Genomic DNA, 113,036 nt, shown 5'->3' on the forward strand with positions numbered 1-113,036 from the left:
CTCGGACCTATTATTGAGGCACAGGATCCTGGGGCTGCGTCGCAGCCGATCGCCACACAAGGCCGCTCCTACAGGTACAGCGCATACCCTTAGTTGACGGGGTTTCCTGTGGGAGCGAGCATGCCCGCGAAGCAGGCAATGCGGTGGATGGCACCGGCTTCGCCGGTGTTCGCGGGTAAACCCGCTCCCACAGGTATGGCGCTTGGCTTCAGTTGGTGGGTAGCGAGCCCCACAATCTCAGCTGTGGCGCTGAGCCCAGGGATACTGCAACTCCCACTGCCACGCGTGCTGCACAATCGGCTCCAGTGCGGCAAACTCCGGCCGCCAGCCCAGCATGCGCATGGCCTTGCCAGCATCCGCCACCAAGCGGGGCGGGTCGCCGGGGCGGCGGGGCGCGTCGAGGGTGCGGATCTGCCGGCCAGTCACCGCCCTGGCCATATCGATCACCTGCTGCACCGAAAAGCCCAGCCCATTGCCCAGGTTGAACGCGGTTCGCTCGCCACCCGACAGCAGGTAATCCACCGCCAGCGCATGAGCCGCCGCCAGGTCGGCCACATGCACATAGTCGCGTATGCAGGTACCATCCGGCGTGTCGTAGTCGCGGCCAAATACCGTTACCGCATCACGACGGCCCGAAGCGGCCTGCAGGATCAACGGGATCAGGTGGGTTTCCGGGTCATGGCGCTCTCCCAGCTGGCCTTCCGGGTCTGCTCCCGCTGCGTTGAAGTAACGCAGGCATACCGACTTCAAGCCGTAGGCCCGGTCGAAGTCCTCGAGAATCTGCTCGACCATCCATTTGCTCAGCCCGTACGGGTTGATCGGCCCCTTGGCATGCGCTTCGTCGATCGGTACGTACTGCGGGTTGCCGTAAACGGCCGCGCTGGAAGAAAACACCAGGTGCCTGATACCGGCATTCACCATGGCCTGCAGGAGGGAAAGGGTGGCCGAGACATTGTTCTGGTAATACTTGCCGGGCACGCTGACCGACTCGCCCACCTGGATGAACGAGGCAAAGTGGAACACGGCATCGAAACGGCAAACCCCGAACAGCACATCCAGGGCGGGTTCGTCGGCGATATCCAGTTTTGCCCACTGGATGCCGGGGCCGGGCGAGACCAGGTCCGCCACCACCACCTCATGGCCCGCAACGAGCAAGTGCTTGACCATGTGCGAGCCAATGTAGCCTGCGCCACCGACAACCAGAAACTTCATCCATGCCTCCCGGACTCTGCTGTTGTACAGCCGCGCTTTTCAGCTACAGGTCTGTGGTGAGGGTAGATGGCCATATGCCCTATTTCAAGAACAGCCAGTTGGACATGTACTTGCCGTCGAACGTGATGCTGTAGTGCCCATCCTGGTAAGCCATCGGCAACGGTTTCAACTGTGCCTGCGCATCCCGTGCGAACAGCTTCAGGCCAGCAGGTGCCTTGATGCGCAAGGTGCCGGTAAACGGCTCGACGTTGAAGGGTGTCTTGTAATCGCCCTTGGGCACGGCACGGGTACCCAGCGACAGCAGCAGTTCGTGCGACTGGTCCAGGGGGTTGCCGTCCAGGCTTTGCACCACGACGCTGGCGTACGGCGTTCGTGCTTGCACCTGAATGGTGCCCAGGCTGATCGAACGACCTCCCAGCCACCCGGTGGCGGCCTGGGTCAGCGGTGTGTCGATGGTATAGATGCCCTGTTGCCAGTTGCGCTTGAGCTCGCCCGTGTCGCTCAGCGCTTCTGTGGCGTCGGCTGGCAGCAGTGACTGCCCGGGGTCGTGCAGTACCTGCGCACCGGCAGGGATGGCGGCGGGTTTCAGCCAGGGCAACTCCGGCGTCTGTGGCAGGGCGATCTGCAGTTGGCCCTTTTCCATGGCCGTGCGCAGCAGCGGTGAATTGCGCGGGGTGATCTCCTGGTTGTACAGGGTGGCGGGCGTCGGCGCGAACACATAGCGGGTAGTGGCCGGCTTCACGTCCGCACGGCGATAGAGCAGGGCGGCAGCGGGCAGGGTGGCGATCATCGCCGGGTCGTTGTAGGCGTGCCAGTTGTCCGCCGTGCGCCAGCCAGGGTTGAAAGCCTGCTGGCTGTAGGCGTATTGCAGCATGGCATCCCAGCCCTGGTGGGCAGCGTTACCGGCCACGTAAAGCGGCAGAGAGTGGCGGTCGGGCAGCGGGAAGGGTTCGGCGTTCCACTCAGTGACGGTCAGTGGTTTGCCGACTACCTGCGCGGCGGCGAGCCAGTCGATCATGCCGTCGCTGGTCAACGGGTTCTTCTCCAGCTGCCCGTTGGCACCGTAGGCATGGGCATCGATGACATCGCCTGCAGTCAGTGCCGGCAGTGCGCTCAGGCCATTGCCGCCCCAGGTGCTGGTGGTGGCGATCGGCACTTTCACGCCGAGGCCGCGCAGGTGGGCGATCATGTCGGCGTTGAAGCGCTGTTCCAGGTCGTTGAGAAACAGCTTCGAAGGGCCATGCTCCCAGGCGCGCCAGGTGAGGTCGGTGGGCAGGTCGTACTGTTTGGCGAAAGCTTTGGCCGCTTCCATGTAGCGGTCGCTGTGGTGCGGTACGTCCTTGTTCGGCATCAGGGCATTACCATAGTGCTGGGTGAGGTCGTTCTCATTGGTGAGCAGTATGGCGGCGATGGCCGGGTCGTCCTTGTAGGCCACGCCGGTGTATTCGTTCACATGGGTCAGGTACTGTTCGGCAAAGCGCTTCATTGCCTGTTGGATACTGCGGTTCACATACGCGTAACCTTTCAGGTCGATGTGGTCCTCGCCCTTGGCCAGTTCCTTGAAATCATCGATGTTGTCATTGGCGGTGAGTGCCCGCTGCACGTGCAGGTCCAGCCAGATATAGATACCCTCGTCCTTGAGCGCCGTGATCCACAGGTCGAGCTTGCGCAGCGATTCGGCACTGAGCTGCTGGGTATCGCGCACCAACGTGCCGTCGCCAAACACGTTCGGGCTGACCCAGGGCGAATCGTGGTGATGCAGGCGCACCAGGTTGAAACCCAGTGCCGACAGGCGCTTGGCCTGTTGGCGGATTTCTTCGTCGGGGCTCTTGAACAGCGAATAGGCGGACAGGTTGGTGCCCCAGAAGCGCACCGGGGTGTTGTTTTCGAACATCAGCTGCTCGCCGACAGCCTTGACGAAGCCGTGCTTGCCGGCAGGCTTTTCCGTGGCATTGAGGAATGACAGGTCTACTGGCGAGGTGCGCCAGTCCAGTTGGTCGTCGGGCCAAGCGGTTGGGTCGGCCAGGCCGAAGCGTTCGCTGGGCGTGGGCCCCAGCTCGATGTCGCCGGTAATGTTCAACATCGCCTTGATCTGCTGCCGACCGGCGTTGATCGGGTCGCTGTAGATGAACGCACGCAGTTCGGACGGGTTGCCGCGCTCGAAATACACCTTTTCCAGTGGTGGGTCGAAGCGCATTTCGATGCGCCGCCCCTGGTCAGCCTTGCCCCATGACCAGCCACGGTTGCCGGGCAGCAGCTGCGGGGTGCCCATCTCTCCGGCTATTTGCGCTGGGTCGAACTGGAACACCATGCCGCCGCCCATTACTCCGGCCTGGCGGCTATGGGCGTCGAGGTCGAAGGCCCAGCTCAAGGTTTGCGCCTGCTCCTTGCGGATATCCGCCGCAAGGTCGAAGTCCAGTTCCTTGTTCTTGCCCTGCAGCACGTAGTGGTAGGGGCCAACTACCTTGAACGTCGTGGCAAAACCGGTCCAGCTCCAGTTGGCCGCCCAGAAATCGAACTTGGCTTTCATCACCGGCCCACCGCCGCGGGTCACCGTGGGCAGGCCGTTCTGTTCATCGACACTGGCTTGCCACGCTGATGCCCAGCCGGTGAGCGGTAGCAAGGCCAGGCCGGCAATGGCCGAAACCCGCAGCAGGGTTTGAAAACCCCGGTTGCGCAGGGGGAGCAGGCTCATGAGCGTCACCTTGGTTGAAGGCCGGGGTCGGCCAGCGCGATGGCCTGGCTGTTGTGCAGCCTGCGGACCATCTGGATGTAGGCCACGCCCAGCCCGGCGACAGTCCAGTACACCACCGGGATGAAGGTGATGCTGCTGACGGTGAAGATGATCACCAGGATGCCGATCAGTGTCGCCAGCAATGTCCGGCCGAGCTGGCGTTGTTCGTCGTCCTTGTCGGGGAAACTGCGCATGGCCTTGCGGATACCGTGTAGTACGGTGGCGAAGAACGCCACGAACAGGCCAAGCCCGACCAGCCCGACCCGCAGCGCCAGGTTGATGTAGGTGTTGACGATGTCGATGATGCCTTCACCCTGGATCATCGATTGCATTTCCGGGGTGTTGCGGAAGTCGAACGAGCCGAACAGCGGGTTGCGCTGGATGACGATCCACGAGTTGTCCATCAGCCGTTCGCGGTAGGTGATGTTCTCTTTCTCGAGGCTGCCAATGAACGGCAGCATGTCCAGTACCTTGTCGCCACCGGGCACGATGGTCAGCAAGGGCAGGGCCAGCATGCCGGCCGCAGCGAGCAGCGCCAGGCGCCTGACCGCACCTTTGCCCAGGGCGATGAACACCACCACGATGACCACGGCGCCGATCCACGGGCCACGGGACAGTGGTGCGAACAGCCCGGCGGCCAGCAGCAGCGAGCCCAGCGCACGGTGCAGGGGACGGCGCACGTAACCTTGAACGAACAGGAACAGGCCTATGGCCACGCTCATCACATAGCCCAGGGCGATCGCCTGCCCGGTGGTGACGCTGGCGCGCAGCGATCCGCCACGGCTCAGGTAGCCGGACATGCTCCATGGCACGCCCATGGCGTCGACCAGAGCGCTGTACAGCAGCCAGTGGCGCACGTACTCGGCCACACCGATCAGGGCCAGGACGAAGGAGGCAAGCACGAAGGCCAGCAGGGTGTCCTTGAAGTCGCTGATCTGGCGCAGGCCACGGCTGGCCACGTAATACGGCAGGAACACGTCGACATACAGATACAGCGTCTGGCGCAGGGTGTCGGTCAGGGTGGTTTCGCGCAGGTACAGCACACTCATCAGCAGCAGGCCGGCCGCCAACAACCTGTCGGGCCAGGTGCGGCCGAAGCGCAGGTTGTCGCCTTGTCGGCGCAGAGCCAGTGCCGCCGGCAGCAGCACGCACAGGGTCAGCAGGCGGATATGGTTGAGATCGACCAGGTAATTGACCACGCCAAACCCGGGCACCTGCACCGAAGCCGGCGGGACCAGGAACAGCAGCATGTAGAACAGCGCCATGGGGTTATGTTCGCGGCGCCCGGCGATGTACAGGATGACGGCGCCAGCGCCCAGGTAAAGCCAGAAGCTGTGCGAGAAGAAGGCCAGCAGGGTAAGCAGGAACCACAGGTTGCGCCGGCGCTTGAAGTCGCTCAGCGGGACCAGGTCGGTGGCAGGCCGCCGCGCCAGCAGGAAGACCACGCTCGCCAGAAACAGGATGACGATCAACGCACGAAAATGTTCAGGCATTGGCTATGTGCACCTTTGCGTCGGTGGGCAACGGCTAGCATCGTGGCTGATTGAAACTATAGTGACCTTTTAGCCAATCAGTCAGAGATTGACGTCATGCCGTCGATTGATGTGTCTGCCACCGCGAGCCTGCGCAAGCGGGCCCTGAGGGCTGGGTCGTGGAACCTGGTTTCGCAAGTGGCGTCACAGGTGATGCGCCTTGGCGGCAACCTGATCATGGCCCGTTTGCTGCTGCCGGAAATGTTCGGGGTGATGGTCATCGCCACCACCGTTTCGGTACTTCTGCATCTACTGTCCGATGTCGGTCTGCGCCAGAACATCATCCAAAGCCATCGCGGTGACGACCCGCATTTTCTCAATACCGCATGGACCGTGCAGATCATCCGTGGCTTCGTGCTGTTTGCCCTGACGTTGCTGCTGGCCCTGGGCGCCTGGATTGCCCAGCTGGCCGAGCTGTGGCCGGCGGGCTCCACCTATGCCGCACCGGTGTTGCCGTTGGTGCTGGCGGCGACCGGACTGTCGGCGGTGATCTGGGGGTTCCAGTCCACCAAGATAGATGTGGCGGTACGCACTTTCCAGCAGAAGCGCGTGGTGCTGGTCGACCTGGCCTCGCAGGTGGTCGGCCTGGTGGTGATGCTGGTGTTGGGCTACCTGACGCATTCGGTCTGGGCGCTGGTGATTGCCGGCCTGGTGTCGGCCCTGGCCTGGACCCTGCTGGGCCATACCGCCCTGGAGGGGCAAGGCAACCGTCTGCAGTGGGACCGCAGCGCGCTGACCGAACTGATCGTGTTCGGCCGCTGGATCCTGCTGTCGTCGATGGTCGGTGTGCTGGCCATGTACGGCGACCGCTTGTGGTTTGGCGCCAGCATGACGGCGGCCCAACTGGGGGTGTATTCGATCGCCGTGCTTATCCTCGGCGCCGTGCAGACCGCACTGATGAAAATTTTCGGGGCCGTGGCGCTGCCCGCCTTCAGCGAAGCGGCCCGGGCCGACGACAAGGAGCGCCTGAAGGCCCTGTATCACCGCTTCCGTCTGCTGGTCGACCTGCTGGTGCTGTTCATTTGTGGCGGTTTCCTGACCGCCAGCCCGCTGCTGATCGGCTGGATGTACGACGACCGTTACCGTGAAGCCGGCCCGATGCTGGCGATTCTTTCGCTGTCGTTCTTCATGTTGCGCTATACCTTGGCTCATCAGGTATGGATTGCCCTGGGCCTGACCAAGTACCAGGCCATGGACAACATCATTCGCCTGGTTTCGTTGTGGGGGCTGCTGCCACTGTTGCTGGCGATCGGCGGGGTGGAGTGGGCGATCTGGGGGGTTGCCTTGCATACCATGCCAACTCTGGTGCTGATCGTGTACGTGAATTGCAAGCTGGATATCTTCAGCCTCAACCGTGAGCTGGTGGTGCTGCCGATGCTCGCGGTCGGGGCGCTTTGCGGGGCGCTGCTGACAGCCGTTTTCAACTGGCTGTAACGCGGCTTGCCGGGTGAAAACTAAGATACAGGTCACGGGATCATGGGGAAGCTTACTTTCTGTACTAAGCAAGTGGGTCGTAGAGGCTTTCTCCAGAGTTGTGTCTTGCTGGGCGTTGGTGGTGCGCTGTTCGGAGCAACGGCTACCGTTGCCAGCCAACCCGCTGACAAAGCCGAATTCGTGGTAATCAACGGCTGGGTATTGCCGTCCCGTTACTTCCGGAACGACCACGCATGATCAAGGACTATCAGCAGCAGAAGGCGCTGCGCGACAGCTATGATGTCTGCATCATCGGCGCCGGCCCGGCAGGCATCACCCTGGGCTTGCGCCTGGCCGCCGCCGGCTGGAGCGTACTGCTTGCCGAAGGCGGCGGGCGTGAGTTCTCGGCGAACTCGCAAGCCTTGTACGCCTGTGCATCCACCGGCCTGGAGCTGTATGCCAAGGAAGCGCGCTTGCGTTACCTGGGCGGGACCTCCAACCATTGGGCAGGCCGTTGCCGGCCGTTCAGCCCCTCGGACTTCTCCATTCCCCCCCCTGGTGATTTGCCTGGCTGGCCCATTCCCTATTCGGAAATTGCAGGCTACCTGCCAGCTGCGATGGACATCGTCGACCTGCCGCCCGGGTCGGATTTTCACGCGTTGAACAGTGGCCTGGATGGGGGGGACTTCGAGCCGGACCGCTTTCTGCTCAGTCCGCCAACCCGTTTTGCGCAGAAATACGCTACGGCCCTCGAGCAGACCGAAGGCCTGGATGTCTTCATCAACTGCAATTGCGTGAACCTGGAATTTGACCAGGCTTCCGGCCATCTGGCCGCAGTCGTCCTGTCCGATTACGCATGCAATCGCCAGCGCCTGGTGGCGAGAAACTTCATACTGGCCACTGGCGCCATCGAGAATGCCCGGCAACTGCTCAACAGTGAGTCCTTGGTGGCAGCCGGGGTCGTGAGCAAGGACGGGCTGGTCGGCGGGTGCTTCATGGAGCACCTGAACATTGACCTTGGCACCTTCATCCTCAAGTCGGGGCTGGCCGCTGAGCCGCGCGAGTACTACACCACCGATGCCTTCGTTGAAGAATACAAGGCAGGTAAAGGCAATGTCCGGGCCGCCTTGCTGGCCGATGTGCAAACCTATGGTCGTACTGCCGAGGTCAAGCATTTTCTGGAGAACCTGGCCTGTGACATGGGCGTTGCCAGCAAGATCGCCTTCGTGGCCAGCTTCAGTTGCCCCGGTGACGGCGTGATCAGCACCATGATCGAGCAGTTCCCCAACCTGCACAGCCGCATTTCGCTGCTGGATGAGAAGGACGCACTGGGCGTGGCCAAGGTCAATGTCAATTGGGCACTGACCGCAAATGACCGCCACACCATCAAGTGCATTGGTAGCGAATTGGCCAAGCAGTGGGCTGACATGAACCTGGGCTTCGTCAAGCTCAACGATTTCGTTCATGACACTTCGATACCGCTGAAGTTGTCGCCGCATGCCCACCACATGGGGACCACGCGCATGGCATCGTCGGCGCAATTCGGTGTTGTCGACAGCAACTGCAAGGTGTTCGGCACCGAGAACCTTTACGTCGCCGGCAGCAGCATCTTTGCCACGGGTGGCGCTTCCAACCCGACCATGCCGCTGCTGCAGTTTGCGTTACGCCTGGCCGACCACCTCGATGCCAGGATGAGTTCGGCCAGGCACGCCGTGGCGTGATGCAGGTTGTACATGGGTTGAGTGCGCTGCGGTCAGCACCCACAAGAACGAGACCGGATGCGCCTCAGGAACAGTCCAGATTGCTTTGATTGCGAGGCGGGCAGCATGAAAGGATGGATACGCAAGGCAGTGATGCACTATGTCCACGCAACGGGGCGAGGAAGTGCGTTTTACCGGAAGTTTTGCAAACCTTCCGGGCTTGAGTGGGGGGCCTACCTGACGCGCTGGGGCAACTTTCACTCGGTAGGCAGCAACTTCTATGTCAATACAGGCTGCAGGTTCCTGGACCCCTCGCTGGTTCGCATCGGCAACAGTGTGGGCCTGTCCGACTGCACGCTGATCGGTCATGACGGGGTGGTACTGCTGATCGAACATCGCTTCGGCAAGCACCTGGATTCGGTCGGTTTCATCGACATAAAGGACAATTGCTTCATCGGCCATGGTGCGATCGTCATGCCGCGCGTGACCATCGGCCCTGAGTCCATCGTGGCCGCCGGTGCCGTAGTCACCAAGGACGTGCCGCCGGGCACGGTGTTTGGTGGCAACCCCGCAGAGTTCATCTGCACCACCGAGGCGTTGATAAAACGGGTCGAGGCACGTTGCGAAGCCTACCCGTGGATCGAACTGATCAAGCAGCGCAATGGCGCCTATGACCCGCTGCTGGAGCCGCTGCTGATGGCGCAAAGGCGCCAGTATTTCTTCGGGGATGGCAACCATGGCTAGCAAACCTGTGGACGTCATGGTGGTCAACTTCAACACGGCCGGGCTGCTGCAGCCGATGTTCGACGCGCTGCGCCGGGCCGACAGCGAACGGCTGGCCAGTTACCTGGTGGTGGACAACGCCTCGGTCGATGACTCGCTGCAGCGCATGGCCGAGGTGTGCCCGCAGGCGCTGCTGCTGAGCAACAAGCAGAACGTGGGGTTTGGCCGGGCCAACAACCAGCTGCTGGCGCACCTGAAGGGCAAGTACGCCTTGCTGCTGAACACCGACGCTTTCGTCGCCGCCGATTCCCTGCAGAAAACCCTCGACTACATGGAAACCCACCCGGAGTGCGGAGTGCTGGGGGTGCGCCTGGAGGGTCGCGACGGTGACCTGCAGCCCAGTTGCCGCTACTTCCCCACACCGCTCAACGTGTTCGTCGGGCGTACCGGGCTGGGGCGCTTGTTCCCCGGCTTGAAGATGGTCGACGAAATGAACTGGGACCACGCTTCGGTACGCGAGTGCGACTGGCTGCCTGGCTGCTTCTACCTGGTGCGCCGCGAAGTGCTCGACCAGGTAGGCCTGTTCGACCCGCGTTACTTTCTTTATTACGAGGAGGTCGACCACTGCAAGCGGGTGAAGGCGGCAGGCTGGAAGGTGGTGTTCTACCCGCATACCACGGTGGTGCACATCGGGGGAGAAAGCTCCCGATCGGTGGCCGAACTGGAGGCAGCCAGCCGGCAGATTTCGTCATACCAGATCGAAAGCGAGCTGCTTTACTTTCGCAAGCATCACGGGCTGGCAGGGCTTGCCCTGCACATGCTGCTGGTCACCGTGGGCGACCTGGTGCTGGCTCTGAAGGCGCTGTTGAAACGACGCGGCCGGGGCGCGATACAGGCCTGCTGGCGTCACTGCCGGGCGACCTGGTCTCTGCTGTTCAAGACCCGTTACGCCAGCCAACCGACAAGGTAGGTGTAGCCATGTTCGAGAATGTACGTGCCGACCTGCGTGCCCATGGCGGTGACTGGGGCGCCCAGGGCTTCTGGGTACTGCTGGTGTACCGCTTCGGCCGCTGGCGCTACGGGGTGCGCCCGGCATTGCTGCGCAAGCTGTTTTCGCTCATCTACAAGGTCCTGTTCAAGTTCGTGCAGATCATCACGGGTGTGGAGCTGCCGTGCGAAGTGGTGATCGGCCGCAACTTCGTCATCGACCATTTTGGCGGCATCGTCATCAGCGGCTATGCCCGCTTTGGCGATGACTGCCGTATTCGCAATGGGGTGGTGGTGGGCCTGAAGAACGTCAGCGAGCCGATAGCACCGGTGTTCGGCAACAACGTCGATATCGGTACCGGGGCCAAGGTGCTGGGTAGCATCCGTATCGGCAACGACGTGATCATCGGGGCCAATGCCGTTGTACTGGTGGATGTGCCGGACAATTCGCTGGCGGTGGGGGTGCCGGCCATCATCAAGGCCAGGCAGCCGGCCGCCAAGGCGCCTGTCGAGTGAGGCCCATGGCGAGCGGGGTCGGTGTGGTGGTGATTGGCCGCAACGAAGGCCAGCGCCTGCAGCGTTGCCTGCTTTCGCTGCAGCAGGGGGCGGACAAGGTCATGTACGTCGACTCGGGCTCCACCGATGGCTCACCGCACTTGGCCCGCAGCCTGGGGGTAGAGGTACTGGCGCTGGACATGGGCACCCCGTTCACTGCCGCACGCGCCCGCAACGAAGGCTTTTTTGCCTTGCAGCGGCGGCTGCCGTCCATGCAACTGGTGCAGTTCGTCGATGGCGACTGCGAGGTGGATGGCGGCTGGCTGGCCGCGGCGCAAGCGTTTCTCGACGACCATCCCGACGTTGCAGTGGTGTGTGGCCGCCGACGCGAGCGCTTCCCCCAGCGGTCGGTGTACAACCTGTTGTGCGACCTGGAGTGGGACACCCCCATCGGCGAAGCCAAGGCGTGTGGTGGCGATGCTCTGATGCGGGTCGATGCCTTTGCCGCCGTCGGCGGCTTTCGCCCCGAGCTGATCGCTGGAGAAGAGCCCGAACTGTGCGTGCGCCTGCGGGCAAAGGGTTGGAAAGTCTGGCGCCTGGACGCCGAGATGACCCTGCACGACGCCGCCATGACCCGTTTCAGCCAATGGTGGCGGCGTAGCCTGCGCGCTGGCCACGCCTATGCCGAAGGGGCTTACCTGCATGGTCAGCCGCCCGAGCGGCACTGGCTGCGCGAATCGCGCCGGGCCTGGCTGTGGGGGCTGGTCATCCCCATGGGGATCGTGCTGGCCTGGCTGTTGCTGGGGGGCTGGAGCCTGCTGCTGCTGTTAGTCTACCCACTGCAGGCCGTACGCCTGGCCCGCCGTGGTGGCAAGTCGGTGCGGGAGAACTGGCTACAGGCGGTGTTCCTGGTATTGGGCAAGTTTCCGGAAATGCTCGGGCAACTGAAATTCTTGCGCCACCGCATCGCGGCCGGCAAATCGACGTTGATCGAGTACAAGTGAAAGATCACCCAGCCCTTTGCGGCGTGCTGTCGCGCAGAGAACTGAGTTGGCAAGCAGTCCGCGCACCCTGTGGGAGCGGCTTCAGCCTGTCCCACAGGACCCATGCTAATTCAATGAGTTATGTGCAGTTCCATGAGAAAGAGGCCCATGATGCTCGGCATGATCGTGAAAAGCGTGTTTACCTTGCAACCGGGCTACTCGTTGCGGGCGCTGAACAACAAGCGCAAGTTGACGCTGCAGATTGCCAGGCAATGGCCCGAGCTGAATGCGTTCCTGCATCGCATGAAGGCGACGCTGGGCGCGCAAGGTTTGCAGCGGCTGGGGGTGGATTGCATCGGTGTCGTGCAGTGGCCTTACCTCAGCAAATGCTGGGAAGCCCCGCAACGCCTCGAGGTGCTGGCTTCGCACTTCGAAGTGCTGGCCGGGCAGTTTCCGGCGCTGTTGCTGCTGGGGCGGGATGAAAGCCTGACGCTGTGCGAGCTGTCCAGCCATTCGCCGGGCTGCCGCCTGGTACTGGACCGGCCGATCTGGTTCAAGCGCGAAGGCGAGTTGGTATTGAACCTGTTCCAGGGCGACCTGCGCGTGGCATCCCTGGCGTTCAGCCTGTGCCGCAGCCAGGGCGAACTGTGCCTGTTCATCGGTGCCGTGCAGGGCATCCACAAGGGTATCGACAGCGAAACCTCACTGGCCATCTACCGCGACCTGACCAAGGATTTCGAAGGGCTGCGCCCACGCAGCCTGCTGATCGAGGCCTTGAAGTGCCTGGCCAGGACCCTGGGCGTGACACATCTGTATGCCGTCAGTGATGCCTGCCGCCATCATCGGCACGCGTATTTTGGCAATGACAAAGGCCAGGACCTGGCGGCCAACTATGACGCGATCTGGCTGGAACACGGTGCTACCGCATCGAACCATGCCGACTTCTTCGCCCTTTCGCTGGCTGCGGCACGGCGGGCGGAACAGGACATCCCGGCAAAAAAGCGGGCAATGTACCGCCGCCGCCAGGCATTGCTCGACGACGTTTTCGCGCGCTTGCAAGCCATGTTGCCAGGCAGCGGCCACAACCTTGGGCTACAAGGTGAACAGGGGGATGCATCTGACGAGGTGGCATCGGCGGGTCGCCGGCCGCCGATAGTCGACAGCCTGAAGTAACGGCCGGCCCTGCCGCGGCAGGCATGAAGGTTCACTACGCGGGTCTTGATCTGGATTCCTATGCGCATTGCCTACTTCATAAACCAGTACCCGAAGGTAAGCCACAGTTTCATCCGCCGCGAGATCCTGGCGCTGGAGCGCCAGGGGGTAGAGGTGCAGCGTATTGCCCTGCGCGGGTGGGACGCCGAGCTGCAGGACGCCGAGGATGCGAGCGAACGGACCAGGACCCGCTATGTGCTGCAGCGTGGCGTCAAGGGTTTGCTGGCGCCGGCCTGGCAAGTGTTGCGCGCACAGCCGCGCCGGTTCTTCCGGGCGCTGTGGCTGGCCATGCGCCTTGGTCTGCGGGCCGACCGCGCCTGGCCCTACCATCTGGTCTACCTGGCCGAGGCCTGCCAGGTACTGCAGTGGTTGCAGGCAGGCCAGGCAAACCATGTGCACGCACATTTCGGTACCAACTCCACAGAGGTGGTGATGCTGGCCAACGTGCTGGGCGGGCCAGCCTACAGCTTTACCGTGCACGGGCCGGAAGAGTTCGACAAGCCGCAGTTCCTGCACATGGGCGAGAAGGTGCGGCGTGCCGCATTTGTTGCGGCGGTCAGCTCGTACGGGCGCAGCCAGTTGTTTCGCTGGGTCGCACACGACCACTGGGCCAAGGTGAAGGTGGTGCATTGCGGCCTCGAGCGCAGTTTCCATGAGGTGGCGCCGGTCAGCGTGCCCACGGCACCACGCCTGGTGTGCGTCGGCCGCCTGTGCGAGCAGAAAGGCCAGTTGCTGTTGCTCGAAGCCGCCCGGCTACTGGCTGCGCGGTCGATCACCTTCGAGCTGGTGCTGGCCGGCGACGGCGAGATGCGTGGGCAGATCGAGGCGTTGATTGCACGGCATGGCTTGCAGCAGCAGGTGCGCATCACCGGCTGGATCAGCAGCGCACAGGTGCGCGAGGAAATCCTTGCGGCGCGTGCGCTGGTGCTGCCCAGCTTTGCCGAAGGTTTGCCAGTAGTCATCATGGAGGCCATGGCCTTGCGCCGGCCAGTGCTGACCACCTATGTGGCAGGCATTCCAGAGCTGGTGCGGCCGGCCGAGAACGGCTGGTTGTTCCCTGCCGGCGCCGTGGACGAACTGGCGGCGGCCATGGCCGACTGCCTGGCGCAACCTGCCGAAACGCTGCAGCGCATGGGCGAGGCGGCACGCCAGCGTGTACTGCAACGGCACGACATCGATACCGAAGCGGCCAGGCTGGCCAGCTATTTCAAGGCATCCGCATGATGAGTGTATTGGCTTGGACGTTGGGCATGCTGGCGGCCATCGCCCTGTTGCCGGTGCTGCTGCTGTTGGTGCAGGTGCTGATGGCCTGCCTGCCTGCGCGCGCGCAGCCGTTGGGCAACAACGCTCGTCCGCAGGTGGCAGTGCTGGTGCCAGCCCATGACGAGGCTTCGACGATTGCTGCCGCGCTGGCGAGCATTGCCCCGCAGTTGCGCCCTGGCGACCGCTTGCTGGTGGTGGCGGACAACTGCACGGACGACACCGCGCAACTGGCGCGCGAGGCGGGTGCCGAAGTGGTGGAGCGCCGCGATGCGCGGTTGCGCGGCAAGGGCTACGCACTGGACTTTGGCGTGCGCCACCTGGCCAGCCAGCCGCCCGAAGTGGTGATCGTGGTGGATGCCGACTGCCAGGTGGGCGAGGGGGCAATCGAGCGCCTGGCGCGGCGCTGCCACGAGGTCGCGCGCCCGGTGCAGGCGCTGTACCTGATGCACGCACCGGCAGGGGCCGGGCTGACAGTGCAGGTTGCCGAGTTCGCCTGGCGGGTCAAGAACCTGGTGCGCCCGCGTGGTTGGGCACGCCTGGGCCTGCCTTGCCAGTTGATGGGCGCCGGCATGGCGTTCGGCTGGCGTGACCTGGCCTTGATCGACCTGGCCAACGGGCACCTGGTGGAGGACGTGAAGCTGGGCCTGGACCTTTGCCAGCAGGGCAAGCCTCCAGTGTTCTGCCCCGAGGCCGTGGTAAGCAGCCGGTTCCCTGCCAGTCGGCAAGGCCTGGGTAGCCAGCGCACCCGCTGGGAGCATGGGCACCTGAGCCTGATGCTGGCCGATGCGCCCAGGCGTGCGCTGGCCGCAGTCAACCAGCGTAACGGCAGCTTGCTGGCCATGACCCTGGACCTGCTGGTGCCGCCCCTGGCGTTGCTGGTACTGAGCCTGCTCGGGCTCAACCTGGTGGCCTGGCTGGCATACCTGCTGTTCGGGCTGGCGGCACCTGCCTGGATCGCTCTTTGCGCGTTGGCATTGCTCGGTCTTGCCGTTGCACTGGCCTGGGCGCGCTTCTGTCGCGAGCTGATTCCGTTTTCCGTGCTGCTGTATGCGCCGTTTTACGCCGCAAGGAAGGTCCCCTTGTATCTGGGGTTCCTGATCAAGCGCCAGGTTGAATGGGTACGTTCGAAACGGGATGAAGACTGATGGCTGAATGGCAGAAACGCTGGAACACCCTTGTCGGCAAGCTCGAGGTGGTGGCGGATGCCACTGCCGCGCAGCGCCTGCTGGACAGGCTCACCGCCCCGCAGGCTCCGACCGTGCTGGGCTTCGTCAATGCCCATGCAATGAACCTGGTGGTTCGCGATGGCGCCTGCCACCAGGCGTTGTCGGCGGCCGACGTGCTACTGCGCGACGGTTCCGGCATGGCGATTCTGTATCGCCGGTTGGGGCTTGAACCAGGCCTCAACATGAATGGCACCGACTTCATTCCTCGGCTCCTGGCCGCCTACCGTGGGCGGCGGGTCGCGTTCTGGGGCACCCGGCAACCCTACCTCGACCAGGCCGTGCAGCGCAGCGCAACCAGGTTCGGGGTGGTACCGGTGTCGGTCCACGATGGTTTTGCCAGCGTCGATACCTATCTGCAACTGGCCAGCGAGCTACAACCGGAGCTGATCGTGCTGGGCATGGGCATGCCCAGGCAGGAGGTTGTGGCGGCAAGGCTGGCGGCCACTGGCGCGCCTTGCCTGATCGTGTGCGGTGGCGCGATCCTGGACTTCCTCGGTGGCAAGGTCAGCCGGGCGCCCGTGTGGTTGCGGCGGTTGGGCGGGGAATGGCTATACCGGCTGTTGCGCGAGCCAAAGCGTTTGTTCATGCGCTATGTGGTGGGTAACCCGTTGTTTCTGCTGCGTACCTTGCTGTACCGCCGTGACGGAGGGGCGGCCAGGCACCCCGTCTGAGCGGCAGAATCCGCGCACACTGATGGCGTGTGGCTGCTACAGTGAGATCAAAGGGGCGGGGCTGCAGGATTTCGCTTCACGGGCTTTGCATGAGCCGTTGTCAAGTCTTGCTGGTTTGTGGAAGGCGCTTGCTGCACGCAAATTGATGAGGTCTGAAATGGTTCTAGAGCCAAGAAGCAGTCGTTCCTTGTTGCAGAGAAGAAGCAGCGTAAGTAACGCCATTCAGGCCGGCCTAGATGGGATTGCAGTCACCGGTATCGCCTGGTACCTGATCTACGACAAGTTTGGCTACATCACCTCTGATTACGTGATCATGCTGCTGTTGCTGGTGGGCGCCCTGGCAGTCATCTACGACCACTATGCGATCTACCGTACCAATGTCGGCCTTTCCATCAAGGCTTTCCGGCTGTTCAAGGCCTGGTCGGTAACCTTTTGCTTCCTGGTGGTCATGGCCTTCCTGGCCAAACAGAGTGAAACCTATTCGCGGCTGCTGGTCGTGCAGTTGTTCATCATTGGCTACATCGCCCAGTTGTTCCTGCACTTTGCCGTGCGTGAATTGCAAAAGCGCTTCACCGCCCATGCGCGCCTGGACAACGCCCTGATCATCGGCGCCGGCGACCTGGCCAACTTCCTGTACCAGAAAATCAGCAACAACCCTTGGTTCGGCGAGCGTGTGCTGGGGTGCGTGCTGATCGACAGCGCCGATGAGCCGGGGCGCGAAAGCACCGAAGGCAAGCAGCGCATGCCGGTGCTCGGGCATGTTGCCGAACTCGACGATATCGTGGCTCGCCACGGCATCCGCACGGTGTATCTGGTAACCCCGCTGGGCGGTTCCGAGGTCATCAACGACGTGTATCTCAAGTTGCTCGACAAGTGCATTGCGGTGAACTGGGTGCCGGATATTTTCTCGTTGCGCCTGATCAACCACAGCGTACGGGAAATTGCCGGCATTCCCGTACTGACCCTGTCGGAAACGCCGCTGACGGGCATGAGCCTGTTCCTCAAAAACCTCGAGGACAGGGTATTGGCGGCGCTGATCCTGTTGCTTGCATCGCCGGTGTTGCTGGCCATTGCGCTGGCCATCAAGCTCGATAGCCGCGGCCCGGTGTTCTTCCGCCAGGAACGCACCGGCTGGACTGGCGAAGCATTTCGCATCTGGAAGTTCAGGAGCATGCATGTCCATCAGCCGGAAGAGGGCGTGGTGAGGCAGGCGCAGAGAAATGACCCGCGGCTGACCCGTGTCGGCGCCTTCATTCGCCGCACCAGCCTGGATGAACTGCCGCAGTTGTTCAATGTGCTGACCGGGGAGATGTCGCTGGTCGGCCCGCGGCCGCATGCGTTGCAACATGACACGTTGTATTCGCAGGACATCGTCGATTACTTTGCCCGCCACAATATCAAGCCTGGCATGACCGGCCTGGCGCAGGTGCGCGGTTTCAGGGGCGAGACCAGGGATATCGAGCAGATGATCCAGCGGGTGGACTCGGACATCGAGTACATCAACAACTGGTCGTTGTGGCTGGATTTCGTGATTCTGGTGCGCACACTCAGCGCCTTTACCGGCAAGCAGGCCTACTGACACAGCACTGTCGGTAAAGGAGCAAATTTCGTATGCACCCTGCGCACCCTGTGGGAGCGGGTTTACCCGCGAAGAATCCAACACGGTGCATGGCACCGGCTGTGCCGGTGTTCGCGGCTAAAGCCGCTCTCACAGGGTCCCTGCCCATTCAATGAGTCACTCGTAATTCCATGAAAGTGTGCAAGCGCTCTTGGCTGGCCTAGTCCTTGTTCAGCGGGTGCAGCTCCCTGAACCCCCGCGCTTCCTCCACCAGCCAGTCATGCACCGCCCGCGCCCCCGGCTGGTTCAGCCCACCCGGCGGGTAATGCACCACATAGCGCTTGTGATTGGCGATCGGCACCCCGAACGGCACGATCAGTGCCCCGCGCTCCAGTTCGTCGTTGAGCAGCGTGCGCCGGGCAATCGCCACGCCAATGCCGGCAATCGCCGCCTCGATGGTGAGGTGGTTGCGATTGAAGGTGTGCCCGCGCCGTACATCCAGGCCGGCGGCGCCTATGCCCTCCAGGTAGAACTCCCATTCGGCATATTCCGAACTGCCGCGCCAGGCCGTGATGTCGTGCAGCAGCGGGTAGTGGGCAAGGTCTGCCGGCCCGTGCAGTGGTGGGCGCCCACGCAGCAAGGTGGGGGAGCACACGGGGAAGATCTGCTCGTCCAGCAGCGGCGTCGAGAGCATGCCGGGGTAGCTGCCATCGTTCAGGTCGATGGCCAGGTCGAAATCGCCCGGGGTCAACGCCTGGGCACTGTCTTCGGCCACCAGGCGCAGTTCGATGTCCGGGTAGCGTTGTTGAAAGCGCGGCAGGCGAGGCGTGAGCCATTTGGCCAGGAACGACGGGATCGAGCGCAGGCGCAAGGTGCCGCGGATTTCCCCTGCGTCCAGGCGCAGCAGTTCGGCTTCGATGCTGCCGTAGGCTTCGGTCACTGTCTGCGCCAGGCGTTGCCCTTCAGCGCTCAGTTCCACGCCGCGCGCCCGGCGCAGGAACAGCCGATAGCCCAGGCGCTCCTCCAGCTGGCGCATCTGTTGGCTGACGGCGCCCGGAGTGATGTGCAGCTCTTCGGCACAGCGGGTGAAAGACAAGTGCCGGGCCGCACAGGCGAACACGTGTAGCCAGACGAAGGTCTGGCCATTGAGTTGACGTCGCATCGTTTAGTACCACTAAAGCCTTGCTTAGGAAGTTTCGTTGGTCATCCATGAGCCAGCGCGGCAGTATCGCGCAAAATCGCAATACCGCTCAATTTTTCCAGATAACCGTGCCGCGGCTTCATACCCGGGTACGGTCAGGCATTAGCATGGCTATCAGTGTTTTCGACCTTTTCAAAATCGGCATCGGGCCGTCCAGTTCCCACACCGTCGGCCCGATGCGGGCGGCGGCTACCTTTGCCCAGGCCCTGCGCGAACAGGGGCTGCTGGCCCGGGCAAGCCGTGTCGAGGTGCGGTTGTACGGCTCGCTGTCGGCCACCGGGGTTGGTCACGCCACCGATCGCGCCTGCCTGCTTGGCCTCATGGGGCAATGGCCCGACCGTATCGACCCGGCCACCATCGAGTCGCGCATTGGCCAGGTGATGCAGGAGCACTGCCTGATGCTCGATGGCAGCCACCCGCTGGCGTTCGAGTACAGCCGCGACATGCTGCTGCTCGACGAGAACTTGCCGTACCACCCCAATGCCATGAGCCTGGAAGCCATGGACGGGCAGGGCAGCCTGTTGCGCCAGACCTACTATTCGGTGGGCGGTGGCTTTATCGTCGAGCAAGCCGAGATTGATGCGCCAGCAGTCGAAGCGAATGCTGTGGCGCTGCCGTACGAGTTCGACAGTGCTGCGCAGTTGCTGGCCTTGTGCAAGACCCATGGCTTGAGCGTGGCGCAGCTGATGATGGCCAACGAATGTGCATGGCGCCCAGAGGCCGAGGTGCGCGAGGGCCTGCTGCGAATCTGGGGCGCCATGCGTGAGTGCGTCGACAATGGCCTGCGCAACGAAGGCATCCTGCCGGGCGGGTTGCACGTCAAGCGCCGCGCCGCGCGGCTGCATCGCAGCCTGCAGGAGCTGGGCAAGCCCAACGTGATCGGTTCCACCCTCAGCGCCATGGAATGGGTCAACCTGTTCGCCCTGGCGGTGAATGAAGAGAACGCCGCCGGCGGGCGCATGGTCACGGCGCCTACCAACGGTGCGGCAGGCATCATCCCGGCGGTGCTGCACTACTACATGAAGTTCAACCCGGGCGCGTGCGACGCGGACGTGGTGGACTTCCTGCTGGCGGCAGCGGCGGTCGGCATCCTGTGCAAGAAGAACGCGTCGATTTCCGGGGCCGAGGTTGGTTGCCAGGGCGAGGTGGGCTCGGCCTGTTCGATGGCCGCTGCCGGCCTGGCCCAGGTGCTGGGCGCTACGCCGCCGCAATTGGAAAATGCCGCCGAGATTGCCCTGGAACACAACCTTGGGCTGACCTGCGACCCGGTGGGTGGCCTAGTGCAGGTGCCGTGCATCGAGCGCAACGCGATTGCTGCGGTGAAAGCGATCAACGCGGTGCAGATGGCGCTGCGGGGGGATGGCGAGCACTTCATCTCGCTCGACCGGGTGATCCGCACCATGCGTGATACCGGGGCGGACATGCATGCCAACTACAAGGAGACTTCGCGCGGTGGCCTGGCCGTTGCCTTCGTCGAATGCTGACGCGGTCAACTGCAGGAGCGGCCTTGTGTCGCGAAAGGGCTGCGAAGCAGCCCCAGCGATTTCAGCTTGAATACCTGCATCTGGGGCCGCTCCGCGCCCCATCGCGACACAAGGCCGCGCCTACATGTGCCAGTGAGGCTTTAGCGGGCTTTCTGCTTCGCTTCCAGGAAGCTCGCGCGCATGTCCTTGGCCCAGCCATCCAGCACCGGCTTGACGTCGTTCAGGGTCAGTTGCGTGGTCTTGTTCTCCAGTTCCTGCCCCGTGCCCTTGCGCACGACCTGGGCCAGCACTTTCTGGCTGGCACCATCGAGGAACGCCGCCTCCACGCCGACATCAACCTCCTGGTCCCGGCCGCCCATGGCGGTGTTCACACCGGCTGAAATCAGCGCGATGGGGATGACCTCATAGGGCTTGAGGCCCTCGTTGCTGGTGGACACTGCAGTAATGGCCGGGCGCACCACGATCACGCCCGGGCCGGGGCCCTTGGCCAGCGGTACCACGCTGCCCATTTCACGGCGCAGCGCTTCGTTGAAGTAGCGGGTGATTTCCTGCAGCGTCTGCGCCGAGATGACCGCCGTCGGCTGCGGCCTGGGGTAGAACTGGCTGGGCTCGATGAACACCTGGCTGTACTGGTTGACGTTGATCTTGGGGTCGATCCAGCGCATCACCGGGTCACCCGACGGGCTCTTGGTTTCCTGCAGCCGGCTGTAATCCTTGAGGAAGCCGGAGTAGTCCTTCGGGTCCACGCGATTGCTGGAGCAGGCGGCAATGGTAAGCAGTGCGGCGCACAACAGGGTAATGCGGGGCAATGATTTCATGATGAAAAGGCATCCATGATAGGTCGGCCAGAACAACGCTAGCAGGTGCGCGACAGTTGGCCAGTGGGCTGGTTCAATCTGTAATGGGAATTGGCTGCGGTAATGTTCCCAGGCGCGCAAATTCCTACAGTGTCTTGGGACCTCGCTGGCTTTCCAGTTTCTGCCACCCTTGGAAAACTATGCCCGTTAAGGGTATGGTTGGGGGCCGGTGATGGAAATTTTCAAGCGCAAGGATTTCGCGCGTTGGCAAGCCGCTCACAGGCTCAGCGATGAAGTGCTGTGTAAAGCAGTGGACGAGATGTGCAGGGGCCTGGTCGATGCGAGCCTGGGTGGTGAGTTGTTCAAAAAACGCGTGGCAGCGCATGGTGCGGGAAAGCGCGGCGGTTATCGAACCCTTCTTTCCGCCCGCATTGGCAATCGATGTGTTTTCCTGCATGGCTTTGCCAAAAGTGACAAGGCAAATATCACCTTGGAGGAACAGAAAGCGCTGCGATTCGCTGGCAAAGTCTTTCTGGATTTATCACCGCTAGCGCTCTGCCGGGCGTTGCAGGCGGGTGTGCTGATGGAGGTATGTTGTGAGCAGCAAACTGATTGAATCGTTACGCGAGGACCTTGTCGCTCTGCACGAGGCCGGAGCGATCGGCAAGGTCACGCTTCGGGATTACGAAGCGCTATGCCCTGCACCAGTGCGAGATTTCAGCGCACTGGACATACGCCGTTTGCGCGAGGCACTCAACTTCAGCCAGCCGGTCTTTGCGATGCATTTGCACACGAGCGCATCGACAGTGCGCAAATGGGAGCAGGGCGAGACACGCCCATCGGGACCGGCTTTGAAGCTGCTGAATATCATTAAAAACAAAGGGTTACAGGTTCTTCTTTGAGTCCTTTGTTTGATTTTTTGAAAGTCCTTTAAAAACAGTGAATTACGGAATTTTTTGAAAATTTTCATTTAACTTCCGATTCGCAGGCAAGCCTGCTGCCACGTCAACCCAGCACCTCCCGCAATCGATACCACAACATCCCCAGCGCCAGCAGCGGCGAGCGTAATGCCTTGCCGCCGGGGAAGGTCAGGTGTGGCACGGCGCTGAACACGTCCAGCCCCTGGCTGTGGCCGAGGGCGATGCTTTCGGCCAACAGTTTCGCCGTCCAGTGCGTCACGTTCAGCCCATGCCCGGAATAGCCCTGGGCGTAGTAAACGTTGGGGTGCTGGCTTAGGCGCCCGACCTGAGGGAAGCGATTGGCGGTGATGCCGATCATGCCGCCCCACTGGTAGTCGATACGCACGTTGGCCAGCTGCGGGAACACCTTCAGCACCTTGGGCCGCATGTAGGCGGCGATGTCCTTGGGGTCGCGGCCGGAATAGTGGCAGGCGCCGCCGAACAGCAGGCGCCGGTCTGCCGTCAGGCGGTAGTAGTCCAGGCCGACTTTCTGGTCGCACAGCGCCATGTTCTGCGGGATCAGGCTGTTGGCCAGTGACTCGGGCAATGGCTCGGTAGCCACCACGTAGCTGCCGGCCGGCAGCACCTTGCCGCTCAGGCGTGGTTCCAGTTCATCGAGGTGGGCGTTGCAGCCCAGCACCAAGCTGCCTGCCCGCACCTTGCCACGAGCCGTGTGCAGGGTCACGCGGGGGCCATGCTCGATGCGCAGCACCGGGCTCTGCTCGAAGATGCGTACGCCCAGCCCTTGGGCGGCGCGGGCTTCGCCCTGGACCAGATCAAGCGGGTGCAGGTGGCCCGAGCCCATGTCCACCAGGCCGCCGGCGTACTGGTCGCTGGCGACGATTTCATGCAGCTGGTCGGCACTGACCAGGCGGGTTTCGGGGCGATAACCGAGTGCGGCCAGGTCGTCCTGTTCGTCCTTGAAGGCGGCGAACTGGGCAGGGGTGTTGGCCAGTTCGCAGAAGCCCCAGCGCAGGTCGCAGGCAATGCCGTACCGGGCGATGCGGCTGGCCACCAGCGCTACCGAATCGATGCCGGCCTGTTTCAGGTACTGCACGCCGTCCTGGCCGACATGCCGGGCAAAGCCGCTGACGTCATGGCCGATGCCGCGAATCAGCTGGCCGCCGTTGCGGCCGCTGGCGCCCCAGCCGATGCGCCGGCCTTCAAGCAGCACCACCGAGAGCCCGCGTTCGGCCAGTTCCAGGGCGGTATTGACCCCGGTCAGCCCGCCGCCGACCACGCACACATCGGCGCTCAGTTCGCCGTCCAGGCTGGGGTAGGGTGCCGCATCGCGTGCCGTCGCGGCATAGTACGAAGCGGTGTGTTGAGTAGTGAATGACATGGGCGCTCTCGACTCAGCGGTTGGACTTGATCTTGCTCCAGGAGCGGGTCATGACGCGCATGATCTTCGGGCTTGGCGTGCTGGAAATGTACAGCTTGTCCAGCACATCCTGGGGAGGGTAGATCTCGGGGTTGTTCACCAGCGACGCGTCCATGTAGGCCTGGGCGTCGGGATTGGCGTTGGCATAGCCGACCGTGGCGCTGACCTTGGCGATCACCTTGGGATCGAGCAGGTAGTTGATGAACGCCAAGGCCTGTTCAGGGTTGTTGGCGTCCTTGGGGATGGCCAGCAGGTCGAACCACAGGTTGCTGCCCTCCTTGGGGATGCTGTAGGCGACTTTCACGCCGTTTTTCGCCTCCACGGCTCGGTTGGCGGCCTGGAACACGTCGCCGGAATAGCCGAAGGCCACGCAGACATCGCCATTGGCCAGGTCGGAAACGTACTTGGAGGAGTGGAAGTAGGTGATATAGGGGCGCAGTTCGAGCAGGCGGGCTTCCGCCTTGGCGTAGTCGGCCGGTTTTTCGCTGCGCGGGTCCATGCCCAGGTAGTTGAGAACGGCTGGGAACAGTTCGTCGGGCGAGTCCATGAACGCCACGCCGCACTGCTTGAGCTTTTTCAGGTTCTCGGGCTCGAACAGCACTGCCCATGAATCGATGTGGTCGACGCCCAGGGCCGCCTTGACCTTGTCGATGTTGTAGCCGATCCCGTTGGTACCCCAGAGGTAGGGTACGGCGTACTGGTTGCCCGGGTCGTTCTGTTCAAGCTGCTTGAGCAGCTTGGGGTCCAGGTGCTGCCAGTTCGGTAGCTTGCTGCGGTCAAGCGGCAGGAAGGCGCCGGCCTGGGCCTGGCGTGCGAGGAAGTGGTTGGATGGCACTACCACGTCATAGCCGGTGCGCCCGGCCAGCAGCTTGCCTTCGAGGGTCTCGTTGGAGTCGAACACGTCATAGACCACCTTGATCCCGCTGCTGGCCTGGAAGTCGGCCACGGTGGTGTCACCGATATAGTCGGTCCAGTTGTACACGCTGACCGAGGGAGTGGCCTGGGTGTTGGTGGCGAACAGCAGGGTGAATGCGGCGGGGATCAGGGCTTGCAGATGACGCATGGGGACACCTCGTTGGTATTGTTCTTGGCGTTCAGTGTGTTGGGGCTGCTCCCACAGGTGACTAAACCTTGTACGAGCAGCCTTGTGCTGCGAAGAGGCCGGCAGGGCAAAAGACCTACTGTGGCGGTACTGGCCCCTTCGCAGCACAAGGCTGCTCCTACAGGTCCAGTGCATGCCCTGGAAGGTGATTACACGCTCAGCATCAGGAATTCGCGCTCCCACGAGCTGATAACGCGCTTGTAGTTCTCATGCTCGGCGCGCTTGACCGCCACGTAACCCTGGACGAACTGCTTGCCCAGGTACTGCTGCACGGTCTCGCAGTCTTCCATGTGCTGCAGGGCGTCTTCGATGGTGATCGGCAGGCGCAGGTTGCGCCGCTCGTAGGCGCGGCCCTGCACCGGTGCGCTGGGCTCGATGCGCTCGACCATGCCCAGGTAGCCGCACAGCAGGCTGGCGGCGATGGCCAGGTACGGGTTGGCATCGGCGCCCGGCAGGCGGTTTTCCACGCGCATCGCTTCGGGGCTGGAGGTAGGCACGCGCAGGCCGGCGGTGCGGTTTTCTTCACCCCACTCGACGTTCACCGGTGCCGAGGTGTCCGGCAGGAAGCGGCGGAACGAGTTGACGTTGGGCGCGAACATCGGCAGCAGCTTGGGGATGTACTTCTGCAAACCACCGATGTGGTGCAGGAACAGCTGGCTCATGCTGCCGTCTTCATTGGCGAAGATCGGCTTGCCGGTGGCGATGTCGACCACGCTCTGGTGCAGGTGCATGGCACTGCCGGGCTCGTCGGTGATCGGTTTGGCCATGAAGGTGGCGGCCACGTTGTGCTTGAGCGCAGCTTCACGCATGGTGCGCTTGAACACGGTGATCTGGTCGGCCAGGTCCAGGGCGTCGCCGTGACGGAAGTTGATCTCCATCTGCGCCGGGCCGTCTTCATGGATCAGCGTGTCCAGGTCCAGGCCCTGGATCTCGCACCAGTCGTAGACGTCTTCGAACAGCGGGTCGAATTCGTTGGCGGCATCGATCGAGAACGACTGGCGACCGCTTTCGGCACGGCCGGAACGCCCCAGCGGCACTTGCAGTGGCAGGTCCGGGTCTTCGCAGCGCTGGGTCAGGTAGAACTCCATCTCCGGTGCCACGATCGGTTGCCAGCCTTTGTCGGCATACAGCTTGAGCACTTTCTTCAGCACGTTGCGCGGCGACAGCTCGATGGGGTTGCCTTGCTTGTCGAAGGTGTCGTGGATCACGATCGCGGTCGGCTCGATCGCCCACGGGATCTGGTACACCGCGCTCGGGTCTGGGCGGCAGACCATGTCGATGTCGGCGGCATCGAGCAGGTTGTAGTAGATGTCATCGTCGACGTAGTCGCCGGTGACTGTCTGCAGCAGCACGCTCTCGGGCAGGCGCATGCCACGCTCGTGGAGAAACTTGGCGGTGGGGGCGATCTTGCCGCGGGCGATACCGGTCAGGTCGCTGATCACGCATTCGACTTCGGTGATCCGGTGTTCTTTCAGCCAGGTGGACAGCTGATCGAAGGGGGCGTTCATACAGACCTCTTGGTTGGGTTTTAGTGTGGGAGCAAGCGTGCCAAGCGTAAACCGGTGAACGGTTTCGAAGGCGTCCCGCTTCCCAGGTGACGCGCTGGAGACTATCTTGCTCGCAGCCCGCATGGCTGATCTATCCACTTTCTCCGGCAATGAATGCACCAAAAGAGTGCGACTAGGACCGAGCGTGACAACCGCCAATGCCCTGCAAGTCCAGGCTTTCCACACCACCGACGTGACCGAACAAGTACGTGCCACCCCTGGCTGGCAGCAGCAGTACCGGCAGATGTCGCCTGGGCATTTCAGCGGTGAACTGCGTTGCCTTGGGCTTGACGGGGTGGAGGTGTACGAGGAGCGGCTGAACACCCGGGTGGAGCAGTTTTTCCGCGCACCCAGCGGTTCGCTGGCGTTCTGCTTCGACCGCAGCGAAAACAGCCTGTATCTGTTGAACGAGCAGAGCCGCAACATCTGGATCACCCCGGAGAACTACCAGGAAGTGGCGGTCGTGTTCGACCAGGCTTTCCTGGCCCGTCATGGGCTTGACCCGCAGCGCCTGGAAGGGTTGTTCATGGTGCCGCTGGGCAGTGGGCAGAATGCGTTGTTCGGCAGTTGGCTGAGCGCGACACTGACCCGCCTGGGCGAGGCCGATTGCCCGCTGCAGGGGCAGGCCCTGGCGGAGCAGCTGCTGGAGGACTGCCTGTTCATCCTCGACAACGCCTGCCAGCGCCTGCAGGGCGTGGCGTTGGGCCGGCGTGACGAGGAACGGGCGATCATGCGCCGGGTGAGCGAGTGGGCGGCCGACTGCCCGGAGGAGACGCTTAACCTGGTGGAGCTGGCGGATGTTGCCGGGGTTTCCTTGCGTCAGTTGCAGCAAGCCTTCAAGGCGTTTACCGGCATGCCGCCGGCGCACTGGTTGCGCCTGCGCCGGCTGAACGGTGCGCGGCGCGATCTGCTGCATGGCGGTGAAGTGACCGTGGCCGAGGTGGCGATGCGTTGGTCGTTCTGGCATTTGGGAAGGTTTTCAGAGAGTTACCGGCAGTTGTTCAAGGAGTTTCCCAGTGAGACCTTGAAGCGGGGCAGGGGCTGAGTCTGGTGGTGTAGCTTGATGGTGTAACTGCTCCTACAGGATCGCCTCAATGCAGGCATCGTGAGGTCCCTGTGGAAGCGGGTTCACCCGCGAAGAGGCCGGCCCAGGCATACACAGCCCAGCATTCCACCGCGAAAATTGCTATCGTGCCGCCCTGATTCCACCCGAGGTGCCGATGTTCTACCTGCCTTTGCCCAGCGACCAGGCCGACCGCCTCGCCAGCGAGCCCACCACCGATTTCTTCACCACCGCCAGCGTCCTCCAGGCCGCCGCAGTGCTGTTCGTGCAGAACCTGCCGCGCCAGTCCGCCACCGCCTCCGCGGATGCGCAGGAGCGTCGCTTTGCCGAAACGGTGCGTATTGCCAACGAGGTCGAAGGCGCCGCGCCGGGGCGCTTCCAGGGCCAAGTAGCGCAGCACTTCGATCGCGAAGCCTTCGCCATGGGCCTGGGCATGCTGGGCGAAAACGGTATCGCACTGCTGTCGACCGAGGTGCAGTACCAGGCCGACGAGCTGCTGGACGCCGAGGGCCAGTGGAACTTCCAGTTCGCCGACAGCTACCGCCAGCGGGCAACTCCGCTGCACCCGGTGTACCTGCCGTCACTGGCCAGCGACCTGATGCTCAGCGACCAACAGAACCGCCTGCTGCGCGAATTCCTCAGTGGTATCGATGAGTCGGTGGCGGTACAGGGCTTTGCCGGCACCGGCAAGACCTTCCTGATTCACCAGTTCGCCAGGCTGCTCGAGCCGCAGCGTACGCTGTTGCTGGCCTTGACCGAAGGCCAGCTGCGCGCGCTGCAGGCGCGGGTCAAGGACGCCGCTGCCTACACCGCGCTGACCTTTGGCCAGTTGGCCGACGAGTTGCTCAACCGCGACCTCACCAACAATGGCTGGCGCCTGCGCGACCCGTATCGCACCAAGCTTTCGTGGCGCCCGCAGGATGCGCAGGTGGTACGTTGGCTGGCCATCCCCGACATCGGCCCGCTCGCCGCGCGCGATGTGGTTGCCTTGTGCATCCGTGCGGTACGCACGTTCTGCCACAGTGCCGACACCCAGCTGCAGTTGCACCACCTGCCCTGGGCCGGGCCGGGGACCACGCCACTGGACCAGGAAGTGTTGCTGGAAAAGGCACGGCTGTACTGGCAGGAGCTGATTCGCCCGTCGGCACGAGAAATCCAGTTGCCGGTGCGCGACTACCACCGGGTCAAACTGCTGTCGCTGACCGGTCATGTGATCGACAGCCGCTACACCCATGTCATCGTCGACGAGGCCCACGAGCTGTCGGCACCGATGCTTGCCGTGCTCGACCGCAGCCCGCAGTCGATCATTGCCCTGGGTGACGAACTGCAGAACCTCAACGGCCTCAGCGCGCATCATGGCGGCTTCATCCGCCAGCGATACATCGACCACTCACTGCGGGCCGGCCCGGCGATGGACAACGTGCTCAACCCGCTGATCCAGGCCCACCCGGCAGCGATCCAGGCAGCCTTCAGCGGCAGTGCCGAGCATTACACCCGGGTCAGCTTCTTCGATGCGGTAACGGTGCCGGAGCAGCCTACGGCGCTGATCGTCGACGATGAATGGGGCTTGTTTGGCTGGTTCCAGCGTCTGACCCATCAGGGCGTGCCGTTCGTGCTGCTGAAAAGCGCGCGCAAGGACTTCGAGTTGTTCGTCGAAGACTGCATCGAGCTGTACCGCCATGGCACCCGGCCGCGTCACCCGATGCTGTTCCGCTATGCCAGCTGGCAGGCGCTGGAGCAGGACAAGGGTGATGACAAGGCGTTCGTCGCCGTGGCCAACATGCTGCGCAAGGGCTACACGCCAGAACACTTTGCCAGGGCCAAGAGCCGTTACCGTTGGGACAAGGCACCCAAGCTGTTCCTGGGGCGGGTGCGGGATGTGAAGAACATGGAGTTCGCTCGGGTGATGGTGTCGCCAGAGCTGATGGTAGCGCCGCAGGTGGCGGGGAACCGCAATGAGCGGGCGCGGATGCTGGCGGGGTTGTATACCGCCTGTTCGCGGGCGCGGCATGAACTGATCGTGCCGGGTGGGATGCTGGACTGGGTCAAGGACCAGGTTCGCGATTGAGGCCCCTTGCTGCTTTTTCAGCCCTTCAAAGTCCTTGTGGGAGCGGGTTTACCCGCGAACACCGGCGCAGCCGGTGCCAGGCACCGTGTCGCCTGATTCGCGGGTAAACCCGCTCTCACAAGGCCGCAATGCGGCCCCTGAGCATCGGATCAGTTACGGTCCAGCCACACAGTCTGGGCATTGGTGAACTCACGCACGCCAAAGTGCGACAGTTCACGCCCGAAGCCGCTTTTCTTCACCCCGCCAAACGCCACGCGAGGGTCGGAAGCGCAATAGCCGTTGATGAACACGCCGCCGGTATCCAGCGCCGCGGTCATGCGCTCGGCCAGCGCGTAGTCGGCGGTATAGATGGTCGAGGCCAGGCCGAACTCGCTGTCGTTGGCCAGCTCCACCGCATGCTCCGCATCACGTGCGCTGATGATCGCCGCCACCGGCCCGAACAGCTCCTGCTTGAACGCAGTCATCTGCGGGGTGACGTTGGCGAACACGGTCGGCGCGTAGAAGTTGGCAACGCCATCGACCTTGTGGCCGCCCAGCAGCAGGGTGGCGCCTTCGGCGATGGTCGCCTGGACCTGGCCATCCAGCTCGTCGCGCAGGTCGTAACGGGCCATCGGGCCGATGTAGGTATCTTCTTCCAGCGGGTTGCCGACCTTCAGCTCGCGGGTGGCCTCGACGAACTTGCGGGTGAATTCGTCAACGATGCTTTCCTCGACGATCAGGCGCTTGGCCGCAGCGCAGACCTGGCCGGTGTTCTGGTATCGGCCGATCACGGCTGCTTTCACGGCGGCATCCAGGTCGGCGTCGGCCAGCACGATGAACGGGTCGGAACCGCCCAGCTCCAGCACGCACTTCTTCAGCGCCGCGCCGGCTTGCGCACCAATCGCCATGCCGGCACGCACGCTGCCAGTCAGGGTCACCGCGGCGATGCGCGGGTCGTTGATGGCTCGGGTGACGCCGTCCGGGGTCACGTTCAGCACTTCGAACACGCCTTCCGGCAGGCCGGCATCCTTGAACAGCTCGCCCAGCAGGTAGGCACTGCCCATCACGTTCGGCGCATGCTTGAGTACATAGGTGTTGCCGGCCAGGATCGCCGGCACTGCGCCGCGCAATACCTGCCAGACCGGGAAGTTCCACGGCATCACGGCCAGGATAGGGCCCAGCGGGCGGTATTCGATGCGGGCTTTGTCGACCTGGGTCGGCTCGGCGGCGAGCATGGCCGGGCCATGTTCGGCGTACCAGCGGCACAGGCCGACGCACTTGCCGACTTCACCACGGGCCTGGGCGACAGGCTTGCCGATTTCGCGGCTGATCATTTGCGCGAAGGCTTCGGCCTTGGTTTCGAGGGTGCTGGCCAGGGCAAGCAGGTACTCGCTGCGCTGACCCAGCGACACCTGGCGCCACTGGCGGTAGCCAACCTTGGCGCGTTGCAGCGCCGCTTCCAGTGCGGCGTCGGTGTCGAACGGGTAGGCGCCGATCTGCTCGCCGCTGTACGGGTCGAGGGAGATGGCGTGGGTCAGGCTGCTGATCGCGCTCATGGCGGGACACTCTCGTTGTTGTGGAACCGTGACGCCAGACTAGTGGGCTATGGCTTTAATGAAAACTGAATAATAATGAGCGAAACATTCACGTTTGGAGAAAGGCTGTGGACCTGGTGCAACTGGAGATCTTCAAGGCTGTGGCAGAACAGGGCAGCATCAGTGCCGCCGCGCAGCATATCCATCGGGTGCCGTCGAACCTGACCACGCGTATCAAGCAACTGGAGGAGGACCTGGGCGTGGAGCTGTTCATCCGCGAAAAGAGCCGCCTGCGCCTGTCCCCCGCGGGCTGGAACTTCCTCGAGTACACCCGGCGCATCCTCGACCTGGTGCACGAGGCGCGGTTGACCGTGGCCGGTGAAGACCCGCAGGGCACCTTCGCACTGGGGTCGCTGGAAAGCACAGCGGCGGTGCGCATCCCGGCCTTGCTGGCGGCCTACAACCAGCGCTACCCCAAGGTCGACCTGGACCTGTCCACCGGGCCCTCCGGGACCATGCTCGAAGGTGTGCTGTCCGGGCGCCTGGTGGCGGCGTTCGTCGACGGGCCGGTGCTGCACCCGACGCTGGAGGGCATGCCAGTGTTCGAGGAAGAAATGATGGTCATCGCGCCACTCAACCATGCCCCGGTAACCCGCGCCCAGGACGTCAACGGCGAAAGCATCTACGCCTTCCGCGCCAACTGCTCGTACCGCCACCACTTCGAGAACTGGTTCGTGCAGGACCAGGCGGTGCCGGGCAAGATCCACGAAATGGAGTCGTACCACGGGATGCTGGCCTGCGTCAGCGCCGGTGCCGGCCTGGCCATGATGCCGCGCAGCATGCTCGACAACATGCCAGGTTGCAGTACCGTCAGTGCCTGGCCGATGTCGGAGGACTTCCGCTACCTGAAAACCTGGCTGGTGTGGCGCCGGGGCACGGTATCGCGCAGTTTGAGCATGTTCGTGAAATTGCTCGAGGAAGGGCGCGCAACCTGATTTTGCAGCACGATATTCACACCAATGACGCGAATTTCATCCAGACGACCATGCATCTGCACGAACGCCGTTACGTCCGAAGGATCAGATAATAGGTAAGCCATCCTCGAAAGGAGGGTCGTACCATGCGTAACCATCACTATGCCCTCGGCGCGGCACTGCTGGTCGCCTTGGCACTGCCATGGACCTTGGCGGCCGCCGCCGACCTCAATGCCCCCATCGACATGCAGGCCGTGCAATTGCAACAGCAGGAGCAGAACGGCGTCCGCTACCTGCAAGGCGGCATCGGCCAGGATGAAGCCAACGCCCTGCGCAAGACCCCGGGCTACGACCTGCACGTGGAACTTTCCACCGGCCCGGAAGGCAAGTTCCAGAGCGGTGCCACCGTCGACATCCAGAATGCACAGGGCCAGCCCGTGCTCAGCGTTACGGATGCCGGGCCGCTGCTGTATGTGCAGTTGCCTCCCGGCAAATACAAAGTGACGGGCAACGCCCAGGGTGAGACGGTGCAGCAATTGGTGACCGTGAATGGCAAGACCCCCGCGACCGTGAACCTGAACTGGCGTTGATGGAAAAACGGGCAGGAGTACGGATGTGCTCCTGCCCGAAAGGAGCGCATCCCCATGAGCCTGAATCTTCAGCTGGAGATGTTGGACGAGCGGGGCTATGTGTTGCTCCCCGATGTGCTCGAGCCCTTGCGTATCGCCTTGCTGCGCTGCGCTATCGATGACCTGCAGCCCATCCATTGGGATTACCAGGGGCTGCTGGAACACTACAAATGCGTTTTCAACCGCAACCCTTTGTGGCTGCCCTTTCTCGACCTGCCCCCGCTGATTGCCCTGGCCGAAGCGGCACTGGGCGCCGACTGCCACGTGATCGGCCAGACCGCCTGGCGCAGCCACCCGGGCTACCCCGGCATGGCCCTGCACCTGGACCATCTGCCCATGCAGTTGCCCGCCTGGCTGAGCGAGCGCGGCGACTTCATCCAGCCCCCACAGATTCTGACTGCGCAGTTGTACCTCAGCGATATCGACCATCACATCGGGCCGACCTGGATTGTGCCCGGCAGCCACCGCGCGGCTCGGCCTCCGCAGGCTGGCGAGCAACACTGGCAGGGCCGTGAGGCCCAGCCGGTGCTGTGCAAGGCAGGGGACGCGCTGGTGTTTCGCAGTGATGTCTGGCACAGCGGCGGGGCCAACTGCACCCAGTCACGCGAGCGCGACATGCTGCAAGTGCACTATGGCCGGCGCATGGTCGCGCAGAAGTTTTCGCCGTACCTGAACTGGCGCTTCAACCCGCAGGTGCTGGAGGAGGCCACACCCAGGCAAAGGCGCCTGCTGGGTGAACACGAAGAGGCGGAATACGACTGACCACTGCTGTTCGGCATGGCAGATGCTGGCGCAGGGTATTAGCCAATGGTGGCAATTACTTTCAACTTTCTGTTTATCTGGTCGATAATCAGAAAAGTATTACTTCGTGTGACCGGTCTGGATGCATCCGGTCAGCGCATAAGCTCGAGGGGCCCAAGCCCCCACTTGCCGTATAGACCATCAGGAGAAGTCATTGATGAAAACCCGTCTAGCAGCTTCGCTGGCTGCTGCAGTGCTGGCCTTTGCCGGAACAAATCTGGCTCAGGCAGCACAGGTGACCGGCGCCGTCGGCGCCACTGGCCAAGGCGACATGACCTACCGTATCGGCCTGTCGTTCGACTGGGACAAGAAATGGCTGGAAAGCAGCACCGGTCACCTGACCGGGTACTGGGATGCGGCCTACACCTATTGGGAAGGCGGTGAGGCCAGTGGTGCGCACTCGCTGTCGTTCAGCCCGGTGTTCACCTACGAGTTCAGCGGTTTCACCTATACCCCGTACATCGAGGCCGGCATTGGCCTGGCGGCGTTTTCCAAGACCGATGTGGGCGACCAGCGCCTGGGCTCGTCGGTCAACTTCGAAGACCGCATCGGTTTCGGCCTGAAACTGCCGGGGGAGCAGAAGGTGGGGATCCGCGCCATGCATTACTCCAACGCGGGGCTCAAGCAGCCTAACGACGGCATCGAATCGTACTCGCTGTTCTACAGCAAAGGGTTCTGAGACCGGGGGCCGCTTTGCGGCCCATCGCGACACAAGGCCGCTCCTACAGGAGATCGCGGTTTCCTTAGGAGCGGCCTTGTGTCGCGATGGGCTGCAAAGCAGCCCCAGGAACGGTCAGAAGGTATACGAAACTCCAGCCTGCACCGTCCGCGGCGCACCCGGGTAGACGTAGTTGTTGAACGCGCCCTCGTCATAGCCCTTGTTGAACACGTTCTTCACGTCCAGGTTCAACCGCACGTGTTCGTTGACCTTGTAGAAGCTCAGCAGGTCGACCACGCTGTAGCGCTCCATTGTGTAGGTCGTGGCTGCCGTCTGGCCGGCCCGATCATCCACGTACTTCACCCCAACCCCCAACCCCAGCCCCTTGGCCAGGCCATCCTGGAACTCGTAGGTGTTCAGCAGGCTGAAGCTGTTGCGCGGGATGTTGGCCAGGCGCGTGCCCTTGGGCAGGGTCGTATCCTGGGTCACTTCGGCGTCCACGTAGGCATAACCACCGATCACGCGCCACTCCGGCGTCAGGTTGCCGGCGATGTTGATGTCCAGGCCACGGCTGCGCACTTCGCCGGCCGCAATACTGTAGGTACCGGTTGGGTCGTTCGGGTCGCGCGCCAGGACGTTCTCCTTGACAATGTGATAGATCGCCGCGTCGATACTCAGCTGGCGGTCGAGTGCCTCCCATTTCACACCCAGTTCGTAGGATTTGCCTTTTTCCGGGTCGAAGCCTCCGCCCCCGCTTGGTGTGCCTGTATTGGGCTTGAACGAGCGCGCGGTGTTGGCATAGACCGCAACCGTATCGGTCAGGTCGTAGATCAGGCCGAAGCGTGGGGTGACGCCGTTTTCGCCTTTGCTGAAGTCGCGGTTTGCGGGCCGCTTGTCGTCGTAATCATGCTCGAAACGCTCGAAGCGTACACCTGCAAGTGCCTTCAGGCGCTCCGTCAGGGCCACCTGGTCCTGGATGAAATACGCCCAGGTCTCGAGCTTCTCGCTGTCCCAGGTTGTTGGTACCGCTGCCAGCTCCGGCCGTGGCTGGCCTAGTACCGGGTTGTAGATATCGACTGTGTAGGGCGCGGTGGAACGTCGAATGATCGAACTGTAGTGGTAGTTCTCGTACTCGACGCCGGTCAGCAAGGTATGGCTGAACGCACCTGTATCGAAATGCCCGGTGAGGTTCAACTGCCAGTCGCGGTCGGTCCACTCCAGCTTGCGGTAATTGAAGTTGCGCTGCAGGGTACGGCCATCTGCGGGGGCACTGGTGGCCTCTACAGCATTGCCTTTGAGTGAGCCATCGAGGTACTGGAAGCCTCCACCCAGCGTCCAGTTGTCGTTGAGCAGGTGTTCGAAGCGCACCTGAGCCATGTTGTTGTCATTGTGCAGCAGGTTGTCGCTGCCCTTTTCCCAGATATAGGTGTCCCGCGAGGCACTGCCGGTCTGGGTGGCGTAGCGGGTCAGGCCACGGTCCAGCGGGTGGTTGTTGCGCATGAAATCGCCCTCGAAGACGATCTTCGTACTGTCGTTTACCTGCCAGCTGAGCACCGGCGCAACGTCATAGCGCTCGCTTTCCACGTCGTCACGGAAGCTTTCGCCGCCTTCGCCCAGCAGGTTCAGACGGTAGGCCAGCGAGCCGTCCTGGTTCAGCGGCCCCGTGGCGTCCAGGGTCGCACGGTGCATGCCCTGGTCATCGAACTGGCTGCCCAGGGTGACCTTGGATTCCGGCAGCGGCTGCTTGCTGACCACGTTGAAGGTGCCGCCGGGGTCGCCACGGCCATACAGGCTGCTGGCCGGGCCACGGATCACTTCCAGGCGCTCGACGGTGTTGGCGTCGGGTGCGTTGGGGTAGCCGCGGTTGATCGGGAAACCGTTGCGGTAGAACTCGCCGGTGGTGAAGCCACGTACGGTAAAAGTGGTCAGGCCCTGGCCGCCGAAGTTGTTGGCGCGGCCGACACCGCCGGCATAGTCCAGGCCGTCCTGCAGACGCGTGGCGCCGGTATCTTCCAGTACATCCTTGGGCACCACGCTGACCGATTGCGGGGTTTCGTGCAGGGCGGTGTCGGTGCGGGTGGCACTGGCCGAGCGGGTAGCCTTGTAGCCTTCGACCGGGCCATCGGCACGTTCGCTGTCGGCGCTGCTGGTGATGTTCAGGGCCTGGAGTTCGATCTGGGCGGGTTCGCCGAGCGGTTCAGGCTCGGCAAAGGCCAGCGGGGAGACAGCATGAAGCACACAAAGCGAAACGAACGTGCGACGCATCGACGGTACGATCCTGGAGTAGGGCGCTGAGGACAGGGTGGGCAAGCGCCGAGAAACTACTACGAATCATTATCAAATGCATTCTTTTTATGTGGCACTGGTGTACCAGATACCAGGTGGAATTTGTGCTGGATTCTTCGCGGGCACGCCCGCTCCCACAGGTCATGCACAAAGCCTGAGCTTGTAACGATCCTGTGGGAGCGGGCGCGCCCGCGAATAGGCCAGTTCAGGTGAAGCAGCACTCAGCGAACCGCCTTGATCGCCAGCACATTGCACAGCGGATGCTCCAGCACATGCGCCGTGGTCCCGCCCAGAAACGTCTGCATGGCGTCATGCCGGTGGCTGCCCATCACGATCACATCCGCCCGGCTGTGGCCGACGAACTGGGCAATCGCCTTGATCGCGGCCCCTTCCAAGAAGTGCCTGCGTTCCAGCGGGATCTGGTGGTGGTCGCCCAGCCGGTTGAACGCTGCCCGCTGCGCGGTCCGCACGCTGGCATCGAAGCCGGGCATGGTCACAGTGCCGGCGCCGAAGTCGGCAATGTGGGTCTTGGCCGCGTCGCACACATGCAGCAGGTGCAGTTCGGCATTGCACTGCAGGGCCAGGGCATGAGCACAGTGGATCACCTGCTCATCCAGGTGCTCGCCGGCACCGTGGCTGTTCAGGTCCACTGCGGCGGCAATCTGCCGGGGCAGCGGCAGGCGGATATCACTGACCAGGTGCACGGCGACCGGGCTGTCCTTCAGCAACTGCCAGTCCAATGGCGTTACCAGCAGGCGCTTGAGCACCGGTTCGTGCTGTACGTCCTTGATCAGCAGGTCGCAACCCAGCCGTTCGACTCGCTCCAGCACGCTACCCAGCGGGTCGCGAGTCAGCAGCAGCTCGGTAGACACATCCAGGCCGGCGTTGGCCAATTGCTCGGCTTCGTCCGCCAACCATTGGCGGTTGTCGCTGAGCAGTCGCTCACGCTCGCGGCTATCGCTCATCAAACCGAAGGTGTCGACATCGTCGACGAACAGGTTGATATCCAGCAACGCACCGCTGGACTCCGCCAACGCCGCAGCGCGTTGCAGCGCCGGCGTGTGGCGCATCTGCGGGCCGAGCATGACGAACAGACGCTTGAACTGGCTCATCTCACACCTCCACGTGTGGCAGCCCCCCGGTGTTCTGGTCTTGTTCAGTCTAGACCGCGCGGGGCCGCATGGGCGGCCGATGGAGGCTGGCGCGGCACGGCGTGTCGGGTATGATGCGGGCCCCATCATTTTCACGAGGCCCGCCCCATGTCCCTGAGTGCTGAACAGATCGGCGAATTCCGCGCCTTTGCCGAGCAACTGGCCGATGCTGCTGCCGTGGCGATCAAGCCATACTTTCGCGCCAGCCTGGACGTCGAGGACAAGGGCGGGCGCCTTTACGACCCGGTGACCGTGGCCGACAAGGCAGCCGAGGACGCCATGCGCGAACTGATCCAGTCCCGCTATCCCGACCATGGCATTCTCGGTGAAGAGGCCGGCGTGGCAGTGGGCAGCAGCCCGCTGACCTGGGTGCTCGACCCGATCGACGGTACTCGCGCCTTCATCACCGGCCTGCCGCTGTGGGGCACGCTGATTGCCCTGAACGACGGCACGCGCCCGGTGGTCGGGGTGATGAACCAGCCGTTCACCGGCGAACGCTTTGTCGGCACACCGGAAGGCGCCTGGCGTAGCGGTACGCCATTGAAGACCCGCGCCTGTGCCGACCTGGCGTCGGCCACGCTGATGTGCACCACGCCGGACATGTTCGATACCGCCGCGCGCAAGGCTGCGTTCGAGGCCGTTGCCGGCAAGGCGCGCCTGATGCGCTACGGTGGCGATTGCTATGCGTACTGCATGCTGGCTTGCGGGTTTGTCGACGTGATCGTCGAGGCGAGCCTGCAGCCTTATGACGTGCAGGCGCTGATGCCGATCATCGAAGGGGCGGGCGGGGTGATCACGGCGTGGGATGGCAGCAGTGCGCAGAACGGCGGGTGTGTAGTGGCCTGTGGTGACCCGGCGCTGCATGCGCAGGTGGTGGAGATGTTGCGTCACGCCATGTGATTCATGTGTTGCCTGCGCCGGCCTCTTCGCGGGTAAACCGCTCCCACAGGTACTGCACAGTTTTCAGGGTTTGCGGTGATCCTGTGGGAGCGGGTTTACCCGCGAAGAGGCCGGTACAGGCCTACTATCTTCCCAATCACCGCACTTTTTCCAATTTCCGGGCTCTATGCTTGGCCAGGCCACACTGATCCCCGGTGCGGCCGCCGAATATCGACCCGGTGCCGATGGTTGCAAGCAAGCCCATATTCTTCCCCCGCCTGCTATTGGCAGGCACCTTCGCATGCCTGTGCGCCTGCACTCAGCAGCAGGGACGCGACATGGTCAACCAGCTTGGCAACGGCAAGCCCAGCGAACTGTTCCAGACCAGCGTCGATCGCCTGGCCACGCTGTCCATGCGCGACAACCTGCAGAGCTTGTACCTGTTGATGAACAAGCTGTACCTGCGCAACCCCAACCAGTGGAAGCTGTCCGGCTACGTGGATGCTGCCACTGCCGAGCGGCAGATCCGTATCGCCATCGAACAACGCCAGCCCTTGGCGCAACTGGGCAACCGTCGCGACCTGGCAGCCTTGAGCTACGCCCTGAGCCCCGAATTTCGTGGTGACCGGGTCGGCGCCTTCATCTACGCCATCGGCAGCATGCTGATCACCGCGCACGGCGGCCGTACCGAGTTCTACATGACCGATACCATCGACCCGCTGTTCGTCAATAACGCGGCGCGCAATATCGAGAAGGCCACCTGGATGTTGAGCCAGCGGCAGGATGCCAATGGCGTGCTGCTGTTGTTCTCCAACGAAATCTCGGAAGAGGGCAGCAACCTGAGTTTTGCCGTGGAGTTCGGCAAGATCGTGGCTCGGCTGGACTTGCTGGCGGAATTGCTGGACGAGCGATACAGGCGTATTGGGTTGAATTATGCGCAAAGCTTGCTGCTGATGAACTTCCTGCCTGTACAGTGACGTGAGCGGTTTCGGGAATTCTGGGTAACCTGTACCGGCCTCTTCGCGGCGCAGAATAATACCGTTCGATAAACGAACGCGGCCCCTGTCCCGTCTGTCCGCTATCCGCCCATCCATTCCCAAGGCCGCATTGCCCAACCCCCGGCTTTTTGCTTAAGTGTGCCCATCCACCGGTTGTCGCCTGCCCCCGTGAACCGCAACCGGCTCGATAGAATGACCGTGACGACCGCAACCACAGCCCACCGGGCGGTAGGGAGCGGCAACCAGAACAATAACGATACCGAGTGCCTTGCCTATGGAAAGCTGCCTGCTGAGCGAGCGCAGTAGCGTGTTTCATCACGCCGACCCTTATGCTGTGTCTGATTATGTCAACCAGCATGTAGGCCAGCATTGCATCGGCTTGTCCCGCACCACTCATCCGCAAGCCAGCCTCAGCCACCGCAAGTTCGCTGAGTTGGACCTGTGCCGCATCAGCTACGGCGGCAGCGTGCGCGTTACCTCGCCGGCACTGGAAACCATCTACCACCTGCAGGTACTGCTGAACGGCAACTGCCTGTGGCGTGGGCACAAGCGCGAGCATCACCTGGTGCCGGGCGAGCTGTTGCTGATCAACCCCGACGACCCGGTTGACCTGACTTATTCGGAGGACTGCGAAAAGTTCATCCTCAAGGTGCCGACCCGGCTACTGGATTCGATCTGCGACGAACAACGCTGGCACCGCCCCGATGGCGGGGTGCGGTTCTTGCGCAACCATTACCGGCTGGACGAGCTGGATGGGTTCGTCAACCTGCTGGCGATGGTCTGCCAGGAGGCAGAGGTGAGCGATTCGCTGCCCAGGGTGCAGGGCCATTACAGCCAGATCGTAGCCAGCAAGCTGCTGACCCTGATGAGCACCAATATCCGCCGCGAAAGCCTGTGTTCGCCGGGCGCAAGCCTTGAACGGATCATCGACCACATCGACCGCAACCTGAAGCTTGAACTGACAGCTGAAGCGCTGGCGGAGCAGGCGTGCATGAGTCTGCGCTCCTTGTATGCATTGTTTGACCGGCATCTGCAGACCACACCCAAGCAGTATGTGCGCCAGCGCAAGCTGGAGCAGGTACACGCCTGCCTGGCTGATGCCAGTTGCGCGGTACGCAGCGTGACCGAACTGGCCATGGATTATGGCTTCATGCACCTGGGGCGGTTTTCCGAGGTGTATCGGCAGCAGTTTGGCGAGTTGCCCTCGGAAACCTTGCGAAATCGGCGCTGAGCCGCACCGGCCTCTTCGCGGGTGAACCCGCGCCCACAGGGCCCCGCAGAAACACCAACTTGCACAAAACGGATAGCACCGCGCACAAACCGGATATTCCCACCCAATACCAATCCCTAACCTGACCAGGTCTAAACAATAACAAGGGAGACCCTGGCCATGTCCCTGGGATTCGACTACCTCAATGCCTTGCTCGAGGACGACCGTGAAAAGGGCATCTACCGCTGCAAGCGCGAGATGTTCACCGACCCACGCCTGTTCGACCTGGAGATGAAACACATCTTCGAGGGCAACTGGATCTACCTGGCCCATGAAAGCCAGATCCCCGAGAAAAACGACTTCCTCACCCTGACCATGGGGCGCCAGCCGATCTTCATCGCGCGCAACAAGGACGGTGAGCTCAATGCCTTCCTCAACGCCTGCAGCCACCGCGGCGCCATGCTCTGCCGGCACAAGCGCGGCAACCGCTCCAGCTACACCTGCCCGTTCCACGGCTGGACCTTCAACAACAGCGGCAAGCTGCTCAAGGTCAAAGACCCCAGCAACGCCGGCTACCCCGACAGCTTCAACTGCGACGGCTCCCACGACCTGACCAAGGTGGCGCGCTTCGAGTCGTACCGTGGCTTCCTGTTCGGCAGCCTGAATGCCGACGTCAAGCCGCTGGTCGAGCACCTGGGCGAGTCGGCCAAGATCATCGACATGATCGTCGACCAGTCGCCGGAAGGCCTGGAAGTGCTGCGCGGTGCCAGCTCGTACATCTACGAAGGCAACTGGAAGCTCACTGCCGAGAACGGCGCCGACGGCTACCACGTCAGTTCCGTGCACTGGAACTACGCCGCCACCCAGAACCAGCGCAAGCAGCGCGAGGCGGGTGAAGAGATCAAGACCATGAGCGCCGGCGCCTGGGCCAAGCAGGGCGGTGGCTTCTACTCCTTCGACCACGGCCACCTGCTGCTGTGGACCCGCTGGGCCAACCCCGAGGACCGCCCGGCCTACGAGCGCCGTGACCAGCTGGCCGCCGACTTCGGCCAGGCCCGTGCCGACTGGATGATCGAGAACTCGCGCAACCTGTGCCTGTACCCGAACGTGTACCTGATGGACCAGTTCAGCTCGCAGATCCGCATCGCCCGGCCGATTTCGGTGAACAAGACCGAAATCACCATCTACTGCATCGCGCCGAAAGGCGAGAGCGCCGATGCCCGCGCCAAACGCATTCGCCAGTACGAAGACTTCTTCAACGTCAGCGGCATGGCCACCCCGGACGACCTGGAAGAGTTCCGCTCGTGCCAGACCGGCTACGGCGGCGGCACCGGCTGGAACGACATGTCCCGCGGCGCGGCGCACTGGGTGGAAGGCGCCGACGAAGCGGCCAGGGAAATCGAGCTCAAGCCGCTGCTGTCCGGCGTACGCACCGAGGACGAAGGCCTGTTCGTGCTGCAGCACAAGTACTGGCAGGACACCATGATCCAGGCGCTGAAGGACGAACAGCAACTGATCCCCGTGGAGGCCGTGCAATGAGCCTGTATGAAACCGTGCGCGACTTCCTCTACCGCGAAGCGCGCTACCTGGACGATGCCCAGTGGGACCAGTGGCTGGAGCTGTACGCCAGCGACGCCAGCTTCTGGATGCCGAGCTGGGACGATGACGACACCCTTACCGAAGACCCACAAAGCGAAATCTCGCTGATCTGGTACGGCAACCGCGGCGGCCTGGAAGATCGGGTGTTCCGCATCAAGACCGAGCGCTCCAGTGCGACCGTGCCCGACACCCGTACCTCGCACAACATCAGCAACATCGAGATCGTCGAGCAGGCCGAGGGCAGCTGCCTGGTGCGCTTCAACTGGCACACCCTGAGCTTCCGCTACAAGACTACCGACAGTTACTTCGGCACCAGCTTCTACACCCTCGACCTGCGCGGCGAGCAGCCGCTGATCAAGGCCAAGAAAGTGGTGTTGAAGAACGACTACGTGCGCCAGGTCATCGACATCTACCACATCTGATCCAGGGTTTTGCGAGCGCTGCCCGGTGCGTCCTGCGACGCGCCGTGGCCCGGCTCGCCCGCGAGGTGCAACATGAGCTACCAGATCGCACTGAATTTCGAAGACGGGGTGACCCGCTTCATCGAGGCCACCGGTCATGAAACCGTGGCCGATGCCGCCTACCGTCAGGGCATCAACATCCCGCTGGACTGCCGCGATGGCGCCTGCGGTACCTGCAAGTGCAAGGCCGAGTCCGGGCGTTACGACCTGGGCGACAACTTCATCGAAGATGCCCTGAGCGAAGACGAAGTCGCCGAAGGCTACGTACTGACCTGCCAGATGCGCGCTGAAAGCGACTGTGTCATCCGCATCCCGGCCTCGTCGCAGCTGTGCAAGACCGAGCAGGCCAGTTTCAAGGCCGCCATCAGCGATGTCCGCCAGCTGTCGGCCAGCACCATTGCCCTGTCGATCAAGGGCGAGGCCCTCAGCCGCCTGGCCTTCCTGCCGGGGCAATATGTCAACCTCAAGGTGCCGGGCAGCGAGCAGAGCCGCGCCTATTCGTTCAGTTCGCTGCAGAAGGACGGCGAGGTCAGCTTCCTGATCCGCAACGTGCCGGGCGGGCTGATGAGCAACTTTCTGACCAACCTGGCCAAGGCCGGCGACAGCATGACCCTGGCCGGGCCGCTGGGCAGTTTCTACCTGCGGCCGATCCAGCGCCCACTGCTGTTGCTGGCTGGTGGCACCGGCCTGGCGCCGTTCACGGCGATGCTGGAGAAGATCGCCGAGCAGGGCAGCGAGCACCCGCTGCACCTGATCTACGGCGTGACCAACGACTTCGACCTGGTCGAGCTCGACCGCCTGCAGGCGCTGGCGGCGCGCATCCCCAACTTCACCTTCAGCGCCTGCGTGGCCAACCCGGACAGCCAGTACCCGCGCAAGGGCTACGTGACCCAGCACATCGAACCGCGCCACCTCAACGACGGCGATGTGGATGTGTACCTGTGCGGCCCGCCACCAATGGTGGAGGCGGTCAGCCAGTACGTGCGCGAGCAGGGCATTACCCCGGCGAACTTCTACTACGAGAAGTTCGCGGCGGCGGCCTGATTCCTTTTATTCCAAGTAATACGCCGACCCTGTGGGAGCGGGCGTGCCCGCGAAGAGGCCAGCAGGTTCAACAACTTTGTCTGGTCGGACGCATTCGCGGGCATGCCCGCTCCCACAGGAACTGTGGCGAACCGGAGAGATGGATATGAACAACCGATTCCAAGGCAAGGTCGCCATGGTCACCGGTGCCGCCCAGGGCATCGGCCGTGGCGTGTGCTGGCGGCTCAAGGCCGAAGGCGCACAGGTGGTCGCGGTAGACCGCTCCGAACTGGTTCACGAACTGGCCGGCGAGGGCATGCTCACCCTCACCGCCGACCTGGAACAACACGGCGACTGCACCCGGGTCATGGCCAGCGCGGTTGAAGCATTCGGCCGCCTCGACATCCTGGTCAACAATGTCGGCGGCACCATCTGGGCCAAGCCCTTCGAACACTACGAAGTGGACCAGATCGAAGCCGAAGTACGCCGCTCGTTGTTCCCCACCTTGTGGTGCTGCCATGCCGCTCTGCCGTACATGCTCGAACGCGGCAGCGGCGCCATCGTCAACGTCTCGTCCATCGCCACCCGTGGCGTCAACCGAGTGCCCTATGGCGCGGCCAAGGGCGGCGTCAATGCGCTGACTGCGTGCCTGGCCTTCGAAACCGCCGGCCGGGGCATCCGGGTCAACGCCACCGCCCCCGGCGGCACCGAAGCGCCACCCCGGCGCGTGCCGCGCAACACCGCCGAGCAGACCGAACAGGAAAGGCACTGGTACCAGCAGATCGTCGACCAGACCCTCGACAGCAGCCTGATGCACCGCTACGGCAGCATCGACGAGCAGGTGGGCGCGATCCTGTTCCTGGCTTCCGACGAAGCCTCGTACATCACCGGCGTGACCTTGCCGGTAGGGGGCGGCGACCTCGGCTGAGCGACACCCACAAGGCAAAGAGCTTTCTTTCACAACAAAAACAAGAGCGACAGATGCCATGCGAACCCTTGACGTACACCCGATCATCGATAACGCGCGCTTTACCCCGTTCCACTGGATGGTCATGGCCTGGTGCGGCCTGCTGCTGATCTTCGACGGCTATGACCTGTTCATCTACGGCGTGGTACTGCCGGTCATCATGAAAGAGTGGGGCCTGACCCCGTTGCAGGCCGGTGCATTGGGCAGCTATGCACTGTTCGGCATGATGTTCGGCGCCCTGGCCTTCGGCAGCCTGGCCGATCGCATCGGGCGCAAGAAGGGTATCGCCATCTGTTTCGCCTTGTTCTCCGGGGCAACCATCCTCAACGGGTTTGCCAGCAACCCGAGCGAGTTCGGCATCTACCGTTTCGTTGCTGGCCTTGGCTGTGGCGGCCTGATGCCCAACGCCGTGGCACTGATGAACGAGTACGCGCCCAAGCGCCTGCGCAGCACGCTGGTGGCGATCATGTTCAGTGGCTACTCGCTGGGCGGCATGCTCTCGGCGGGTGTCGGCATCTTCATGCTGCCGCGTTTCGGCTGGGAATCGATGTTCTTCGCCGCAGCGGTGCCACTGCTGCTGTTGCCGGTGATCCTGTACTACCTCCCTGAATCGATCGGTTTCCTGGTACGCCAGGGCCGTAAAGACGAGGCCCGCAAGCTGCTCAAGCGGCTGGACCCGGATTGCGACGTGCAACCTGACGATGTACTGGTCGCTCCTGTGGGAGCGGGCTTGTCCCGCGAAAGGGCCGGCAAGTTCACCGCTGTAGTCGAACTGTTCCGCAACGGCCTGGCCATTCGCACCCTTGCGCTGTGGTTGGCGTTCTTCTGCTGCCTGCTGATGGTCTACGCGCTCAGTTCCTGGCTGCCGAAGCTGATGGCCAACGCCGGCTACAGCCTGGGCTCGAGCCTGTCGTTCCTGCTGGCGCTGAACTTCGGTGGCATGGCCGGGGCGATCCTCGGCGGCTGGCTGGGCGACCGCTACAACCTGGTCAAGGTCAAGGTGGCGTTCTTCATTGCCGCCGCGCTGTCGATCAGCCTGCTGGGCGTCAACAGCCCGATGCCGGTGCTGTACCTGCTGATCTTCATTGCCGGCGCCACCACCATCGGCACGCAGATCCTGCTGTATGCCGGCGCCGCCCAGCTGTACGGGCTATCGGTGCGCTCCACCGGGCTGGGCTGGGCCTCGGGCATCGGCCGCAACGGCGCCATCGTCGGCCCGCTTCTGGGTGGTGCGCTGATGGGCATCAACCTGCCCCTGCAACTCAACTTCATCGCCTTCGCCATCCCCGGCGCAATTGCCGCGCTGGCCATGGCCGTGCACCTGGCCAGCGGCCGTCGGCATGCCCAGGCCATTGCGGCGCAGGCGTAACTCCAGAACAACAACATGAGGTAACCCACCATGACCGTGAAAATTTCCCACACTGCCGAGGTACAGCAGTTCTTCGAAGAGGCCGCGGGCTTTGGCAACGATGCCGGCAGCCCGCGCCTGAAGCGCATTGTGCAGCGCCTGCTGCAAGACACCGCGCGGCTGATCGAAGACCTGGAAATCAGCGAGGACGAGTTCTGGCATGCCGTCGACTACCTCAACCGCCTGGGCGGCCGTGGTGAAGCCGGGCTGCTGGTGGCGGGGTTGGGCATCGAACACTTCCTCGACCTGCTGCAGGATGCCAAAGACCAGCAGGCAGGCCTGGTCGGCGGCACCCCACGCACCATCGAAGGCCCGCTGTACGTGGCCGGTGCGCCCATCGCCGAAGGTGAAGTGCGCATGGACGACGGTAGCGAGGAGGGCGTTGCCACGCTGATGTACCTGGAGGGCCGGGTGCTCGACCCGCAAGGCCGGCCACTGCCGGGGGCCACGGTCGACCTGTGGCATGCCAATACCCGTGGCACTTATTCGTTCTTCGACCAGAGCCAGTCCGAGTACAACCTGCGCCGGCGCATCGTCACCGATGCCCAAGGGCGCTACCGCGCACGCTCCATCGTGCCGTCAGGCTACGGCTGCGACCCGCAGGGGCCGACCCAGGAGTGCCTGGACCTGCTGGGCCGCCATGGCCAGCGCCCGGCGCATGTGCACTTCTTCATCTCGGCGCCTGGGCACCGGCACCTGACCACGCAGATCAACCTGGCCGGGGACAAGTACCTGTGGGATGACTTTGCCTATGCCACGCGCGATGGGCTGGTGGGCGAGGTGGTGTTCGTCGAGGGCGAGGCGGGGCGGCATGCCGAGTTGAAGTTCGACTTCCAGTTGCAGCGGGCCCAGGGCGGTGCGGATGAGCAGCGCAGTGGGCGGCCGCGGGCTTTGCAGGAGGCCTGAAGCCTTATCGCCGGCAAGCCAGCTCCCACAGGATCACCACAGGGCTGAAACCTGTGACCTCTGTGGGAGCTGGCTCGCCGGCGATCAAGGGCACACAGCCCTTGCCATAGATCACCGATGCGAGAGGTGCCATGAAAACCCTGATCAAGGACAGTTCACTGTCCGCCATCGTCGCCGGCTGCATCGCCACGATGATCTCCTACGCAGGCCCCCTGGTGATCATCTTCCACGCCGCAGAAGCCGCCGGCCTGTCCCATCGGCAACTGTCCTCCTGGGTCTGGGCAGTGTCCATGGGCAGCGCCGTGCTTGGCGCGCTGCTCAGCCTGCGCTATCGGGTGCCGGTGGTGATCGCCTGGTCGATACCAGGCTCGGCGCTGCTGGTCACCGCCTTGCCGCAACTGGGCCTGGAACAGGCCGTTGGCGCCTACCTGGTGGCCAACCTGGTTTTGCTGCTGATAGGCATCAGCGGGGCCTTCGACCGCATCATCGCGCGCCTGCCGGGCTCCATCGCCGCCGGCATGCAGGCCGGCATCCTGTTCAGCTTCGGCATCGAGGTGTTCCGCGCCTTGCCGGTGCAACCGCTGCTGGTCGTGGCAATGTTCGTCACCTACGTGCTGATGCGCCGGGTGCAGCCGCGCTACGCCGTGGCGGCGGTGCTGTGCGTGGGCACGGTGGTGACCGTCGTCAGCGGGGCGTTTCGCAGCGAGGCGTTGGTGCTGGAGCTGGCGTCGCCGCAGTGGGTCATCCCGCAGTTCAGCCTGGAAGCGGTATTCAGCCTGGCACTGCCAATGGTGCTGGTGGCCCTGACCGGGCAGTTCATGCCGGGCATGGCGGTGCTGCGCAACGCCGGCTACCCCACGCCTGCCAGCCCGATCATCAGTGCCAGCGCGCTGGCCGGTGCCGCGCTGGCGCCGTTCGGTTGCCACGGGCTGAACCTGGCGGCGGTCACCGCCAGCCTGTGCACTGGCCATGAAGCCCATGAAAACCCACGGCGGCGCTATGTCGCGGCGGTGGCTGGCAGTGCGCTGTACCTGCTGCTGGGGATCGCCGGGGCCGCGCTGATGTCGCTGTTCGCAGCATTCCCCGCTGCCCTGATCGCCGCCCTGGCCGGGCTGGCGCTGCATGGTGCCATCAGCGAAGCCCTGGCCCGCAGCCTGGCGGAACCAACCGAGCGCGATGCCGGGTTGTTCACCTTCCTGGTCACCGCTTCGGGGGTGGCCTTCCTGGGCCTGTCGGCAGCGTTCTGGGGCCTGCTGTTCGGCCTGCTGAGCCATGGGTTGCTCAGGCTGCGCCAGCCACGAGCCCGGGAGATGCTGCGCCGTACCCCATGAACCGTCGTGCTTCCAACGCTTTACCCATAAAAACAAGATCAAGAGAGCTTCGGAATGAACCACACCCCTTGCGTCGCCCTGGGCCTGACTTTGCTCAGCCAACCGTTGCTGGCCGCCGAAGGCGGCTTCTTCGAAGATTCGAAGGCTACCCTGAGTGCCCGTAACTACTACTTCAGCCGCGACTTCTCCGACATCGTCGGGGCCAATCGGCAATCCAAGGCCGAGGAGTGGGCCCAGGGCTTCATCCTCGACTTCAAGTCGGGCTACACCCCGGGTACGGTCGGCTTTGGCATTGACGCCCTGGGCCTGCTGGGTATCAAGCTCGACAGCAGCCCCGACCGTACCAACACCGGGTTGCTGCCGGTGCACGGGGATGGCCGCGCCGCCGACGAATACAGCCGCCTGGCGCCCACCTTCAAGGCACGGTTGTCCAAAACCGAATTGCGCGTCGGCGAACTGCAACCCAACCTGCCGGTGCTGACATTCAGCGACATCCGCCTGTTGCCACCGACCTACCAGGGCGCAAGCCTGAACTCGGCGGAAATCGATGGCCTGACCGTGCAGGCCGGGCACCTGAAAAGCACCCACCTGCGCAATGAAGGCGGTGACGGCAAGATGAACGCCATGCTCGGCCATGTGCCGATGCGCCAGGTAGAAAGCGATGCCTTCAACTACCTGGGCGGGGACTATGCGTTCAATGCCAACCAGAGCAGCGTCAGCCTGTGGTACGGGCAGTTGGAGGACATCTATGAACAGGGCTTTGTCGGCCTCAAGCACAGCAAGCCCGTAGGCAGCTGGGTGCTCAGCGCCAATCTGGGGTATTTCACTGCGCGCGAGGATGGCGATGCGTTGCTCGGCAACATCGACAACCAGGCATTCTTCTCCATGTTCACTGCTCGGCATGGCGGGCACAGCTTCCATGCCGGCTACCAGGGCATTTACGGCGACAGCCCGTTCCCACGGGTGTTCGCCAACATCTCGCCGCTGGGTAACGAAGTGCCGACCTATGAGTTCGCCTACACCGACGAACGCTCGTACCAGGTGCGCTACGACTACAACTTCGCGGCCATGGGCGTACCGGGGCTGACCGCGACCGTACGCTACATAACCGGTAACAATGTCGACACTGGGCTGGGTTACGAAGGGCGCGACCGCGAGCGCGACCTGGACATCGGTTACGCCGTGCAGGGCGGGGTGCTGAAGGGGCTGGGGATCAGGGTGCGCAATGCCATGGCCCGGTCCAACTACCGCAGCGACATCGACGAGAACCGTTTGACGCTGGTCTATACCTGGCAGTTGTTCTGACGCATCCACAGGAGGCCTGCGGGACCTCTGTGGGAGCGGATTGCTTACAATTTCAGTTATCTACGCGACAGCGCAGCCCAAAAGGGCTGGGCAACCTCCCAGAATGAACGCCCATAACCAAGGGAATTGCGCATCAGGGCAGGATGAAGGTAGCTTCTGGAAACCACCTTTTCAGGAATGCCTCCCTTGGACTCCATCACCCAAGCCGTACTCGGCGCGGCCCTGCAAGGTACCGTACTCGGCCGCATCCAGGGCCGCCGCTCTCTGCTGTATGGCGCGGCGCTGGGCACGCTTCCCGACCTGGACGTGATCATCCGCTACGCCGACCCGGTGTCGCAGATGACTTACCACCGCGGCTTTTCTCATTCCCTGTTCGTGCTCACCGGGCTGGCCTTGCTGCTGGCCTGGCTGGTCAACAGGTGCTGGCCAGACAAAGGCTATACCTTGCCCAGGCTGTTCCTGGCGTTCTGGCTGGTGCTGGTCACCCACCCGTTGCTCGACGCTTTCACGGTCTATGGCACGCAGTTGTTCTGGCCCTTGCAGGCTACCCCGGAAAGCTGGGCAGCGGTGTTCATCATCGACCCGGTCTACACCGTGCCGCTGCTGGCCGCAGTGATCTACGCAATCATCAAAGGGCTGACCAGCAAGGCTACGCAGCTGTTGACCTTGGCCCTGGTATTCAGCGCCTGCTACCTGGGTTTCGGCCTGGCCGGACGCATGGCGGCCGAGCAGCGTTTCCAGGCCGCCCTCGACCGCCAAGGTATCGCCGTCAGCCAGGTACGTGCCGTGCCGATAGCCTTCAACAGCCTGGTCTGGCGGGTGCTGGCCAAGACCCCGGAGGGCGATTACTACGAAGGCATCAGCAGTACGTTCGACCAGCAAGCGCCAGAAATGCAGCGTTTGCCGCGTAATCTGCAACTCGCGCAAGCGCTGGCCGGGAACCCGTTGCATCAGCGCTTGCGCTGGTTCACCGATGACTGGCTGCGCTACGACCAGGTCGGCGATGTGCTGGTGGTCAGCGACCTGCGCATGGGCATTCCGGGGAACTACACGTTCCGCTTCAAAATGGCCCACCGTGACAGCCAGGGGGACTGGATTGCCGATGTGCCGTCGATGTGGAAGGGTGCCGGGCCAGGGGCGGCATTAAACGGCGACGACCTGGTGCTGATCTGGCGACGGATCGTCGAACAGCAGCCACCTTTGCCGCTGGCTGCCTGGACCGATCGCTACCTGGGGCCCGCCACAGTCGAACCCGGGCGCTGAGGCATGCGATCAGCCGGGCTGGACATGGTCAAGTGGACGGCGATGCTGACCATGGTCGCCGACCACCTGCGTTTCCTGTGGCCGGGTGCCGATGGCCTGTTCGTAGTGGGCCGGTTGGCGTTTCCGCTGTTCTGCCTGGCGATTGCGGTGAATGTCGGGCGCGCCAGGGGCGGGGCTCTGTACACCCGCGGCAACCTGCGCTATCTGGGGTTGATGCTGGTGTTCGCGGTGCTGTCGGAGCCTGCCTACCGTTGGCTGGACAGTGGTTCGCCAACGTTCAGCGTGATGCCGACCCTGGTGCTGGGGTTGCTGGTTGCGTGGGGCGTGCATCATCCGTCGAGGTCGGCGCGCGTGCTTGGCGTTGCCGGTCTGCTTGCAGGGTGGTTGCTCAATGAACAGCTGATGTACGGGCTGCCGGGGGTGATGCTGCCGGGCGCCTGGTTGATGGCCCGCCGCAAAGGAGGGCCGGCCTGGGTATTGCCTTGCCTGTTGGCGATGGGGGGGAACCTGACCAACAGTTGGTTGCGGGAACATCTGTTGGCGCCCATTACCGTGCTGACGCTGATTGCTGCAGCCTTGGCCATTCCGGTCGGATTGCTGCTGCTGCGTCATGATGATAGGCGGGTGCCTGCAGTGGGACGTTGGGGCTACCTGTTCTATCCGGTGCATCTACTGGTGATCAAGGTCTTCGCTTGATCGCTCTGGCAGCCACACTTGCAGGAGCGTGCAGCCTCGATAGTCCTGGTTGCATTTCACAAATCCATACCCATCTAAACCGGCCGCACCAGACTCAGGAACCACCCATGGAACCCAACCGCTTCGGCGACATCGCCGCCTTCGTCAGCGCCGCGAAGGCCGGCAGCTTTACCGCCGCCGCCGCCACCTTGGGCCTGACGCGCTCGGCGGTGGGCAAGAGCATCGCTCGCCTGGAGGCACGCATGGCCGTGCGCCTGCTCAACCGCACCACGCGCAAGCTGAGCCTGACCGACGAGGGCCTGGTGGCCTACGAGCGCTGGCGGCAGATTCTGGATGACCTGGACGAGGTGGAAAGCACCATGGCCCAGCGCCGCGGCAAGCCCACCGGTACCTTGCGCCTGACAGCACCCCTGTCGTTCGGCCAGCGCCATGTGCTGCCGATTCTCGACCGGTACCTGAAGCAGTGGCCCGAACTGCGCGCGGATATCCGCTTCACCGACCGTTTCGTCGACCTGGTCGATGAGGGTATCGACGTTGCGGTGCGTATCGGCGCACCGAAGGAAGACTCGCAACTGTTGACGCGCACGGTGGCCTGGCAGCAGTTCGTCACCTGCGCCTCGCCCGCATACCTGGGCGCACGCGGCGTACCGCAGGTGCCCTGCGACCTCTACGGCCATGACAGGATCGCCTTCCTGGCCGGCGAAAAGGCCATGCCGTGGCGCTTCCATACCGAAGCGGGGCTGCACCTGTGCGAAGACCCCGGGCGGCTGAACATCGACAGCTCCGAGGCGATGCTCGATGGCGCCCGTGCGGGTTTCGGGCTGATTCACCTGCCCACCTACATCACTGGCGACGACCTGCGCAGTGGCACCTTGGTGGAGGTGCTGCAAGCCTATCGGCCGCCGGCGGACCCGATTCGCATCGTCTATCCAAGCAAGCGCCACCTGTCGCCACGGGTACGCGGCTTCATCGACCTGCTGGTAGCCAGCTGGGAACCGGGCGTGCCCTGGGAATACTGATTGGGGAATGGGAGGCCCCTATGCCGGGCCTGAAACCGGGTTTATCGCTGTCGGCGCAGCAAGGAAACTGGCAGTCACTGATAATCCCTGTGGAGACCCCATGACTGCACTGTCCGTACTGGACCTGGTCATGATCGGCGAAGGCAAGACCTTCGCCGACGCGATCGAAGAGTCCCGCCAACTGGCGCGCCATGTCGAGCAACAGCAATACAGCCGCTACTGGATCGCCGAACACCACGATATGCCGGGCATCGGCTCGGCCGCAACATCACTGGTCATCAACGAAATCGCCAACGCCACCCGGCATATTCGCGTCGGTGCCGGTGGCATCATGCTGCCCAACCACGCGCCGTTGGTGGTGGCCGAGCAGTTCGGCACGCTCGACACCCTGCACCCTGGCCGCATCGACCTTGGGCTCGGCCGGGCGCCGGGCAGCTCCGGGCCGACCGTGCGTGCCTTGCGTGGTGCCGCGCCAGAGCGCGACTTCAGCCAGGACATCGCCGAGCTGCGTGACTACCTGGCCGACAACGGCAAGCGCCGCGTACGCGGCGTGCCGGGCAAGCATGACATCCCGGTGTGGATCCTCGGCTCCAGCCTGTTCGGTGCCGACCTGGCAGCGAAACTGGGCCTGCCCTATGCCTTTGCCTCACACTTTGCCCCGCGCTACCTGCTGCAGGCCATCGCGCATTACCGGGCCAACTTCCAGCCTTCGGCACAACTGGCCAAGCCGTATGTGATGGTGGGCATGAACCTGTTCGCCGCCGATAGCGATGCCGAGGCGGATTACCTGGCCAGCTCCCATCGCAAATGGATGCTGGACCTGCATGTCGGGCGCTTCGGCTTGTTGCCCAAACCGCAGGAGGGGTATGTCGAAAGCCTGCCGGACCATGAGCGCGCGGTACTTGAACAGGTGATGGCCTGCACCGTGGCCGGCGGGCCGGAGCGGGTAAGGGAAGGGTTGCGCACCCTGATCGAGCAGACCGGGGCGGATGAACTGATGATCGACTGCCGCATCCACGACCCGCTGGCGCGGCAGCGTTCGCATGCTTATGCCGCGCAAGCCCTGGCGCAGCTGGGTTAAAGCTACCGGCCTCTTCGCGGGTAAACCCGCTCCCACAGGGGTTGCACAGGCCCTGAAGGCACAGGTGATCCTGTGGGGAGCGGGTTTACCCGCGAAGAGGTCAGAACAGGAGAAGGATCAGCTGCGGGCCAACCGCCCACTTACATAATGCGCCACATCGTTGAACCCCGGCGTCGACGCATGCCCCGGCGTCACCAATGAATCAATGAACGCTTCATCCTCGGCGGTAATCTTCACCGCCAGCGCGCCGCCATAGGTATCCCACTGTTCTTCCGTCCGCGGCCCGACAATTGCCGAACTGACCAGCCGGTTGTTCAGCACCCAGGCAATCGCGAACTCGACGATACCCACGCCCTTGGCCTCCACATAGGCCTGGATCTGCCGGGCGATGGCCAGCGACTCCTGGCGCCATTCCACCTCCATGATGCGCTTGTCCTGGCGCCCGGCACGGCTACCGGCATCCGGCACCGCTCCCGGCGCATACTTGCCGCTGAGCACGCCCCGCGCGAGCGGGCTGAACGGCACCACGCCCAGGCCATGGGCTGCCGCAGCAGTAAGCTGCTCCGGTTCGGCCTGGCGGTTGACGATGTTGTACAGCGGCTGGCTCACCACCGGCCTGGGCACGCCCAGTCGCTCGGCAATGTGGCATGCCTCGGCGATGCGCCAGCCACGGAAGTTGGACACGCCCCAGTAGCGGATCTTGCCCTGGCGCAGCAGGTCGCCGATGGCCTGCACGCTCTCTTCCAGCGGCACTTTGTGGTCTTCGCGGTGCAGGTAGTAGATGTCCAGGTAGTCCATGTCCATGCGCGTCAGCGTGGCTTCCAGGGCATTGAAGATGTGTTTGCGCGATAGCCCGCTGCGGTTGGGCAGGCCATCGGCCGGGCCAAAGCCAACCTTGCTGGCCACGATCCAGTCCTGGCGATGGCGGGCCACCGCTTCGCCGACGATTTCCTCCGCGCGCCCGGCGTTGTACACGTCTGCGGTGTCGATGAAGTTGATGCCCTGGGCCCTGGCCTTGTCGATGATGCGCAGGGCGTCCTCGGTGCTGGTCTGCTCGCCGAACATCATGCTGCCCAGGGTAAGGGCGGAAACCTGCAGGCCACTGTGGCCGAGGGGGCGGTAGATCATGCGCTTGGGTCCTTGTGCGGTCGGCTGATCTACCCGTTTTACACACAACCGGGGCGCAATGAAAGGCAGCCTCAACCGATCAGCGCCAAGGCCTCCTGCAAGCTCAGCGGGCGCTTAAGGCGTTGCGACAGCGTCGCCATGGCATCGGAATAGCCCTTGGCGATGACCGCCTCGACCCGCTCATCCACGCATTGCAAGGCGATGAAGTCGCCTTTTTCCGGCTCGCCGACGAACTCGATACGGTTCCAGTCCCTCGCGTGGCCCAGTACTTCGTATGTGCGGCCATGCTGGTAGGTCCAGAAGAACGGTACGTCGGCGTAGCGGCGCTGCTCGCCAAGCATGTTGGCGGCGGCGATCACTCCATGTTGCTGGGCCAGGCGCCAGTGTTCGATTCGCACCGGGCGCCCGCTGAGCGGGAAGGTGGCGATATCCCCTGCGGCCCACAGGCCATCTGCAGCGCGCATTTCAGCGTCCACTTGCACCGACTTGTCTTCGGTCAGCAGCACCCCTTGTATGAAAGCGGTCGCCGGTCTGACCCCGGTGCCCAGCAGCACCAATGGCGTCTGTAGCCGTTCACCGTTGGCCAGCAGCACGGCCTCGACCTTGCCCTGGCCCTCGATCCGCTCGACCTCGGTGGGGCCATGGAAGGTGACCCCCTTGCGTTCGTGCAGCTCGCGGATACTACGGCCAATGCGCTCGCCCAACTGCCGGGCCAGGGGGACCTCATGGCGGGTGACCAGGTGCACCTGCACGCCATATTTGCGCAAGGCCGAGGCGGCCTCCAGGCCAATGAAACCGTCGCCGACGATCACTGCCGGCTGGCCGGGCTCGGCAGCGTCCAGCAAGTGCGCGGCATCCTCCCTTGAGCGCAGGGTAAATACCCCGGGCAGGTCAACACCCGGGATATCGGGCCGCAGCGCCTTGCCGCCGGTGGCCAGCAGGCAGGCGTCATAGTCGATCTGCTGGCCGTCGGCCAAGGTAACCTGGCGTTTCTGGGTGTTCAGGGTGCGCACCTTGCCATGCTTGCGTTTTAGGTGGCCCTTGCGCAGGGCATCGGCCTCGAGCAGGGCCGGTACTTCATCGGGCGGCATCTGCCCGGCGATCACGAACTTGCTGAGGGAAGTACGATCGTAGGCTGGTTGGTGCTCCTGATCGATCCAGACCAGGCGGCCGGCAAAGCCATGGGCCAGCAGGGTGGAAACTGCGGCGCTGCCCGCGGCACCGGCGCCGACCACCACGAAACAGCGGGCATCACTGTGGCGGGGCGGCTCGGTTCTGGGCAGGGGCTGGTCGTCGACCCAGACTTCGTCGCCCTTGACCCAGGTTTTGTAGCGGCGCAGGTCGGCCAGGGCCGGCGGCTCGCAGACCGCGCCCTCGTCCACCGCGAACGCGGCCTTGTGCCAAGGGCACACCAGCAGGCCGCCGCACACCACGCCTTCATTGAGTGGCGCACCTTCGTGGGGGCAGTTGCCCTGGTAGGCGTGCACCTGGTCGCCCTGGCGGATGAGGATGATTTCCTCGCTGCCGGCCTGGACGCGCAGGGGGCGGTATTCGTCGAGTTGGGCCAGGCGGGCAACGGCGTGCTGGGTCATGGGGGTTCTCCAAAGGGGCCTTTGGAACCATTTGACGCCTGGGTCGGGGAGGGGATGCGTTGAGCTGACGATCGGTGGAGGGTGTGGATTTTACGTGGCCTGGGCTGGCTCCTTCGCGGGCTTGCCCGCTCCCACAGGGATACCACAGTGTTAGAGCTTGTGGTGATCCTGTGGGAGCGGGCGAGCCCGCGAAGAGGTTCAACTGGCCCTTGCAGTACTCAGCGCACCGGACCGGGTAACCCGCAAGGCCACCAGGCTACCGAACACGATCAACGCCGCCAGCGAATACAGTGCGGCATCGGTCGAGCCGGTCTGGTCCTTGATGAAACCGACCAGGTACGGGCTGAGGAAACCGGCCATCTGGCCCACCGAGTTGATGATCGCAAGGCCTGCAACAGCCGCGCTGGCGCTGAGCAGCGCGGTGGGCATCGGCCAGAACATGGGCAGGCCGGTGAGCGCGCCCATGGTGGCGATCGACAGGCCGAGAATGGCGATGGCCGGGTTGCCGGCGAAGTTCACCGCGATCAGCAGGCCGATGGCGCCCATCAGCATCGGCACCACAAGATGCCAGCGGCGCTCGTTGCGCAAGTCGGCCGAGCGCCCGCAGAGGATCATGAATACGCCGGCCAGCAGGTACGGGATGGCGCTGAGCCAGCCGATCAGCAACGGGTTGTCGAAGCCCATGTTCTTGATGATCGACGGCAGCCAGAAGTTGATCGCGTACACACCGCTCTGGATGCAGAAGTAGACAAAGCCGAAGGTCCAGATCAGCGGGTTGGTCAGCACGGCGAGCACGCTGTCGCCGGTAGTGCTCGGCTTGCTGGCGGCATCGGCCTCGAGGTCGGCGGCGATCAGCTGGCGTTCGGTCGGGCTCAGCCAAGCGGCTTTCTGGTAGCCGTCACTGAGCAGGAACACCGCCAGTACACCCAGTGCAACGGTTGGCAGGCCCTGGATCAGGAACATCCATTGCCAGCCGGCCAGGCCATGCTGGCCAGCGGCGAAGTGTTGCAGGATCCAGCCGGAGAACGGCCCGCCGAGCAGGCCCGAAACCGGGATCGCCGACATGAACAGGGCCATGATGCGCCCGCGACGGGCCGCCGGGAACCAGCGCGAAAGGTACAGCACCACGCCCGGGAAGAAGCCGGCTTCGGCGGCGCCGGTCAGCAGGCGCAGGGCGTAGAACTCGGTGGGTGTGGTGACGAACAGCAGGCAGGTGGAGAGGCTGCCCCAGGCGATCATCATCAGCGCGATCCAGCGCCGCGGGCCGAAGCGGTTGAGCGCCAGGTTGCTCGGCAGGCCGCAGAGCACATAGCCGATGAAGAAGATGCCGGCGCCAAGGCCGTACACCGTTTCGCTGAACTTCAGGGCGTCGAGCATCTGCAGCTTGGCAAAGCCGACGTTGACGCGGTCCAGGTAGTTGAACAGGTAGCAGATGAAAATGAACGGAATCAGCCGCAGGGTGATGCGCCGGTACAGCGCGTTGCGGTGGGTGTCCGTGCCTTGGTCAGGGGCGGGGCTGTATGCCATGATCGGGTTCTCTGTTGTTATGGTTGTCGCCGCGTCGCCTGTTCCGGCGCTCGCCCTGACGAGTCTCGGGGACTGCGGCGTGCCTGTCTTTGTGCTTTTGCACAGCACTTGCACCGGGCTGCTGTGCCCGAGCCCAAAACCCTGATCTCCAAAGGACCGCTCAATGTTCGAACTCGACCATGACCTGGCACAGGATATCGTTGACCGGGCGATGGCCATTCTGCCATGCAACGTCAATGTCATGGACAGCCAGGGGTTGATCCTCGGCAGTGGCGAACCGGAGCGTATCAACACCCGCCACGAGGGCGCGCAACTGGTGTTGGCCAACGGCCGTATCGTCGAGCTGGATACCGACGCGGCCAAATGCCTGAAGGGCGTGCAGCCCGGGGTGAACCTGCCGCTGATGCTCGATGGCCGATTGATGGGCGTACTTGGCCTGACCGGTGACCCGCAGCAAGTGCGTACCTATGGTGAGCTGGTGCGCATGACCGCCGAAATGCTGCTGGCCCAGCGCCATTTGCAGGCCGACCAGCAATGGCGACGGCAGCGCTGTGACGATTTGCTGGCCCTGCTGCTGGGCGGCAGCGGCGATTCTCCGCGGTTGCTCGACGAGGCCCGGCAACTGGGCTTGAAACCCCAGTTGCCACGGGTACCGTGCCTGTTCGAACTGGCCTCGGGGCCAGCTGCCGAAACCCTGGCGGCATGGTTGATGAGCCGCTACCCGGACAGTTGGTGCGTAAGCCCGGCCCGCCAGTCGTTGTTGTGGTGTCGCCCGGCTGGCGTGGTGCTGGACGAGCCTCGTCTGCTGGAACGCCTGCAGCGTCATGGCTGGGAGGTGGAGCGGCTGGCCCTGGGCAGTGCCGCGCAAAGCCTGGAGCAACTGCGCCGGGGTTATCGCCGGGTGCGCGACCTGTTGGCCTATGGGCGCGAGGTACTGCCCGGCGAGCGCCTGCTCAGCCTGCAGCGCTACCGGTTGCCAGCATTGCTGTGGCGGCATCGCAACGATGATGCGCTGGATGAACTGCTGGAGCCGTTGCAGCGTATTCGCAGCAAGGACAGTAGCGGACAGTTGCTCACTACTCTGCGCGCCTGGTGTGCCCATGACGGCCAGAGCCAGGCCTGTGCCGATGCCCTGGGCATCCACCGCAACAGCTTGCGCTACCGCCTGGAGCGGATTGCCGAGTTGGGCGAGGTCGACCCACTGCGCATGGAAGGGATGCTTAGCTTGTACCTGGGGTTGCAGCTGCTGCCTGCCGACTGAAGGGCAGCCTGCACCGGCCCAATCGCCGGCAAGCCAGCTCCCACAGGATACTTGCTGCTCTCAGGCCTGTGTTGAACCTGTGGGAGCTGGCTTGCCGGCGATAGGGCCAGTACAGGCGAAAGGCAACTGCCCAAACAACCCGCCCGGCGTTTTGTGCATTTGACCGAGGCCTCCTTGGCAGCCACCTGTCAGCATGCCGCTCATCAGGACAGGAGAACCCCCATGAAGATCGTCATTGCCCCCGACTCGTTCAAGGACAGCCTCGACGCTGCCGGTGTCGCCCGCGCCATCGCAGCGGGTCTGGGCGAGGCATGGCCCGAGGCCGAGCTGGTCGAGTGCCCGATGGCTGACGGTGGCGAAGGCACCATGGATGCGATTCTCGCCGCCAGCCACGGCGAACTGCGTCGTCAGGCCGTGCGCGGGCCCTTGGGGCAAAGCGTGGAGGCGGGCTGGGGCTGGCTTCCGCAAAGCCGCACGGCCATTATCGAAATGGCCCAGGCCAGTGGCCTGCAGCTGGTGCCGCCTGGCCAGCGCGATGCCTGCCGCAGCAGCACCTGGGGCACCGGCGAGCTGATTGCCGCCGCCCTGGCCGCCGGCGCGCAACGGGTAGTGCTGGCCATCGGCGGCAGTGCCACCAACGACGGGGGCAGTGGCATGTTGCGGGCGCTAGGCCTGCGCCTGCTGGACGCCGACGGGCAAGTGCTGGAGGAGGGCGGCCTGGCCTTGGCCAAACTGGCCCGCATCGATGCCAGCGACCTCGACCCGCGCCTGGCTGAGGTGCAGTTCGAAGTTGCAGCAGACGTCGACAACCCGCTGTGTGGCGCCAATGGTGCCTCGGCGATCTTCGGCCCGCAGAAAGGCGCCAACCCACAGCAGGTGCAGGCGCTGGACCACGCCCTGAGTCATTTTGCCGACCATTGTGCGCAGCTGCTGGGTGAAGATGTACGGGACTACCCTGGTTGTGGCGCTGCCGGCGGCATGGGGTTCGCGGCGCGGGCATTCATGGGCGCGCAATTCCGCCCCGGGGTGGAAGTGGTGGCTGAGTTGGCCGGCCTGGATGCCTTGGTGCAGGGCGCAGCCCTGGTGGTGACCGGCGAAGGGCGCTTTGACGCCCAGACCTTGCGCGGCAAGACACCGATGGGTGTGGCCCGGGTTGCCAAGCGCCACGGGGTGCCGGTGGTGGTGCTGGCCGGGACCTTGGGTGAAGGCTACCAACAGCTGTATGCCCACGGTGTCGATGCTGCCTTTGCCCTGGCCAGCGGGCCGATGAGCCTGGAGCAGGCATGTGCCGATGCCGCTGAACTGTTGCGGGCGCGTGCTTGTGATATCGGGCGGTTGTGGCGCCGCGCAACGCGAACTTGATTGACCGCTGCAGTCAGGCGCACCCCGCGCTTGGTCATTGATTTTTTTGTTGTTATCGTAGGAAGGAGAATCGAAGGTAGCCAGCAAATGCCCGTCACAGAGCCATTCCACGACAACGTAGCGGTGTTCACCGATGCCGCACAGGGCCTGGGACTGGCCTGTTCCTTGACGCTTGCGCAGGCGGGCGAGCTGCGTAACCACCTCCAGCCATGCAGCTACCTGCCAGTCAACGTCGCCAGCACCCGCGCCGACCTGGGTGAAAGCCTGGTCTGGGATGAACGCAGCGGTGCGTTGTACTTCGTCGATATCTCTGGCGGGCGCATCAACCGCCTCAGGCCCGATGGCCAAGCCGAGTGCCTGTACGAGTCCGCGGCACGCATCGGCGCGCTGGCGTTGACCAACCAAGGCAACCTGATTTTCACCGAGGATGCCAGCGTGGCCATCTTCGACGTGCCGCTGCGCAAGGTGCGTCGGCATTCGGTGTCGGTTCACCCACGGTCGACCTACCGTTTCAACGACGGCGCCTGCGACCCCCAGGGCCGCTTCGTGACCGGTCTGATGGACGATGCCCTGAGCGGCAACACCGGGGCGCTGTTCCGCTTTGACGGAAACTTGAATGATCAGGTGATCCACGACGACATGGCGTTGCCCACCGGCCTGGCCTGGTCGCAGGACGGCCACACGGTGTACTTCGTCGATTCGGCGGCGCGCTCGATCTATCGCGCCAGTTACCTGGCCGAAGGCCGGCTTGGCGCGGTCACCCTGTTTGCCGAAACCCCCGCCGAACTGGGGCGGCCGGACGGCCTTGCGCTGGACCGCGAAGGCGGCCTGTGGGTGTGCCAGTACCATGGCAGTTGCCTGCTGCGCTATGACCGCCATGGCCACCTCACCGATCAGGTGCTGATGCCGGTGCCTTGCCCCACCAGTTGCTGTTTCGGGGGGGAGGGGATGAATACCTTGTTCATCAGCACCGCGCGCTTCGGCATGAGTGCCGAAGACCTGCACCATTACCCTGATGCGGGCGACCTGTATGCCATCAGCCCCGAAATTGGCGGTATAGCCCGCCATACCTTCAAGGAATGAGCTTTTGTGCCTGGCTGGCCGGTAGCACGGCCAGTTCGCCAAAGCGCTGCGCCGCGTCGATGTAGCGCAATGCCGACTTGGCGTCTTTCCAGCCCACATAGCTCATCAGCGCCTTCAACTCCCAGCCATTGGCCGTGGCCCAGGTGGCAAAGCCACGGCGCAGCGAGTGGCCGGTATACAGCGCCGCCGGTACCCCGGCGCGTTCCAGCATGCGCCGCAGCAGGCCGACCAGGCTGTTGCTGTTGAGCGCGGTGTCGCCGAGGTTGCCCCAGCGGTCGAGCTTGCGGAACACTGGCCCATGGGCGATGCCGGCGACTTCCAGCCATTGCAGGTAGGCCGTGACCGGGCACAACGCCTTGAGGGCCGGGGTGCGGTGTTGCACGCCAAGGGCTTCGCGGTCGCCTTTGCTGCGCGGCAGGAACAGGGTGATGCCGACACCGGCCTCGGCCTGGATGTGCTCTACGCGCAGGCGGGCCAGTTCATCCCCACGGAAACCGCGCCAGAAGCCCAGCAACAGTAGCGCAGCGTCGCGACGCGCCCGGCGCAGGGTGGCCAGGTCACGCTGCTCCCGGGCCTGGCGGGCTTCTTCTTCGAAACATTCCACTGCGCTTTGCAGGTGCTGCAGCAACAGCGGCGCGGCCTGCCTGGGCGGCGTCGGGTGCAAGGTGCGGATGCCGCGCAGCACCTGGCGCACCAACGGCGCCTTGGTCGGGTCGGGGAAACCTTGGGCGACGTGCCATTGGCTGAGCGCCGCCAGGCGCTGGCGCAGGGTGCTCACGGCATGCTGGTCGGCGTGGTCGGCCAGGTAGCGGGCAATGCTCTCGGCCGTGGCCGGCAGAAAACCGCCCCAGTGGGTTTCGAAATGCTCGATGGCGGCCTGGTAGCTGCGCCGGGTGTTGTCACGGGTGGCGGCGCGGACGTAGCGCTCGATGTCGGTCATGGTGCAGGTGCAAGTGGGTGATGGGCACACGATAAACCGAAATGAATTGCCTGTCCCGGCTGCGATGCTGGCGTGCCGACGACCATCACTCATTCTCTGCTCCCGGCCAGAGCTTCTGTTACACGCAGGCCTTGTCCTCGATACCGTTGAACAGCGGGTAGTCGCGCAGCTGCGCCGACGACAGCGGCCGGCTGAAGTGATAGCCCTGGGCGATATCGCAGCCAGCAAGCTTCAGGCACACCACTTGTTCGCGGGTTTCCACGCCCTCGGCTACCACCTCCAGGCCCAGACGTTTGGCAAGGATGATGGTGGACGACACGATCGGGCTGTCGTCGTGGCTGTTGGACAGCGGCGCAATCAGCGAGCGGTCGATCTTCAGTTTGCTCAGCGGCAGCGAGTGCAGGTGGGCGAAGCCGGCGTAGCCGCGCCCGAAATCGTCCAGGCTGACCCCCAAACCGGCGTTGCGCAGGGTGTGCAGGTGCGCCACCGCCGTGCCTTCGGGCTCTAGGATGGTGGTTTCGGTGATTTCCAGCTCCAGCCGCTGCGGAGCGATGGCGTACTGCTGCAGTTTGCTCAATAGCCGTGCAGCGAAATCCGGCTGGCGCAGTTGCAGGGCGGAGACATTGACCGCCAGCCGCGTGTCCCGGCCCTGAGCCCCCCAACCCGACAACGCCTCGCAGGCCAGGCGCAACACCTCCCAGCCCAGCTCGACAATGAAGCCACTGCGTTCGGCAAGGCCGATGAACCGGTCCGGGTACAGCAGGCCGAACTCGGGGTGGTCCCAGCGCACCAGCGCTTCGTAGCCCAGCACCTGCTGGGTGTCGAGGCGGATCTGTGGCTGGTAGTGCAGCACGAACTGGCGCTCGGCCAGGGCGCTGCCGAAGGCCTGTTCGAGGGTGAAGGCGTGGATGTCGGCCAGGTTCAGCGACGGGTCGAAGAAGCGGTACTGGGCTCGGCCGGCCTGCTTGGCCGAGTACATCGCGGCATCGGCACTGCGGATCAGGCTGTCGATGTCCTGGCCATCGCGCGGGCAGATACTCACGCCCACGCTGGGGCTGGTGTTGACCTCCTGGCCGTCCAGCGCGTAGGTGGCCGACAGCCTCTGCACCAGTACGCGGACCCAGGCATTGATCTGTTCCTCGCTGCGCTCGCCGGCCAGCAGTACCACGAACTCGTCGCCACCAAAGCGCGAGGCCTCGTCGCCGGGCTCCAGCAGGCGCTGGATACGCCCGGCCACGGCCTGCAGCAGCAAGTCGCCGATCTTGTGCCCGAGCGAGTCGTTGATCGACTTGAAGCGGTCCATGTCGATGAACAGGATCGCCATCAGCCGGCGCTTGCCGCGTTGCCGGGTGAGCACCTGGCCGGCCATCTCGACGAACTGGCGGCGGTTGTGCAGGCCGCTGAGGTGGTCGGTGGCCGCAGCGTGGCTGCTGCGCCGGTGTTCGTCCTCGAGGCGGCCGATCAACTGCTGGTTGACCTGCTGGGCCTGTTCCAGCGCGCTGAAGGCCTCCTGGCGTTTGCGCAACAGTCGCAAGGTCCACAGCAGGCTGGCGAGGATCATCAGGGTCATGCTCAGGTTCAGCCAGAACTGCCGGGAATAGGCCAGCGTGGAGGGCGCGAGGATTTCCTCCTGGCGCTGGCTGACCACCACGCTGAAACCCCGCCCGGGCAGGCGCCGGTACAGGCTCTGGTACGGGGCGCCGGCCGCGTACTGGGTCAGCATGCCCGCTTCACTGCCGTTGTCCGGCAGCCCTGGCAGTAGTGCGTCATCGGCTACCACCACGCCGCTGCCATCGATGCGCAACCGCTCCAGGCCGTCATCCTGCAACAGGCGCACCAGCCCGCTGGTGCCCAGGTCGATGTGCTGCAGCAGCACGGCGAGGTAGCCGATGTCCAGCTGCACCACCAGGATACTGTCGATCTCGCGGCCGGGCAGGTTGGTCAGCGGCAGCAGGAAGGGCAGGTGCCAGTTGGGCTCGGTGACCGGTTGGCCTGGGGGCTGCACGCTGGGCAGGAACGGTTTGAAACCGTAGCGGGCAACGTGCCGCTGCAACTGGCGCAACCAGTCTTCGGGCAGCTCGTCGGCCTCGTCGGCATGGCTGGCCGATAACAGCCGGCCGCGCCGGTCGTACAGGCTCATGCGCTTGAAAACCGGGTCTTCGGCAAGCATTCGCGCCAAGCTTGCGCTGCCCTGGCGCAGCACCTTCATGTCGTCCTGGGTGACCCGGCCCACGGCCTGGGCGCGATCCACCAGCTGGCGCAGGCTTTCGCTGACGATACTGGCCAGGTTCAGGTGCTCGGCGGCCTTGGCTGACAGCGCGTCCTGGCGGGCGGCGGCCTTCTGCGAAACGTGCAGCCCCCAGAGAAAGGCCAGGGTGGCTGCACAGAGCATCAGGATCAGCAGCCGCAGAAGGCTGGCGGATGAAAGCGAACGGCGAATCACTGCTGATAGTTCCCGACCCTGGGTGATGGTCGAAAAATACGACAGTTAGATGACAGTCTAATGACTGATGGCTAATTGCCTTTAAGGATTGCCCTTATCGGCCAGAGGCGTCTGCAGGCGCGCGGTTTCTTCCTCCATGTAGCTCATCAGCGCGCTGACTTCGGCATCGCCCAGGCGCATGTTGGGCATGGCCACGCGGTTGTACTGTTCGTACAGCAGCATGGCCAGGGGGTCTTTCTGGGCCAGCATCTGGTCAGGCTCCTTCAGCCAGCGGGTCAGCCAGTTGGCATCACGTTGGCGGGTCACGCCCAGCAGGTCTGGGCCGATGCCAGGCTGCCCTGGCTCGGCGTTGCCCAAGGTGTGGCAGGACGAGCAGCGGGTACGGAACAGCTGCTCGCCACTGCTGGGGGCGCGCACCTCGGGAGCCTGGGCGTAGTCGTTGGCCATGGCGCTGGCCTGTTTCCAGTTGTGCAGGCTGTTGCCCAGGCGGTCGGCGAGGATGTACGGGCTTTCGAAGGGCGATGCCTTCATCCAGCGGCCGGTGGCCTGGTTGCCGATGATCAGGCTCAGGTTGTGGTCCTTGGAACGGCCGTTTTCCAGGCCATCGATGTACAGCCCCAGGCTGCGGCGCAATTGTTCGATATCGGCTGGTTCGCCGGTGAGCAGCGTCCAGCCGGGGCCGATACCGAACTTTTCGGCGTAGCGCTTGAGGGTGGCGGGGGTGTCGTTGTAGGGGTCGATGCTGATGGAGTATAGGAAGATGTCCTTGCCAACCCGGTCACCGAGGATTTTCTGTACCTGGCGCAGGCGAGCAGTCTCCACCGGGCAGGAATCGGAGCAGCCGGTGAAAATGAAGTTGATGGCGACCACCTTGTCCTTGATCAGGTCGTCGAAGAAATGCACTTTTTCACCGTCCTGGGTGAGCAGCGGGATGTTGGGGAAGTAGTCGGCGCCCCAGGGCGTTGCAGCTTCGTCGGCCACGGGTTGCTGCGGTTGCAGCGGCCAGAACGGGATACTGGCGGCGAACAGCGAGAGCACCAGCAGGAAACGCCATGAGCCGGACATTATGGACCCTCGTCGATAACGGTAGCGGGGCTGCATGGCAGCCCCGCTTTACCCTCACTTGTATCTGACTGGCGCGGTCACGCTCTGCCCCAGCGCCGACTTCACGGTCACCGTCGCCGGCGTGGCCGGGCCGTAGCCGGAGGTGGTTGCCACCAACCGCCAACTGGCACCGCTGCCGGAAGCGGTCATCGTGGCGGTGCCCAGGTTCACCGGGCCGCCGGTAGTGGCCGCGGTCACAGTGATGCTGTTGCCCGTGGCCACCGAGGTAGTGCCAGCAATTTCCCAGGTGAAACGGTTGCTGCTGAGCACCTGTACCGTGGCACTGGTGACCTGGATCTGGTCGACCACCGCTGCCGAACCTACCGCGATGCTGACCGTGGCCGGCGCTACCGATTCGGCGCCCTTGGCGTCACGCGCCGAGTAGTTGAAGCTGGCGGTGAACGGCGTGGTGACAGTGGCCGGCGGGGTGTAGGTCACCTTGGTGCCATCCGTGCTGGTATTGCCCTGGCCGGAGTCTGGCTGGCTGAGCCCGACGACGGTCAGCGGCAGGTTGCCTTCCGGGTCGGTATCGTTGGCCAGCACGTTCAGGGTGATCGGCTTGCCGGCCGTGGTAGCCGCGCTGTCGTTGGCCGCGACTGGCGGCTTGTTGATGGGGTCGTCGTCGCCACGGTCTTTGGTGCGGAAGGTCGGCAGGCCAACCGAAGCGACGTACTCCACGCCATCCCAGCCTGGCAGCGGGGTCGGCATCACCTGGAACTGGCCTGGGTGCTCCAGGTCCCAGCGCAGCAGCATCGAGGTATCTTCATGCTGGGTGTTGTGGCAGTGTTCCATGTAGGTGCCGGCAAACTCGCGGAAGCGGATCGCCACTTCCACTTCTTCCGAAGAGTCGATATCCGGCCCGATGCGGAACACGTCCTTGCGCGCCCATTTTTCCCATTCCGGCGGTGCCTTGCCGTCGCGGCTGAGGACCACGCCTTCCTCGAAGTGCACATGCACCGGGTGGCTCCAGCCATTGCCGCCGTTGATGATCTTCCACACTTCCAGGGTGCCGTCGCCGCTGAAACCGCCGTCGGTCGACTGCTGGGCCAGCTGTGGCGCCGCGCTGATGCGCCGTGGGTCCATGGAGTAGCCAAAGCCGCCATCGGTCTTGATGGTCCAGGGCTGGGTGTCGGTACCGTCGGAGCGACCGAAGATGAACTCGCGGTGGCGGGCAGCCTGGAGTTTGGCCTGGTCGGTGGCAGAGTTGCGGTCGATCGGCAGCGGCAGCATCTTCATGCCTGCAGCCTTCCCTGGTTTGGCGGGCTCATAGTCTGCCGGGTTCATGCTCAAGTCCTGGCCGCTGTAGGGCTGTACCACTAGTTGCAGGAACTTACCGATTGCTGGATCACCATTTTCCCAACGCGGGCCTTTGGTGGTCTGCTTGATCACTGGCTTGTACTTTTCCGACAGCACGTCGGCCAGCGAGATGGCGCCTTCCGGCCCCTTGCCGCTCTGGTGCTCCTCGAGGTTGACGAAGTACAGCTTGTCGCCGACCTTGATGCCGTTCTTGGCGAAGTTGATGATGATGTCGTAGCGCTCGGCGATGCCTTGCAGCGGCAGGATGCCGTTGTTGTCCTGCAGGTTGCCGTCACCGTTGAGGTCCAGGGTACCGTCGAACGGAACGGTGTGTTCCATGATGTTGCCGTCGTTGGCGATCATGTGGAACGGCACTCGCGCATACGACAGGTTGGAGCCGGTGGGGCCTTTGAATTCGCCACTGGTACCGGCAATTTCACGCACCACGGCGAACTTGAAGTAGCGCGACACCGAGCCGTTCAGGATACGGAAGCGGTAGCTGCGCGCGCGCACCTTGAGCGTGGGCCGGTACTGCCAGTTGACCAGGATCTGGTCGCCGAGGAAGCCATCTGTGTTGAACGGGTTGAACCACAGCTGGCCGTTGGCATCCCAGGCCTTGTCGGCGATCACCAGGTTGACGTCGTAGTCGCGGTTGCCCCACGGCATGCCCGAGCCACTGGGGAAACGCAGGTTGACGCCATCCTGCAGGGCCTCGTTGCCGCGGTCCAGGGCACTGTAGTAGTTCATCATCACGGCGTTGCCTTTGTAGACGTTCTGTGCCGTGAAATCCATCATGTGGTCGTGGAACCAATGGGTGCTCATGGTTTCGCGCCAGTCACCACGGATCTTGATGCTGCCGTTCTGGCAGGTTTTCAGCCCTGGCGAGGCGTCATTGACGAACAGCGTTTCCCCCGGCGAGCAGGGGAACGCCGCGCGTGGGTCCTGGGCGCGGGTGTTGATGGTGTCGTAACCAGCCAGCTGCAACGGCCAGCGGTAATCGTAATACTGGCCGGGGAAGAAGTAGGCATTGGCATAGCCATCGCTCTCGGCCGGCGAATGGCCGTTGTGCTCGTGGGTGGAGAGGGTGTGCAGGCCAAAGCCGTTGTTGGCTGCTGGGTCGATCGGCAGGGCGTTGTAATGGCGCATCAGGATCGGCTGACCATGGCGCGCCATCAGCAGTTTGGGCGGGAACGTACCGTCGAAGGTCCATACCGATTTGTGGTTTTGCAATGGCATCTTCGGATGGAATCGGGTGTCGATGCCCTTGGTGGTGCCGAGCGTGTTCGGGATGTCAGAGGTCTGGTAGTACAGACCTCCCGGGGCAAATTCACCGACTGCATAGTTGTGCAGTTGCTTGCGGTCACGCAGTCCTTGGTTGATGCGTGCACCAGCCTGGGCGGTCTTGAAGCCGGCCTGCGGGTAGAACTCGTTCCAGCGCTGGTGCGACCAGCCTTTTCCTGGTGGCCGGCCTTCCGCCGGCGAGCCGACCGGCTTGCGGTTCAGGAACATCTCGATCTGCGCCTTCCACGGGTTGCGGTCGAGCACATTGGAATACTGGGTCGGGAACGGGTACAGGCCCGGCTGTTTGAGGAAGGCTTCCAGGGCCGTGCCGCTAGGGCCGCTGCGCGCAACCACGTTGGGGTCCTGCGCCGGTGCCGCACCCAGGGTGGGCACCGGGAAGGTCAGGGTTGGCGGCGGCAGCGTGGGGTCGAGTTTTTCCGTGCCGAATTCCTCGAACAGCAGTAGCTGCTGGGTAAACGGCAGTGCCCCGAACAGCGGGCTGGGCTTGCCATTGGTGGGGTATTTGTTGTCGGTTTGCAGGGCCGGTGGCAACACATTGTTGGCGCTTACCGTGTCGCGGTTGCCGTACACGCCATTGGTCAGCTCCAGCGAACCTTGGTTGGCCGGCGGCATGTTGAACAGGTCCAGCAAGGCCTTTGTCGGGTCGGCTGGCTGGTCAGTGTAGGCCGACGGGTCGGTCGGCGGTGGCATGCTGTTGTCGTCGAGGGGAGCGGCGGTCGCCGTCACCAGCCCGAGGCCGAGCATCAGCGTGGTGAGGGTGGATAGCTGGAATGCATGCCTGGCAGGGTGGATCACGGCAGGTGTTTTCATTGCCTTATGCCTCGCTCGCGGCCTTATGGCTTTCAGCCATCAGTGGCGTTTTGCCCGTTTTTGGGGCTGGAGCAACGGCTGTGCCAACCCAAATGCGAGGAATGTGTTTCTAAACAAACCCTTGTGGCGCCTGATGTGAGCTAATGGCCATGGCGTCAAAAATGGGTGAGCCCCCCACTTGTGGGTCACCCATTTCCCCCAGATTGGGTGGTGACAGCAGCGGCGCCCTGGGGTATACCTGAGCGCCACCAAGGGGAGCCCGGCAACGGGCTGAGAAACCGCTGGACGCTGCAGCGCGGTGACCCTTCGAACCTGATCCGGATCATGCCGGCGAAGGGATGGGACTTGAAACCTGCCTTTTTGCCGGCCTCACTGCGAGGCCCGTCCATGCCAACCACCGCGGTCTCGCTGTCACTCTCCATCAAGGACAGCAACATGACCGAACGCTTCAGCCAGTCCCTGCGCCGCCGCAGCGAGCCGACCTGGTCGGCGGCCGTTGGCCACCGCTTCGTCACCCAATTGTGCGATGGCAGCCTGCCGGACCCGATCATGGTCGACTACCTGGTGCAGGACCACCGCTTCCTCGACAGCTTCCTGACCCTGCTGGGCGCGGCCATCGCCACCGCCGACACGTTCGAGGCGCGCCTGCGCTTCGGCCGCTTTGCCGGGATGATCTCCAGTGACGAGAACACCTACTTCCTGCGCGCCTTCGAGGCCCTGGGGGTGAGCCCCACGCAACGCAGCGAACCGGCCGACACCGTGCCAACCGCAGGCTTCAAGGCGATCATGCGCGAAGCGGCGGCCACCCGGTCCTATGCGGCCGCACTGGCAGTACTCAACGTCGCCGAAGGCCTGTACCTGGACTGGGCGCTGAAGGCGCCAAAACCGATGCCGGACAACTTCGTCCATGCCGAATGGATCACCCTGCACGACAACCCGGCATTCCAGGACTTCGTTGCCTTCCTGCAAGCCGAACTCGACCGGGTCGGCCCGCAGGAAGCCGCGCTGGCAGCTGACTTCTACCTGCGCACCGTGGCGCTGGAGCTGGCCTTCTTCGATGCCGTCTACCCGGAGGAAAAATGAGCATGGATATCTTCGACCGCCTCAAGGCTGCCGCCACGCCGCAGTGGAACAGCTACGTCGACCACGAATTCGTGCGCCAGATGGGCGAGGGTACGTTGAGCGAAGCCGCCTTTCGCACCTATCTGGTACAGGATTACCTGTTCCTCATCCAGTTCGCCCGCGCCTGGGCGCTGGCCGCCTACAAGAGCCGGCGCCCGGCCGACATCCGCGCCGCGCAGGCCGGGCTGGCGGCGATTCTGGATGAAACCGAGCTGCACTTGCGCCTGTGCGCACGCTGGGGTCTGACCCAGGCCGATATCGAGGCCGCGCCTGAACACCAGGCCACGGTTGCCTATACCCGCTATGTGCTGGACTGTGGTGCCGCGGGTGACCTGCTGGAGTTGCATGTGGCCTTGGCGCCTTGTGTAATCGGCTATGCCGAGATTGGCCGTGCGTTGTCCGAGCGCATTGGCGATCTGAGCAATCACCCGTACCGCGAGTGGATCGCCGAGTATGCCGGTGAAGGCTACCAGGGTGTCGCCACCGCGGCGCGCAAGCATCTGGACGAGCTGGCAGCGCGGAGCATGACCGAGCAACGGTTTGCCGAGCTGGTGGGGATTTTCGGCCAGGCGTCCAGCCTGGAGGCGGACTTCTGGCAGATGGGGTTGGACGGAGCCTGATTTGCTGCCTGCGCCGGCCCTATCGCCGGCAAGCCAGCTCCCACAGGTACTGCGCAGACTTCAAGGCTGTGGTTTACCTGTGGGAGCTCACAGGTACTGCGCAGACTTCAAGGCTGTGATTTACCTGTGGGAGCTGGCTTGCCGGCGATAGGGCCAGTAGCAAATACCACAAGGCTTGGGCCACTATGCTGGTAGGGGCCACCCGCAAAGCCCAGGGAGAAGCATCATGAACATCATCAACGCACGCCTGCGCGGCAGGTCCGGCCTGTTTCGCATCGAACTCGACGGCGAACGCATCGCCGCCATCGTGCCTCAGGCCGAAGGGGTGGCGGTGCGCGCTGCCGATGACCTGGATGCCGGGCAGAACCTGGTAGTGGCGCCTTTCATCGAGCCGCACATCCACCTGGACGCCACGCTGACAGCCGGCGAGCCGCGCTGGAACATGAGCGGCACCCTGTTCGAAGGCATCGAGCGCTGGGCCGAGCGCAAGGCAATCACAACCCACGACGACATCAAGAACCGCGCGAAAAGGACCATCGGCATGCTGGTGGACCATGGCATCCAGCATGTACGTACCCATGTCGATGTCACTGACCCCACCCTGACCGCGCTCAAGGCCATGGTCGAAGTGCGTGAAGAAGTGCGTCACCTGCTCGACCTGCAGATCGTTGCCTTTCCCCAGGAGGGTATCGAGTCGTACGCCAACGGCCGGGCGCTGATGGCCGAAGCGGTGGCGATCGGTGCCGACGTGATTGGCGGCATCCCGCATTTCGAGAACACCCGCGATCAGGGCGTGTCTTCGGTCAAGTTCCTGATGGACCTGGCCGAGCGCACCGGCTGCCTGGTGGATGTGCATTGCGACGAGACCGACGACCCGCAGTCGCGCTTTCTCGAAGTGCTGGCCGAAGAGGCGCGGGTTCGCGACATGAGCGCCCGGGTGACAGCCAGCCATACCGTGGCCATGGGCTCGTACGACAATGCCTACTGCTACAAGCTGTTTCGCCTGTTAAAGCAATCGGGTATCAATTTCGTGTCTTGCCCGACCGAGAGCATTCACCTGCAAGGGCGTTTCGACAACTACCCGAAACGCCGCGGCGTCACTCGCGTGGCCGAGCTCGACCGGGCCGGGATGAACGTGTGCTTTGGCCAGGATTCCATCGTCGACCCCTGGTACCCGCTGGGCAATGGCAACATCCTGCGTATTCTCGAGGCCGGCCTGCACATCTGCCACATGCTTGGCTACGAAGACCTGCAACGCTGCCTGGACCTGATTACCGACAACAGCGCCCGCACCCTGCACCTGGGCGAGCGCTACGGCATCGAGGTGGGGCGGCCCGCGAACCTGTTGCTGCTGTCGGCGCCGGACGATTACGAAATGGTGCGCAGCCAGGGACATGCACTTGTGTCGATACGCAACGGCAAGGTGTTGATGCGTAGAACACCTGCCAGGGTCGAGCACTACACCTGACGCTGCCTGCCTCAGCCCTCTGCAACGCCCCGCCGGCTTCAAGCCGAGCGGGGCGTTTTGCTGTCTGGCGTACTGGTTTGTTCCCTTGTATGGCCTTCATGAACCAATCACATGTGATAAGCCGTGATTATTCCACCATAGGAAATGTTTGCACGGGCAATGGTCTGTCTCCATAATTGGTATGTAAATACATACTACATAACACGGTACAAAATCGTAGGAGCAAGCATGGCCCGGGGCGGTATAAACAAGGTTGTAGTGCAGCAGGCACGTCAGGCGCTGATTGCCCGGGGCGAGAACCCCAGCATCGATGCCATACGTATCGAGCTGGGCAACACCGGCTCCAAGACCACGATTCACCGCTACCTGAAAGAATTGAACGGCCAGCAGCCCGTGGCTTCCGAGGGCGGCATTGCGCTGAGTGATGTGCTGAGCCGGATGGTCGGGCAACTGGCAACCCAGTTGCAGGACGAGGCCGACCTGAAGATCGAGCAGGCCGAAAGCACCTTCACTCGACAGCGCGAACAGCTGGAGGTACAGCTGGCGATTGCCCAGCAGGCCCTGGCAGCGGCGCACCAACAGCATCAGATCGATGTGGCCGCACTGGCCGCCGAATCGGAAAAGCTGCTCTCCACCCAAAGCACCCTGCAGGCCGAACAGCTGCGCAGTGCCAGCCTCAACCAGTCGCTGGGCGAGTTGCAGGTGCGCCTGGCCGACAAGGACGAGCAGGTAAGATCACTGGAAGACAAGCACCGTCATGCCCGCGATGCGCTGGAACACTACCGCAACGCCAGCCGCGAACAGCGTGAACAGGAGCAACGTCGCCACGAAGCACAGCTGCAACAGTTGCAGGTGGAGGTGCGTCAGCTGCAGCAAGGCATGATCGTCAAGCAGGACGAGCTGACCCGCCTGCACCGCGACAACGAGCGCTTGTTGGGCGAGCACCGCCAGGCCGCCAGCGCCTGCAGGGCGCAGGACGAATTGCTGGAGCAGCGCGACGCGCAGATCCAGGGTTTGCGAACGATCCTGGCCCAGGCGCAGGGTGCCAGCGAGGAAATGCGTCGGCAGCTGGATGTGCAGGCCCAGAACCTGGAGGCCAGGCGCGACTTGTGCACGGAACAGGCTCGCCAACTGCAGCAGCTCGAGGAGCAGCTGAAGCAACGTGATGAAGCGTTGGTTCAATGCCGTGCCCAGCTAGCTGCGGATACAGATTAATCAAACTTTTCCTGGCCGGTGGTTTCTTCCCTAGACACTCACCGGAGAAAGCCTCATGCCTGAACCACAACAGCCAGGAAAACATCCCCAAGGGCCGCATTCGTCCGAGCAGGCGAACAAACGCCAGGACTTGGGTTTCGACCCCGATTCGCCAGATGTGGAGGATCCGCAAGTCGACCCTCAAGGGCCTGCCAAGCCACCGCGGGACGTCGAAAAAGCACCGTGAAGGTAGCATTTGTCGCAAAGGGCCGCTCAGCGGCCCTCGCGATCAACACGGCACTGCTTGGGGCAGGCTGTCTCGAGGCCTTGGCCAGGCAAGCTACGCTCGCTTGACTCAGGACTCTGCCTGCCTGGCTGCCTCCACGCCCGCAGCCGAGAGTTTGATGGGGTAGTTCACGCTGATCTGGTGGTCGCTGCTCACCGCAACGCTGCCATCCTGGATCAAACCGGCCTCCTGCAGCGTCTTGAGCATACCGGCCACGGCTTTCTCGCCCCGGTAGTTGTCCAGCACTTCCTTGCCGAGCCCCTGGGGGTGAGCATGCAGCAGGCGAGTCAGCACTTCGGCTTTCAATGCTTCGTTACTCATGGCGGCCCTCACTTGGCGTGTTTGGCCTGAAGCGCCTTGGCGTGCTCCAGATGCTGTTCCAGCTTGGGCAGGGTTTCGCTGGCAAAGGCCTTCAATTCAGCCTTGTCAGAAGATGCCGCTTCCTTCTTGAACAACTCCACCGCCTTTTCGTGAGCGTCGACCTGGTTGTTGACGTAAGACTTGTCAAACGACTCCTCCCGCCATTCCAGGATCATTTTCTTGACCTTGTCGGTTATTGCCGCCTCATCGGGTACGGAAATATCGAGCTTGCGAGCGATGTCGCCAAGTTTCTGATTGGCCTGGGTGTGGTCGGTGACCATCTGCTGGGCGAAGGTCTTGATTTCGGCATTCTGAGTTTTTTCCAGAGCCAGCTTGCCAGTGACCACTTCGGCAATACCGGCCTCGGTGGCCGCTTCGACGAAGTCATCGGAACTCGCCGCCATAGCCTGTACCGATGCCAAGCCCAACACCATGGAGAAACCGACGCGCTTGATGAAGAGACTGCTCATGCTTCACTCCTTAAACCGTGGCGCGACCTCAGTGTCGCGTACGGTTGATGGTGAACCGAGGGCAAAGGTTTAATCTTTTTACTGGCCGGCCGCGCCCAGGTGGCGCTGAACTATAGTGAAAGGCGGCGAACGCGGTATGGCTAGGGATTTCAATGTGTGCAGCCAGGAAACAGGATGAGGACGGGTTCTTCGCGGTAACCGGCGAGGGCCGCGCCGTGGCGCTGTTCCGCCTGGTACTGGCGTTCATGCTGGTGGTGATGCTGGCCTTCGTCGTGGTTGAAGGCTGGCGTATCTGGCGCGATTACCGGCACGCCTTCACCAACGCCGAGAACATGGTCACCAACCTGGCCCGGGCCACGGCACAGCATGCCGAAGACGCCATCCGCCAGGTCGATGCAATTACCGCGGCGCTGGCCGAGCGCCTGGAGGGCGACGGCTTCGAGCACATCGACCGGCCGCGTCTGCATGCCTTGCTGGTGCAGCAGAAAAGCATCATGCCGCAATTGCACGGGTTGTTCGTGTATGGCCCGGATGGCAGCTGGATCGTGACCGACCAGGCGGTAGTCCCGCCCAATGCCAACAATGGCGACCGCGACTATTTCATCTACCACCGCGACCATACAGACCGTGGCGTACACATCGGCTCGGTGGTGCGCAGCCGTTCCACTGGCGACCTGATCATCCCCATTTCACGGCGCCTGCAATATGCCGATGGCAGCTTCGCCGGGGTGTTGCTGGGCACCATCAAGGTGGAGTGGTTCGTGCGTTACTACGGCGACTTCAAGATCGACGAACGCGGCGCGCTGGTGCTGGCCAAGCGTGACGGCACCATCCTGGTACGGCGGCCGTTCGTCGAGCAGGTGGTGGGCCGCAGCCTGAGCAGCAGCGAGATCTTCCGCAACCACCTGCCGCACGCAAGCGAAGGGGTGGCCGAAGCGGTCGCCGTGGTGGACGGTACGCCACGGTTGTATGGCTATCGCGCGCTGGGCAGCTACCCACTGGTAGTGGAGGCGGGGTTGTCGCGGGAATCGATCGTCGCGCCCTGGCGGCACGATGCTATCAAGTCGGTGGCGGTGTTGCTGCTGTTGCTGGTGGGGCTGGCGGCCTTTGGTGGCGTGGTGCTGCGCCAGTTGCGCGAGCGTATCGTCATCGAGCGGGCGCTGCTCCAGGCACACCAGACCCTGAAGGCCCTGGCACTGACCGACAGCCTGACCGGCCTGGGTAACCGCCGTCGGCTGGATGCCGTGTTCGAGCCGGAGCTGCGCCGTGCACGACGCCAGGGCTATCCGCTGGCGCTGGTGATGCTCGACCTGGATTACTTCAAGGCCTACAACGACCGTTACGGGCACCCAGCGGGCGACCAGTGCCTGCGGCGCTTTGCCGAGATGCTGCAGCAAGCACTGAAGCGGCCGGCCGACCTGGCTGTGCGCTATGGGGGCGAGGAGTTCACACTGCTGCTGCCTGATACCGATGCTCGCGGGGCGGAACTGCTGGTGCAGGAAGTACAACAGCTGTTGCGTCGGCAGCCGCTGGAGCATGCGGGCAGCCCACTGGGGCGGGTATCGTTCAGTGCCGGGATTGCCGTGGGTGACCTGGCGCGGGAGGGAGTGACGGCCGAGCGCCTGATGGCGGCAGCGGATGCGGCGCTGTACCAGGCCAAGCGCCAAGGGCGGGACAGGTATTGTGTGGCAGAAGGTTCAGTGGTCAGTGTCGATGAATGAAGGCCCTGGTGCCTGTACCGGCCCCATCACCGGCAAGCCAGCCCACAGGTAATGTGCAGCTCTTTTGCACTGCGCGGTCCCCGTGCGAGCTGGCTTGCCGGCGATGGGGCTGCAGAGCAGCCGTGGGTCTAGTTATCCAAGCCAAGGCGCATCGCGCAGCGGCCCTCAAGGCCATGGGCACGCTCGCTGGCCAGAATCTGCTGCAAGCGTGCATCCAGCAGCCCCTCATCGATAACCTCGAAACCCATGCGCGCGTAGAACGGCGCATTCCATGGCACATCGGCAAAGGTGGTCAGGGTCAGCTCCCGCACCCCGGCCTGACGCGCCGCATCGATCACCTGCAGCAGCAGCTTGCGCCCGATACCTTGCCCCTGGGCCTCCCGGTGCACCGAAATTTCATGAAGATGCAGCGCACGATCCTCGAGCCGGGCACAGGCAAATCCCATAATGCGCCCATCCGGCTCTTCGGCCACCCAGCTACCGCCAGCTTCGACAAATGCCTGATGGGCGCCGCAGTCCATCACATCTCCTTGCGCCAGCCATGCCAGCGCCGGCCGGACGGCAAAGGCCTGGGCAGCCGAGCGTTCGACGCCCGGTAGCCATGGAATGTCGTGCTCGAGGGTAGGGCGAATGCGCATGAAGAAGTCCTTTCCAGTTGTACGTCCTGGCCTGCCGTCAGCACCTGTGGCTGCAATTGCCAGCGCACCGAGCTTACACCTTTCGTCATCCGGTCACGCCTGCATGGAAAAAAACGCGGGCAATCGGTACCCTTGCGCCTTCCCTTGCCATCCCCCGGACCGTTCCATGCTGTTCAATCTCGCCGTACTGTTCGGCACCCTGGTGGCCATGGAGGGCGTTGGCACGCTGGCTCACAAGTACATCATGCATGGCTGGGGCTGGTGGCTGCACCGCTCGCACCATGAGCCGCAACTGGGCATGCTCGAAACCAATGACCTGTACCTTGTGGCCCTGGGGCTGATCGCCACGCTGCTGGTGGCCATGGGCAAGAGTGGCCTTGCACCCTTGCAGTGGGTGGGTGGCGGGGTGGCGGGGTACGGCGTGCTGTATGTCGTGGCCCACGACGGGTTGTTTCACCGGCACTGGCCACGCAAGCCACGGCCGGTCAACCGCTACCTCAAGCGTTTGCATCGCGCGCACCGGTTGCATCATGCGGTGAAGGGGCGTACGGGGAGTGTGTCGTTCGGGTTTTTCTATGCTCCGCCGCTGAAAGTGCTGAAGCAGCAGATGCGGCGTAAGCGCAGCCATTTGTAAAAACCTGTACCGGCCCTATCGCCGGCAAGCCGGCTCCCACAAGGACAGCGCCAGCCCTCAGCCCAGCACTGTACCTTTGGGGGCTGGCTTGCCGGCGATAGGGCCACAAGCGGTACCTTCAATTTACGGTTTCACCCTTGGGCTGCGTCGCTACATGCCCGCGGCTTACCCACCAGCCGAACGCCGCTGCGGTAAAGAACATGATCAGGCTGTACAGCGCCGCCGGCACCGCCATGGTGGCGTTGTTCAGCAGCGAAGGGCTCAATGCCAGGGCAATCGCCAAGGTGCCGTTGTGGATGCCGATCTCCATGCCGATGGCAATCGCCTGGCGCTTGGGGATGTTCAACAGGCGCGGCACCCAGTAGCCCACGCCCAGGCTCAGCAGGTTGAACAGCAGCGCCGCCAGGCCCACTACCGGCGCATACGCAACCACGGTCTGCCAATCCTTGGCCAGCGCCAGGACGATGGTGAACGCCAGGAACAATGCGGCCACCAGCTTCATCGGCTTCTCCATGCGCGCGGCAAAAGCGGGTGCGAAGCGGCGAACCAGCATGCCCAGCGCCACCGGCAGCAGGACGATGGCGAACACCTGCATCACCTTGGCAAACTGCAGCGGTATGGCCTGGTCCGATGCCATGAACCAGCTCAACGACAGGTTCACCAGCAGTGGCATGGTCAGGATCGCGATCAGCGAGTTGACCGCCGTCAGGGTGATATTCAACGCCACATCGCCATGGGCCAGGTGGCTGAACAGGTTGGCCGTGGTGCCGCCTGGCGAGGCGGCCAGCAGCATCAGCCCCACCGCCAGGGCCGACTCCAGGCCGAAGCCGTTGGCAATCAGGAAGCACACCAGCGGCAGCAGCAGGATCTGACAAACCAGGCCTACCACCACCGGCTTGGGGTACTTCACCACGCGGGCGAAGTCGGCCAGGGTCAGTGATAACCCGAGGCCGAGCATGATGATGCCCAAGGCCAGCGGCAGAAAGGCGGTGAGCAAAGGTGAGGCGGTCATGGGCAGTCACTCGGACGAAGGATCCCGAGCAGTGTAGGTCGGCCCTGATTGATAGCTAATTGCAAAGCGCCATCACTTGGTAACCGTTTGTTTCCAAGTGCAGCGGCCGGTGAGGCTGTATGCCTCGTTGCAGTGGGCCTGCTGGCACAGTAGCATTCCTGCTTTTTACCGAGGATTAGCCTGTCATGCCGTTCCAGCAAGGTCTGCTTGCCACCCCGGTGCCGGCCCACGCCCGTCACCTGTTCTTCACCCTGCAGTCGCCCGAGGCCCTGCCTGCTGCGCTCGATGCCTTGCTGCCGCAGGTCGATGGCGAACAGTTGATCATGGGTGTCGGCGCCCCGCTGGCCAAGGCCTTGGGCCGTGAAGTACCTGGCTTGCGAGCGTTCCCTCAGCTGGATGCTGCGGTCGAGAACCCCAGCACCCAACACGCCCTGTGGCTGTGGCTGCGTGGCAACCAGCGCGGTGACCTGCTGCTGCAGGCCCAGGCCCTGGAGCAGGCATTGGCACCGGCCTTGCGCCTGGCCGACAGCGTCGACGGCTTCCTGCACCGTGGCGGCCATGACCTGACCGGCTATGAGGACGGCACCGAAAACCCGGTGGACCAGGAGGCCGTGCAGGCGGCCATTGGCGCCGATGGCTCCAGCTTTGCCGCTTTCCAGTTGTGGAAGCACGACCTGGAGTACTTCAAGTCGCTGCCCCAGGCCGACCAGGACAACATCATCGGCCGTCGCCTCAGCGACAACGAAGAGCTCGAGGACGCCCCCGAGTCCGCCCACGTCAAGCGCACTGCCCAGGAAAGTTTCGAACCAGAAGCGTTCATGGTTCGTCGTTCGGTGGCCTGGGCCGACCAACGTGGCGCTGGCCTGGCCTTCGTGGCCCTGGGCCATAGTTTCGATGCGTTCGAGGTGCAGCTGCGGCGCATGAGCGGCCTGGAGGACGGCATCATCGACGGCCTGTACCGCTTCAGCCGGCCACTGACCGGTGGGTACTACTGGTGCCCGCCCATGAGCGAGACGGGTATCGACCTGAGCCTGCTGCTGCACGTCTGATCGCTAAACATCCAGATACAGAAACACCGGACGCAGCGGGGTACAGCGGCTAGCCTTGGAAGTTTCCGCTTCATGACGGGAGCTTTTCCATGTACGCACGTCGTGATGTCCTACGCGCGGGTGCCACCCTTGGCTTGCTGGCCGCCAGCCCCTGGTTGCACGCCGCTGCCCCGGAGGGTTTGCTGACCCGCAACGTGCCGACTACCGGTGAAGCGCTGCCGGTGATCGGTGCAGGAACTTCCGGCAGTTTCGAAGTGCAAGCCGGCTCGGCTCAGTACCAGCAGCTGAAACTTGTACTGAAGGCGTTCTTCGAAGGCGGTGGCCGGGTCATCGACACCTCGCCCAACTACGGCGGCGCCGACAGCATTCTCGGCCAGTTGCTGGAAGAGGGCGGCTGGCACCGGCAATGCTTCATCGCCACCAAGATCGCCGCCGACAGCCGGGCAGACGCCGAAGCGCAATGGGCCGGCAGCCTCGAGAGCCTGCGCACCGACAAGGTCGACTTGCTGCAGATCCACAACCTGAGGGACTGGCAGATCCAGCTGGCCTATGCCCGCGAATTGAAGCAGCAAGGCAAGACCCGCTATGTCGGTATCACTCATTACCTGAACAGCGGCCAGGACGAGGTCGCCCGGATCGTGCGCAGCGAACCGCTGGACTTCATCCAGATCAATTACTCGGTCAATGCCCCCGACGCGGCCCGCGAACTGCTGCCACTGTGCCAGGACAAGGGTGTTGCCGTGCTGATCAACCGGGCATTCGACGATGGCCGCCTGTTCGCCCGGGTGAAGGACCAGGCCTTGCCCGGCTGGGCGGCAGAGGCGGGTATCGGCAGCTGGGCGCAGCTGTTTCTGAAGTTCGCCATCAGCCACCCGGCGGTGACCACGGTCATCCCAGCGACCAGCCGGCCCGAGCGCCAACTTGACCAGCTCAGGGCCGGGCACGGGCCGTTGCTGACCCAGGCGCAGCAACAGGCGCTGATCAAGCAGTTTGCCTGACCCCATGGCAGCCTGGCGGCGGCGCCTGGATCAGGGGTTGAACATCCAGCCCGGCGAATGGCCGGCGGTTACCGCCGGTTTGCTGTTGTTCTACCTGTTGTTCACTGGCTATTTCATGCTGCGCCCGGTGCGCGAAACCATGGGCGTTGCCGGTGGCGTGGACAACCTGCAATGGCTGTTCACCGGCACCTTCATTGCCACCTTGGCGTGCCTGCCGTTGTTTGGCTGGCTGGCCTCCAAGGTGCCGCGCCGACGCATCCTGCCCTGGACCTACGGCATTTTCGCCAGCAACCTCTTGCTGTTCGCCGTGCTGTTTGCCCGCAATCCCGATGCTTCGTGGACGGCTCGGGCATTCTATATCTGGTTGTCGGTGTTCAACCTGCTGAGCATCTCGTTGGCCTGGAGCGTGCTCGCCGACCTTTTCTCAACCGCGCAAGGCAAGCGCCTGTTCGGCCTGCTGGCGGCCGGGGCCAGCCTGGGTGGGCTCAGTGGCCCCATCATGGGTACGTTGCTGGTGGCGCCGCTGGGCCATGCCGGTTTGCTGGTACTGGCCGCCGCGTTTCTGCTGGGCAGCATCGGCGCTACGTTGTACCTGCAACGCTGGCGAACGCGGCACCCACTGCCTGCGCAAGCCGAGCGGGCAGATTCCCGGCCACTGGGCGGCAACCCGTTTGCCGGTGCCACTGCCGTACTGCGCTCGCCCTACCTGCTGGGCATCGCCCTGTTCGTGGTGTTGCTCGCCAGCGTCAGCACCTTCCTGTATTTCGAACAGGCGCGCATCGTCAGCGAAACCTTCACCGACCGTACCCGGCAAACCCAGGTGTTCGGCCTGATCGACACCGTAGTACAGGCCTTGGCCATCCTTACCCAGGTGTTTCTCACCGGTCGCCTGGCCCGCCGAATGGGGGTGGGCGTGCTGCTGGTGGCGGTGCCGCTGGTGATGGCCGCGGGTTTCATGTGGCTGGCACTGGCCCCGGTGTTCGCCGTGTTCGTGGTGGTGATGGTGGTGCGCCGGGCCGGTGAATACGCGCTGGTGCGGCCGGGGCGGGAGATGCTGTTCACCGTGCTGCCCGCCGAGGACAAGTACAAGGCCAAGAACTTCATCGACACGGTCGTCTACCGCGGCGGTGATGCATTGAGTGGCTGGCTCAAACGGGTGCTGGACGTAATGGGCGAGCACCCGCAACTGGCGATGCTGATCGGTACGCTGATTGCCTTGGGCTGGGCGATGACCGGAGCTTGGCTGGGAAGGCGACAGGCACGCCTGGATAGCACATCGCACGACTGACAGGCGCGCAAAATATGCTGATGCCGCTTATTTAATGCCGCTGGTCCGAACGCTTCGCATTAAACCGAATCCGCCGAAATGACCGAACTCCCAACAGGTGTACGGCAGGTAATGCCGTGCATTCCGAAGTCATACGAGGTTTAAGGCCATGGCCAACAAAGAGAACAGCCGCACCGGCAACCAGCAAGGCAGCCAGGGTGGCAACAAGAACCCGGGCAACTTTGCCAATGACCGCGAAAAAGCCTCCGAAGCTGGGCGCAAGGGCGGCCAGCAATCCGGAGGTGGCCGTACCAGCGAATCGGGCCGCAAGGGCGGCCGTTCGTAAGTGAGGCTGCGCAGTGCCCGGGTGATCGGGCACTGCGATTCTGCACAAGAGGAGAACCCCATGCGATTGATCCCTCTGATGGCGCTGGTGGGCACGCTTGGCTTGCTGGGTGGCTGTTTCGACCGGGACAACGACCACCCGGCAAAGGATGCCGACCAGAGCAAACCTTCGCTGCAGATGCAGCAACCCGGCGACAAACCTGCTTCCCAACCTGCGCCGGACCCTGAGCCGATGCCCGGCCAGAAACCCAGCCAATAAAACGCGGACAAGGACTACGGCATGACGGTAATGACCCGCAAGACCGGCGCGGTGATACCGGCTTCGGCAAATGGGCCAAGCCTGAAGGAGCGTTACCACAAGTTGCTCATGGGCCACGACACCACGAGCGCAGCGTGGCTGAGCGAACAACTGGCACGCGCGCAGCGTTTGCCGGATGACCTGCCTGCCGATCCTGCTCAGCTGGAGGCGTGGAGCGCTTGCCATGCAAGCCGGGTGGCCGAGGCCTATGCCAGTTACCTCGAGCAACGACGCCAAGGCGCACCGCGGCGCTATTTTGCCAACCGCGCCCAGGCGTTGTGGTTCCTGCAACAAGTGGCGCCCACCAAGGCAGTGGACGGGGCATGGCTGCACAGTACCTTGCGACATTGGGGCGATCCGCGTTATCACGGCCTGATTCGCACCTATCTGGAAGAATTGGGCGGCGGTGATCCGCGCTGTAACCATGTGCTGATCTACCAACGGCTGTTGAGCCGGCTGGGTTGCCTGGGTTTGCCTGAGCTGGACGACCAGCGTTACCTGCAAGGGGCCTTGCAGTTGGCATTGGGGCGCCACGGGGATGATTTTCTTCCCGAGGTGATCGGCTACAACCTGGGCTATGAACAACCACCGTTGCATCTGCTGATTACCACCTACGAACTGGCGGAAATGGGCATCGATGGCCATTATTTCCAGCTTCACGTGACCATCGACAACGCGGCCAGCGGGCATGCGCATCTGTCCATCCAGGCGCTGCGCCAACTTTGCCCTTCTAACGACGCTGGCCAGTTCTACCAGCGTGTGCGCAGCGGGTACCGGTTGAACGACCTTGCGCTTGATACCCCCAGCCTGATCAGCAGCTTCGATCTTGAATCCGAGTTGTTGTCGGCACTGGAGCACAAGCGCAATTTTGGCCAGTTCATGCATTCCGATCATTGCCGCTTGCAAAAGCGCACCATCAACCAATGGCTGGCCGAGCCCGGCGCCATGCCCGCGTTTGTGCAGGCGCTGCAGGCACAGGGCTGGATCCGCCGCGGTGAAGCTCTTGCCAACAGCCGCTGGTGGGCGCTCATCGACGGTCCCTCGGCACCGATGTATGGGGTGTTCACCGCCTATGAAAAACAACTCTGGCACGACTGGATTGCGGCAGGTTGGCAAGGCCGGGGGCGCCGCGTGCTGCCTGGCAGCTGGGAGGTGCAAGTGCAAGCGGATGATGCGCTCGCAGCTCCTGCCCCGGACGCCGATATCGAGAGCTTGATCGACACGATGTCCGGTAACCGCCATGCAACACCGGAAGGCTTGCTGGCCACTCGGCGCTACTTGCGTGCCACCGGCCTTGTTCAGGAGATGACCCGCTGATGCTGCTCGATCCGCAACAGATACAGGCCGACCAGGCAATGCTGCAATTGGGCAGGCGCCTGCTCGCCGACGGCTACCGCTTCACCTGCGTCACCCCGGCAACCCATGCTCGCGTGAATGCGCGCCCGGATGCCGGGCAGGCCCGGACAGTGCGCGATGTGTTTGGCTGGAACCGTCCGTTCCGTTCATCATTGGTTTCTGCCGATGAGCTGGATCAGATGCGGCAGGCCCAGGTCCTCGAGGAGCACGGTGATTTGTTGATCAGCAGCGTACGCTGGTCCACGCTCGACGACCTGCTGCTGGTGCACTCTGCGTACCCAACCCAACAGGCCGACACGGTATTTTTCGGCCCCGACAGTTACCGTTTCGCCCAGGTCATCCAGGATTACCTGCAACGTACCCCCAAGCGCGTCGAGCATGCGGTGGACATCGGTTGCGGCACGGGTGTCGGCGCCTTGCTGATTGCCAGGGCGGTTCCCCATGCCCAGGTCAGCGCCGTGGATATCAACCCTCTCGCGCTGCGTTACACCGCGATCAACGCGGCATTGGCGGGCCTGAGCAATGTCTCCGTGGAACCTAGTGACCTGCTCGGCGGCATTACCGGCCTGTTCGACCTTATCGTTGCCAACCCGCCATACATGCTCGATGCCAGCGAACGTACCTATCGGCATGGCGGCGGTTCGCTCGGCGCGCAGCTTTCGCTGCGGATCGTCGAACAAGCCTGCGAGCGGCTCGGCCCAGGAGGCTCGCTACTGCTGTATACCGGAGTGGCGATAGTCGAAGGCCGAGACGCCTTGCTCGAAGCCATCCGCCTGCGCCTGGCAGGCCCGGAATGGTCCTGGGTGTATCGGGAAATCGACCCGGACGTGTTCGGCGAGCAACTGAGCGAACCCGGTTACGAGCAGGTCGAGCGCATCGCCGCGGTGGTGCTCACAGTTACCCGCAACAGCTGAGGCAGCATGGCCCGACCCTGCACGTTCGGCATCGAGGAAGAATACCTGCTGGTGAACCTGGACACAGGCCAGGTGCCAGCCACGCCTTCGCCAGCTGTGTTCGAGCGTTGCCAGAAAGCCTTGGGCCAGCATTTTGCCCAGGAAATGTTCCGCAGCCAGATCGAGGTGGCCTCGCCGGTGTTCGCAAACCTGTTCGAGGCACGCGAGTTCTTCCAGCACAGCCGCCAGCGGCTCAGCACCGTGCTGGCCGAAGAGGGCATGGGCCTGTACGGTGCGGCAAGCCACCCCAACGGCGCCTGGCTGCGGCAGAAACCTGCCACCCCGGCGCATTACCAGCAACTGTTCGCTGACTACCGGCAGGTGGCTCGGCGCAGCCTGCTCAACGGCCTGCATGTACACGTGGGTGTACCGCCAGGTTGCGACCGCATGCAAGTGATCAACCGTGTATTGGGCTGGTTGCCCTTGTTGCTGGTGCTGAGTACGTCATCCCCGCTGTGGGAAGGCCAGTGCACCGGCTACATGAGCTATCGTCGGGTTATTTGCGGGGAGTGGCCGCACATGGGCTTGCCCGAGCCTTTGCCGGACTGGGCCGCCTACGAGCGCTACCGCGCATTGCTGCAACGCACAGGGTCGCTGGCCGCAGATGGCGACTTCTGGTGGGCGATCCGGCCTTCGCGGCGCTTCCCGACGGTCGAACTGCGCATCTGCGATGGCTGCCCACGGCTGGAGGATGCGCTGTGCATCGCCGCGCTGTTTCGCCACCTGGTCGAGCACAGCATCATGTATCGGCATGACCCGGCAGCCTGCAACCGCGAGCTGCGCTGGATCACCCAGGAAAACTACTGGCGCGCCATGCGCCATGGGCGCCGGGGCGAGTTCATTGGCCTGCATGAGCAACAGCCCGTCACGGCCGAAGGGTGGTTGGCCCAGTTGCTGGAGCAGGTACCGATCGACACCGCAGACGCCGAACGCGCCTTCCAGCATGCACAACGCTTGCTGCGCGACGGCACCCATGCCGACCAGCAATTGCGATGCCTGGCCGAGGCCAGCGCTGCCGGCTTGGGCAAGGCGCAGGCGTTAAGGGCCGTGGTGGCCGCCGGGGCTTGCAATTAGCCAGGGTTGGCCGAAAATGGCCGCGCCTTTTGCAGCCACCCGGAACCACCAGCGCCATGATGCTGATCAAGCAATTCCCCGACATTTCCCTGGACGACACGTTGTTTGTCTTCGCCCTCGAAGCCGAGGCCGGCGGTGTATTCGCTGACGTCAACACCGTGTTCACCGGCATCGGCAAGGTCAATGCCGCCATCGCCCTGACCAAGGCCATTGTCGCGCGCCGGCCCAGGCTGATCGTCAACCTCGGCTCGGCCGGCAGCCAGCGCCATGGCAAGGGCGAAGTGGTGTGCTGCACCCGCTTCGTGCAGCGCGACATGGACGTGACCCCGCTGGGCTTCGCTCGCTACCAGACGCCTCTGTCGGACATCCCGGTGGTGTTGGAGCATGGGGCGCAGATCCCCGGCCTGGCCCTGGAGACCTGTGGCAGTGGCGACAGCTTCGAGATCAACCATGGCGATGCACCTTATGACGTGGTCGACATGGAAGCCTACGTGCTGGCCCTGATCGCACGCGACGAAGGCATCCCGTTCGTGTGCCTGAAGTACATTTCCGATGACGCCGGCAGTGACGCGGCGCAGGACTGGGCGGTGCAGGTGCACATGGCGGCCGAGGCTTTCAGGCGGGTGCTGTTCAGCCAGGACTGAGTGCTGGCAGGCGCTGATACTTGCCTTGGCCTGATATTCGGTCCTTTGAACTCAGGCAGAGAGCACTAGTCTTAATAAGTGGGAATATTTCCCACGCAAAGAGGCTGACTGGCTCTGAAGGATCGTGCGAAAACCGAAGCTGCTCGCTGATACTGCAGATCTATGGCCGCGCCGGTTGGCTGTCCGCTCCATGGGCGGTTGCGAACTCATTGGTCATTGCGTTCGATACGGAGATGACGACGCAACTCCAAGCGGAGGTGCATCATGTTGCTCAAGAAATGTTTGTTGGCGTTGGCAATTGGTGGCGTCCTGTCGGCATCGACCGTCCTGGTGCCCGACTACGTCGCTAGTTTCTCCAGCGTGTATGCCAAAGACGGTGGCAGCGGCGGCGGTGGTGGTCACGGCGGCAGCGGCGGTGGTTCCGGAGGTGGCGGTGGTCACGGCGGTGGCAGCGGTGGTTCTGGAGGCGGCGGTGGTCACGGCGGTGGCAGCGGTGGTTCTGGAGGCGGTGGCGGTCACGGTGGTGGCAGCGGAAGCGGAGGCAGTGGTCACGGAGGAGACGGCGGTGGCGGTCATGGCGGCCATGGCGGTCATGGCGGCCCGGGTGCCGGCGATGGTGACCATGGTGGCATGGCCGGCAGAGGCCCGGGCGATGCGCATGACAACGACAACGATGCGGCAGATGCCGCCAGGGACGCAGCCCGAGACGATGCTGATGCGGCCAGAGACGCTGCGAGGGCTGAGGCGGATGCAGCCCGGGATGCGGCAAAAGCCACTGCAGATGCGGCCAGAGACGCTGCCAGAGCCGAGGCGGATGCAGCCCGCGACGCTGCAAGAGCTGCTGGCGTAGCTGGCGCAGATGAAGCCAGAGACGCTGCCAGGGACGCGGCAGATGCTGCCCGCGACGCAGCCAGAGATGAAGCTGATGCAGCCAGAGATGCTGCCAGGGCTACGGCAGATGCCGCCAGGGACGAAGCCAAAGTTGCTGCCAATACAGCCAGAGACTCTGCACGGGCTGATGTGGACGACACACCAGACGCGCCAGACGCCCCAGATGCAGCGGATGTCGACGCTGTCGAGGTACGGAACTAGTCGCTTTGAGTGACGTATTGACCGCTGGTCGGTGTATGGGCCAGTTGGAAAAAACCATCGATGGCGGTTTACCTCGAAATCGGTAGAGCGGCCTTCGCGGGCAGGCCCGCTCCCACAGGACTACCACCAGCTTCAATACCTGTGGGGGCGTGCAAGCCCGCGATTGGGCCAATACCGGTCTCACCAGAGGAGTGGCCCCATGCCCAGCAAACCCCACGACCAGTTCAGCATGCAGAACCCGCTGACCCAGTACCCGCACCCGCCGTTCCCGGCCCAAGGCCAGCCAGCACCGGGGCTGGACGCCAACATGCACCCCGAGCCAGACCATGGCGAAACCACCTACAAGGGCTTTGGCCGGCTGGCAGGGCGCAAGGCGCTGATCACCGGTGCCGATTCGGGCATCGGCCGGGCCGTGGCCATCGCCTTCGCCCGAGAGGGCGCCGACATTGCCCTCAATTACCTGCCTATCGAACAACCCGACGCCCGCGAAGTCATCAAGCTGATCGAAGCAGAAGGCCGCAAGGTGGTGGCTATTGCCGGTGACCTTAAGGATGAGCAGTTCTGCAAGGAGCTGGTCGATCAGGCCCACGAGCAGCTCGGTGGCCTGGACATCCTGGTCAACGTCGCCGGCAAGCAGGAAGCGCGCAAGGACATCAGCCAGGTCAGCCACGAGCAGTTCGACCACACCTTGAAAACCAACGTCTACGCGCTGTTCTGGCTGTGCCAGGCGGCCGTGCCGCTGATGCCGGCGGGGGCGACCATCATCAACACCGCCTCGATCCAGTCCTATCAGCCTTCAGCCACCTTGCTCGACTATGCCACCACCAAGGCCGCGATCGTCGCCTTCACCAAGGCCTTGGCCAAGCAGGTGATCGAGCGCGGTATCCGGGTCAATGCCGTGGCCCCTGGCCCCATCTGGACCGTGCTGCAGCCCAGCGGCGGTCAACCACCAGAGAAAATCCCCGACTTCGGCGCGCATACACCGATGAAGCGACCGGGGCAGCCCGCCGAATGTGCGCCGGTTTATGTGTTGCTGGCCAGCCAGGAATCCAGCTACATCACCGGCGAGGTGTTTGGCGTGACGGGTGGCAACCCGCTGCCGTAGGGCGGGGCGGCTAAACCTTCGCCGCCCGTTGCAGTCGATTCAGGTATTGGCAGGCAACCCTGGGAGCAGCTTCATGGCTAGGGCAATCTGGAAAGGCGCCATCAGTTTCGGCCTCGTGCACATCCCCGTGGCCCTCAATACCGCGGTGCGCACCGAGCGGGTCGATTTCGACTGGCTCGACAAGCGCAGCATGGAGCCGGTCGGCTACAAGCGGGTGAACAAGGTCACCGGCAAGGAAATCGACAAGGACAACATCGTCAAGGGCGTCGAGTTCGAGAAGGGCCGCTACGTGGTGATCAGCGAGGAGGAAATCCGCAAGGCCCGCCCCGAGGCGACCCAGACGATCGATATCTTTTCCTTCGTCGAAGCTGGCGAGATCCCGCTGCAGCACTTCGACACGCCGTACTACCTAACCCCCGACCGACGTGGCGGCAAGGTATACGCCTTGCTGCGCGAAACCCTGGCGAAAACCGGCAAGGTGGCGCTGGCCACGGTGGTGCTGCACACCCGTCAGCACCTGGCGTTGTTGCGGCCACTGGACGACGCGTTGGTGATGATCACCCTGCGCTGGCCGGAGGAGGTGCGCAGGCTGGAAACATTGGAACTGGACAGCAGCGTCACCGAGGCCAAGGTGGACAAGCGCGAACTGGACATGGCCAAGCGCCTGGTGGAAGACATGAGCGGCCCTTGGAAGCCGGCGGATTACCACGATGCCTTCCGCCAGACCATCATGGACCTGGTGGAGGAGAAGGCCAGCAAAGGCAAGATCGAGACAGTGGAGAAGGGCGAGGCGACGGAAGCAGGGAAAAGCGCGGACATCCTCGACCTCACCGAACTGCTCAAGCGCAGCCTAGGTGGCAAGAAGCCTGCGAAGAAGACACGCAAGGCTTCGTGAAAGGAATCGTCACCGCAAGCCAGCTTGCATGGAACTGTACATAACGCGGGCCCCTGTGGGAGCGGCCTTGTGTCGCGAAAGGGCCGCAACGCGGCCCCAGGATTGATGCGCAACAGTAAAAATTGCTGGGGCTGCTTTGCAGCCCTTTCGCGACACAAGGCCGCTCCCACAGGGATCGCGCCAACTTTTAGAATTTGAGCAAGACTGTTGCTCCCACAGGGTACGCGCCGCTTGCGAACCAGGATCAGACCTGTGTCTGCAACCCCACCAGATAATCGCCAAACCCTTCACGGGCGCGGCTGTCGCGTCGGCTGCTGGTAGCCACGCTGTGCCTGGCGGTCCATACGATGTGCGCACCACTGGCCTCCAGGGCGCTGACCAGTTGCACATCCTCATGCGCCGCCAGTGGCTGGAAGCCGCCTACGCGGTGGTAGGCATCGGTACATACCCCCAGATTGGCCCCGTGCACGTGACGATGCCCCTCACGCGCCTGGTAACGGCTGTGGTACAGCTTGCGCAAGGCGGCTGTCTGCCAGGGTTGCCAGTGCTCGACATGCACCGTGCCGCATACGACCTCGGCATCACAGGCCAGTTGAGAAAGCAGCCAATGTTCCGGCACACGGCTGTCGGCATCGGTGAACGCCAGCCATTTCGCGCCGCGCTCGACCATGTATGCCGCGCCCACCCGGCGGGCAAAGCCTACATTGCCGGCATCCACCGCCAGCATCTGTACACCGAAGCGCCTTGCCACGGCGGCACTGCCATCACTGCAGCGGTCCAGTACCACCAGTATCTCGACCCGATGCCCCGACTGCCGAGCCTGAAGGGCGGCAGCCTGCATTGCGCGCAGACACCGCCCCAGGTGTCGGGCCTCGTTGTGCGCCGGAATGACCACCCCAATCATGGGCAGGTCTCGTCCAGGTCGACCACGCTGGGCTGAGCGGACCAGTACTCCAGTACGAAGTCCGCCTCGTCATGCTGGAACTGCAGATACAGCGGAAGGTGCCGCGCCAGCATACGGTGCACTTCACGCCCGTCCTGCGGGCAGCCGGCGATGGGATGCTTCCAGTGGCAGGCCAGCAGCCCGCCGTCGTAGGTCAGGCTGGCCACCGACTGTTCGATCACCTGCAACCATTCGGTCGGGTCCAGGTAGTAACCCACTTCGCTCAACACGATCAGGTCGAAATGCCCACGCGGCCAGTCCGCCGGCAGCCGCGCCAGCTCCACCGAGACATTGCTCAGCCCAGCCAAGCGTTCGCCGGCCAGCGCTACCGCAGTAGGGGCCAGGTCCTGGCACAACAGGTTGGCACAACGCTCGGCCAGCAAGGCGCTGAGCTCGCCATTGGCGCAAGCCGGTTCGAACACGCGCTGGTAGCACTGGCGCGGCAGGCTGGCCATGACCAGCTCGCGCTTGCGCTTTTCGTACCAGCGCGTGCGAAAGGCCCAAGGGTCTTCACTGCTGGCGTACAGGTCGGCGAAATACTGTGGGTCGAGGCTCATGACAACTCCATTTACAGGAACACCAGTTCGAAAGGTTGCAGCAGGCAATCCAGCAAGTTCGGCGGCAGTACGGGCGGGCGCTGGCCATCCGGTTCCAGCTGGCTGACATGGGCGGCCAGGGCCTTGCGCTTGCGGGCCAGGCTGGCCTCGTCCAGCTGGATGCGGTGAGCCCTTGGCCAAGGCAGGCGCGGGTCGTCCGGTCGCGCCCAGTGCCAGGCCCACACGGGTACCTCCAGGCATTGCACCTTGCGCACCCGTGCTGCCTGTGCCGCAGCCCGGCCCACTGCCTCGTGGTCACAGTGGCCATCGCCGCTCCAGGTTGCCATCAGCAGGTCGTCAGGCCGAAGCAACTGGCTCAGGTGGTTGAGCAGAAATGCCTCGTCACGTGGCAACGCGCCATCCTTGAGGTGAAGCCGCCGCCAGTCCAGGCGGCCGAGGTCGAGGTCAAGCTGTTGCAGCGCATGGCGGCTCTCCAGCGGCCTTTGCCGGCGCAGGCGGTGCTCGCTCCAGTGGGTCGAGCCTGGGTGGCTGGCTTCACCATCGGTGGCGGAGATCAGCACCAGGTCGTCTTCCCGGCCATGAAAGCCCGCCAACAGCCCACCGGCCATGAGGATCTCGTCATCGGGGTGCGGAGCCAGCAGTACCAGGCGACGGCCCGGCGGGCACAGCTGCTGCGGAGTGACCCAGGTGGCCCTGGCCAGGTGCGCAGCCTGCTGCCAGGCCGCCCACGGCGTACCGCTGTTCGCCTGGATCAGGTTCTCGCTCATAGCTGCCAGACTCCCGCCGGCTGTTGTGCCAACTGCTCACCGAGCGCCGCCAGGTCGCGCTCGGCGTGGCTCTGGCGCAGGAACACCGGCAAGTCCGCGCTCAGCCGGGCAAAGTGGTTGTCGCGGCAGAAAGGCGTAGCGCCCAGCGCCCGGCCAACGTGGTGGATCACCTGTTCCACCGCCTGTTCCACCTGGGCGCGGGTGCGCCGCACTTCGAAGCTGGCGTCTGCGCCTGGTTGGTGGTCGATCCACGCCGCGCATTCGCGCAGTGCCGCCCTGGCGCCGTACAAGGCGGCATCGACCGCACCCAGGTGAGCATCGGCGTGTGGGTCGGGGCGGGGGTTGCGGCAGTGTTCACGCAGGTAGTCGGCCAAGGCTTCGGCGGCGCCGTACCAGCAGGCCGCAATGCCGGCACCGCCATGCCAGAACCCAGGGCGTGACAGGTATTGCCCGGGGCGGCCAATGGCGATGCCAGGTGTTTGGTTGAATTCGACTTCGACACTGGCGGTGGTGGCCATGCCAATGGCCTGCCAGCGGTCTATGGCAAGGCCCTGGCTGGGATGGGACAGTTCGATGGCCACCAGCTGGGGCTGGTCGTGCTGGTCCCAGGCCGTGACCAGCGCCCGGTCGATCTGCAGTGCGCCCGAGCACCAGGCCTTGCGCCCCTCCAGGCGTACCTGGTCGCCATCACGGGCCACGATGCGGGCGCGGGCATCCGGCGGTTCGGCGGCCCACACGCCCCATATACCCTCGGCGGCGTGGTGTGCAGCCGCGCATTCGGCAAGGATCGCCAACGCGTCCGTGTGGCCCTCGTACAACTTGGCCAAGGCCAGGTCACAGCCTGCCACCCGGGCCAGTGTTTGCCAACGCCGTAGCGTGTTGCCCTGACCGGGCAGGGGCAGGAGGTCGAGGTGGTCGGCTTGCAGTGCCTGGATCAGTTGCGGCAACTGGGTATCCAGGTTGAGCGGTTGCTGCCGCTCGCCGAAGGCACGCAGCAGGCGGTCGAGGTTGGTCAGGTCAAAATCCTGGACGATGCTCATGGGCTCGGCTCCTTGGTGAGGCTCTGCGGGCGCAGCGCTGCAGGCAAGCCGTCATCAGGCCAGCCCCAGCTGCTTGCGCATGGCCACGGTGATCGATTGCCTTGTCTTGCCATACTCCGCCCACGGGTCGTCCGCATCGCCCAGGCGCTCAAGCACGTTGCCGATGTTCCACTGGTTGGCGCCCTTGAGCTGCGGCAGTTCCTCGCGCCAGATCGGCACGGATACAGGCAGGCCTTCGCGGGCGCGCAGGGTATACGCGCAGGCGGTGGTAGCACCCTTGCCGTTACGCAGATAGTCGATGAAAATGCGCCCGATTCGGTTCTTGGGCCCGGACACGGCACTGAGCCTGTCCGGGAACAGCCTGGCCAGGTAATCGACGATGCCGTGGCTGAACGCCTTGACCTCATCCCAGCTGGCCCGCCGGGTCAGGGGCACGACCAGGTGCATGCCTTTGCCGCCACTGGTCTTGATAAACACCTTCAGCCCCAGTTCATCCAGCAAGGTCAGGGCCAGTTGGGTGGCTTCGAGCATGGCCTTCCACGGCAGTGCCGGGTCCGGGTCCAGGTCGAGGACGAAGCGGTCGGGCTTGTCGAAGTCCTTGTCGGTAGCGTTCCAGGTGTGCAGCTCGAGCATGTTCATCTGCACGGCACCCAGCAGGGTGTCGGCGCGGTTGATGACCATCGCCGCCTGGCCGGCCTCGGCCTTGTCGTAGCTGAGCACGTTGGGCAGATGCAGCTGGCCGGCGTTCTTCTGGAAGAACAGCTCCCCGGCCAGGCCGTCCGGCGCGCGCACCAGCGCCACCGGGCGATCCTTGAGCTGGGGCAGGATCCACTGGCTGACTGCGGCATAGTACTCGGCGACCTCTCGTTTGGTTACGCCACTGGTGGGGTCAATCACCCGCTCGGGGTGAGTCAGGCGAAGTTCGCCCAAGGGCTCGGGGGCCTTGGCCTGGTTGCGCTTGGGCAGGGTCTTGGCGGGCATGCGGCGCTCCAGGTCGATGGCAGTAGCCGGTTTGTCATCGCGCAGGCCGTGGAACACCGAATGGCGCACGATGCCGTCACGGGTCATCTGGGCGTAGGCGACTTCGGCCAGCAGTTGCGGTTCAAGCCAGTGCACGCCTCGGGCTTCGGCCCCGGTGGGCGGGTTGGGTAGGGCCGGCCTGGCGATTTCCAACGGTTTCAGCCGGGCATGGATGCTGGCCAGAGTGGTGGCACTGAAGCCGGTACCGACCTTGCCGGCATAGCGCAACTCGCCGCTGTCGTGGTCGTGCAAGGCCAGCAGCAGGGCGCCGAAACCGCTGCGGCTGCCTTTGGGGTCGGTGTAGCCGACGATCACGAACTCTTGGCGCTGCTTGCACTTGAGCTTGATCCAGTCGGGGCTGCGGCGGCCGCTGTAGGGGCTGTCGACACGCTTGCCGATCAGGCCTTCGAGTTGCAGCCGGCAGGCGCTGTCGAGCAGGGATTCGACGGGCTGGTCAAAGTCGGCGGAGTACTTGAGTACATCCGACTCGTTGTGTTCCAGCAAACGCTGCAAGGTGGTGCGTCTGTCCTGCAGCGGTAACTGCCGCAAGTCCTGGCCGCCCAGGAAGGGCAGGTCGAACAGGTAATAGGTGATGTGTTCGTCGTGCTCGGTGTCGAAAGCGTTCTGCAGCGCCTGGAAGTCCGCCGCGCCATCTTCGCCAGCAACCACCACCTCGCCATCGAGCCAGCCCGAATCGATGCCCAGCGCACGCAAGGCGGCAACCTGCCTGGGCATCTTGCCGCTCCAGTCATGGCCGTTGCGGGTGAACAGGCGCACGTCATCACCGTCGATGCGGGCAAGGATGCGGTAACCGTCGAATTTGACCTCGTAGCGCCAGTCGCCACTGGGCGGGGAGTCGACCAAGGTCGCCAGTTGTGGCTGCAGCTGCGCAGGCAAAGGCAGCTTCCGGCCTTTGCTGGCAGTTTTGCGACGCGGCGCGGCGGCCTTTTTGGCTGCCGGCTTGCGTGGCACCAGCGTGCGGTCGCTGAGCACGCTGTCGGGCAGGGCGTCGACGATGCTGTAGTCGGCTTCGCTACGCGCCTGGCCGTCATGCGACTTGACCAGCATCCACTGCTCCTTCTTGCCGGCCAGGTGAGTACGGAACAGGTTCCATACACCGCTGAGCTTTTCGCCTTGCAGGCGAAAACGCAGCTTGCCCTTGGCATAGGCCTCATGCGCATCCCCTTCAGGCTCCCAGATGCCTCGGTCCCACACGATCACGTCGCCTGCGCCGTAGTGGCCTTCGGGGATATGGCCTTCGAAGTCGGCGTAGTCCAGCGGGTGGTCCTCCACGTGCACGGCCAGGCGGCGCACCTTGGGGTCCAGCGACGGCCCTTTGGGGATGGCCCAGCTTTTCAGCGTGCCATCGAGCTCCAGGCGGAAGTCGTAGTGCAGGTGGCTGGCGTCGTGCTTCTGGATGCAGAACTGCAGCGCATGGGCACGTTTGCCACGGCTGCGCTTGCCGCTGGGCTCGGGCGTGGCATTGAAGTCGCGCTTGCGCGCATATTCCTGCAGGGGCTTGGCCATGACGGGCTCCGGGCGGTTCGCAGTCTCTAATCTGGGAGGCAACAGCCCGAGCGGTAGTTCAAAAAAACTCTGAATCTTCCAGCAGCAGGTGCAGTCGACCGAATGAAGCCACCAGACGGAGAACGCACATGGCCCGAGCAGATGAACCGAAGCCATATACCCCCACTGAAATCGACGACACCGAAGACCGCATGGGTAGCGTGCATGAACTGGACTTCGACGAGCGCCTGGATGAACGCGAGGGGCGTGTGGGTGACGAGCGACCGGCCGCGGACGTGGCACGCGAGTTCCCACCGCGACGCGTGGCCGAAAGCGGCATGACCGGCGGCGAGGCGTTGAGCGATAGCCTGCACGAGGACAACGTCACCTACGACGACCTGAGCCCGGACACCCTGCTGGACGAAACCGGCGCCCGCGACCCGCACGAACCGGGCGGCAGCGGCGGCCCTGCAGACAAGACCCTGAGGCGGGTCGAAGCCAATGAGATTGGCGGCGGCATAGGCCTGGACGAAGCCGAACTGGCCCGTTCCGCGCCGCTGGATGGCGAACCGTGGACCGATGACGTGATCGATGACGAGGAGAGCAAGCCATGAACGAGGTACGTTGTGCCTGTGCTCATTGTTCCTGCACCGTGGATGCCAATGCCTTGCAACTAGAAGGCAAGGTATATTGCTGCGAGGCCTGTGCCAGCGGGCATCGCAATGGCGAGCCGTGCCGGATGCGTGATTGCCACTGTGGTGAAAAGACTGGGGAAAGCGCGGTGGACAATGCGCTGGACGAGACCTTCCCGGCGAGTGACCCGATTTCGCCCTGATGCCAGACCCTACCTGCGGCCAGAACATCATTGGATGCGACTGCTCTGAATGCCTGTTCTGGCCCTATCGCCGGCAAGCCAGCTCCCACACCACCGCCCCCATCGGCCGCAAGGCCTACGTTATCCCTGTGGGAGCTGGCTTGCCGGCGACAGGGTCGGAACAGGCCATAACAGTCGGCTCAGTGAGTCTGCCAGATACCGTTGCTACGCTCGCAATCGGTGCGGGCCTGGCCCAGGCTGGGGGTGTCGTAGTAGTAGGTGATCACTCGCGCATCCTTGGGCAACGCCGGTTTGTCACCGCCAGCCGCCTTGGGGTTGGCCAATGCCTCTTGGGTCAACGGTGCGATGCAGCTGCCAACGCTGCCATCCGCACAACGCGCGACCTTGTGCTTTTCACTGTTGAGCATGTCCTTGCTCTCGTTGCTGCATGACCAATTGATCGCTTCGGCGGGCAGGTTGCTGTAGCTGTAGCAGCTGTGCCGCTCCACCGGCGTGACTGCCTCGCTGGACGAGCGGGTGAGCACGTTGCAGGCTTCGGCCAGGGCCTGGCTGCTGACCAGGCTGGTCATCATCAGTATCAACATCGGCTTCAAGACAGCACCACGCATTTGTCACCTCCGGGGCCAGTGGCCCTTGCCAGCTCTAGGCCGGCTTGTCACGCCGGCGCATAGCCTTGGCGCGTTTCTCCAGGATCAGGTAGGTAAGCACCGCCAGCAATAGCGGCACCAGGTAGTACAGCGTGCGGTAGCCCAGCAGGGCCGCCACCAGCGTGCCTTGCGCAAGCTGCCCGTGCAGCAGGGCCAGAAACACCGTTTCCAGCACACCCAGCCCGGCCGGGATATGCGCGACCACACCGGCAACGCAACTGATCAGCAGGATGCCAAGTATCGACGGGTAGAAGGCTTCGCCAGGCAGCAGCCAGAAGATCAGCAGTGCCATCAGCGCCCAGTTGCTGGCACCCAGTACCACCTGGCACAGCGCAAGGCGCAGCGACGGCAGCGTTACCTCATGCTCGCGCCAGCGCCAGGTGCGCGTTTTGGCGAAACCACAGGCCAACAGGTAGCCTGCGGCAATCGCCAGCAATACCAGGCCGATCAGTTGCAGGCCGGTGGCGCCCACCGCCCAGTTGGCGGGCAGCTCGACCAGGCGCAAGGCGAACACCGTGCCAGCCAGCAGCATGTAGCCCATCCAGTTGGTCAGCAGGCCCAGGGTGAGGATGCGCGTGATGGTTGCAGTGTCCAGGCCCAGGCGGCTATACAGCCGGTAGCGCAAGGCGACGCCGCCCACCCAAGTGGTGAAATTGAGGTTGAACGCATAGCACACGAAGGCCACTGGCAGCACCTGGCGAGCCGGCAGTTGGTGGCCGGTGTAGGCCCGGGCCAGCAAGTCGTAACTGGCGAATGTCAAGTAGCTGCACGCTGCCAGCACCAGGCCGATGGCCAGGGTACCGGGCTTGTAGGCCAGCAACGACTGGCGCACTTCGTTCCAGTCCAGGTTGCGCGCCAGCAGGTACAGCAGCGCAGGGATCAGAATCAGGAATGCCAGTGTGAACAGCCGTTTGCCCCAGGTTTGCCAGTGTTTTCGCGCCATCAGGTCTTGCCCTCGTGGTAGTCACCCTGTGCCTCGGCCTCCGGCTGCACCGAGCGCAAGTGCTGGCGGTGCGCCGGAAACCAACCAGCAATCCGCGGGAAATGGCGAATAACGTGGAAGCACAGGAAAATCAGCGGCGCCCGCCACCAGTAACCGCGCACCATGCGTTCCAGGGTGACCGGCTTGCATTGTTCGCTGGCCAGCGTTTGCAGGTGCTGGTTGAGCTGCTGGTTGAAGTCGCGGTCGCGGATGAACAGGTTGGCCTCCAGGTTGAACGACAGGCTCAACGGGTCCAGGTTGCTGGAGCCGACCGTGGCCCACTCATCGTCCACCAGCGCCACCTTGCCGTGCAGTGGCCGCTGGCAGTACTCGTGAATGGCCACACCGTCGCGCAGCAGGTAGTTGTACAGCAGCCGCGACAGCGCCCGTACCCAGCGCATGTCTGGCTGGCCCTGCAGGATCAGCCGTACCTCCACGCCGCGCCGGGACGCATTGCGCAATTCACGCATCAGCCGGTAGCCCGGGAAGAAATACGCATTGGCCACCACGATGCGCCGTCGGGCACTGCGAAACGCCTGCAGGTAGTGGGCTTCGATATCGGTGCTGCGTACCTTGTTGTCGCGCTCGACCAGCACAGCGGTGCAGGTACCGGCAGGCTCGGTCAATGGCCTTACCGCGCTGGGCGGCTGCAGCACCGGTGACATCAGGCGCTTGCTGGAGGCATGAACCTGTGCCACCACCGGGCCGACGACCTCCACGGCATAGTCCTGCTTGGCCATGGGGCCAAAGTCGCCCAGATGGTCGGCGCTGTAGTTGATGCCGCCAATGAAGGCCCGCTCGCCATCGATCACCACGATCTTGCGGTGCAGGCGCCGGAACAGGTTGGTGCGCATGCCTACCAGCCGCGGCTGCGGGTCGAAGGCATGGAAACTGACGCCGGCATCGGTCATGGCCGCAATGAATGTTTCAGGCAGGTCGGCCGTGCCGTAGCCATCCACGGCCACTTCGACGCGTACGCCGCGGCGGGCGGCATCAATCAGTACCTGCTGCAATTGCTGGCCAACCTTGTCGTCGAAGATGATGAAGGTCTCCAGCAGGATTTCTTCCCGCGCCTGGGCCATGGCCTCGAACACGCGGGGGTAGTATTGCTCGCCATTGATCAGCAACTGCACGCTGTTGCCGTCTACCCAGGGTCGGTTCACAGTTTGATCTCCGAAGCCAGAGGGGCGTGGTCGGAAAGATGCGACCACGGGTATTTCGACAGCACCTGAGCCGTACCGGGCATGGCGTTGCGCAGGTAGATGCGGTCCAGGCGCAACAGCGGCAGACGCGCCGGGAAACTACGCGCCGGGGTGCCGAAATGCTCGCCGAACGCTTCCACCAGGTGTTCGCACAGCACCGCATCGGCCTTCAGCCGCCAATCGTTGAAATCGCCGGCAACGATCACCGGTGCCTTGGGCGGCAGGCTGTCGAGCAGGTCCAGCAGCAGCTTCACCTGGCGTTGCCGGTGGGCCTCGCGCAAACCCAGGTGCACGCACACCGCATGCACCTGGTCATGGCCAGGCACTTCCAGCTGGCAGTGCAACAGGCCGCGCTGCTCGTTGCCCTGCACCGAGACGTCCAGGTTGTCGAAGCGGCTGATGGGGAATTTCGACAGCAGCGCGTTACCGTGGTCACCATGGGGGTATACGGCATTGCGACCGTAGGCGAACTGCGGCCACATGCTGTCGGCCAGGAACTCGTACTGTGGCGTATCCGGCCAGGCCGGATGGCGCAGGGCATGTTGCTGGTGGCTGCCGTGCACTTCCTGCAGGAATACCAGGTCGGCGCCGGTGGCCCGCACGGCTTCGCGCAACTCGGGCAGGATGAAGCGCCGGTTGAAGAAGGTGAAGCCCTTGTGCACGTTCAGCGTCAATACATTCAGCCGACGCACGGCAGTGACCTTGTCGATGATGCAGTGCGGGGCAGGCAAGGTCCTGTTCACAGGGTCACCTCCGGCACCACGCCAGGCTCGGTCATCAGCTCATGGTCCAGCGAGAGCTTCTGCAACAGGCGTCGGGCATCATAAGGCGCGTGGACCTTCTGGTCGTTGTCGAAGTAGCAGTAGACGTCACGGGCGGCGCGCCGCGGTGGCGGCCCTGGCACTACCAGCTGGGCATCGTCGGCCTGGCGGCCCTGGCTCCAGTGCTGGATGCGCTGCTTCCAGCGCCGCAGCGCCTGGGCGGTGTAGCCGCTGCTGTACAGTTCGACATCGCCATGCAACCGCATGTACACGAAGTCGGCGGTAACGTCCTCGACATAGGGCCATTTCCCGGCGCTGTCGGCCACTACCAGCGCCACACGGTGCTTGCGCAGCAGCTTGATGAAGGCTTCGCACAGAAAGCTTTCATTGCGGATTTCCACGGCGTGACGCAGCCGTGCATTGCCCTTGATGTCAGTACCACCGTTGCCCCTCAGGCGCTGCGCACACCCTAGTGCGCATTCGCGCGCTGCCTTGCGGTTGTGCGGTAGCAATTCGAGAAAACTTGTGAAGCGGGCCTCGTCGAACTTCATGTTCGGTGGAAACTGCCACAGGAATGGCCCCAGCTTCTTGCCGAGCAGCAACGGCCCGGATGCGAAAAAATTGGCCATGGCTTCTTCGATGTCCTTCAGCCGGCGTACATGGGTGATGTAGCGCGGGGCTTTCACCGCGAACACGAACCCGGGCGGCGTTTCGTCATGCCAGCCCTGGTAACGTTCGGGTGTTTGCAGGCTATAGAACGAGCCGTTTATTTCAATGCTGTTGACCGCTCGCGAAGCGAACGCCAGTTCTTCGTCCTGCGGCAGGCCCTTCGGGTAGAAATCCTTGCGCCACGGGCCGTAGCGCCAGCCGGAGATGCCGATGCGGATATCGCTCACGCTGCCTTCCTCATTGCCGGGTCCTTGTTCGGTCACTCTGAAAGTGCGACCGGTCAACAGCGGCCAGGGTTCAGCACGGTTGACCAACGGAAAAGGCTGATGCCGCGCGGAACTTTGCGGCCTGCGACGTTTCCACCGAATACCCGCTACGAGGAAGGGAGCCAGGATGAAATTCGACCGTTTCGCCCAATGGCTGGCCAATTGGGCTGGCCGCCCGCTGACCTTCGGCATCGCCTGCCTGCTTATCCTGATCTGGGCAGTGACCGGGCCGTTGTTCGGCTTCAACGACACTTGGCAACTGGTGATCAACACATCGACCACCATCATCACCTTCCTCATGGTGTTCCTGATCCAGAACACCCAGAACCGCGACAACGACGAACTGCACATCAAGATCGATGAGCTGTTGCGCACCACCCAACAGGCGCACAAGGCGCTGCTGGACCTTGAAGACATGGATCCGGCCGAGCTGCATGCCCTGCGCAAGCAGTACCGGCAGATGGCCGGGCAGGGTGACGATGCGCAGGAAACCAAGGAATGACCTGCCAACCCTGGAGGCAAGCATGGCCAGACATATCGTCCACTTTACCGGGCCCATCAATTCATCCACCTGCGGCAACCTGATCAACACCTGTTCGCGAGCCTTGCAGCAAGGCGCCGATGTACTGCAACTGAACATCGCCACCATGGGCGGCGAGTGCAGCTACGGGTTTACCTTGTACAACTATCTGCGGGCGTTACCGGTCGAGGTTCACACCCACAACCTGGGCACGGTGGAATCCATGGGCAACATCCTGTTCCTGGCCGGGGAACGGCGTACGGCATGCAGTTACAGCAAGTTCCTGTTCCACCCGTTCCACTGGACCTTGCATGGCTCGGTCGACCACTCACGCATGGCCGAATATGCGATGAGCCTGGACTATGACCTGCGGCTTTACGCACAGATCGTCGCCGAGCGGACCGAAGGGGCGGACGAGGTGCTGGATGTGCCGCGGTATCTGATGGCCTACCCGCGGATATTGGGGCCACGGGAGGCATTGGCGAACGGGATGATCCATGCCGTAGACGAAATGCCGATCGAGGTGGAGGCATGTCAGTGGAGCGTGCATGCCTAGCGATTCCTGTGCCTGCCTCTTCGCGGGTGAACCCGCTCCCACAGAACGACACATGACTCATCGGTCTAGTGAGGTTCAGTACGAGCAGCCTTGTGCTGCGAAGAGGCCAGTACTGACAAGCCTGCACGACAGCCCAGACCAAAAGTGCTGGACAATCTCCTCAGCCACTCAACCGAACCTGTGGGAGCGGGTTCACCCGCGAAAGGGCCGGTACAAGTGGAGAAGGTCTACCTCACTGACGCTGCCGTAGCCCGGTCACAGGCCAGCAACGAACGAATCAGCAGCTTGATCTCGTCCTTGAGCATGGGCACCTGATCCGGGTGGGCGAACCGCCAATCGGCAATTTCATGCAACGCCTTGGGATGCGGAGCATCGGCGAATTCCGCCTCGAACACATAATGCATGCGCTCTGCCGCTTCATGGCGCATCAACAGGGTCAGCGATTCTGCCTGCAACCCGGTTTCTTCAAGCAATTCACGCTCCGCTGCCTGTACCGGCGTCTCGCCGGGCTCTATCTTGCCGCCGGGCAGGGTCCAGGCGGCATTGGGCTTTCTCACCCACAACCATTTATTGGGTTGTTTGCCATGCCGGCAGATGATGGTTGCGCGATGCTTGACTGGTTTCATTCAGGCTCCTGGGCGAATCCTTGATTTCATGTAGATTCGGCCCCCGGCCGCAATGAACGTTGCGTTCATAGCGACCAACGGTCAGTAAGGCACCGAGCCGCTCAGGGCCTCGATGGCCTCCACCAGTTCGTCATAGCCCACCGGCTTGTTCAGGTGCCGGTCGAAGCCTGACTGGCGCGACTTGTGCTGGTCGGCGCTGGCACCATAGCCGGTCAGGGCGATGGCCGGGGTATGGCGCAGGTGCGGGTAGCCGCGCAGGGCCTTGATCAACGCATGGCCGTCCATTATCGGCATGCCGATATCCGAGAGGATGATGTCGTATTCCGCCCCCGCAGCGGCATCCAGGGCCTCACGTGGCTTGCTGAAGGCATTGACGCTGGCACTCTCCATTTCCAGCAGCTCCTGCATTACCGCCAACACCTCCACAGAGTCATCCACCAGCAACACGCGAATTCCATCCAGGCGGCCCACGCTCAGCGGCTCCGAGCCCTGTGCACGCTGCGGGCACTGCGTATCGCAAAGGGGCAGGGTGACCGTAAAGGTGCAGCCCAGGCCAAGCCCCGGTGACGCCGCGCGGACTTTACCACCATGGGCCTCGACCAGTTGCCGTACCAGCGACAGGCCGATGCCCAGGCCTTCCCGGCTGTGGCTTGCCTGCTGCGGCGCAGCCTGTCTGAACAGGTCGAAGATATGCTCGAGGCTGTCGTGGCTCAGGCCCACGCCATGGTCGATCACTTGCAGGCGTGCGCTATCCTCGTCGTGGCTCAGCACCAGGCGTATCTCGTTGCCCGCCGGGCTGAACTTCAGCGCGTTGTTCAGCAGGTTCCAGATGATCTGCTCCAGGCGGGTAACATCACCCTCGATCATCATCGGCAGGTTGTCGGCGGGCAGCTCCAGGCGAACCGGGCAGGGGTGTTGCTCGCTTGTTACCACGTCATGGATGCCCTGCAGGAGGGCGAGCAGGTCCACCGGCTCGGTCTTGAGTTTGAGCTTGCCAGTGCGAATGCGCGCCACATCCAGCAGGTCGTCGATGATCCGCGCCTGGCTGGTTACCGCATCACAGATGGTACCAACGGCCTTGCTCGCTGCACTGATGTTCCTCAGCGACGGCAGGCGGCGCAGGATCTCGGCATTGAGCTGGATCAGGTTGAGCGGGTGCTTGAGTTCATGGGACATGACGGCGAAGAACTCGTCCTTCATGTGGCTGGTGCTCTGCGTCTCGGCCAACTGCTTGCTCAGGCGCTCTTCGCCCAGGCGCACGCGCTCTTCGGCGGCATGGCTGCTGCTGATGTCGATGAAAGTAAGCACCGTGCCGTCGATTTTCTGCTCGCTGGAGCGGTAGGGCAGCAGGCGCGCCAGGTACCAGTGATCACCCTGGCCACCGATTTCACGCTCGATGATGGCCTCGCCCTGGGCCACCGCGCGGGCATCGTCGGCCAGTGCCGGGTAATCCAGGCGGTGGGTGATGTCGAGCAGGGAGCGGCCGGTATCGACTGGCAGGATATTGAACAGGTCGGCGGCGCGCGGCGTGAACCAGCGAATATGCAGGTTGCGGTCGACGAACACCGTCGCTATCTCGGTGCAGGCGATCAGGTTGCTGAGGTAGTCGTTGACCTTGTCGGTTTCCTCGACCTTGTTCTTCAGCTCGTAGTTGACCGTGAGCAGTTCCTCGTTGATCGACTGCAGCTCTTCCTTGCTGGTTTCCAGTTCTTCGCTGGCCGAACGCAACTCTTCGTTGATGGCCTGCATCTCTTCGTTGGAAGCCGTCAGCTCCTCGCTGGAGACCTCGGACTGCTCGATGGTTTCCTGCAGCTGCAGGCGAGTGCGCTGCAGTTCACGTTCGAGGTTGTGCAGGACCATGCTGTCAGTCTGCCGGATGACGCCGGGCAACGGCAGGGACGGGTCGGGCGCGCGCTCCTCGAACACCACCAGCAGGCAATCGCTGGCACCGAGTTCGTCCTTGTACGGCTGCACGGTGATCTCCACCTGCAGTTTGCCCATGGTTTCCGCCAGGTCGACAGGGCGCGAGGTCACCGCCTCGGTCCCCTGACGCGCCTGGAACAAGGTGCTGCGCAGGGCCAGGCGCAGGGGCGGCAGCACCAGGTTCAGCAGGCTGCGGCTCGGTTCGCCACCGGCCAGTTGCAGGAAACGCCCCACGCCTTCGCTCATGTGCAGGATATTGCCGTCGATATCGACGATCAGGCTGGGCGGCATGCAGCGCGCCAGGGCGCGGTAGTGCAGGTCGGCGAAGGATGGCTTGCGCCCCGGCTTGGCCTTGGCCAGCACATCCTGGGGCATGCTTGCGGCCGAAGTACCGGGCAGCTGTCGGCCGGAACGGTGGCCGGTATTACTGGCATCGAGTGCGCGGAAAATGCGGTTGCGCTTGTCCACCGGGGCGAACAGTTCATTGGCCACATCGGCCGACTCGGACGAACCGAGGAACAGGTAGCCACCCGGGCGCAGGGCGAAGTGGAACATCTGCAGGATGTCACGCTGCACCTCGCGGTCCAGGTAGATCAGCAGATTGCGGCAGACAATAAGGTCGATCTGCGAGAACGGTGGGTCCGACAGCAGGTTATGCCGGGCGAACAGCACCTTTTCGCGAACCTCCTTGCGCACCCGGTAATGCTGCTCTTCCTTGATGAAGAACTGGCGCAGCCGGCTGGGCGGCACGTCGGTGACGATCGCTTCGGGGTAGGAGCCGCTGCGGGCGATGCCGATCGCGCGTTCGTCCAGGTCGGTGGCGAACACCTGAACCTTGCCCGGGCGCTGCTCAAGTGCCAGCTGCTCGCAAACCAAAATGGCCAGGCTATAAGCCTCTTCGCCGGTGGAGCAGCCGGCCGACCACACGCGGATCTCGTCCGCGCCCTCGGCTGGGTCGCGTTCGCAGGCCAGCTGCGGCAGCACATGGCGCTCCAGGGCTTCGAAGGCTTCGCGGTCGCGGAAGAAATTGGTCACGCCAATCAGCATGTCGGCCAGCAACGCCCTGGATTCCGCAGGGTGCTGTTCCAGGTAATGCAGGTAGGCCGCCAGGTCTGCCTGGCCGGTCACATGCAGGCGGCGCTCGATGCGCCGTAGCACCGTGGCGCGCTTGTAGTGCTGGAAGTCGTGGCCGGTATTGCTGCGCAATTGCAGCAGGATCTCTTCGAGCATCGGCTCGCTGGCCTGGGCATCGCCGGCACGGGTGCCCAAGGCCGGAGGCAGGGTATCGTCTTCGATTTCCGGGAGCCTGACCTGGCGGGCATTGCGCCACAGCTCCAGCAGCTTCTGCGGCATTTCTGCCGCCGGCAGCACCAGGTCGACCATGCCAGTCTCGATGGCGGCGCGGGGCATGCTGTCGTACTGGGCGTCGTCCGGGTTTTGCGCCAAGGTCACGCCGCCTTGCTCCTTGATCCGTGAAAGGCCCACGGCGCCGTCGGCACCGGTACCGGACAACACCACGCAGAAGGCGTGGTCCTTGTGCACGTCAGCCAGGTCGCGGAAGAACAGGTCGATGGCCACGTGGTCGCCACGGCGCCGGTTGGCCGGGGTCACGCGCAGGTAGCCATCGTTGGTGGACAGGCGATTGGCCGGTGAAATCACGTAGATGTGGTTGCGCTCGATGGGCACCGGCTCGGTCACCTGGCGCACCGGCATTTGCGTGGTCTCCTGGATGATGCGGTCGGCGACGCTCTGGTGGTCGGGTGACAGGTGCAGGACCACGACGAAGGCCATGCCGCAATCGCTGGGCATTTGCCGGAACAGCGTACAGATCGCTTCCAGGCCGCCTGCCGATGCACCTATGCCCACCACCGGGAAATCCAGGTGGCTGGGGCTGAGCGCCGGGTTCTGGGGCGAGGCAGGTTGCTTGGGGGACGACTTCATGGACGGAGCCTTGTGCAGACCGGAACGTTCCGCCCGTATCAGCATCATCGGGCGTGTGTGTGGCGGGATTATAGGCCGTCGCCATGTTGTTGAGACCTCCGCAGGCACAGTAAAGTGCGACCCGCCTGCTTCCGTCACGCAAACCTTTTGCTGACCCATGTTTGGTGCCACTGGTCAGTTGCTGGCAAAACCATTGAGCAGACTGTGTGATCGGCGGCTCGGAACCAAGGCATGGCAGACATCCATGCGACCCATCCATCGCAAGGAGAAATCACATGGCGCAGGATCAAGAGCGCACCAGCCAGCGCGGCGGCACCAAGGAAACCAACCCAGGCAATTTCGCCAACGACCGGGAACGGGCCTCCCGTGCGGGGCACAAAGGCGGCCAGGCATCTGGCGGCAACTTCGCCAACGACCGCCAGCGGGCATCGGAGGCCGGGCGCAAGGGCGGCCAGAACAGCCACGGCGGGGGTCGCCAGCAGTAAGTTGAAGGGGTGCTGGACACCCGGTATCCGCAGGTACCGGGTGCCGGCCAGGCCCTGCGTAACGAGGCTGCAGTAGCCTCTGGTACCTTTTGTTCGACAATTTTTTGAATCTTCTGGCCGTGCCCCGATCAATCAGGGTGTCATCCATGGAGAAGAGGAGGCCCCTGCGATGCCTAGCCCACAGCTGTACATCATCGATTACCAACTGCATGGCCAGCCGCGCAGTTTCATCATCCGTCTGGAGACGCTGGACAATGCCGAGGCCTGGCATTGGGCAAGTTGCGATGCGGGCATCGGCATCATTCCCAAGTTCGGCCGGGAGAAGATCAGGAAAGTCAGCAGGCCGATGGCCGAGCGCTACGGGATCACCGCGGTGAGCTGGCGGGTATCCGGCGGCAAGCCGAACCAGTCGGTGGGGGGGCCAGCGGCGACAATGTAATTCCTCGACTGCAAAATCCGTGCGGAAACAAATGTCCTGCTCAAATTCTAAAAGTTGGCACGTTCCTCTGTAGGATCGCGCAAACCGTCTGCATGATGGTCAGGCACCGGACTCGGGGTCGCTGGCCGGTACGCCCGGGCGGTTCTCTTCGTCATCTGTCACATTGGGGTCGGCATCCGGGTCATCTGCCCGGTCATTGCGCCGGTCCGGCTCGAGCTCTGGCCAGTCATCCTGCGCGCTGCCGCCACCCATTCCAAGCAAGTCATTCATCTCGCAACCCTCGCTCTCGATGAAAAAAAGGCCCGCTATCAGGCGGGCCCAATACAGGAGTGAGAGGCGAAGCCATTGACCACCCCTCATTGAATGAGAGCGGCCATAGCCAGGGGAGGTCGGTTGGATATCCACCGCCCCTGACCAACGGCACTGTCAGGGCTGTTTCAGCACCAGGGTGAGAATGTCATAGCTGGCGACCAGCTCACCCAGCTGGTTGGTCACCTCCACATCCCAAGCCACCACGCCCTGGGGTTGGCCCAGCGGGCTGGTCTTGCCCTGGTCGATCTTGCGCTTGCAGGTCAGCCGTGCCTGGATGGTGTCGCCGATGCCCACCGGGTTGATGAAGCGCAGGGTATCCAGCCCATAGTTGGCCAGTACCGGGCCTGCACCCGGGGAGACGAACAGCCCGGCCGCTGCCGACAACACGAAATAGCCGTGGGCGATGCGCTTGCCGAACTGCGATTGCTTGGCGGCGATCTCGTCGAAGTGCATGTAGAAATGGTCACCCGACAGGCAACCGAAGTTGACCAGGTCGGCTTCGGTCACGGTGCGCCGGTGGGTGAGCAGCGACTCACCGATGCGCAACTGATCGAAATAGCGGCGGAACGGGTGCACATCGGTTTCGATCACTTCGCCACCGCGCACGTATTCGCCGGTTACCGCCGAGAGCATGCTTGGCGAACCCTGGACTGCGGCACGCTGCAGGTAATGCTTGACGGCACGCAGGCCACCCAGCTCCTCACCACCACCAGCGCGGCCCGGGCCGCCGTGCTTGAGCTGTGGCAATGGCGAGCCATGCCCCGTGGATTCCTTGGCCGCCTCGCTGTCGAGCACCAGCAGACGGCCATGCCAGGCGGCAGCCACCGGAATGGCCTTGGCTGCCACGCTGCGGTCGGCGGTGACCAGGGTTGCCACCAGGCTGCCTTTGCCCCGCGCGGCCAGCGCCAGGGCTTCATCGAGGTCGTCATAGGCCATCAACGTGCTGACCGGGCCGAACGCTTCGATATCGTGGGCACCGCCTTCGGCATGCGGGTCGCGGGCCTGCAGCAGGGTCGGGGCAAAGAAAGCCCCCTCGGCCACACCTTCGCCACGCGGTGCAAAACCATCGCTGGCACCGAACAGCTGATCGCAGCTCTGCAACAGGCTGTGCACCCGCTCGGCCACATCGTGCTGCTGGTCGTGGGAGGCCAGGGCGCCCATGCGCACACCATCCAGCGACGGGTCACCGACCACCACCTTGGCCAGCCGTTCCCGCAGGCGGGTGGCAACGGCGTCGATGTGCCTGGCCGGTACGATGGCGCGGCGGATGGCGGTGCATTTCTGGCCGGCCTTGGTGGTCATTTCGCGGACCACCTCCTTGATGTACAGGTCGAACTCTTCGCTGTCCGGGGTCACATCCGGGCCGAGGATGGCGCAGTTCAGCGAATCGGCCTCGGCGGTGAATGGCACCGAGTTGCGCACCAGGTTCGGCGTGACGCGCAACTTGGCGGCGGTGTCGGCGGAACCGGTGAAGGTCACCACGTCCTGGCCTTGCAGGCGGTCGAGCAGGTCGCCGGTGCTGCCGATCACCAGTTGCAGGCTGCCTTCGGGCAACAGACCGGATGCATTCATCAGGCGCACCACGGCCTCGGTCAGGTAGCTGGTCGAGGTCGCCGGCTTGACGATGCACGGCATGCCGGCCAGGAAGGTCGGGGCGAACTTCTCCAGCATGCCCCAGATGGGGAAGTTGAAGGCGTTGATGTGCACCGCCACGCCGGCGCGCGGCACCAGGATGTGGCTGCCGGCGAAATGGCCTTGCTTGCCCAGTGGAATGGCCGGGCCTTCATGCACCAGGTTGCCCGACGGCAACTCGCGGCTGCCAATGCCCGCATAGGAGAACAGCGTGGCGTTACCGCCTTCGATGTCGATCCAGCTGTCGGCACGGGTGGCGCCGCTGTGGTGGGACAGGGCGTAAAGCTGCTCCTTGCGCTCGGCCAGGTACAGGGCCAGCGCCTTCAGGCGGGCAGCGCGTTGCTGGAAGTCCATGGCCATCAGCGCAGCCAGGCCACGGGCGCGGGCAAAGTCCATGGCTTCGGCGAAATCCGGGCGCTCTTCGTGGCTGTAGGCCAGAACGTGGCCATCCAGGGCGCTACGCAGGGCCTGGGCGCCGTGCTGGCCAAGCCAGCGGCCAGCGATGAAGCTTTGCAGGGTAGGGGCGGCAGACATGCTGTTCTCCAAAGTAGAGGGGCGCTGTTACCACAGCGCCACGGTGTAGCCGATGATCAGGCGGTTTTCGTCCACGGCGTTGGTCAGGCCATTGCCGGAACGGAAGGTGACGTTGCGCCAGCGCAGGCTGACGTCCTTGAACGGGCCGCTCTGGATGACATAGGTGATGTCGGTGTCGCGTTCGCGCTCACGGCCATTGCTGACGGTGGCGGTTTCGGCGTGGCGGCCATCGGTGTAGCGGGTCATGAAGCTCAGGCCAGGGATACCCATGGCGACGAAGTCGTAGTCGTAGCGCACCTGCCACGAGTCCAGCCCGGCGCGGGTGAAGGTGTTGTAGGTGACCAGGTTGACGGTGAACGGGTCGCCGCCGTTCACGAACGGGAAGGCACTGTCGCCGGACATCTGCTGCCAGGCGGCGGTGAACTTGTGGGCCCGTACGCCAAGGGTGAACATGGCGTTGAAGTTGCGGTTGTCGATGTTGCCGGCACGCTCGGCGCCGTCGTTGCGGCTGTCGAAGTAGCGCAGGTCGGTGCGCAGGCTCAGGCCTTCGCCCAGCGGGCGGGTATCGATCAGGCCGACGAACTGCTGGCGGTAGATGTCCTCGAGCTTGGCGTAGTAGTAGCTGACGCTGGTTTGCGGGGTGATGGCGTAGCTGCCGCCGCCGAAGTCCAGGTGGTCGCTGCTGGCGGCGCCGTAGCCGATGTCGTCGCGGCCAGAGGAATCACGCAGGTTGGCCTTGGTCAGGCGGCCGGCGTTGAACGTCAGGCCGGCCAGATCCTGGCTGGTGAGCAGGCCACCCTGGAAGGTAGATGCCAGCAGGCGCGTGTCGTTGTACACCACCACCGGCAGGATCGGTTGCAAGGTACCCAGGCGCAGGGTGCTCTTGGACACCCGCACCTTGCCGGTCAGGCCCAGTTCGCTGTAGTCATCGACCGGCTCATGGCTGTTCGGGCCGAAAGGCAGCAGGCCGGTATTGCGGCGGTCGCGGCTGGAGTCGAGCTTGATGCCCAGTTGCCCCATGGCGTCGACACCAAAGCCGACCGGGCCTTCGGTAAAGCCCGACTCCAGCTTGGCGGTAAAGCCCTGGCCCCATTCCTCGGCCTTGGCCTGCGGTGCGTTGTTCTGGCGGAAGTCGCGGTTGAGGTAGTGATTGCGCAGTTCCAACCGGGCGTGGCTGTCGCCGATGAAGTCCGCCATGGCCGGCAACGGCATGGCGAATGTGGCCAGCCAGGCGGCCGAAATGAAGTGCGTGCGGTTCATTGTTGTTGTTTTACCCGACATGGTTGTTCTTCCCTGAAAGTCAGTGCTTGCTGGCGCCGGCAGCGCCGATTCCGGTCATCGAGCGGATGAACTGGGCCAGGTAGCGGCCACGTTCCTGGCTGGCCCGTTCGGAGCTGTCAGTGACCGAGAACACCCAGGCGCCGAGGAAGGCCAGGCTCATGGAGAACAGCGCCGGGTTGCTGTAGGGGAACAGCGCCTTTTCGTGATGCAGCACGTTGACCCATACCGCCGGGCCCAGCACCACCAGCAGCACCGCCGAAACCAGGCCGGCCATGCTGCCGCACACCGCGCCGCGGGTGGTCAGGCCTTTCCAGAACATCGAAAGCAGCAGCACCGGGAAGTTGACCGAGGCGGCCACCGCCAGCACCAGGCCGGAAAGGAAGGCGATGTTCTGCGACTCGAACATCAGGCCGAGAATGACCGCCAGCAGGCCGATCAGCAGGGTGGCGATACGCGAGACGCGCATTTCCTCCTGCTCGCTGGCCTTGCCCTGGCGCACCACGCAGGCATACAGGTCGTGGGAAACGGCCGATGCACCGGACAGCGCCAGGCCGGCGACCACCGCCAGGATGGTGGCGAAAGCCACAGCGGAGATGAAGCCGAGGAACAGGTTGCCACCCACGGCCTGGGCCAGGTGCACGGCGACCATGTTGCCGCCGCCGATGATCGCGCCGGTGGCGTCACGGTAGGACGGCTCGGTACCGACCATGACGATGGCACCAAAGCCGATGACGATCAGCAGCAGGTAGAAGTAGCCGATGAACCCGGTGGCATAGAACACGCTCTTGCGCGCTTCCTTGGCATCGCTGACGGTGAAGAAGCGCATCAGGATATGCGGCAGGCCAGCGGTACCGAACATCATGCCCAGGCCCAGGGAAATGGCATCCACCGGGTTGGACAGCAAGCCACCCGGGGCCATGATCGCCTGGCCCTTGGCATGCACGGCCACGGCGCTGGCGAACATCGCCTCGGTGCTGAAACCGAAATGCCTGAGCACCATGAAGGCCATGAAGCTGGTGCCTGACAGCAGCATCACCGCCTTGATGATCTGCACCCAGGTGGTGGCGAGCATGCCGCCGAAGGTGACGTAGGCGACCTTCAGCACGCCGACCAGCATCACCGCGTACAGGTAGCTGATGCCGAACAGCAGCTCGATCAGCTTGCCGGCACCGACCATCTGCGCCACCAGGTACATCAGCGCCACCACCAGGGTGCCGAAGGCCGAGGTCAGGCGCACCGGGGTTTGCGCCAGGCGGTAGCTGACCACGTCGGCGAAGGTGTACTTGCCCAGGTTGCGCAAGCGTTCGGCGATCAGGAACAGGATGATCGGCCAGCCGGCCAGTACGCCCAGGGCATACAGCAGGCCGTCGTAGCCGTTCATGAACATCATGGCCGAAATGCCCAGGAACGACGCGGCGCTGATCATGTCGCCGGCGATCGCCAGGCCGTTCTGCATGCCGGTCAGGCCCCCGCCGGCGGTATAGAAGTCGCTGGCCGAGCGGGTGCGCATGGCAGCCCAGCGGGTGACCAGCAGGGTGAAGCAGACGAACACCATGAACATCGAGATGGCAGTCCAGTTCATTGCGCGCACTCCTGCTTGACCTTGTCGTTGAGCGGGTCGAGCACATTGTTGGCGCGGTGCACGTAGATACCGGTCAGGGCGAAGGACAGCA

The 113,036-nt window shown here is 63.7% G+C and carries 103 protein-coding genes and 1 riboswitch (2 of these 104 only partly in view); of the genes, 64 read left to right on the forward strand and 39 right to left on the reverse strand.

What is annotated here, in order from left to right:
* Positions 1 to 17 carry the end of a CpsD/CapB family tyrosine-protein kinase gene (locus V3314_RS15655; RefSeq protein WP_338459234.1) on the forward strand. The gene continues 790 nt to the left of window position 1, outside the view, so the window shows 17 of its 807 coding nt (coding positions 791-807); its start codon lies beyond the left edge, outside the window; the stop codon is at positions 15 to 17.
* 220 nt (positions 18 to 237) lie between these two features.
* On the opposite strand, the gene galE is transcribed toward V3314_RS15655, so the two are convergent.
* The 3 genes from galE to V3314_RS15670 form a co-directional block, all read right to left on the reverse strand.
* Positions 238 to 1,212: a UDP-glucose 4-epimerase GalE gene (gene galE, locus V3314_RS15660; protein WP_046614247.1), complete on the reverse strand. Its 975-nt coding sequence runs from the start codon at positions 1,210 to 1,212 to the stop codon at positions 238 to 240.
* 79 nt (positions 1,213 to 1,291) lie between these two features.
* On the reverse strand, positions 1,292 to 3,907 hold the full coding sequence (locus V3314_RS15665; protein ID WP_338459235.1) for a cellulase family glycosylhydrolase: 2,616 nt from the start codon (positions 3,905 to 3,907) through the stop codon (positions 1,292 to 1,294).
* 5 nt (positions 3,908 to 3,912) lie between these two features.
* Positions 3,913 to 5,439, reverse strand: a complete 1,527-nt coding sequence (locus V3314_RS15670; RefSeq protein WP_338459236.1) for an O-antigen ligase family protein — start codon at positions 5,437 to 5,439, stop codon at positions 3,913 to 3,915.
* 96 nt (positions 5,440 to 5,535) lie between these two features.
* On the opposite strand from V3314_RS15670, the gene V3314_RS15675 reads away from it, so the two are divergent.
* The 11 genes from V3314_RS15675 to V3314_RS15725 all read left to right on the forward strand — a co-directional run bounded on the left by V3314_RS15675 (position 5,536) and on the right by V3314_RS15725 (position 17,730).
* On the forward strand, positions 5,536 to 6,912 hold the full coding sequence (locus tag V3314_RS15675; protein ID WP_338459237.1) for an oligosaccharide flippase family protein: 1,377 nt from the start codon (positions 5,536 to 5,538) through the stop codon (positions 6,910 to 6,912).
* A 233-nt stretch (positions 6,913 to 7,145) separates the two neighbouring features.
* Complete coding sequence (locus V3314_RS15680; RefSeq protein ID WP_338459238.1) at positions 7,146 to 8,612, forward strand: GMC family oxidoreductase; 1,467 nt, start codon at positions 7,146 to 7,148, stop codon at positions 8,610 to 8,612.
* Positions 8,613 to 8,717: 105 nt separating this feature from the next.
* Complete coding sequence (locus tag V3314_RS15685; protein WP_196173919.1) at positions 8,718 to 9,335, forward strand: acyltransferase; 618 nt, start codon at positions 8,718 to 8,720, stop codon at positions 9,333 to 9,335.
* Positions 9,328 to 10,284, forward strand: a complete 957-nt coding sequence (locus V3314_RS15690) for a glycosyltransferase family 2 protein (RefSeq protein ID WP_046614241.1) — start codon at positions 9,328 to 9,330, stop codon at positions 10,282 to 10,284. The genes V3314_RS15685 and V3314_RS15690 overlap by 8 nt, the downstream gene beginning before the upstream one ends.
* Positions 10,285 to 10,292: 8 nt before the next feature.
* On the forward strand, positions 10,293 to 10,817 hold the full coding sequence (locus tag V3314_RS15695) for a serine acetyltransferase (protein ID WP_046614240.1): 525 nt from the start codon (positions 10,293 to 10,295) through the stop codon (positions 10,815 to 10,817).
* A 5-nt stretch (positions 10,818 to 10,822) separates the two neighbouring features.
* Positions 10,823 to 11,800, forward strand: a complete 978-nt coding sequence (locus tag V3314_RS15700; protein WP_046614239.1) for a glycosyltransferase — start codon at positions 10,823 to 10,825, stop codon at positions 11,798 to 11,800.
* Between the two features lie 147 nt (positions 11,801 to 11,947).
* On the forward strand, positions 11,948 to 12,952 hold the full coding sequence (locus V3314_RS15705; RefSeq protein WP_046614238.1) for a VirK/YbjX family protein: 1,005 nt from the start codon (positions 11,948 to 11,950) through the stop codon (positions 12,950 to 12,952).
* Positions 12,953 to 13,012: 60 nt separating this feature from the next.
* Entirely contained in the window at positions 13,013 to 14,215 is a 1,203-nt protein-coding gene (locus tag V3314_RS15710; protein WP_046614237.1) for a glycosyltransferase, read from the forward strand.
* Positions 14,212 to 15,399, forward strand: coding sequence for a glycosyltransferase family 2 protein (locus tag V3314_RS15715; RefSeq protein WP_046614236.1), 1,188 nt, complete (start codon positions 14,212 to 14,214; stop codon positions 15,397 to 15,399). The genes V3314_RS15710 and V3314_RS15715 overlap by 4 nt, the downstream gene beginning before the upstream one ends.
* Positions 15,399 to 16,151 carry a WecB/TagA/CpsF family glycosyltransferase gene (locus V3314_RS15720; RefSeq protein WP_046614235.1) on the forward strand — a complete coding sequence of 251 codons (753 nt, stop codon included), beginning with the start codon at positions 15,399 to 15,401 and terminating at the stop codon, positions 16,149 to 16,151. The genes V3314_RS15715 and V3314_RS15720 overlap by 1 nt, the downstream gene beginning before the upstream one ends.
* Before the next feature lie 157 nt (positions 16,152 to 16,308).
* On the forward strand, positions 16,309 to 17,730 hold the full coding sequence (locus tag V3314_RS15725) for an undecaprenyl-phosphate glucose phosphotransferase (protein WP_046614234.1): 1,422 nt from the start codon (positions 16,309 to 16,311) through the stop codon (positions 17,728 to 17,730).
* 199 nt (positions 17,731 to 17,929) lie between these two features.
* Here V3314_RS15725 and V3314_RS15730 read toward each other — a convergent pair whose 3' ends face one another.
* Positions 17,930 to 18,871 carry a LysR substrate-binding domain-containing protein gene (locus V3314_RS15730; protein ID WP_075046970.1) on the reverse strand — a complete coding sequence of 314 codons (942 nt, stop codon included), beginning with the start codon at positions 18,869 to 18,871 and terminating at the stop codon, positions 17,930 to 17,932.
* Positions 18,872 to 19,017: 146 nt separating this feature from the next.
* Between V3314_RS15730 and V3314_RS15735 the strand changes: the two genes are divergently transcribed.
* Complete coding sequence (locus tag V3314_RS15735; RefSeq protein ID WP_085598874.1) at positions 19,018 to 20,394, forward strand: L-serine ammonia-lyase; 1,377 nt, start codon at positions 19,018 to 19,020, stop codon at positions 20,392 to 20,394.
* Positions 20,395 to 20,534: 140 nt separating this feature from the next.
* Here V3314_RS15735 and V3314_RS15740 read toward each other — a convergent pair whose 3' ends face one another.
* Positions 20,535 to 21,212, reverse strand: a complete 678-nt coding sequence (locus V3314_RS15740; RefSeq protein WP_046614231.1) for a DUF3313 domain-containing protein — start codon at positions 21,210 to 21,212, stop codon at positions 20,535 to 20,537.
* 208 nt (positions 21,213 to 21,420) lie between these two features.
* Here V3314_RS15740 and V3314_RS15745 point away from each other — a divergent pair, with 208 nt between their 5' ends.
* Together V3314_RS15745 and V3314_RS15750 are read left to right on the forward strand one after the other, a co-directional pair.
* The gene (locus V3314_RS15745; protein WP_135001946.1) at positions 21,421 to 21,807 is read left to right on the forward strand and encodes a type II toxin-antitoxin system RelE/ParE family toxin; all 387 of its coding nucleotides are present in this window, start codon (positions 21,421 to 21,423) and stop codon (positions 21,805 to 21,807) included.
* Positions 21,788 to 22,093 carry a DNA-binding transcriptional regulator gene (locus V3314_RS15750; RefSeq protein ID WP_003260255.1) on the forward strand — a complete coding sequence of 102 codons (306 nt, stop codon included), beginning with the start codon at positions 21,788 to 21,790 and terminating at the stop codon, positions 22,091 to 22,093. The genes V3314_RS15745 and V3314_RS15750 overlap by 20 nt, the downstream gene beginning before the upstream one ends.
* Positions 22,094 to 22,196: 103 nt before the next feature.
* Here the strand turns inward: V3314_RS15750 and V3314_RS15755 are convergent, their stop codons facing one another.
* The 3 genes from V3314_RS15755 to V3314_RS15765 all read right to left on the reverse strand — a co-directional run bounded on the left by V3314_RS15755 (position 22,197) and on the right by V3314_RS15765 (position 26,141).
* The gene (locus tag V3314_RS15755) at positions 22,197 to 23,492 is read right to left on the reverse strand and encodes an FAD-binding oxidoreductase (RefSeq protein ID WP_046614229.1); all 1,296 of its coding nucleotides are present in this window, start codon (positions 23,490 to 23,492) and stop codon (positions 22,197 to 22,199) included.
* 13 nt (positions 23,493 to 23,505) lie between these two features.
* Complete coding sequence (locus tag V3314_RS15760) at positions 23,506 to 24,594, reverse strand: polyamine ABC transporter substrate-binding protein (RefSeq protein WP_046614228.1); 1,089 nt, start codon at positions 24,592 to 24,594, stop codon at positions 23,506 to 23,508.
* A 188-nt stretch (positions 24,595 to 24,782) separates the two neighbouring features.
* Complete coding sequence (locus V3314_RS15765; RefSeq protein WP_046614227.1) at positions 24,783 to 26,141, reverse strand: glutamine synthetase family protein; 1,359 nt, start codon at positions 26,139 to 26,141, stop codon at positions 24,783 to 24,785.
* A 184-nt stretch (positions 26,142 to 26,325) separates the two neighbouring features.
* On the opposite strand from V3314_RS15765, the gene V3314_RS15770 reads away from it, so the two are divergent.
* Together V3314_RS15770 and V3314_RS15775 are read left to right on the forward strand one after the other, a co-directional pair.
* Positions 26,326 to 27,225 carry a helix-turn-helix domain-containing protein gene (locus V3314_RS15770; protein WP_322492743.1) on the forward strand — a complete coding sequence of 300 codons (900 nt, stop codon included), beginning with the start codon at positions 26,326 to 26,328 and terminating at the stop codon, positions 27,223 to 27,225.
* A 175-nt stretch (positions 27,226 to 27,400) separates the two neighbouring features.
* Positions 27,401 to 29,311 carry an AAA family ATPase gene (locus V3314_RS15775; RefSeq protein ID WP_338459244.1) on the forward strand — a complete coding sequence of 637 codons (1,911 nt, stop codon included), beginning with the start codon at positions 27,401 to 27,403 and terminating at the stop codon, positions 29,309 to 29,311.
* Between the two features lie 149 nt (positions 29,312 to 29,460).
* Here the strand turns inward: V3314_RS15775 and V3314_RS15780 are convergent, their stop codons facing one another.
* A complete protein-coding gene (locus V3314_RS15780) occupies positions 29,461 to 30,846 on the reverse strand; it encodes an aldehyde dehydrogenase family protein (protein WP_046614224.1) in 1,386 nt (461 codons plus the stop codon).
* A gap of 107 nt (positions 30,847 to 30,953) precedes the next feature.
* Between V3314_RS15780 and V3314_RS15785 the strand changes: the two genes are divergently transcribed.
* From V3314_RS15785 to V3314_RS15800, 4 genes are all read left to right on the forward strand, one after another.
* Positions 30,954 to 31,820 carry a LysR substrate-binding domain-containing protein gene (locus V3314_RS15785; protein ID WP_013972688.1) on the forward strand — a complete coding sequence of 289 codons (867 nt, stop codon included), beginning with the start codon at positions 30,954 to 30,956 and terminating at the stop codon, positions 31,818 to 31,820.
* Positions 31,821 to 31,945: 125 nt separating this feature from the next.
* Positions 31,946 to 32,389 carry a hypothetical protein gene (locus V3314_RS15790; RefSeq protein WP_046614223.1) on the forward strand — a complete coding sequence of 148 codons (444 nt, stop codon included), beginning with the start codon at positions 31,946 to 31,948 and terminating at the stop codon, positions 32,387 to 32,389.
* 54 nt (positions 32,390 to 32,443) lie between these two features.
* On the forward strand, positions 32,444 to 33,190 hold the full coding sequence (locus tag V3314_RS15795) for a phytanoyl-CoA dioxygenase family protein (RefSeq protein WP_046614222.1): 747 nt from the start codon (positions 32,444 to 32,446) through the stop codon (positions 33,188 to 33,190).
* 196 nt (positions 33,191 to 33,386) lie between these two features.
* Positions 33,387 to 33,908 (forward strand): acyloxyacyl hydrolase, encoded by a 522-nt coding sequence (locus V3314_RS15800; protein ID WP_046614221.1) that lies wholly within the window; start codon positions 33,387 to 33,389, stop codon positions 33,906 to 33,908.
* 114 nt (positions 33,909 to 34,022) lie between these two features.
* On the opposite strand, the gene V3314_RS15805 is transcribed toward V3314_RS15800, so the two are convergent.
* Entirely contained in the window at positions 34,023 to 36,152 is a 2,130-nt protein-coding gene (locus tag V3314_RS15805) for a TonB-dependent siderophore receptor (RefSeq protein WP_046614220.1), read from the reverse strand.
* A gap of 242 nt (positions 36,153 to 36,394) precedes the next feature.
* Entirely contained in the window at positions 36,395 to 37,285 is an 891-nt protein-coding gene (locus V3314_RS15810; protein WP_338459246.1) for a universal stress protein, read from the reverse strand.
* Between the two features lie 147 nt (positions 37,286 to 37,432).
* Here V3314_RS15810 and hisN point away from each other — a divergent pair, with 147 nt between their 5' ends.
* The 15 genes from hisN to V3314_RS15885 all read left to right on the forward strand — a co-directional run bounded on the left by hisN (position 37,433) and on the right by V3314_RS15885 (position 53,470).
* Positions 37,433 to 38,224, forward strand: coding sequence for a histidinol-phosphatase (gene hisN, locus V3314_RS15815; protein WP_046614218.1), 792 nt, complete (start codon positions 37,433 to 37,435; stop codon positions 38,222 to 38,224).
* Positions 38,225 to 38,448: 224 nt separating this feature from the next.
* Positions 38,449 to 39,180: a hypothetical protein gene (locus tag V3314_RS15820; protein WP_046614385.1), complete on the forward strand. Its 732-nt coding sequence runs from the start codon at positions 38,449 to 38,451 to the stop codon at positions 39,178 to 39,180.
* 295 nt (positions 39,181 to 39,475) lie between these two features.
* On the forward strand, positions 39,476 to 40,432 hold the full coding sequence (locus V3314_RS15825; protein ID WP_196173924.1) for an AraC family transcriptional regulator: 957 nt from the start codon (positions 39,476 to 39,478) through the stop codon (positions 40,430 to 40,432).
* A 159-nt stretch (positions 40,433 to 40,591) separates the two neighbouring features.
* A complete protein-coding gene (gene benA, locus V3314_RS15830; RefSeq protein WP_046614216.1) occupies positions 40,592 to 41,950 on the forward strand; it encodes a benzoate 1,2-dioxygenase large subunit in 1,359 nt (452 codons plus the stop codon).
* Complete coding sequence (gene benB, locus V3314_RS15835) at positions 41,947 to 42,432, forward strand: benzoate 1,2-dioxygenase small subunit (RefSeq protein WP_046614215.1); 486 nt, start codon at positions 41,947 to 41,949, stop codon at positions 42,430 to 42,432. The genes benA and benB overlap by 4 nt, the downstream gene beginning before the upstream one ends.
* Positions 42,433 to 42,504: 72 nt before the next feature.
* Complete coding sequence (gene benC, locus V3314_RS15840) at positions 42,505 to 43,515, forward strand: benzoate 1,2-dioxygenase electron transfer component BenC (RefSeq protein ID WP_046614214.1); 1,011 nt, start codon at positions 42,505 to 42,507, stop codon at positions 43,513 to 43,515.
* A gap of 145 nt (positions 43,516 to 43,660) precedes the next feature.
* Positions 43,661 to 44,422 carry a 1,6-dihydroxycyclohexa-2,4-diene-1-carboxylate dehydrogenase gene (locus V3314_RS15845; protein WP_046614213.1) on the forward strand — a complete coding sequence of 254 codons (762 nt, stop codon included), beginning with the start codon at positions 43,661 to 43,663 and terminating at the stop codon, positions 44,420 to 44,422.
* A gap of 58 nt (positions 44,423 to 44,480) precedes the next feature.
* A complete protein-coding gene (locus V3314_RS15850; protein WP_046614212.1) occupies positions 44,481 to 45,830 on the forward strand; it encodes an aromatic acid/H+ symport family MFS transporter in 1,350 nt (449 codons plus the stop codon).
* A gap of 30 nt (positions 45,831 to 45,860) precedes the next feature.
* Positions 45,861 to 46,775 (forward strand): catechol 1,2-dioxygenase, encoded by a 915-nt coding sequence (gene catA / locus V3314_RS15855; protein WP_108481605.1) that lies wholly within the window; start codon positions 45,861 to 45,863, stop codon positions 46,773 to 46,775.
* Positions 46,776 to 46,906: 131 nt separating this feature from the next.
* On the forward strand, positions 46,907 to 48,106 hold the full coding sequence (locus V3314_RS15860; protein WP_338459248.1) for a benzoate/H(+) symporter BenE family transporter: 1,200 nt from the start codon (positions 46,907 to 46,909) through the stop codon (positions 48,104 to 48,106).
* A gap of 54 nt (positions 48,107 to 48,160) precedes the next feature.
* Complete coding sequence (locus V3314_RS15865; protein WP_046614209.1) at positions 48,161 to 49,411, forward strand: OprD family porin; 1,251 nt, start codon at positions 48,161 to 48,163, stop codon at positions 49,409 to 49,411.
* Positions 49,412 to 49,597: 186 nt separating this feature from the next.
* On the forward strand, positions 49,598 to 50,674 hold the full coding sequence (locus V3314_RS15870; protein ID WP_046614208.1) for a metal-dependent hydrolase: 1,077 nt from the start codon (positions 49,598 to 49,600) through the stop codon (positions 50,672 to 50,674).
* 3 nt (positions 50,675 to 50,677) lie between these two features.
* On the forward strand, positions 50,678 to 51,370 hold the full coding sequence (locus V3314_RS15875) for a TraX family protein (protein ID WP_046614207.1): 693 nt from the start codon (positions 50,678 to 50,680) through the stop codon (positions 51,368 to 51,370).
* A gap of 107 nt (positions 51,371 to 51,477) precedes the next feature.
* On the forward strand, positions 51,478 to 52,389 hold the full coding sequence (locus tag V3314_RS15880; RefSeq protein WP_196173926.1) for a LysR family transcriptional regulator: 912 nt from the start codon (positions 51,478 to 51,480) through the stop codon (positions 52,387 to 52,389).
* Positions 52,390 to 52,489: 100 nt separating this feature from the next.
* Positions 52,490 to 53,470: an LLM class flavin-dependent oxidoreductase gene (locus tag V3314_RS15885; protein ID WP_085598908.1), complete on the forward strand. Its 981-nt coding sequence runs from the start codon at positions 52,490 to 52,492 to the stop codon at positions 53,468 to 53,470.
* Between the two features lie 117 nt (positions 53,471 to 53,587).
* Here V3314_RS15885 and V3314_RS15890 read toward each other — a convergent pair whose 3' ends face one another.
* From V3314_RS15890 to V3314_RS15900, 3 genes are all read right to left on the reverse strand, one after another.
* Positions 53,588 to 54,598 carry an aldo/keto reductase gene (locus tag V3314_RS15890; protein ID WP_338459249.1) on the reverse strand — a complete coding sequence of 337 codons (1,011 nt, stop codon included), beginning with the start codon at positions 54,596 to 54,598 and terminating at the stop codon, positions 53,588 to 53,590.
* A 71-nt stretch (positions 54,599 to 54,669) separates the two neighbouring features.
* On the reverse strand, positions 54,670 to 56,190 hold the full coding sequence (locus tag V3314_RS15895) for an FAD-dependent oxidoreductase (protein WP_338459250.1): 1,521 nt from the start codon (positions 56,188 to 56,190) through the stop codon (positions 54,670 to 54,672).
* Positions 56,191 to 56,388: 198 nt separating this feature from the next.
* Positions 56,389 to 57,717 carry an MFS transporter gene (locus tag V3314_RS15900; RefSeq protein ID WP_046614202.1) on the reverse strand — a complete coding sequence of 443 codons (1,329 nt, stop codon included), beginning with the start codon at positions 57,715 to 57,717 and terminating at the stop codon, positions 56,389 to 56,391.
* A gap of 163 nt (positions 57,718 to 57,880) precedes the next feature.
* Here V3314_RS15900 and V3314_RS15905 point away from each other — a divergent pair, with 163 nt between their 5' ends.
* The 3 genes from V3314_RS15905 to V3314_RS15915 all read left to right on the forward strand — a co-directional run bounded on the left by V3314_RS15905 (position 57,881) and on the right by V3314_RS15915 (position 61,423).
* The gene (locus V3314_RS15905; protein ID WP_025339054.1) at positions 57,881 to 58,978 is read left to right on the forward strand and encodes a sugar diacid recognition domain-containing protein; all 1,098 of its coding nucleotides are present in this window, start codon (positions 57,881 to 57,883) and stop codon (positions 58,976 to 58,978) included.
* A 222-nt stretch (positions 58,979 to 59,200) separates the two neighbouring features.
* On the forward strand, positions 59,201 to 60,340 hold the full coding sequence (locus V3314_RS15910; RefSeq protein ID WP_046614201.1) for a glycerate kinase: 1,140 nt from the start codon (positions 59,201 to 59,203) through the stop codon (positions 60,338 to 60,340).
* A gap of 87 nt (positions 60,341 to 60,427) precedes the next feature.
* Positions 60,428 to 61,423, forward strand: a complete 996-nt coding sequence (locus V3314_RS15915) for an SMP-30/gluconolactonase/LRE family protein (protein ID WP_046614200.1) — start codon at positions 60,428 to 60,430, stop codon at positions 61,421 to 61,423.
* On the opposite strand, the gene V3314_RS15920 is transcribed toward V3314_RS15915, so the two are convergent.
* The 4 genes from V3314_RS15920 to V3314_RS15935 form a co-directional block, all read right to left on the reverse strand.
* Positions 61,413 to 62,363 carry a site-specific integrase gene (locus V3314_RS15920; protein WP_338459251.1) on the reverse strand — a complete coding sequence of 317 codons (951 nt, stop codon included), beginning with the start codon at positions 62,361 to 62,363 and terminating at the stop codon, positions 61,413 to 61,415. The two genes, V3314_RS15915 and V3314_RS15920, sit on opposite strands and share 11 nt — an antisense overlap.
* 118 nt (positions 62,364 to 62,481) lie before the next feature.
* Positions 62,482 to 64,806, reverse strand: coding sequence for an EAL domain-containing protein (locus V3314_RS15925; RefSeq protein WP_338459252.1), 2,325 nt, complete (start codon positions 64,804 to 64,806; stop codon positions 62,482 to 62,484).
* 81 nt (positions 64,807 to 64,887) lie between these two features.
* Positions 64,888 to 65,871: an SCO family protein gene (locus V3314_RS15930; protein WP_046614197.1), complete on the reverse strand. Its 984-nt coding sequence runs from the start codon at positions 65,869 to 65,871 to the stop codon at positions 64,888 to 64,890.
* 54 nt (positions 65,872 to 65,925) lie between these two features.
* A complete protein-coding gene (locus V3314_RS15935) occupies positions 65,926 to 69,318 on the reverse strand; it encodes a multicopper oxidase domain-containing protein (protein WP_338459253.1) in 3,393 nt (1,130 codons plus the stop codon).
* Between the two features lie 241 nt (positions 69,319 to 69,559).
* Positions 69,560 to 69,674, forward strand: a riboswitch (TPP riboswitch).
* Between the two features lie 79 nt (positions 69,675 to 69,753).
* Here V3314_RS15935 and V3314_RS15940 point away from each other — a divergent pair.
* The 5 genes from V3314_RS15940 to V3314_RS15960 all read left to right on the forward strand — a co-directional run bounded on the left by V3314_RS15940 (position 69,754) and on the right by V3314_RS15960 (position 73,969).
* The gene (locus V3314_RS15940; RefSeq protein WP_046614194.1) at positions 69,754 to 70,401 is read left to right on the forward strand and encodes a TenA family protein; all 648 of its coding nucleotides are present in this window, start codon (positions 69,754 to 69,756) and stop codon (positions 70,399 to 70,401) included.
* Complete coding sequence (gene tenA, locus V3314_RS15945) at positions 70,398 to 71,060, forward strand: thiaminase II (protein ID WP_084785179.1); 663 nt, start codon at positions 70,398 to 70,400, stop codon at positions 71,058 to 71,060. The genes V3314_RS15940 and tenA overlap by 4 nt, the downstream gene beginning before the upstream one ends.
* 226 nt (positions 71,061 to 71,286) lie before the next feature.
* On the forward strand, positions 71,287 to 72,528 hold the full coding sequence (gene codA, locus V3314_RS15950) for a cytosine deaminase (RefSeq protein WP_046614192.1): 1,242 nt from the start codon (positions 71,287 to 71,289) through the stop codon (positions 72,526 to 72,528).
* Positions 72,529 to 72,756: 228 nt separating this feature from the next.
* Positions 72,757 to 73,743: a DNA-binding protein gene (locus V3314_RS15955; protein ID WP_338459254.1), complete on the forward strand. Its 987-nt coding sequence runs from the start codon at positions 72,757 to 72,759 to the stop codon at positions 73,741 to 73,743.
* Between the two features lie 55 nt (positions 73,744 to 73,798).
* Positions 73,799 to 73,969: a DUF6021 family protein gene (locus V3314_RS15960; protein ID WP_219928554.1), complete on the forward strand. Its 171-nt coding sequence runs from the start codon at positions 73,799 to 73,801 to the stop codon at positions 73,967 to 73,969.
* Between the two features lie 108 nt (positions 73,970 to 74,077).
* Here the strand turns inward: V3314_RS15960 and V3314_RS15965 are convergent, their stop codons facing one another.
* Both V3314_RS15965 and V3314_RS15970 read right to left on the reverse strand, forming a co-directional pair.
* Positions 74,078 to 74,329, reverse strand: coding sequence for a hypothetical protein (locus V3314_RS15965; RefSeq protein WP_338459255.1), 252 nt, complete (start codon positions 74,327 to 74,329; stop codon positions 74,078 to 74,080).
* Positions 74,330 to 74,337: 8 nt separating this feature from the next.
* Positions 74,338 to 74,838, reverse strand: a complete 501-nt coding sequence (locus tag V3314_RS15970; RefSeq protein ID WP_135001931.1) for a DUF4142 domain-containing protein — start codon at positions 74,836 to 74,838, stop codon at positions 74,338 to 74,340.
* 152 nt (positions 74,839 to 74,990) lie between these two features.
* Between V3314_RS15970 and V3314_RS15975 the strand changes: the two genes are divergently transcribed.
* Complete coding sequence (locus V3314_RS15975) at positions 74,991 to 76,559, forward strand: sensor domain-containing diguanylate cyclase (protein WP_135001930.1); 1,569 nt, start codon at positions 74,991 to 74,993, stop codon at positions 76,557 to 76,559.
* Between the two features lie 128 nt (positions 76,560 to 76,687).
* On the opposite strand, the gene V3314_RS15980 is transcribed toward V3314_RS15975, so the two are convergent.
* The gene (locus V3314_RS15980; RefSeq protein ID WP_338459256.1) at positions 76,688 to 77,197 is read right to left on the reverse strand and encodes a GNAT family N-acetyltransferase; all 510 of its coding nucleotides are present in this window, start codon (positions 77,195 to 77,197) and stop codon (positions 76,688 to 76,690) included.
* 166 nt (positions 77,198 to 77,363) lie between these two features.
* Between V3314_RS15980 and V3314_RS15985 the strand changes: the two genes are divergently transcribed.
* Complete coding sequence (locus V3314_RS15985) at positions 77,364 to 77,831, forward strand: sterol desaturase family protein (protein ID WP_046614187.1); 468 nt, start codon at positions 77,364 to 77,366, stop codon at positions 77,829 to 77,831.
* A 118-nt stretch (positions 77,832 to 77,949) separates the two neighbouring features.
* Here V3314_RS15985 and V3314_RS15990 read toward each other — a convergent pair whose 3' ends face one another.
* Positions 77,950 to 78,843, reverse strand: coding sequence for a bile acid:sodium symporter family protein (locus V3314_RS15990; RefSeq protein WP_046614186.1), 894 nt, complete (start codon positions 78,841 to 78,843; stop codon positions 77,950 to 77,952).
* A 185-nt stretch (positions 78,844 to 79,028) separates the two neighbouring features.
* Between V3314_RS15990 and V3314_RS15995 the strand changes: the two genes are divergently transcribed.
* From V3314_RS15995 to V3314_RS16050, 12 genes are all read left to right on the forward strand, one after another.
* Entirely contained in the window at positions 79,029 to 79,892 is an 864-nt protein-coding gene (locus V3314_RS15995; protein WP_046614185.1) for a Dyp-type peroxidase, read from the forward strand.
* Positions 79,893 to 79,981: 89 nt separating this feature from the next.
* Entirely contained in the window at positions 79,982 to 80,890 is a 909-nt protein-coding gene (locus V3314_RS16000; protein WP_338459257.1) for an aldo/keto reductase, read from the forward strand.
* 4 nt (positions 80,891 to 80,894) lie between these two features.
* Positions 80,895 to 82,178 carry an MFS transporter gene (locus V3314_RS16005; protein ID WP_135001927.1) on the forward strand — a complete coding sequence of 428 codons (1,284 nt, stop codon included), beginning with the start codon at positions 80,895 to 80,897 and terminating at the stop codon, positions 82,176 to 82,178.
* A 148-nt stretch (positions 82,179 to 82,326) separates the two neighbouring features.
* Complete coding sequence (locus V3314_RS16010; RefSeq protein WP_003259933.1) at positions 82,327 to 82,503, forward strand: KGG domain-containing protein; 177 nt, start codon at positions 82,327 to 82,329, stop codon at positions 82,501 to 82,503.
* Between the two features lie 60 nt (positions 82,504 to 82,563).
* Complete coding sequence (locus tag V3314_RS16015; protein WP_338459258.1) at positions 82,564 to 82,761, forward strand: hypothetical protein; 198 nt, start codon at positions 82,564 to 82,566, stop codon at positions 82,759 to 82,761.
* Positions 82,762 to 82,782: 21 nt separating this feature from the next.
* Positions 82,783 to 84,117 carry an iron-containing redox enzyme family protein gene (locus tag V3314_RS16020; protein ID WP_338459260.1) on the forward strand — a complete coding sequence of 445 codons (1,335 nt, stop codon included), beginning with the start codon at positions 82,783 to 82,785 and terminating at the stop codon, positions 84,115 to 84,117.
* A complete protein-coding gene (locus V3314_RS16025; RefSeq protein WP_338459261.1) occupies positions 84,117 to 85,070 on the forward strand; it encodes a class I SAM-dependent methyltransferase in 954 nt (317 codons plus the stop codon). Before V3314_RS16020 ends, V3314_RS16025 begins: the two co-directional genes overlap by 1 nt.
* Positions 85,071 to 85,076: 6 nt before the next feature.
* Positions 85,077 to 86,183 carry a carboxylate-amine ligase gene (locus tag V3314_RS16030; protein WP_046614179.1) on the forward strand — a complete coding sequence of 369 codons (1,107 nt, stop codon included), beginning with the start codon at positions 85,077 to 85,079 and terminating at the stop codon, positions 86,181 to 86,183.
* A 56-nt stretch (positions 86,184 to 86,239) separates the two neighbouring features.
* Positions 86,240 to 86,827, forward strand: coding sequence for a nucleosidase (locus V3314_RS16035; protein WP_338459263.1), 588 nt, complete (start codon positions 86,240 to 86,242; stop codon positions 86,825 to 86,827).
* A 364-nt stretch (positions 86,828 to 87,191) separates the two neighbouring features.
* Positions 87,192 to 87,677 carry a hypothetical protein gene (locus tag V3314_RS16040; RefSeq protein ID WP_338459265.1) on the forward strand — a complete coding sequence of 162 codons (486 nt, stop codon included), beginning with the start codon at positions 87,192 to 87,194 and terminating at the stop codon, positions 87,675 to 87,677.
* Between the two features lie 441 nt (positions 87,678 to 88,118).
* The gene (locus V3314_RS16045) at positions 88,119 to 89,024 is read left to right on the forward strand and encodes an SDR family oxidoreductase (protein WP_046614176.1); all 906 of its coding nucleotides are present in this window, start codon (positions 88,119 to 88,121) and stop codon (positions 89,022 to 89,024) included.
* A gap of 73 nt (positions 89,025 to 89,097) precedes the next feature.
* The gene (locus V3314_RS16050; protein ID WP_338459267.1) at positions 89,098 to 89,919 is read left to right on the forward strand and encodes a Ku protein; all 822 of its coding nucleotides are present in this window, start codon (positions 89,098 to 89,100) and stop codon (positions 89,917 to 89,919) included.
* A 244-nt stretch (positions 89,920 to 90,163) separates the two neighbouring features.
* On the opposite strand, the gene V3314_RS16055 is transcribed toward V3314_RS16050, so the two are convergent.
* Genes V3314_RS16055 through ligD form a run of 5 tightly spaced genes read right to left on the reverse strand, consistent with a single transcriptional unit; the run spans position 90,164 to position 95,773 of the window.
* Complete coding sequence (locus V3314_RS16055) at positions 90,164 to 90,823, reverse strand: glycosyltransferase (RefSeq protein ID WP_046614174.1); 660 nt, start codon at positions 90,821 to 90,823, stop codon at positions 90,164 to 90,166.
* Positions 90,820 to 91,419 carry an SAM-dependent methyltransferase gene (locus V3314_RS16060; RefSeq protein ID WP_046614173.1) on the reverse strand — a complete coding sequence of 200 codons (600 nt, stop codon included), beginning with the start codon at positions 91,417 to 91,419 and terminating at the stop codon, positions 90,820 to 90,822. The genes V3314_RS16055 and V3314_RS16060 overlap by 4 nt, the downstream gene beginning before the upstream one ends.
* Before the next feature lie 11 nt (positions 91,420 to 91,430).
* On the reverse strand, positions 91,431 to 92,186 hold the full coding sequence (locus V3314_RS16065) for a PIG-L family deacetylase (RefSeq protein WP_046614172.1): 756 nt from the start codon (positions 92,184 to 92,186) through the stop codon (positions 91,431 to 91,433).
* Positions 92,183 to 93,226, reverse strand: a complete 1,044-nt coding sequence (locus V3314_RS16070) for an acyl-CoA dehydrogenase family protein (protein WP_046614171.1) — start codon at positions 93,224 to 93,226, stop codon at positions 92,183 to 92,185. The genes V3314_RS16065 and V3314_RS16070 overlap by 4 nt, the downstream gene beginning before the upstream one ends.
* A gap of 54 nt (positions 93,227 to 93,280) precedes the next feature.
* A complete protein-coding gene (gene ligD / locus V3314_RS16075) occupies positions 93,281 to 95,773 on the reverse strand; it encodes a DNA ligase D (RefSeq protein ID WP_046614170.1) in 2,493 nt (830 codons plus the stop codon).
* A gap of 128 nt (positions 95,774 to 95,901) precedes the next feature.
* Here ligD and V3314_RS16080 point away from each other — a divergent pair, with 128 nt between their 5' ends.
* Together V3314_RS16080 and V3314_RS16085 are read left to right on the forward strand one after the other, a co-directional pair.
* Positions 95,902 to 96,366, forward strand: coding sequence for a hypothetical protein (locus V3314_RS16080; RefSeq protein ID WP_046614169.1), 465 nt, complete (start codon positions 95,902 to 95,904; stop codon positions 96,364 to 96,366).
* Entirely contained in the window at positions 96,363 to 96,587 is a 225-nt protein-coding gene (locus V3314_RS16085) for a metallothionein (RefSeq protein ID WP_135001916.1), read from the forward strand. Before V3314_RS16080 ends, V3314_RS16085 begins: the two co-directional genes overlap by 4 nt.
* Before the next feature lie 179 nt (positions 96,588 to 96,766).
* On the opposite strand, the gene V3314_RS16090 is transcribed toward V3314_RS16085, so the two are convergent.
* The 5 genes from V3314_RS16090 to V3314_RS16110 are packed head-to-tail and all read right to left on the reverse strand — an operon-like array spanning position 96,767 to position 101,075.
* Positions 96,767 to 97,195 (reverse strand): hypothetical protein, encoded by a 429-nt coding sequence (locus V3314_RS16090; protein ID WP_338459270.1) that lies wholly within the window; start codon positions 97,193 to 97,195, stop codon positions 96,767 to 96,769.
* Positions 97,196 to 97,229: 34 nt separating this feature from the next.
* Positions 97,230 to 98,177 (reverse strand): lysylphosphatidylglycerol synthase domain-containing protein, encoded by a 948-nt coding sequence (locus V3314_RS16095; RefSeq protein WP_046614167.1) that lies wholly within the window; start codon positions 98,175 to 98,177, stop codon positions 97,230 to 97,232.
* Positions 98,177 to 99,379, reverse strand: coding sequence for a cardiolipin synthase ClsB (gene clsB, locus V3314_RS16100; protein WP_046614166.1), 1,203 nt, complete (start codon positions 99,377 to 99,379; stop codon positions 98,177 to 98,179). Before clsB ends, V3314_RS16095 begins: the two co-directional genes overlap by 1 nt.
* On the reverse strand, positions 99,376 to 100,161 hold the full coding sequence (locus V3314_RS16105; protein ID WP_046614165.1) for an endonuclease/exonuclease/phosphatase family protein: 786 nt from the start codon (positions 100,159 to 100,161) through the stop codon (positions 99,376 to 99,378). Before V3314_RS16105 ends, clsB begins: the two co-directional genes overlap by 4 nt.
* Positions 100,158 to 101,075: a DUF72 domain-containing protein gene (locus tag V3314_RS16110; RefSeq protein ID WP_046614384.1), complete on the reverse strand. Its 918-nt coding sequence runs from the start codon at positions 101,073 to 101,075 to the stop codon at positions 100,158 to 100,160. The genes V3314_RS16105 and V3314_RS16110 overlap by 4 nt, the downstream gene beginning before the upstream one ends.
* 166 nt (positions 101,076 to 101,241) lie before the next feature.
* Between V3314_RS16110 and V3314_RS16115 the strand changes: the two genes are divergently transcribed.
* Together V3314_RS16115 and V3314_RS16120 are read left to right on the forward strand one after the other, a co-directional pair.
* Entirely contained in the window at positions 101,242 to 101,616 is a 375-nt protein-coding gene (locus V3314_RS16115; protein ID WP_338459272.1) for a low affinity iron permease family protein, read from the forward strand.
* 22 nt (positions 101,617 to 101,638) lie between these two features.
* Entirely contained in the window at positions 101,639 to 102,190 is a 552-nt protein-coding gene (locus V3314_RS16120; protein ID WP_046614163.1) for an ATP-dependent Clp protease proteolytic subunit, read from the forward strand.
* A 227-nt stretch (positions 102,191 to 102,417) separates the two neighbouring features.
* Here V3314_RS16120 and V3314_RS16125 read toward each other — a convergent pair whose 3' ends face one another.
* Together V3314_RS16125 and V3314_RS16130 are read right to left on the reverse strand one after the other, a co-directional pair.
* Positions 102,418 to 102,816, reverse strand: a complete 399-nt coding sequence (locus V3314_RS16125; RefSeq protein ID WP_338459273.1) for an NUDIX hydrolase — start codon at positions 102,814 to 102,816, stop codon at positions 102,418 to 102,420.
* An 81-nt stretch (positions 102,817 to 102,897) separates the two neighbouring features.
* A complete protein-coding gene (locus tag V3314_RS16130; protein ID WP_338459275.1) occupies positions 102,898 to 106,680 on the reverse strand; it encodes a CheR family methyltransferase in 3,783 nt (1,260 codons plus the stop codon).
* 275 nt (positions 106,681 to 106,955) lie between these two features.
* On the opposite strand from V3314_RS16130, the gene V3314_RS16135 reads away from it, so the two are divergent.
* Complete coding sequence (locus V3314_RS16135) at positions 106,956 to 107,165, forward strand: general stress protein (RefSeq protein WP_003259459.1); 210 nt, start codon at positions 106,956 to 106,958, stop codon at positions 107,163 to 107,165.
* Between the two features lie 169 nt (positions 107,166 to 107,334).
* Positions 107,335 to 107,604: a DUF6555 family protein gene (locus V3314_RS16140; RefSeq protein ID WP_046614159.1), complete on the forward strand. Its 270-nt coding sequence runs from the start codon at positions 107,335 to 107,337 to the stop codon at positions 107,602 to 107,604.
* 99 nt (positions 107,605 to 107,703) lie between these two features.
* Here V3314_RS16140 and V3314_RS16145 read toward each other — a convergent pair whose 3' ends face one another.
* The 5 genes from V3314_RS16145 to V3314_RS16165 all read right to left on the reverse strand — a co-directional run.
* Positions 107,704 to 107,874 (reverse strand): hypothetical protein, encoded by a 171-nt coding sequence (locus tag V3314_RS16145; protein WP_162531743.1) that lies wholly within the window; start codon positions 107,872 to 107,874, stop codon positions 107,704 to 107,706.
* A 156-nt stretch (positions 107,875 to 108,030) separates the two neighbouring features.
* A complete protein-coding gene (gene paaZ / locus V3314_RS16150) occupies positions 108,031 to 110,082 on the reverse strand; it encodes a phenylacetic acid degradation bifunctional protein PaaZ (protein WP_338459277.1) in 2,052 nt (683 codons plus the stop codon).
* Positions 110,083 to 110,109: 27 nt separating this feature from the next.
* On the reverse strand, positions 110,110 to 111,342 hold the full coding sequence (locus V3314_RS16155) for an OprD family porin (protein WP_046614157.1): 1,233 nt from the start codon (positions 111,340 to 111,342) through the stop codon (positions 110,110 to 110,112).
* A gap of 40 nt (positions 111,343 to 111,382) precedes the next feature.
* Positions 111,383 to 112,945, reverse strand: a complete 1,563-nt coding sequence (locus V3314_RS16160) for a cation acetate symporter (RefSeq protein WP_338459279.1) — start codon at positions 112,943 to 112,945, stop codon at positions 111,383 to 111,385.
* Positions 112,942 to 113,036, reverse strand: the final stretch of a protein-coding gene (locus tag V3314_RS16165; protein WP_046614155.1) for a DUF485 domain-containing protein. The gene runs 214 nt beyond the window's last position; 95 of the gene's 309 nt are visible here — the last part of the coding sequence; its start codon lies beyond the right edge, outside the window; its stop codon occupies positions 112,942 to 112,944. The genes V3314_RS16160 and V3314_RS16165 overlap by 4 nt, the downstream gene beginning before the upstream one ends.

This window comes from Pseudomonas sp. TE3-3-F2023 (assembly GCF_036784815.1).
GTDB classification, from domain to species: domain Bacteria; phylum Pseudomonadota; class Gammaproteobacteria; order Pseudomonadales; family Pseudomonadaceae; genus Aquipseudomonas; species Aquipseudomonas pudica.

What these genes read in the sequence shown, in the direction of transcription:
- V3314_RS15740 (WP_046614231.1), bottom strand. Translation starts at nt 21,212, where the DNA reads ATGAAATCATTGCCCCGCATTACCCTGTTGTGCGCCGCACTGCTTACC.
- V3314_RS15800 (WP_046614221.1), top strand. Translation starts at nt 33,387, where the DNA reads ATGAAAACCCGTCTAGCAGCTTCGCTGGCTGCTGCAGTGCTGGCCTTT.
- V3314_RS15715 (WP_046614236.1), top strand. Translation starts at nt 14,212, where the DNA reads ATGATGAGTGTATTGGCTTGGACGTTGGGCATGCTGGCGGCCATCGCC.
- V3314_RS16010 (WP_003259933.1), top strand. Translation starts at nt 82,327, where the DNA reads ATGGCCAACAAAGAGAACAGCCGCACCGGCAACCAGCAAGGCAGCCAG.
- V3314_RS16080 (WP_046614169.1), top strand. Translation starts at nt 95,902, where the DNA reads ATGGCCCGAGCAGATGAACCGAAGCCATATACCCCCACTGAAATCGAC.
- catA (WP_108481605.1), top strand. Translation starts at nt 45,861, where the DNA reads ATGACCGTGAAAATTTCCCACACTGCCGAGGTACAGCAGTTCTTCGAA.
- V3314_RS15980 (WP_338459256.1), bottom strand. Translation starts at nt 77,197, where the DNA reads ATGCGCATTCGCCCTACCCTCGAGCACGACATTCCATGGCTACCGGGC.
- V3314_RS15825 (WP_196173924.1), top strand. Translation starts at nt 39,476, where the DNA reads ATGGAAAGCTGCCTGCTGAGCGAGCGCAGTAGCGTGTTTCATCACGCC.
- ligD (WP_046614170.1), bottom strand. Translation starts at nt 95,773, where the DNA reads ATGGCCAAGCCCCTGCAGGAATATGCGCGCAAGCGCGACTTCAATGCC.
- V3314_RS16015 (WP_338459258.1), top strand. Translation starts at nt 82,564, where the DNA reads ATGCGATTGATCCCTCTGATGGCGCTGGTGGGCACGCTTGGCTTGCTG.
- V3314_RS16095 (WP_046614167.1), bottom strand. Translation starts at nt 98,177, where the DNA reads ATGGCGCGAAAACACTGGCAAACCTGGGGCAAACGGCTGTTCACACTG.
- V3314_RS15975 (WP_135001930.1), top strand. Translation starts at nt 74,991, where the DNA reads ATGTGTGCAGCCAGGAAACAGGATGAGGACGGGTTCTTCGCGGTAACC.
- V3314_RS16055 (WP_046614174.1), bottom strand. Translation starts at nt 90,823, where the DNA reads ATGATTGGGGTGGTCATTCCGGCGCACAACGAGGCCCGACACCTGGGG.
- V3314_RS15725 (WP_046614234.1), top strand. Translation starts at nt 16,309, where the DNA reads ATGGTTCTAGAGCCAAGAAGCAGTCGTTCCTTGTTGCAGAGAAGAAGC.
- V3314_RS15675 (WP_338459237.1), top strand. Translation starts at nt 5,536, where the DNA reads ATGCCGTCGATTGATGTGTCTGCCACCGCGAGCCTGCGCAAGCGGGCC.
- V3314_RS16000 (WP_338459257.1), top strand. Translation starts at nt 79,982, where the DNA reads ATGTACGCACGTCGTGATGTCCTACGCGCGGGTGCCACCCTTGGCTTG.
- V3314_RS16085 (WP_135001916.1), top strand. Translation starts at nt 96,363, where the DNA reads ATGAACGAGGTACGTTGTGCCTGTGCTCATTGTTCCTGCACCGTGGAT.
- benB (WP_046614215.1), top strand. Translation starts at nt 41,947, where the DNA reads ATGAGCCTGTATGAAACCGTGCGCGACTTCCTCTACCGCGAAGCGCGC.
- V3314_RS16050 (WP_338459267.1), top strand. Translation starts at nt 89,098, where the DNA reads ATGGCTAGGGCAATCTGGAAAGGCGCCATCAGTTTCGGCCTCGTGCAC.
- V3314_RS15900 (WP_046614202.1), bottom strand. Translation starts at nt 57,717, where the DNA reads ATGGCATACAGCCCCGCCCCTGACCAAGGCACGGACACCCACCGCAAC.
- V3314_RS15760 (WP_046614228.1), bottom strand. Translation starts at nt 24,594, where the DNA reads ATGCGTCATCTGCAAGCCCTGATCCCCGCCGCATTCACCCTGCTGTTC.
- V3314_RS15895 (WP_338459250.1), bottom strand. Translation starts at nt 56,190, where the DNA reads ATGACCCAGCACGCCGTTGCCCGCCTGGCCCAACTCGACGAATACCGC.
- V3314_RS15885 (WP_085598908.1), top strand. Translation starts at nt 52,490, where the DNA reads ATGACTGCACTGTCCGTACTGGACCTGGTCATGATCGGCGAAGGCAAG.
- V3314_RS16115 (WP_338459272.1), top strand. Translation starts at nt 101,242, where the DNA reads ATGAAATTCGACCGTTTCGCCCAATGGCTGGCCAATTGGGCTGGCCGC.
- V3314_RS16060 (WP_046614173.1), bottom strand. Translation starts at nt 91,419, where the DNA reads ATGAGCCTCGACCCACAGTATTTCGCCGACCTGTACGCCAGCAGTGAA.
- V3314_RS15710 (WP_046614237.1), top strand. Translation starts at nt 13,013, where the DNA reads ATGCGCATTGCCTACTTCATAAACCAGTACCCGAAGGTAAGCCACAGT.
- V3314_RS15765 (WP_046614227.1), bottom strand. Translation starts at nt 26,141, where the DNA reads ATGAACGCCCCCTTCGATCAGCTGTCCACCTGGCTGAAAGAACACCGG.
- benC (WP_046614214.1), top strand. Translation starts at nt 42,505, where the DNA reads ATGAGCTACCAGATCGCACTGAATTTCGAAGACGGGGTGACCCGCTTC.
- V3314_RS15875 (WP_046614207.1), top strand. Translation starts at nt 50,678, where the DNA reads ATGCGATCAGCCGGGCTGGACATGGTCAAGTGGACGGCGATGCTGACC.
- V3314_RS16135 (WP_003259459.1), top strand. Translation starts at nt 106,956, where the DNA reads ATGGCGCAGGATCAAGAGCGCACCAGCCAGCGCGGCGGCACCAAGGAA.
- V3314_RS15665 (WP_338459235.1), bottom strand. Translation starts at nt 3,907, where the DNA reads ATGAGCCTGCTCCCCCTGCGCAACCGGGGTTTTCAAACCCTGCTGCGG.
- V3314_RS15860 (WP_338459248.1), top strand. Translation starts at nt 46,907, where the DNA reads ATGAAAACCCTGATCAAGGACAGTTCACTGTCCGCCATCGTCGCCGGC.
- V3314_RS16025 (WP_338459261.1), top strand. Translation starts at nt 84,117, where the DNA reads ATGCTGCTCGATCCGCAACAGATACAGGCCGACCAGGCAATGCTGCAA.
- V3314_RS16045 (WP_046614176.1), top strand. Translation starts at nt 88,119, where the DNA reads ATGCCCAGCAAACCCCACGACCAGTTCAGCATGCAGAACCCGCTGACC.
- V3314_RS15810 (WP_338459246.1), bottom strand. Translation starts at nt 37,285, where the DNA reads ATGAGCCAGTTCAAGCGTCTGTTCGTCATGCTCGGCCCGCAGATGCGC.
- V3314_RS15960 (WP_219928554.1), top strand. Translation starts at nt 73,799, where the DNA reads ATGCCTGAACCACAACAGCCAGGAAAACATCCCCAAGGGCCGCATTCG.
- V3314_RS15905 (WP_025339054.1), top strand. Translation starts at nt 57,881, where the DNA reads ATGTTCGAACTCGACCATGACCTGGCACAGGATATCGTTGACCGGGCG.
- V3314_RS16130 (WP_338459275.1), bottom strand. Translation starts at nt 106,680, where the DNA reads ATGAAGTCGTCCCCCAAGCAACCTGCCTCGCCCCAGAACCCGGCGCTC.
- galE (WP_046614247.1), bottom strand. Translation starts at nt 1,212, where the DNA reads ATGAAGTTTCTGGTTGTCGGTGGCGCAGGCTACATTGGCTCGCACATG.
- V3314_RS15790 (WP_046614223.1), top strand. Translation starts at nt 31,946, where the DNA reads ATGCGTAACCATCACTATGCCCTCGGCGCGGCACTGCTGGTCGCCTTG.
- V3314_RS15805 (WP_046614220.1), bottom strand. Translation starts at nt 36,152, where the DNA reads ATGCGTCGCACGTTCGTTTCGCTTTGTGTGCTTCATGCTGTCTCCCCG.
- V3314_RS16065 (WP_046614172.1), bottom strand. Translation starts at nt 92,186, where the DNA reads ATGAGCGAGAACCTGATCCAGGCGAACAGCGGTACGCCGTGGGCGGCC.
- V3314_RS15845 (WP_046614213.1), top strand. Translation starts at nt 43,661, where the DNA reads ATGAACAACCGATTCCAAGGCAAGGTCGCCATGGTCACCGGTGCCGCC.
- V3314_RS15930 (WP_046614197.1), bottom strand. Translation starts at nt 65,871, where the DNA reads ATGTCCGGCTCATGGCGTTTCCTGCTGGTGCTCTCGCTGTTCGCCGCC.
- V3314_RS15685 (WP_196173919.1), top strand. Translation starts at nt 8,718, where the DNA reads ATGAAAGGATGGATACGCAAGGCAGTGATGCACTATGTCCACGCAACG.
- V3314_RS15990 (WP_046614186.1), bottom strand. Translation starts at nt 78,843, where the DNA reads ATGACCGCCTCACCTTTGCTCACCGCCTTTCTGCCGCTGGCCTTGGGC.
- V3314_RS15850 (WP_046614212.1), top strand. Translation starts at nt 44,481, where the DNA reads ATGCGAACCCTTGACGTACACCCGATCATCGATAACGCGCGCTTTACC.
- V3314_RS15880 (WP_196173926.1), top strand. Translation starts at nt 51,478, where the DNA reads ATGGAACCCAACCGCTTCGGCGACATCGCCGCCTTCGTCAGCGCCGCG.
- V3314_RS15795 (WP_046614222.1), top strand. Translation starts at nt 32,444, where the DNA reads ATGAGCCTGAATCTTCAGCTGGAGATGTTGGACGAGCGGGGCTATGTG.
- tenA (WP_084785179.1), top strand. Translation starts at nt 70,398, where the DNA reads ATGAGCATGGATATCTTCGACCGCCTCAAGGCTGCCGCCACGCCGCAG.
- V3314_RS16040 (WP_338459265.1), top strand. Translation starts at nt 87,192, where the DNA reads ATGCCAAAGACGGTGGCAGCGGCGGCGGTGGTGGTCACGGCGGCAGCG.
- V3314_RS16155 (WP_046614157.1), bottom strand. Translation starts at nt 111,342, where the DNA reads ATGAACCGCACGCACTTCATTTCGGCCGCCTGGCTGGCCACATTCGCC.
- V3314_RS15735 (WP_085598874.1), top strand. Translation starts at nt 19,018, where the DNA reads ATGGCTATCAGTGTTTTCGACCTTTTCAAAATCGGCATCGGGCCGTCC.
- V3314_RS16020 (WP_338459260.1), top strand. Translation starts at nt 82,783, where the DNA reads ATGACGGTAATGACCCGCAAGACCGGCGCGGTGATACCGGCTTCGGCA.
- benA (WP_046614216.1), top strand. Translation starts at nt 40,592, where the DNA reads ATGTCCCTGGGATTCGACTACCTCAATGCCTTGCTCGAGGACGACCGT.
- V3314_RS15915 (WP_046614200.1), top strand. Translation starts at nt 60,428, where the DNA reads ATGCCCGTCACAGAGCCATTCCACGACAACGTAGCGGTGTTCACCGAT.
- V3314_RS15700 (WP_046614239.1), top strand. Translation starts at nt 10,823, where the DNA reads ATGGCGAGCGGGGTCGGTGTGGTGGTGATTGGCCGCAACGAAGGCCAG.
- V3314_RS15955 (WP_338459254.1), top strand. Translation starts at nt 72,757, where the DNA reads ATGGCCCGGGGCGGTATAAACAAGGTTGTAGTGCAGCAGGCACGTCAG.
- codA (WP_046614192.1), top strand. Translation starts at nt 71,287, where the DNA reads ATGAACATCATCAACGCACGCCTGCGCGGCAGGTCCGGCCTGTTTCGC.
- hisN (WP_046614218.1), top strand. Translation starts at nt 37,433, where the DNA reads ATGTCCCTGAGTGCTGAACAGATCGGCGAATTCCGCGCCTTTGCCGAG.
- paaZ (WP_338459277.1), bottom strand. Translation starts at nt 110,082, where the DNA reads ATGTCTGCCGCCCCTACCCTGCAAAGCTTCATCGCTGGCCGCTGGCTT.
- V3314_RS15680 (WP_338459238.1), top strand. Translation starts at nt 7,146, where the DNA reads ATGATCAAGGACTATCAGCAGCAGAAGGCGCTGCGCGACAGCTATGAT.
- V3314_RS15910 (WP_046614201.1), top strand. Translation starts at nt 59,201, where the DNA reads ATGAAGATCGTCATTGCCCCCGACTCGTTCAAGGACAGCCTCGACGCT.
- V3314_RS16145 (WP_162531743.1), bottom strand. Translation starts at nt 107,874, where the DNA reads ATGAATGACTTGCTTGGAATGGGTGGCGGCAGCGCGCAGGATGACTGG.
- V3314_RS16035 (WP_338459263.1), top strand. Translation starts at nt 86,240, where the DNA reads ATGATGCTGATCAAGCAATTCCCCGACATTTCCCTGGACGACACGTTG.
- V3314_RS16090 (WP_338459270.1), bottom strand. Translation starts at nt 97,195, where the DNA reads ATGCGTGGTGCTGTCTTGAAGCCGATGTTGATACTGATGATGACCAGC.
- V3314_RS16005 (WP_135001927.1), top strand. Translation starts at nt 80,895, where the DNA reads ATGGCAGCCTGGCGGCGGCGCCTGGATCAGGGGTTGAACATCCAGCCC.
- V3314_RS15720 (WP_046614235.1), top strand. Translation starts at nt 15,399, where the DNA reads ATGGCTGAATGGCAGAAACGCTGGAACACCCTTGTCGGCAAGCTCGAG.
- V3314_RS15970 (WP_135001931.1), bottom strand. Translation starts at nt 74,838, where the DNA reads ATGAGCAGTCTCTTCATCAAGCGCGTCGGTTTCTCCATGGTGTTGGGC.
- V3314_RS15690 (WP_046614241.1), top strand. Translation starts at nt 9,328, where the DNA reads ATGGCTAGCAAACCTGTGGACGTCATGGTGGTCAACTTCAACACGGCC.
- V3314_RS16125 (WP_338459273.1), bottom strand. Translation starts at nt 102,816, where the DNA reads ATGAAACCAGTCAAGCATCGCGCAACCATCATCTGCCGGCATGGCAAA.
- V3314_RS15695 (WP_046614240.1), top strand. Translation starts at nt 10,293, where the DNA reads ATGTTCGAGAATGTACGTGCCGACCTGCGTGCCCATGGCGGTGACTGG.
- V3314_RS15705 (WP_046614238.1), top strand. Translation starts at nt 11,948, where the DNA reads ATGATGCTCGGCATGATCGTGAAAAGCGTGTTTACCTTGCAACCGGGC.
- V3314_RS15935 (WP_338459253.1), bottom strand. Translation starts at nt 69,318, where the DNA reads ATGAAAACACCTGCCGTGATCCACCCTGCCAGGCATGCATTCCAGCTA.
- V3314_RS15730 (WP_075046970.1), bottom strand. Translation starts at nt 18,871, where the DNA reads ATGCGACGTCAACTCAATGGCCAGACCTTCGTCTGGCTACACGTGTTC.
- V3314_RS15985 (WP_046614187.1), top strand. Translation starts at nt 77,364, where the DNA reads ATGCTGTTCAATCTCGCCGTACTGTTCGGCACCCTGGTGGCCATGGAG.
- V3314_RS15940 (WP_046614194.1), top strand. Translation starts at nt 69,754, where the DNA reads ATGACCGAACGCTTCAGCCAGTCCCTGCGCCGCCGCAGCGAGCCGACC.
- V3314_RS15920 (WP_338459251.1), bottom strand. Translation starts at nt 62,363, where the DNA reads ATGACCGACATCGAGCGCTACGTCCGCGCCGCCACCCGTGACAACACC.
- V3314_RS16140 (WP_046614159.1), top strand. Translation starts at nt 107,335, where the DNA reads ATGCCTAGCCCACAGCTGTACATCATCGATTACCAACTGCATGGCCAG.
- V3314_RS16030 (WP_046614179.1), top strand. Translation starts at nt 85,077, where the DNA reads ATGGCCCGACCCTGCACGTTCGGCATCGAGGAAGAATACCTGCTGGTG.
- V3314_RS16160 (WP_338459279.1), bottom strand. Translation starts at nt 112,945, where the DNA reads ATGAACTGGACTGCCATCTCGATGTTCATGGTGTTCGTCTGCTTCACC.
- V3314_RS15965 (WP_338459255.1), bottom strand. Translation starts at nt 74,329, where the DNA reads ATGAGTAACGAAGCATTGAAAGCCGAAGTGCTGACTCGCCTGCTGCAT.
- V3314_RS15755 (WP_046614229.1), bottom strand. Translation starts at nt 23,492, where the DNA reads ATGTCATTCACTACTCAACACACCGCTTCGTACTATGCCGCGACGGCA.
- V3314_RS15865 (WP_046614209.1), top strand. Translation starts at nt 48,161, where the DNA reads ATGAACCACACCCCTTGCGTCGCCCTGGGCCTGACTTTGCTCAGCCAA.
- V3314_RS16120 (WP_046614163.1), top strand. Translation starts at nt 101,639, where the DNA reads ATGGCCAGACATATCGTCCACTTTACCGGGCCCATCAATTCATCCACC.
- V3314_RS16070 (WP_046614171.1), bottom strand. Translation starts at nt 93,226, where the DNA reads ATGAGCATCGTCCAGGATTTTGACCTGACCAACCTCGACCGCCTGCTG.
- V3314_RS15780 (WP_046614224.1), bottom strand. Translation starts at nt 30,846, where the DNA reads ATGAGCGCGATCAGCAGCCTGACCCACGCCATCTCCCTCGACCCGTAC.
- V3314_RS15820 (WP_046614385.1), top strand. Translation starts at nt 38,449, where the DNA reads ATGGTTGCAAGCAAGCCCATATTCTTCCCCCGCCTGCTATTGGCAGGC.
- V3314_RS15995 (WP_046614185.1), top strand. Translation starts at nt 79,029, where the DNA reads ATGCCGTTCCAGCAAGGTCTGCTTGCCACCCCGGTGCCGGCCCACGCC.
- V3314_RS15775 (WP_338459244.1), top strand. Translation starts at nt 27,401, where the DNA reads ATGTTCTACCTGCCTTTGCCCAGCGACCAGGCCGACCGCCTCGCCAGC.
- V3314_RS15670 (WP_338459236.1), bottom strand. Translation starts at nt 5,439, where the DNA reads ATGCCTGAACATTTTCGTGCGTTGATCGTCATCCTGTTTCTGGCGAGC.
- V3314_RS15890 (WP_338459249.1), bottom strand. Translation starts at nt 54,598, where the DNA reads ATGATCTACCGCCCCCTCGGCCACAGTGGCCTGCAGGTTTCCGCCCTT.